General features: G+C 63.2%; 122 protein-coding genes, 1 tRNA gene and 6 pseudogenes (2 of these 129 cut by a window edge). 62 read left to right on the top strand and 67 right to left on the bottom strand.

What is annotated here, in order from left to right:
- The 3 genes from OG306_RS33030 to OG306_RS33040 form a co-directional block, all read right to left on the bottom strand.
- A protein-coding gene (locus OG306_RS33030) for a lipoate--protein ligase family protein (protein WP_266752568.1) crosses the window boundary here: on the bottom strand, positions 1-637 show its 5' portion. It extends 419 nt beyond the left edge of the window; 637 of the gene's 1,056 nt are visible here — the first part of the coding sequence; it begins with the start codon at positions 635-637; its stop codon lies off the left edge, out of view.
- 411 nt (positions 638-1,048) lie between these two features.
- Positions 1,049-2,011 carry an electron transfer flavoprotein subunit alpha/FixB family protein gene (locus tag OG306_RS33035; RefSeq protein WP_266744697.1) on the bottom strand — a complete coding sequence of 321 codons (963 nt, stop codon included), beginning with the start codon at positions 2,009-2,011 and terminating at the stop codon, positions 1,049-1,051.
- Between the two features lie 163 nt (positions 2,012-2,174).
- The gene (locus OG306_RS33040) at positions 2,175-2,960 is read right to left on the bottom strand and encodes an electron transfer flavoprotein subunit beta/FixA family protein (protein ID WP_266744698.1); all 786 of its coding nucleotides are present in this window, start codon (positions 2,958-2,960) and stop codon (positions 2,175-2,177) included.
- Positions 2,961-3,105: 145 nt separating this feature from the next.
- Here OG306_RS33040 and OG306_RS33045 point away from each other — a divergent pair, with 145 nt between their 5' ends.
- Both OG306_RS33045 and OG306_RS33050 read left to right on the top strand, forming a co-directional pair.
- The gene (locus tag OG306_RS33045) at positions 3,106-3,771 is read left to right on the top strand and encodes a TetR family transcriptional regulator (RefSeq protein ID WP_266752570.1); all 666 of its coding nucleotides are present in this window, start codon (positions 3,106-3,108) and stop codon (positions 3,769-3,771) included.
- A 120-nt stretch (positions 3,772-3,891) separates the two neighbouring features.
- A complete protein-coding gene (locus OG306_RS33050) occupies positions 3,892-4,275 on the top strand; it encodes a Zn-ribbon domain-containing OB-fold protein (RefSeq protein WP_266749907.1) in 384 nt (127 codons plus the stop codon).
- Positions 4,276-4,387: 112 nt separating this feature from the next.
- Here the strand turns inward: OG306_RS33050 and OG306_RS33055 are convergent, their stop codons facing one another.
- The gene (locus tag OG306_RS33055) at positions 4,388-5,662 is read right to left on the bottom strand and encodes an amidohydrolase (protein WP_371665962.1); all 1,275 of its coding nucleotides are present in this window, start codon (positions 5,660-5,662) and stop codon (positions 4,388-4,390) included.
- Between the two features lie 170 nt (positions 5,663-5,832).
- Here OG306_RS33055 and OG306_RS33060 point away from each other — a divergent pair, with 170 nt between their 5' ends.
- A complete protein-coding gene (locus OG306_RS33060) occupies positions 5,833-6,003 on the top strand; it encodes a thiazolylpeptide-type bacteriocin (protein WP_266749911.1) in 171 nt (56 codons plus the stop codon).
- A gap of 84 nt (positions 6,004-6,087) precedes the next feature.
- Here OG306_RS33060 and OG306_RS33065 read toward each other — a convergent pair.
- From OG306_RS33065 to OG306_RS33080, 4 genes and pseudogenes are all read right to left on the bottom strand, one after another.
- Positions 6,088-8,033: pseudogene (locus tag OG306_RS33065) on the bottom strand (TOMM precursor leader peptide-binding protein).
- Complete coding sequence (locus OG306_RS33070; RefSeq protein WP_266749914.1) at positions 8,030-8,785, bottom strand: ABC transporter permease; 756 nt, start codon at positions 8,783-8,785, stop codon at positions 8,030-8,032. Before OG306_RS33070 ends, OG306_RS33065 begins: the two are co-directional and overlap by 4 nt.
- Positions 8,782-9,776, bottom strand: a pseudogene (locus tag OG306_RS33075) (ABC transporter ATP-binding protein). The gene OG306_RS33070 and the pseudogene OG306_RS33075 overlap by 4 nt, the downstream one beginning before the upstream one ends.
- A 47-nt stretch (positions 9,777-9,823) precedes the next feature.
- Positions 9,824-10,306 carry a hypothetical protein gene (locus OG306_RS33080; RefSeq protein ID WP_266749916.1) on the bottom strand — a complete coding sequence of 161 codons (483 nt, stop codon included), beginning with the start codon at positions 10,304-10,306 and terminating at the stop codon, positions 9,824-9,826.
- Positions 10,307-10,405: 99 nt separating this feature from the next.
- Here OG306_RS33080 and OG306_RS33085 point away from each other — a divergent pair.
- Together OG306_RS33085 and OG306_RS33090 are read left to right on the top strand one after the other, a co-directional pair.
- Positions 10,406-11,065 (top strand): annotated as a pseudogene (locus OG306_RS33085) (inositol monophosphatase family protein); the annotation flags it as partial.
- A gap of 147 nt (positions 11,066-11,212) precedes the next feature.
- Positions 11,213-11,422 carry a hypothetical protein gene (locus OG306_RS33090; protein ID WP_371665963.1) on the top strand — a complete coding sequence of 70 codons (210 nt, stop codon included), beginning with the start codon at positions 11,213-11,215 and terminating at the stop codon, positions 11,420-11,422.
- A 59-nt stretch (positions 11,423-11,481) separates the two neighbouring features.
- Here the strand turns inward: OG306_RS33090 and OG306_RS33095 are convergent, their stop codons facing one another.
- Together OG306_RS33095 and OG306_RS33100 are read right to left on the bottom strand one after the other, a co-directional pair.
- Positions 11,482-12,144 carry a hypothetical protein gene (locus OG306_RS33095; RefSeq protein WP_371665964.1) on the bottom strand — a complete coding sequence of 221 codons (663 nt, stop codon included), beginning with the start codon at positions 12,142-12,144 and terminating at the stop codon, positions 11,482-11,484.
- A gap of 764 nt (positions 12,145-12,908) precedes the next feature.
- On the bottom strand, positions 12,909-13,139 hold the full coding sequence (locus tag OG306_RS33100; protein ID WP_371665965.1) for a GntR family transcriptional regulator: 231 nt from the start codon (positions 13,137-13,139) through the stop codon (positions 12,909-12,911).
- Between the two features lie 2,661 nt (positions 13,140-15,800).
- Between OG306_RS33100 and OG306_RS33105 the strand changes: the two genes are divergently transcribed.
- From OG306_RS33105 to OG306_RS33135, 7 genes are all read left to right on the top strand, one after another.
- The gene (locus OG306_RS33105; protein ID WP_371665966.1) at positions 15,801-16,076 is read left to right on the top strand and encodes a hypothetical protein; all 276 of its coding nucleotides are present in this window, start codon (positions 15,801-15,803) and stop codon (positions 16,074-16,076) included.
- A 28-nt stretch (positions 16,077-16,104) separates the two neighbouring features.
- On the top strand, positions 16,105-16,275 hold the full coding sequence (locus tag OG306_RS33110) for a hypothetical protein (protein ID WP_371665967.1): 171 nt from the start codon (positions 16,105-16,107) through the stop codon (positions 16,273-16,275).
- On the top strand, positions 16,272-16,628 hold the full coding sequence (locus OG306_RS33115) for a hypothetical protein (RefSeq protein WP_371665968.1): 357 nt from the start codon (positions 16,272-16,274) through the stop codon (positions 16,626-16,628). The genes OG306_RS33110 and OG306_RS33115 overlap by 4 nt, the downstream gene beginning before the upstream one ends.
- 1,786 nt (positions 16,629-18,414) lie before the next feature.
- Positions 18,415-18,675, top strand: a complete 261-nt coding sequence (locus tag OG306_RS33120) for a hypothetical protein (protein ID WP_371665969.1) — start codon at positions 18,415-18,417, stop codon at positions 18,673-18,675.
- 327 nt (positions 18,676-19,002) lie between these two features.
- The gene (locus OG306_RS33125) at positions 19,003-19,584 is read left to right on the top strand and encodes a hypothetical protein (protein WP_371665970.1); all 582 of its coding nucleotides are present in this window, start codon (positions 19,003-19,005) and stop codon (positions 19,582-19,584) included.
- Between the two features lie 142 nt (positions 19,585-19,726).
- Positions 19,727-19,963 carry a hypothetical protein gene (locus OG306_RS33130; protein ID WP_371665971.1) on the top strand — a complete coding sequence of 79 codons (237 nt, stop codon included), beginning with the start codon at positions 19,727-19,729 and terminating at the stop codon, positions 19,961-19,963.
- A 378-nt stretch (positions 19,964-20,341) separates the two neighbouring features.
- Positions 20,342-21,655 carry a DUF3987 domain-containing protein gene (locus OG306_RS33135; RefSeq protein ID WP_371665972.1) on the top strand — a complete coding sequence of 438 codons (1,314 nt, stop codon included), beginning with the start codon at positions 20,342-20,344 and terminating at the stop codon, positions 21,653-21,655.
- 589 nt (positions 21,656-22,244) lie between these two features.
- Here OG306_RS33135 and OG306_RS33140 read toward each other — a convergent pair.
- From OG306_RS33140 to OG306_RS33260, 25 genes are all read right to left on the bottom strand, one after another.
- Entirely contained in the window at positions 22,245-23,102 is an 858-nt protein-coding gene (locus OG306_RS33140; protein WP_371665973.1) for a peptidoglycan-binding protein, read from the bottom strand.
- Complete coding sequence (locus OG306_RS33145; RefSeq protein WP_371665974.1) at positions 23,102-23,362, bottom strand: hypothetical protein; 261 nt, start codon at positions 23,360-23,362, stop codon at positions 23,102-23,104. Before OG306_RS33145 ends, OG306_RS33140 begins: the two co-directional genes overlap by 1 nt.
- 66 nt (positions 23,363-23,428) lie before the next feature.
- On the bottom strand, positions 23,429-25,210 hold the full coding sequence (locus OG306_RS33150; RefSeq protein WP_371665975.1) for a glycerophosphodiester phosphodiesterase: 1,782 nt from the start codon (positions 25,208-25,210) through the stop codon (positions 23,429-23,431).
- 12 nt (positions 25,211-25,222) lie between these two features.
- On the bottom strand, positions 25,223-26,119 hold the full coding sequence (locus OG306_RS33155; RefSeq protein ID WP_371665976.1) for a hypothetical protein: 897 nt from the start codon (positions 26,117-26,119) through the stop codon (positions 25,223-25,225).
- Between the two features lie 176 nt (positions 26,120-26,295).
- Positions 26,296-27,528, bottom strand: coding sequence for a siphovirus ReqiPepy6 Gp37-like family protein (locus tag OG306_RS33160; protein WP_371665977.1), 1,233 nt, complete (start codon positions 27,526-27,528; stop codon positions 26,296-26,298).
- A 1-nt stretch (position 27,529) separates the two neighbouring features.
- Positions 27,530-28,519: a phage tail family protein gene (locus OG306_RS33165; protein ID WP_371665978.1), complete on the bottom strand. Its 990-nt coding sequence runs from the start codon at positions 28,517-28,519 to the stop codon at positions 27,530-27,532.
- A 10-nt stretch (positions 28,520-28,529) separates the two neighbouring features.
- Complete coding sequence (locus tag OG306_RS33170; protein WP_371665979.1) at positions 28,530-34,178, bottom strand: transglycosylase SLT domain-containing protein; 5,649 nt, start codon at positions 34,176-34,178, stop codon at positions 28,530-28,532.
- An 8-nt stretch (positions 34,179-34,186) separates the two neighbouring features.
- A complete protein-coding gene (locus OG306_RS33175) occupies positions 34,187-34,435 on the bottom strand; it encodes a hypothetical protein (protein ID WP_371665980.1) in 249 nt (82 codons plus the stop codon).
- Positions 34,436-34,602: 167 nt separating this feature from the next.
- Entirely contained in the window at positions 34,603-34,902 is a 300-nt protein-coding gene (locus OG306_RS33180; RefSeq protein WP_371665981.1) for a hypothetical protein, read from the bottom strand.
- Between the two features lie 83 nt (positions 34,903-34,985).
- The gene (locus tag OG306_RS33185; RefSeq protein WP_371665982.1) at positions 34,986-35,582 is read right to left on the bottom strand and encodes a hypothetical protein; all 597 of its coding nucleotides are present in this window, start codon (positions 35,580-35,582) and stop codon (positions 34,986-34,988) included.
- Positions 35,583-35,590: 8 nt separating this feature from the next.
- Complete coding sequence (locus OG306_RS33190; protein ID WP_371665983.1) at positions 35,591-35,821, bottom strand: hypothetical protein; 231 nt, start codon at positions 35,819-35,821, stop codon at positions 35,591-35,593.
- 152 nt (positions 35,822-35,973) lie between these two features.
- Complete coding sequence (locus tag OG306_RS33195) at positions 35,974-36,327, bottom strand: hypothetical protein (protein WP_371665984.1); 354 nt, start codon at positions 36,325-36,327, stop codon at positions 35,974-35,976.
- Positions 36,324-36,653 (bottom strand): hypothetical protein, encoded by a 330-nt coding sequence (locus OG306_RS33200; protein ID WP_371665985.1) that lies wholly within the window; start codon positions 36,651-36,653, stop codon positions 36,324-36,326. The genes OG306_RS33195 and OG306_RS33200 overlap by 4 nt, the downstream gene beginning before the upstream one ends.
- Positions 36,650-37,213, bottom strand: a complete 564-nt coding sequence (locus OG306_RS33205; RefSeq protein WP_371665986.1) for a phage gp6-like head-tail connector protein — start codon at positions 37,211-37,213, stop codon at positions 36,650-36,652. The genes OG306_RS33200 and OG306_RS33205 overlap by 4 nt, the downstream gene beginning before the upstream one ends.
- A 32-nt stretch (positions 37,214-37,245) precedes the next feature.
- On the bottom strand, positions 37,246-38,340 hold the full coding sequence (locus OG306_RS33210; protein WP_371665987.1) for a hypothetical protein: 1,095 nt from the start codon (positions 38,338-38,340) through the stop codon (positions 37,246-37,248).
- Between the two features lie 66 nt (positions 38,341-38,406).
- Positions 38,407-38,928, bottom strand: a complete 522-nt coding sequence (locus OG306_RS33215) for a hypothetical protein (protein WP_371665988.1) — start codon at positions 38,926-38,928, stop codon at positions 38,407-38,409.
- 43 nt (positions 38,929-38,971) lie between these two features.
- A complete protein-coding gene (locus OG306_RS33220) occupies positions 38,972-40,417 on the bottom strand; it encodes a phage portal protein (RefSeq protein WP_371665989.1) in 1,446 nt (481 codons plus the stop codon).
- 15 nt (positions 40,418-40,432) lie between these two features.
- Positions 40,433-42,019, bottom strand: a complete 1,587-nt coding sequence (locus OG306_RS33225) for a hypothetical protein (RefSeq protein WP_371665990.1) — start codon at positions 42,017-42,019, stop codon at positions 40,433-40,435.
- The gene (locus OG306_RS33230; protein WP_371665991.1) at positions 42,016-42,489 is read right to left on the bottom strand and encodes an HNH endonuclease; all 474 of its coding nucleotides are present in this window, start codon (positions 42,487-42,489) and stop codon (positions 42,016-42,018) included. Before OG306_RS33230 ends, OG306_RS33225 begins: the two co-directional genes overlap by 4 nt.
- Positions 42,490-42,492: 3 nt before the next feature.
- Positions 42,493-42,693: a hypothetical protein gene (locus OG306_RS33235; protein WP_371665992.1), complete on the bottom strand. Its 201-nt coding sequence runs from the start codon at positions 42,691-42,693 to the stop codon at positions 42,493-42,495.
- Between the two features lie 345 nt (positions 42,694-43,038).
- Positions 43,039-43,320: a hypothetical protein gene (locus OG306_RS33240; protein ID WP_371665993.1), complete on the bottom strand. Its 282-nt coding sequence runs from the start codon at positions 43,318-43,320 to the stop codon at positions 43,039-43,041.
- The gene (locus OG306_RS33245; RefSeq protein ID WP_371665994.1) at positions 43,320-43,481 is read right to left on the bottom strand and encodes a hypothetical protein; all 162 of its coding nucleotides are present in this window, start codon (positions 43,479-43,481) and stop codon (positions 43,320-43,322) included. The genes OG306_RS33240 and OG306_RS33245 overlap by 1 nt, the downstream gene beginning before the upstream one ends.
- Positions 43,474-43,980, bottom strand: coding sequence for a hypothetical protein (locus tag OG306_RS33250; RefSeq protein ID WP_371665995.1), 507 nt, complete (start codon positions 43,978-43,980; stop codon positions 43,474-43,476). The genes OG306_RS33245 and OG306_RS33250 overlap by 8 nt, the downstream gene beginning before the upstream one ends.
- 192 nt (positions 43,981-44,172) lie before the next feature.
- Positions 44,173-44,246: transfer RNA gene (locus tag OG306_RS33255), tRNA-Met, on the bottom strand.
- Position 44,247: 1 nt separating this feature from the next.
- The gene (locus OG306_RS33260) at positions 44,248-44,412 is read right to left on the bottom strand and encodes an HNH endonuclease (protein ID WP_371665996.1); all 165 of its coding nucleotides are present in this window, start codon (positions 44,410-44,412) and stop codon (positions 44,248-44,250) included.
- Between the two features lie 886 nt (positions 44,413-45,298).
- On the opposite strand from OG306_RS33260, the gene OG306_RS33265 reads away from it, so the two are divergent.
- From OG306_RS33265 to OG306_RS33450, 38 genes and pseudogenes are all read left to right on the top strand, one after another.
- Entirely contained in the window at positions 45,299-45,796 is a 498-nt protein-coding gene (locus OG306_RS33265; RefSeq protein ID WP_371665997.1) for a hypothetical protein, read from the top strand.
- 192 nt (positions 45,797-45,988) lie between these two features.
- The gene (locus OG306_RS33270) at positions 45,989-46,324 is read left to right on the top strand and encodes a hypothetical protein (RefSeq protein WP_371665998.1); all 336 of its coding nucleotides are present in this window, start codon (positions 45,989-45,991) and stop codon (positions 46,322-46,324) included.
- A gap of 105 nt (positions 46,325-46,429) precedes the next feature.
- Positions 46,430-47,245: a RecB family exonuclease gene (locus tag OG306_RS33275; RefSeq protein ID WP_371665999.1), complete on the top strand. Its 816-nt coding sequence runs from the start codon at positions 46,430-46,432 to the stop codon at positions 47,243-47,245.
- A gap of 109 nt (positions 47,246-47,354) precedes the next feature.
- Positions 47,355-47,618, top strand: a complete 264-nt coding sequence (locus OG306_RS33280; RefSeq protein ID WP_371666000.1) for a hypothetical protein — start codon at positions 47,355-47,357, stop codon at positions 47,616-47,618.
- A complete protein-coding gene (locus OG306_RS33285) occupies positions 47,615-47,848 on the top strand; it encodes a hypothetical protein (protein WP_371666001.1) in 234 nt (77 codons plus the stop codon). Before OG306_RS33280 ends, OG306_RS33285 begins: the two co-directional genes overlap by 4 nt.
- A gap of 8 nt (positions 47,849-47,856) precedes the next feature.
- Entirely contained in the window at positions 47,857-48,102 is a 246-nt protein-coding gene (locus OG306_RS33290) for a hypothetical protein (protein WP_371666002.1), read from the top strand.
- The gene (locus OG306_RS33295; protein ID WP_371666003.1) at positions 48,099-48,299 is read left to right on the top strand and encodes a hypothetical protein; all 201 of its coding nucleotides are present in this window, start codon (positions 48,099-48,101) and stop codon (positions 48,297-48,299) included. The genes OG306_RS33290 and OG306_RS33295 overlap by 4 nt, the downstream gene beginning before the upstream one ends.
- Positions 48,300-48,302: 3 nt before the next feature.
- Positions 48,303-48,686 carry a DUF6915 family protein gene (locus OG306_RS33300; protein ID WP_371666290.1) on the top strand — a complete coding sequence of 128 codons (384 nt, stop codon included), beginning with the start codon at positions 48,303-48,305 and terminating at the stop codon, positions 48,684-48,686.
- A 2-nt stretch (positions 48,687-48,688) separates the two neighbouring features.
- On the top strand, positions 48,689-49,204 hold the full coding sequence (locus tag OG306_RS33305) for a hypothetical protein (RefSeq protein WP_371666004.1): 516 nt from the start codon (positions 48,689-48,691) through the stop codon (positions 49,202-49,204).
- A gap of 133 nt (positions 49,205-49,337) precedes the next feature.
- On the top strand, positions 49,338-49,850 hold the full coding sequence (locus OG306_RS33310) for a hypothetical protein (RefSeq protein WP_371666005.1): 513 nt from the start codon (positions 49,338-49,340) through the stop codon (positions 49,848-49,850).
- 2 nt (positions 49,851-49,852) lie between these two features.
- A complete protein-coding gene (locus OG306_RS33315) occupies positions 49,853-50,059 on the top strand; it encodes a hypothetical protein (protein ID WP_371666006.1) in 207 nt (68 codons plus the stop codon).
- Between the two features lie 66 nt (positions 50,060-50,125).
- Complete coding sequence (locus OG306_RS33320) at positions 50,126-50,956, top strand: AAA family ATPase (RefSeq protein WP_371666007.1); 831 nt, start codon at positions 50,126-50,128, stop codon at positions 50,954-50,956.
- Positions 50,957-50,964: 8 nt separating this feature from the next.
- On the top strand, positions 50,965-51,303 hold the full coding sequence (locus OG306_RS33325; RefSeq protein ID WP_371666008.1) for a hypothetical protein: 339 nt from the start codon (positions 50,965-50,967) through the stop codon (positions 51,301-51,303).
- A gap of 66 nt (positions 51,304-51,369) precedes the next feature.
- The gene (locus tag OG306_RS33330) at positions 51,370-51,672 is read left to right on the top strand and encodes a hypothetical protein (RefSeq protein WP_371666009.1); all 303 of its coding nucleotides are present in this window, start codon (positions 51,370-51,372) and stop codon (positions 51,670-51,672) included.
- On the top strand, positions 51,662-52,084 hold the full coding sequence (locus tag OG306_RS33335) for an endonuclease domain-containing protein (RefSeq protein ID WP_371666010.1): 423 nt from the start codon (positions 51,662-51,664) through the stop codon (positions 52,082-52,084). Before OG306_RS33330 ends, OG306_RS33335 begins: the two co-directional genes overlap by 11 nt.
- Positions 52,084-52,236, top strand: a complete 153-nt coding sequence (locus OG306_RS33340) for a hypothetical protein (RefSeq protein WP_371666315.1) — start codon at positions 52,084-52,086, stop codon at positions 52,234-52,236. Before OG306_RS33335 ends, OG306_RS33340 begins: the two co-directional genes overlap by 1 nt.
- A pseudogene (locus OG306_RS33345) lies at positions 52,193-52,411 on the top strand (hypothetical protein); the annotation flags it as partial. The gene OG306_RS33340 and the pseudogene OG306_RS33345, both read left to right, overlap by 44 nt.
- A gap of 37 nt (positions 52,412-52,448) precedes the next feature.
- Positions 52,449-53,156, top strand: a complete 708-nt coding sequence (locus OG306_RS33350) for a toprim domain-containing protein (RefSeq protein ID WP_371666011.1) — start codon at positions 52,449-52,451, stop codon at positions 53,154-53,156.
- On the top strand, positions 53,156-53,347 hold the full coding sequence (locus tag OG306_RS33355) for a hypothetical protein (RefSeq protein WP_371666012.1): 192 nt from the start codon (positions 53,156-53,158) through the stop codon (positions 53,345-53,347). Before OG306_RS33350 ends, OG306_RS33355 begins: the two co-directional genes overlap by 1 nt.
- Positions 53,344-53,850, top strand: coding sequence for a DUF3310 domain-containing protein (locus tag OG306_RS33360; RefSeq protein ID WP_371666013.1), 507 nt, complete (start codon positions 53,344-53,346; stop codon positions 53,848-53,850). Before OG306_RS33355 ends, OG306_RS33360 begins: the two co-directional genes overlap by 4 nt.
- Positions 53,834-54,373 (top strand): HNH endonuclease, encoded by a 540-nt coding sequence (locus OG306_RS33365; RefSeq protein ID WP_371666014.1) that lies wholly within the window; start codon positions 53,834-53,836, stop codon positions 54,371-54,373. Before OG306_RS33360 ends, OG306_RS33365 begins: the two co-directional genes overlap by 17 nt.
- Positions 54,370-54,555 carry a hypothetical protein gene (locus OG306_RS33370; RefSeq protein WP_371666015.1) on the top strand — a complete coding sequence of 62 codons (186 nt, stop codon included), beginning with the start codon at positions 54,370-54,372 and terminating at the stop codon, positions 54,553-54,555. Before OG306_RS33365 ends, OG306_RS33370 begins: the two co-directional genes overlap by 4 nt.
- Positions 54,552-55,319: a hypothetical protein gene (locus OG306_RS33375; RefSeq protein WP_371666016.1), complete on the top strand. Its 768-nt coding sequence runs from the start codon at positions 54,552-54,554 to the stop codon at positions 55,317-55,319. The genes OG306_RS33370 and OG306_RS33375 overlap by 4 nt, the downstream gene beginning before the upstream one ends.
- Positions 55,309-55,506, top strand: a complete 198-nt coding sequence (locus OG306_RS33380; RefSeq protein WP_371666017.1) for a hypothetical protein — start codon at positions 55,309-55,311, stop codon at positions 55,504-55,506. The genes OG306_RS33375 and OG306_RS33380 overlap by 11 nt, the downstream gene beginning before the upstream one ends.
- The gene (locus OG306_RS33385; RefSeq protein WP_371666018.1) at positions 55,506-55,814 is read left to right on the top strand and encodes a hypothetical protein; all 309 of its coding nucleotides are present in this window, start codon (positions 55,506-55,508) and stop codon (positions 55,812-55,814) included. The genes OG306_RS33380 and OG306_RS33385 overlap by 1 nt, the downstream gene beginning before the upstream one ends.
- Before the next feature lie 97 nt (positions 55,815-55,911).
- A complete protein-coding gene (locus OG306_RS33390; RefSeq protein WP_371666019.1) occupies positions 55,912-56,469 on the top strand; it encodes a hypothetical protein in 558 nt (185 codons plus the stop codon).
- Between the two features lie 5 nt (positions 56,470-56,474).
- Positions 56,475-58,511 carry a ribonucleoside-triphosphate reductase, adenosylcobalamin-dependent gene (nrdJ, locus tag OG306_RS33395; RefSeq protein WP_371666020.1) on the top strand — a complete coding sequence of 679 codons (2,037 nt, stop codon included), beginning with the start codon at positions 56,475-56,477 and terminating at the stop codon, positions 58,509-58,511.
- A 118-nt stretch (positions 58,512-58,629) separates the two neighbouring features.
- A complete protein-coding gene (locus OG306_RS33400; RefSeq protein ID WP_371666021.1) occupies positions 58,630-59,211 on the top strand; it encodes a hypothetical protein in 582 nt (193 codons plus the stop codon).
- Between the two features lie 667 nt (positions 59,212-59,878).
- Positions 59,879-60,049 carry a hypothetical protein gene (locus tag OG306_RS33405; protein WP_371666022.1) on the top strand — a complete coding sequence of 57 codons (171 nt, stop codon included), beginning with the start codon at positions 59,879-59,881 and terminating at the stop codon, positions 60,047-60,049.
- Positions 60,049-60,756 (top strand): FAD-dependent thymidylate synthase, encoded by a 708-nt coding sequence (gene thyX, locus OG306_RS33410; RefSeq protein ID WP_371666023.1) that lies wholly within the window; start codon positions 60,049-60,051, stop codon positions 60,754-60,756. Before OG306_RS33405 ends, thyX begins: the two co-directional genes overlap by 1 nt.
- 263 nt (positions 60,757-61,019) lie before the next feature.
- On the top strand, positions 61,020-63,059 hold the full coding sequence (locus OG306_RS33415) for a DNA polymerase (RefSeq protein WP_371666024.1): 2,040 nt from the start codon (positions 61,020-61,022) through the stop codon (positions 63,057-63,059).
- Positions 63,060-63,067: 8 nt separating this feature from the next.
- Entirely contained in the window at positions 63,068-63,310 is a 243-nt protein-coding gene (locus tag OG306_RS33420) for a hypothetical protein (RefSeq protein ID WP_371666025.1), read from the top strand.
- A gap of 351 nt (positions 63,311-63,661) precedes the next feature.
- Positions 63,662-63,808, top strand: a complete 147-nt coding sequence (locus tag OG306_RS33425; protein WP_371666026.1) for a hypothetical protein — start codon at positions 63,662-63,664, stop codon at positions 63,806-63,808.
- The gene (locus OG306_RS33430; RefSeq protein WP_371666027.1) at positions 63,805-64,212 is read left to right on the top strand and encodes a deoxycytidylate deaminase; all 408 of its coding nucleotides are present in this window, start codon (positions 63,805-63,807) and stop codon (positions 64,210-64,212) included. The genes OG306_RS33425 and OG306_RS33430 overlap by 4 nt, the downstream gene beginning before the upstream one ends.
- Positions 64,212-64,577: a DUF2493 domain-containing protein gene (locus tag OG306_RS33435; protein ID WP_371666028.1), complete on the top strand. Its 366-nt coding sequence runs from the start codon at positions 64,212-64,214 to the stop codon at positions 64,575-64,577. The genes OG306_RS33430 and OG306_RS33435 overlap by 1 nt, the downstream gene beginning before the upstream one ends.
- A complete protein-coding gene (locus tag OG306_RS33440; protein WP_371666029.1) occupies positions 64,577-64,768 on the top strand; it encodes a hypothetical protein in 192 nt (63 codons plus the stop codon). The genes OG306_RS33435 and OG306_RS33440 overlap by 1 nt, the downstream gene beginning before the upstream one ends.
- Positions 64,758-64,934 carry a hypothetical protein gene (locus tag OG306_RS33445; protein ID WP_371666030.1) on the top strand — a complete coding sequence of 59 codons (177 nt, stop codon included), beginning with the start codon at positions 64,758-64,760 and terminating at the stop codon, positions 64,932-64,934. The genes OG306_RS33440 and OG306_RS33445 overlap by 11 nt, the downstream gene beginning before the upstream one ends.
- Complete coding sequence (locus OG306_RS33450; RefSeq protein WP_371666031.1) at positions 64,934-65,134, top strand: hypothetical protein; 201 nt, start codon at positions 64,934-64,936, stop codon at positions 65,132-65,134. The genes OG306_RS33445 and OG306_RS33450 overlap by 1 nt, the downstream gene beginning before the upstream one ends.
- A gap of 342 nt (positions 65,135-65,476) precedes the next feature.
- On the opposite strand, the gene OG306_RS33455 is transcribed toward OG306_RS33450, so the two are convergent.
- Complete coding sequence (locus OG306_RS33455) at positions 65,477-66,973, bottom strand: recombinase family protein (protein ID WP_371666032.1); 1,497 nt, start codon at positions 66,971-66,973, stop codon at positions 65,477-65,479.
- A 72-nt stretch (positions 66,974-67,045) separates the two neighbouring features.
- Between OG306_RS33455 and OG306_RS33460 the strand changes: the two are divergent.
- A pseudogene (locus OG306_RS33460) lies at positions 67,046-67,234 on the top strand (inositol monophosphatase family protein); the annotation flags it as partial.
- 56 nt (positions 67,235-67,290) lie between these two features.
- Here OG306_RS33460 and OG306_RS33465 read toward each other — a convergent pair.
- A complete protein-coding gene (locus OG306_RS33465; protein WP_266752572.1) occupies positions 67,291-68,094 on the bottom strand; it encodes a nucleotidyltransferase domain-containing protein in 804 nt (267 codons plus the stop codon).
- 156 nt (positions 68,095-68,250) lie between these two features.
- Between OG306_RS33465 and OG306_RS33470 the strand changes: the two genes are divergently transcribed.
- Positions 68,251-69,666 (top strand): phytoene desaturase family protein, encoded by a 1,416-nt coding sequence (locus tag OG306_RS33470; RefSeq protein ID WP_266749920.1) that lies wholly within the window; start codon positions 68,251-68,253, stop codon positions 69,664-69,666.
- A gap of 105 nt (positions 69,667-69,771) precedes the next feature.
- Entirely contained in the window at positions 69,772-70,296 is a 525-nt protein-coding gene (locus OG306_RS33475; protein WP_266904875.1) for an O-acetyl-ADP-ribose deacetylase, read from the top strand.
- A 146-nt stretch (positions 70,297-70,442) separates the two neighbouring features.
- Here OG306_RS33475 and OG306_RS33480 read toward each other — a convergent pair whose 3' ends face one another.
- The 7 genes from OG306_RS33480 to OG306_RS33510 form a co-directional block, all read right to left on the bottom strand.
- Positions 70,443-71,231, bottom strand: coding sequence for a GOLPH3/VPS74 family protein (locus OG306_RS33480; protein WP_371666033.1), 789 nt, complete (start codon positions 71,229-71,231; stop codon positions 70,443-70,445).
- A 194-nt stretch (positions 71,232-71,425) separates the two neighbouring features.
- Complete coding sequence (locus tag OG306_RS33485; protein WP_266752574.1) at positions 71,426-71,884, bottom strand: CBS domain-containing protein; 459 nt, start codon at positions 71,882-71,884, stop codon at positions 71,426-71,428.
- Between the two features lie 477 nt (positions 71,885-72,361).
- Positions 72,362-73,435: a 2,3-diaminopropionate biosynthesis protein SbnA gene (gene sbnA, locus OG306_RS33490; RefSeq protein WP_266749925.1), complete on the bottom strand. Its 1,074-nt coding sequence runs from the start codon at positions 73,433-73,435 to the stop codon at positions 72,362-72,364.
- 213 nt (positions 73,436-73,648) lie between these two features.
- Positions 73,649-74,719 (bottom strand): 2,3-diaminopropionate biosynthesis protein SbnB, encoded by a 1,071-nt coding sequence (gene sbnB, locus OG306_RS33495; RefSeq protein WP_266749927.1) that lies wholly within the window; start codon positions 74,717-74,719, stop codon positions 73,649-73,651.
- Positions 74,716-75,720 (bottom strand): TauD/TfdA family dioxygenase, encoded by a 1,005-nt coding sequence (locus OG306_RS33500; protein WP_266749928.1) that lies wholly within the window; start codon positions 75,718-75,720, stop codon positions 74,716-74,718. Before OG306_RS33500 ends, sbnB begins: the two co-directional genes overlap by 4 nt.
- 23 nt (positions 75,721-75,743) lie before the next feature.
- Entirely contained in the window at positions 75,744-78,998 is a 3,255-nt protein-coding gene (locus OG306_RS33505; RefSeq protein ID WP_371666034.1) for a non-ribosomal peptide synthetase, read from the bottom strand.
- Positions 78,999-79,061: 63 nt separating this feature from the next.
- On the bottom strand, positions 79,062-81,590 hold the full coding sequence (locus tag OG306_RS33510) for a Pls/PosA family non-ribosomal peptide synthetase (protein ID WP_371666035.1): 2,529 nt from the start codon (positions 81,588-81,590) through the stop codon (positions 79,062-79,064).
- A gap of 1,022 nt (positions 81,591-82,612) precedes the next feature.
- On the opposite strand from OG306_RS33510, the gene OG306_RS33515 reads away from it, so the two are divergent.
- Positions 82,613-83,014, top strand: a complete 402-nt coding sequence (locus OG306_RS33515; RefSeq protein WP_371666036.1) for a hypothetical protein — start codon at positions 82,613-82,615, stop codon at positions 83,012-83,014.
- Here OG306_RS33515 and rpsR read toward each other — a convergent pair.
- Genes rpsR through rpmG form a run of 4 tightly spaced genes read right to left on the bottom strand, consistent with a single transcriptional unit; the run spans position 82,999 to position 84,888 of the window.
- Complete coding sequence (rpsR, locus tag OG306_RS33520; RefSeq protein WP_266749931.1) at positions 82,999-83,235, bottom strand: 30S ribosomal protein S18; 237 nt, start codon at positions 83,233-83,235, stop codon at positions 82,999-83,001. The genes OG306_RS33515 and rpsR overlap by 16 nt on opposite strands.
- 48 nt (positions 83,236-83,283) lie before the next feature.
- Positions 83,284-84,438 carry a CobW family GTP-binding protein gene (locus tag OG306_RS33525; RefSeq protein WP_266749932.1) on the bottom strand — a complete coding sequence of 385 codons (1,155 nt, stop codon included), beginning with the start codon at positions 84,436-84,438 and terminating at the stop codon, positions 83,284-83,286.
- The gene (locus OG306_RS33530) at positions 84,438-84,692 is read right to left on the bottom strand and encodes a type B 50S ribosomal protein L31 (protein ID WP_266749934.1); all 255 of its coding nucleotides are present in this window, start codon (positions 84,690-84,692) and stop codon (positions 84,438-84,440) included. Before OG306_RS33530 ends, OG306_RS33525 begins: the two co-directional genes overlap by 1 nt.
- 31 nt (positions 84,693-84,723) lie before the next feature.
- Positions 84,724-84,888, bottom strand: coding sequence for a 50S ribosomal protein L33 (rpmG, locus tag OG306_RS33535; protein WP_266749935.1), 165 nt, complete (start codon positions 84,886-84,888; stop codon positions 84,724-84,726).
- A gap of 66 nt (positions 84,889-84,954) precedes the next feature.
- On the opposite strand from rpmG, the gene rpmB reads away from it, so the two are divergent.
- Together rpmB and rpsN are read left to right on the top strand one after the other, a co-directional pair.
- Complete coding sequence (rpmB, locus tag OG306_RS33540; RefSeq protein ID WP_266749936.1) at positions 84,955-85,191, top strand: 50S ribosomal protein L28; 237 nt, start codon at positions 84,955-84,957, stop codon at positions 85,189-85,191.
- The gene (rpsN, locus tag OG306_RS33545; protein WP_266749938.1) at positions 85,191-85,496 is read left to right on the top strand and encodes a 30S ribosomal protein S14; all 306 of its coding nucleotides are present in this window, start codon (positions 85,191-85,193) and stop codon (positions 85,494-85,496) included. The genes rpmB and rpsN overlap by 1 nt, the downstream gene beginning before the upstream one ends.
- Positions 85,497-85,678: 182 nt before the next feature.
- Here the strand turns inward: rpsN and OG306_RS33550 are convergent.
- Together OG306_RS33550 and OG306_RS33555 are read right to left on the bottom strand one after the other, a co-directional pair.
- Positions 85,679-85,984 (bottom strand): annotated as a pseudogene (locus OG306_RS33550) (GTP-binding protein); the annotation flags it as partial.
- Complete coding sequence (locus OG306_RS33555; protein WP_266749940.1) at positions 85,984-87,189, bottom strand: PstS family phosphate ABC transporter substrate-binding protein; 1,206 nt, start codon at positions 87,187-87,189, stop codon at positions 85,984-85,986. The pseudogene OG306_RS33550 and the gene OG306_RS33555, both read right to left, overlap by 1 nt.
- Before the next feature lie 275 nt (positions 87,190-87,464).
- Here OG306_RS33555 and OG306_RS33560 point away from each other — a divergent pair, with 275 nt between their 5' ends.
- Entirely contained in the window at positions 87,465-88,937 is a 1,473-nt protein-coding gene (locus OG306_RS33560; RefSeq protein ID WP_266749941.1) for an AlkA N-terminal domain-containing protein, read from the top strand.
- Positions 88,938-88,958: 21 nt separating this feature from the next.
- Entirely contained in the window at positions 88,959-89,483 is a 525-nt protein-coding gene (locus OG306_RS33565) for a methylated-DNA--[protein]-cysteine S-methyltransferase (RefSeq protein ID WP_266749943.1), read from the top strand.
- Positions 89,484-89,601: 118 nt separating this feature from the next.
- Here the strand turns inward: OG306_RS33565 and OG306_RS33570 are convergent, their stop codons facing one another.
- Positions 89,602-90,183, bottom strand: coding sequence for a TMEM165/GDT1 family protein (locus OG306_RS33570; protein ID WP_266749944.1), 582 nt, complete (start codon positions 90,181-90,183; stop codon positions 89,602-89,604).
- Between the two features lie 338 nt (positions 90,184-90,521).
- On the opposite strand from OG306_RS33570, the gene OG306_RS33575 reads away from it, so the two are divergent.
- The gene (locus tag OG306_RS33575) at positions 90,522-90,926 is read left to right on the top strand and encodes a (2Fe-2S) ferredoxin domain-containing protein (protein WP_266749946.1); all 405 of its coding nucleotides are present in this window, start codon (positions 90,522-90,524) and stop codon (positions 90,924-90,926) included.
- 389 nt (positions 90,927-91,315) lie between these two features.
- Here OG306_RS33575 and OG306_RS33580 read toward each other — a convergent pair whose 3' ends face one another.
- A complete protein-coding gene (locus OG306_RS33580; protein ID WP_266749947.1) occupies positions 91,316-91,810 on the bottom strand; it encodes an NUDIX domain-containing protein in 495 nt (164 codons plus the stop codon).
- Positions 91,811-91,940: 130 nt separating this feature from the next.
- Between OG306_RS33580 and OG306_RS33585 the strand changes: the two genes are divergently transcribed.
- Positions 91,941-93,056, top strand: coding sequence for a glycerate kinase (locus tag OG306_RS33585; RefSeq protein ID WP_266749949.1), 1,116 nt, complete (start codon positions 91,941-91,943; stop codon positions 93,054-93,056).
- A 194-nt stretch (positions 93,057-93,250) separates the two neighbouring features.
- Here the strand turns inward: OG306_RS33585 and OG306_RS33590 are convergent, their stop codons facing one another.
- The 3 genes from OG306_RS33590 to OG306_RS33600 form a co-directional block, all read right to left on the bottom strand.
- Positions 93,251-93,745: an SRPBCC family protein gene (locus OG306_RS33590; RefSeq protein ID WP_266749950.1), complete on the bottom strand. Its 495-nt coding sequence runs from the start codon at positions 93,743-93,745 to the stop codon at positions 93,251-93,253.
- A gap of 130 nt (positions 93,746-93,875) precedes the next feature.
- Positions 93,876-94,814, bottom strand: coding sequence for an MASE1 domain-containing protein (locus tag OG306_RS33595; RefSeq protein ID WP_266904859.1), 939 nt, complete (start codon positions 94,812-94,814; stop codon positions 93,876-93,878).
- A 102-nt stretch (positions 94,815-94,916) separates the two neighbouring features.
- Positions 94,917-95,744 carry a PP2C family protein-serine/threonine phosphatase gene (locus tag OG306_RS33600; RefSeq protein ID WP_266749952.1) on the bottom strand — a complete coding sequence of 276 codons (828 nt, stop codon included), beginning with the start codon at positions 95,742-95,744 and terminating at the stop codon, positions 94,917-94,919.
- A 162-nt stretch (positions 95,745-95,906) separates the two neighbouring features.
- Between OG306_RS33600 and OG306_RS33605 the strand changes: the two genes are divergently transcribed.
- Positions 95,907-96,938: a zinc-binding alcohol dehydrogenase family protein gene (locus OG306_RS33605; RefSeq protein ID WP_266749954.1), complete on the top strand. Its 1,032-nt coding sequence runs from the start codon at positions 95,907-95,909 to the stop codon at positions 96,936-96,938.
- A gap of 113 nt (positions 96,939-97,051) precedes the next feature.
- Here the strand turns inward: OG306_RS33605 and pssA are convergent, their stop codons facing one another.
- From pssA to OG306_RS33655, 10 genes are all read right to left on the bottom strand, one after another.
- Positions 97,052-97,873, bottom strand: a complete 822-nt coding sequence (gene pssA, locus OG306_RS33610) for a CDP-diacylglycerol--serine O-phosphatidyltransferase (RefSeq protein ID WP_266752577.1) — start codon at positions 97,871-97,873, stop codon at positions 97,052-97,054.
- A 22-nt stretch (positions 97,874-97,895) separates the two neighbouring features.
- On the bottom strand, positions 97,896-98,543 hold the full coding sequence (locus tag OG306_RS33615) for a phosphatidylserine decarboxylase (protein WP_266749955.1): 648 nt from the start codon (positions 98,541-98,543) through the stop codon (positions 97,896-97,898).
- Positions 98,544-98,724: 181 nt separating this feature from the next.
- Positions 98,725-99,930: an acyl-CoA dehydrogenase family protein gene (locus OG306_RS33620; protein ID WP_266749957.1), complete on the bottom strand. Its 1,206-nt coding sequence runs from the start codon at positions 99,928-99,930 to the stop codon at positions 98,725-98,727.
- A 2-nt stretch (positions 99,931-99,932) separates the two neighbouring features.
- The gene (locus tag OG306_RS33625; RefSeq protein ID WP_266749959.1) at positions 99,933-100,460 is read right to left on the bottom strand and encodes a MaoC family dehydratase; all 528 of its coding nucleotides are present in this window, start codon (positions 100,458-100,460) and stop codon (positions 99,933-99,935) included.
- Positions 100,461-100,462: 2 nt separating this feature from the next.
- A complete protein-coding gene (locus OG306_RS33630; RefSeq protein WP_266749960.1) occupies positions 100,463-101,425 on the bottom strand; it encodes an HpcH/HpaI aldolase/citrate lyase family protein in 963 nt (320 codons plus the stop codon).
- Positions 101,422-103,434 (bottom strand): protein meaA, encoded by a 2,013-nt coding sequence (locus OG306_RS33635; protein WP_266749961.1) that lies wholly within the window; start codon positions 103,432-103,434, stop codon positions 101,422-101,424. The genes OG306_RS33630 and OG306_RS33635 overlap by 4 nt, the downstream gene beginning before the upstream one ends.
- Position 103,435: 1 nt before the next feature.
- Entirely contained in the window at positions 103,436-104,881 is a 1,446-nt protein-coding gene (gene ccrA / locus OG306_RS33640; protein WP_266904857.1) for a crotonyl-CoA carboxylase/reductase, read from the bottom strand.
- Positions 104,882-105,240: 359 nt separating this feature from the next.
- Positions 105,241-106,038 (bottom strand): GNAT family N-acetyltransferase, encoded by a 798-nt coding sequence (locus OG306_RS33645; RefSeq protein ID WP_266904855.1) that lies wholly within the window; start codon positions 106,036-106,038, stop codon positions 105,241-105,243.
- Positions 106,039-106,109: 71 nt separating this feature from the next.
- The gene (locus tag OG306_RS33650; RefSeq protein WP_266749966.1) at positions 106,110-106,925 is read right to left on the bottom strand and encodes a TetR family transcriptional regulator; all 816 of its coding nucleotides are present in this window, start codon (positions 106,923-106,925) and stop codon (positions 106,110-106,112) included.
- A 91-nt stretch (positions 106,926-107,016) separates the two neighbouring features.
- The gene (locus OG306_RS33655) at positions 107,017-108,798 is read right to left on the bottom strand and encodes a 3-hydroxyacyl-CoA dehydrogenase family protein (protein ID WP_266749968.1); all 1,782 of its coding nucleotides are present in this window, start codon (positions 108,796-108,798) and stop codon (positions 107,017-107,019) included.
- A 358-nt stretch (positions 108,799-109,156) separates the two neighbouring features.
- Between OG306_RS33655 and OG306_RS33660 the strand changes: the two genes are divergently transcribed.
- Positions 109,157-109,735 (top strand): adenylosuccinate lyase, encoded by a 579-nt coding sequence (locus OG306_RS33660; RefSeq protein ID WP_371666037.1) that lies wholly within the window; start codon positions 109,157-109,159, stop codon positions 109,733-109,735.
- Here the strand turns inward: OG306_RS33660 and OG306_RS33665 are convergent.
- Positions 109,707-110,282: a GNAT family N-acetyltransferase gene (locus tag OG306_RS33665; RefSeq protein WP_371666038.1), complete on the bottom strand. Its 576-nt coding sequence runs from the start codon at positions 110,280-110,282 to the stop codon at positions 109,707-109,709. The two genes, OG306_RS33660 and OG306_RS33665, sit on opposite strands and share 29 nt — an antisense overlap.
- A 67-nt stretch (positions 110,283-110,349) precedes the next feature.
- Positions 110,350-111,608 carry the 3' portion of an alpha/beta hydrolase gene (locus tag OG306_RS33670; protein ID WP_266749973.1) on the bottom strand. It continues 355 nt past the right edge of the window, so the window shows 1,259 of its 1,614 coding nt (coding positions 356-1,614); its start codon lies beyond the right edge, outside the window; the stop codon is at positions 110,350-110,352.

Below are 111,608 nucleotides of genomic sequence, written 5' to 3' on the forward strand. Positions count from 1 at the left end.
CCCAGTCGTCGAGATAGGCGTAGCTGTCGGCGAACGAGAGGCCCGAGACGAGCGAGTCCGGGACGGAGAGCGAGTACGTGATGGTGTTGCCGGGCTCCACGAACATGGCCCCACCACCGGATATGCGGCGGACGACGTTGATGCCGTGGCGCTGCGCACCTGCCGGGTCGACCTCGTTGCGCAACGACTGGAAACTGCCGATGATCACGGCGGGGGAGGCCCACTCCCACACCCGGAGCGTCGGCGGACGCCGGCCCGCGGCGACCTCGGCGGTGATGACCTCGTCGAGGGCCATGTGGAGCGCGGGGGACTGCGGGGCCTCGTGGATGAGCTGCCAGTCGTAGTCGCTCCACTCGGTGGCGTGCGCGAGGGCCCGGCGCACGGCGACGGCGACGCCCTCGGAGCTGAGGCCGAGCATCACGGTCGAGGCGGGGAGAGCCGCGTCGATCCGGGCGGCGAGAGCGGCGGTGCCGGTGTGGGCCGGGGCACCTTCCAGCGCCGCGTCGATCGCGAGAATCGCCTCGTCGGGCTCCAGGAAGAAGTCCCCGGCCACCCGTACGTTGCGCAACGCCCCGCCCTCGACGTCCAGATCGACGACGACGAGCTTGCCGCCCGGGACCTTGTACTCACCGTGCACAGCCATGCCTCCAGATCCACCGGATTCCTTTACGAATCGGCACCGATCAGGCACAACGCCCCTGCCGCGCGATTTAATCCGCTGTTCCCATGGGGCCTCGCGTGCCTCCGGGCCTCGCGTGCCTCCGGGTCCCGCGTGCCTCCGGGTCCCGCGCGGCCCGGGTCCCGCGCGGCCCGAAGGAGCGCCACCGTCGAACCAGGCGGACTTGTAGGCGCCGCTCACGGGAACCTGGAGTGTGCGCGGCGTGGTGTTCGGGAAGCTGGACGGCCCGCGCCGCCGAGGGCGGCTGACGCCCTCGCGCCGGGGGGCGAGTTGGACGTGTCCCTCATCGACAGGACGGTCCGGGGCCGTGCGGTGGGTGGACACCACGCGGCCCCGGACCGTTTGGGACGCTGTTTCGAGGGGGGTGGGTCAGCCCTTGCGGGTCTTGACCTCTTCGGTGAGCTGGGGCACGACCTGGAAGAGGTCGCCGACGACTCCGTAGTCGACGAGGTCGAAGATCGGGGCCTCGGCGTCCTTGTTGATCGCGACGATCGTCTTGGACGTCTGCATGCCCGCCCGGTGCTGGATCGCCCCGGAGATACCGGACGCGATGTACAGCTGCGGCGAGACGGACTTGCCGGTCTGGCCGACCTGGTTGGAGTGCGGGTACCAGCCCGCGTCCACCGCCGCCCGCGACGCACCGACCGCCGCACCGAGCGAGTCCGCCAGCGCCTCGATGACCGCGAAGTTCTCGGCGCCGTTGACACCCCGCCCACCCGAGACGACGATCGCGGCCTCGGTCAGCTCCGGACGCCCCGTCGACTCACGCGCAGCACGGGAAACGACCCGGGTGCCGGTGGCCTGCCCGGAGAACGACACCACCAGCTCCTGGACCGCACCCGCGGCCGGAGCGGCCTCCACGGCGGCGGAGTTCGGCTTGACCGTGATCACCGGAACACCCTTCGACACCCGGGACCTGGTCGTGAACGACGCGGCGAACGCGGACTGCGTGGCGACCGGACCCTGCTCACCGGCCTCCAGATCCACCGCGTCCGTGATGATCCCCGAACCGATCCGGACCGCGAGACGCGCCGCGATCTCCTTGCCCTCCGCGGACGAGGGAACCAGCACCGCGACCGGCGAGACCGCCTCGACCGCCGCCTGCAGCGCATCGACCTTCGGCACCACCAGATACTCACCGAACTCCGGCGCGTCAGCCGTCAGGACCCGCACCGCACCATGCTCGGCCAGCACCCCGGCCGTGCCCGCGGCACCCGCACCCAACGCGAGCGCGACCGGCTCACCGACACGACGCGCCAGCGTCAGCAGCTCCAGCGTGGGCTTGCGGACAGCACCATCCACGTGATCGACAAAAACGAGAACTTCAGCCATGAGACTTCAATCTCCTGCGAGTTGCGAAGAAAAACGAGAACAGGAACACAGGGACGACACCAGCACCAGCACCGGCACCGGCACCGGCACCGGGACGGGGGCCGCCGCAGTCAGGACCGGGCCGCAGCCGAGACCGCAGTCAGGACCGGGGCCTGGTCCGGGGTCAGATGAACTTCTGACCCGCCAGGAACTCGGCCAGCTGCTTGCCGCCCTCGCCCTCGTCCTTGACGATCGTGCCCGCCGTACGGGCCGGACGCGCCGCCGCCGCATCGACCACGGTCCACGCACCCGCCAGACCGACCTCGTCCGCCTCGATCCCCAGATCCTCCAGATCCCAGGACTCCACCGGCTTCTTCTTCGCCGCCATGATCCCCTTGAACGAGGGATACCGCGCCTCACCCGACTGGTCCGTCACCGACACCACCGCCGGAAGCGAAGCCTCCAACCGCTCCGACGCCGTGTCACCGTCACGCCGGCCCCGCACGACCCCGTCCGCCACCGACACCTCCGACAGCAACGTCACCTGCGGAACACCCAGACGCTCCGCCAGCAGCGCCGGAACCACACCCATCGTCCCGTCCGTCGACGCCATACCAGCGATCACCAGGTCGAAACCGGCCTTCTCGACCGCCTTCGCCAGCACCAGCGACGTACCCATGACATCCGTGCCGTGCAGACCGTCGTCCTCGACATGAACAGCCTTGTCCGCACCCATCGACAACGCCTTGCGCAACGCGTCCTTCGCATCCTCCGGACCCACCGTCAACACAGTGATCTCCGCACCGTCCGCCGCATCCGCGATCTGCAGCGCCTGCTCCACCGCGTACTCGTCGAGCTCCGACAGCAGACCGTCGACATCCTCACGATCCAGAGTCAGGTCATCGGCGAAATGCCGGTCCCCCGTGGCGTCGGGCACGTACTTCACACAGACAACGATCCTCAAGCTCACGCCGGCTCTCCTACCTGGGTATGGTCCGTACGGACGACGATATGGCACTCAGTACCCTCTGTAAAGGAACCTAGTGCCAGAAGGGGCCTTCCGGTGCTACGTTCCCCGCATGACTGACGCAAGCAAACCGGCGAAGAAGGCCCCCATGCGGGAGGTGCTCGCCCAGGCTGCCTTCCAGCTCTTCCTGGAGCGGGGCTTCGAGCAGACCACGGTGGACGACATCGTGGCGCGGGCCGGGGTCGGGCGCCGGTCGTTCTTCCGGTACTTCCCGTCCAAGGAGGACGCGGTCTTCCCGGATCACGAACGCTGTCTCGCCGACATGACCGCCTTCCTGGCGACGGTCGGTGACGCGGAGCCGGTCGACGCGGTGTGCGACGCGGCCCGGCTCGTCCTGCGGATGTACTCCGCCAACCCCGAATTCTCCGTCCAGCGCTACCGGCTCACCCGGGAGGTGCCCGGACTGCGCACCTACGAACTGTCCGTCGTGCGCCGCTACGAGCAGACGCTGGCCGGCTATCTCCGGGACCGGTACGGCGCGTCGGGGGACGGTGCGTTGCGGGCCGAGGTGATTGCCGCGTCCGTCGTCGCCGCGCACAACAACGGGCTGCGGACCTGGCTGCGTTCGGGCGGTGACGGGGACGCGGAGGCCGCGGTGGATCACACCCTCGGGCTGGTGCGCCAGGTGTGGGGGAGCGCGGCGGCCGGGGGCGCGCCCTCGCCCGACGACGACGTGGTCGTCATGGTCGCGGCGAAGGGCGCTCCGATGTGGCGCGTCGTGCAGCAGATCGAGTCGGCCCTGGGCCAGGGCTGACACCTGACCGTACGATCATCTGGCACTCAGTGCCTTTACCTTTCGGCACTCAGTGTCCTATGGTGCGGACGCGCCGACGTGCAGGTGCGGCGTGTCCGAGGCGAGCGCAGGGGGTCGCACATGTCCCAGTCATCAAGTGGCACCGTGCAGACGGTGCATGAGGAAGCCGGCCTGCACTACCACCGGTGCCGCTGGTGCGGCACCGCCTCCTTCCGGAGGCTGCTGTGTCCGGTGTGCGCATCGAGTGATCTGAAACCCGAACACAGCGCCGGGCTGGGCGTCGTGGTGAGGTCCGGGGTCGTGCACCGCTACACGGAAACGGCGCGCAACGAGTCCCTCGTCCGGCTCCCCGAGGGCTTCGTGTTCCGCTGCCGCGTCGTCGGCGCCGCGCCGCACCTGGTGTCGCCCGGTGCCCGGGTCCGCCCGGTCGCCGGTGGTGATCCGGATGCGGGCGAGGTGGTCTTCGAGCTCTGCGAACCACCCGCGCGCGACGAGTGGTTCTGATCGTTCTCGTGGTTCTTTCCGGCCCCGGCCGTCATGGGTCCGCCCTTCGCGTAGATGAAGTAAACGGCGCGGCCCGGGAGCCGACATCGTCCTTCGACGTCCACACATTTGGTCAGCGATGCCGTGGGCAATCGCCCGGCGTATACGGGGGAACAGCCCCGAGCCGGTCGACGGCCGCTGCTGTCAGTGCGGTGATCGCCGGGGGCAGGGCCGTGCGGATGTCCGGGGCGAAATGGGGGGAATGGTTGGGCGGGAGGAGTGCGGGGGAGACGGCCCACTGCTTTGGGCTCGCGGTCCCGAACATCCAGTAGACCAGGGGGATTCCGGCCTCACCGTGCACGGCGAGGCCCGCATCGCCGTAGAGGGGGAAGTCCTCGGCCGCCATCGACGGCGGCCAGGTGCCGACCCGTTGCGGGCCGTAGAGGGCGGTGTGAACGTTGCGGATCGCCCGGGTCGTGGCGGGGTCGCCCCACAGCGCGGGTGAGCGGGACACCGTCGTGAGGTCCGGTTCGCGCGGGCAGGCCGCGGCGCCGCACTCGGCCCGTACGATCCGCTCCACCGCCGCCAGGGCACGGTTCAGGGACTCGTCGGTGAGCGCCCGCAGACCGATGCCGAGTTCGGCCGTGTCCGGGACCACGTTCACCGCCGTGCCCGCCCGCACGGTGCCGACGGTCAGGGTGACCTGTTCGGCGGGAGCGCTCTCGCGGGAGACGACGGTCTGGAGACGGCTGATCACGGCCGCCGCCGTCACCACGGGGTCCACGGTGAGGTGGGGGGTGGCGGCGTGGCCGCCCCGGCCGTGCAGTACGACGCTCAGGGCCGCGCTCGCCGCGGCGACCGGGCCGTGGCCGCTGCCGTGCGCGACCATTCCCGCGGGCAGCGGTGCCGTGTGCTGGGCCAGGACGACGTCCGGTCTGCCGAAGCGCGCGTACAGGCCGTCGTCCAGCATCGCGCGGGCTCCCGTCAGGGTCTCCTCGGCCGGCTGGCCGAGGACGACGAGGGTGCCGCGCCAGTGCGCGGTGGTGCGGGCCAGCAGGTCCGCCGTGCCGGCCGCGGCGGCCAGGTGCAGGTCGTGGCCGCAGGCGTGCATGGCGCCGTTGTCGCTCGCGTACGGGAGGCCGGTGACCTCCTCCAGGGGCAGGGCGTCCAACTCGGCGCGCACGTACACGCGCGGGCCCTCGCCGTTGCGGAGTTCACCGACCACACCATGGCCTCCGATGCCGCGGGTCACCTCGCAGCCGAGGGCGGCGAGCCGGTCGGCGAACAGTGCCGCCGTACGGCGCTCCTCGCCGGAGAGCTCCGGGTTGCGGTGGACGTCCAGGTAGAGGGTGAGAGCCGGGCGGACCACCTCGTCGGCGCGGGCGAGAGTGGGGTGGGTCTGGGGCATATCGGGGCTCCTCGGCGGATGTGTGCGGCCGTTGCTGTCGGGTGCTGGCGCGGCGTGCCAGCGATGTGTGTGCGGGAGGCATGCCGAACGGTGAGCGGTGGCCGGTGGAATGAGTGGCACACACCGGTAGCCGGCGAGCCCGGCCCGGGCCCCGATCAGGAGGAGACACCATGAACAAGGACCTGAGCACCCTCGCCGACGAGATCCTCGAGCTCGAGGCCGAGACCTTCGAGATCTCCGACTACTCGGACGCCAGCGAGGTCGTGCTGGCCGGTTCCACCAGCTGCAGCTCGACCTCGACCTGCAGCTCCACCACCAGCACCACGTCCTGCACCGCCTGATTGGTCGTCAGCAGCGGCAGGGTTCACACCCGGTACCCGTTCCCGCGGGTACCGGGCGTCCCGCGATTCCAGGACAGCGGTCGCTTACGGGAACGGGTGCGGGACCATGCGGATCTCGGCGTCGGTCAGGTCCGTTGTGCGGTGGCCGCCGCGTCGCAGGGCGGTGCGCAGGCGAGGCATCAGAGGGGCCCGCTGCCGGTTCCAGCCGAAGTCGATCGGCAGAAGTCCCGGCACCAGGGTGCTGACGGTGCGCAGGCCGACGCGTTCCTGTTCCGGGGTGGTCTGGTCGACGACGATCACGTCATGGCCGGCCCGGACGAGTTCGCCGATGACGGCTCGGGCGTCGTCGGGCAGGTCGCCGGTGCGGGGCCGGCCGGCCGACTCCCAGTCCCGGTAGACCTCGTCGAAGGGGAGTACGGCCAGGGGCTCCAGATAGCTGCGGGCGTGCTCGGCCATCCTCGGCAGCCCGTAGAGCTGGGCGTGGTCCTTGAGGTGACGGACCTGGTGGAAGTCGTCCGCCATCGCCTCCAGTTCGTCCCGGCGCTCCTCGGTCTGACGGGAGAGGTGCGGGATATAGGTGAGTACCTCCGACAGGGCGCCCTCGACCGCGCCCAGCGGGTCCAGCGAGGCGGCCGCCGCGAAGGACAGGATGCCGGGGCCGCCGTCACGGCGTACGGCCACCGCGGTGACCACGGGGACGGCCAGGTCGACGCGGTTGTCCAGGGTGTGTACGTCGTAGCCCTGGAGCGCGGCCCGTTGCGCCATCACGGCCGCGGTACGGCTGCCGACGGTCGCCAGGTCGATCTCGGTGAGCCGGGCGTTGCCGTACCAGGCGTTGAGGAAGGCGTCGCGCTCGACGAGTTCGAGGAGGCCGCCGAGGACCGCCTCCTCCAACAGCCGCCGATGGCACAGCCGTTGGAGCACTCGAAGACGAAGTTGTCGGCCGCCAGGCCGGCGCTGTAGTAGACGAGGCGGGAGGGGATTAGGACCGGCCGGTCGTCGCGCAGGGACCAGCCCCACTCCCAGGGGATGGCGCGGTCCGGGGCGAACGGGTCGACCAGCGGGTCGTCGCGGTAGGTGCGCGGGTCGTAGAAGCCGCAGACGGCGGGGTCGACCGCGTCCGCCTTCAACTCGTTCCAGGAGCCGGTGACGGGCGTGGACCGGCCGCGCCGGTGGGTTCCGGCGTAGCGCTCCAGGCCTTCCAGGAAGGCGAGGGTGCGGCTGGTGGAGAAGGAGTTCTCCTGGCCGCTCCAGGTGACGTCGTTGAGCCCGGCGTAGCCGCGTACGAAGACGCTGCCGGCGACCGGCGCGGTGGTCGGGGAGGTGACGTCGAGCCAGGTGCCGCCGCCGAGCGCGCCGCAGACCGGGTTGGCGAGGGCCTCCTCCGGAAGGGCGTACGAGGATGCGTGGCGCAGCCGGTAGCGGGCGGGGTCGGGTTTGGGCCGCGCGGCGAGGGCCAGCGGGCGGGGTACGGCAGGGGTGCGGGGCGGGGCGCAGTCGGGGCAGAGTGGGTCGGCGAGGAGGGGGTACGTCCGTATACGGAGGGACCTCAGGTCGAGGCGGGACACCTGGGGCAGGCTGCGGTCTGCGGGCCCGGTGGTGGGGGGTTCGGCGCCCGGGTTGTCCAGCACGGCCCGGCAGAGGGCGGCGACGGCGTCGTAGGTGTATCCGGTGAGAAGTGGCCATGCTCCGGCCGGGCGTGGGCCGTCGGGGCCGCCGGTTTCCAGCGCGTCGCGTTCGCTGCGGCTGCGCAGCCATTGCCAGCGCATCGCCAGGCAGCGTCCGCAGGCGGGGGCGGTGCCGTCGCCGCCCCACGGTCCCACGAGCACGGCGGACGCGGTGAGATGGACACGCGCCCCGGCGCGGACGGCGGCCCAGGGGTCCGGGCCTGCCCGGTCGCCGAGGGCGGCGTCGGTGGTGCCGACGGGGACGACGGGGGTGTCGTGGCCGAGGCGGCCGGCGAGCGCCGAGCGGAGCTGGGCCCGCGCCAGGCCCATCGGCTGTGGCAGTTGCCGGGTAGCGGTGGTCATGACGACCTCGTCCAGCGGAAGGTCTTGACGGCGATCGCGCCGAAGACGAGAGCGAACACGGCGAGTCCGGCGCAGCCCACCGCGACGTCGGAGGCGTCACCCCGCCCGGCCAGCGCGTGGGACACCGCGTCGTTGAGGTAGCGCAGCGGCATGACCAGGGAGAACTTCTGGAGCCAGGAGGGCATGGCGTCGAGCGGGAAGAAGGACCCGGAGAGAAACGCCATGGGCAGCATCAGGAAGTTGGCGACGGCCGCGACGGACTCGGGGGTGTTGGCGAACGAGCCGATGATCACGCCGAGCAGCAGGAAGGTGGTGATGCCGAGGACGAGCACCGGGATCAGCAGCGGCCAGCCGGAGGCGGGTTCGAGGCCGAACAGCGGCAGCATCGCGACGCCGACGAACAGCACCGACTGGACGGCGCCCACGACCAGGGCGATGACGTAGCGGGAGCCGATGACGGCGGACAGCGGGGCCGGGGACATCCGGATCAGCCGCAGGATGTCGTCCGTGCGCCACTGCATGAGCGTGAACGCGATGCCGAACACGGCGGCGTTCGCCACACCCCAGGACAGGACTCCGGCGGCGGTGTACGAGAGGTAGGACAGGCCGCTCTGTTCGACGTCCTGGCCGCGGAAGATCAGGCCGAAGACGACGAGGAAGAGCAGCGGGAAGGCGAAGGTGAAGAAGAGGGTGGTCTTGTCGCGGACCTGGGCGCGGTATCCCGCTCCGGTCAGTGCGGCGTAGGCGCTCATGGCTGCTGCTCCGTGTTCTCGGTGTTCCGGCGGGCGCCCTGCGGGGCACCGGTGAGCCGGGCGGTCAGGTCGAGGTAGACGTCCTCGAGGCTGGCGGTGCGGGTCTGTACGCCGTCGAGTCCGGTGATCCGGTCGACTGCGCTGAGCACCTGCCGGCCGTGCGTGTCTCCAGGACGAGGGAGCCGCCCTGGACGGTGACCCGGTCGACACCGGAGATGGCCGCCGCCTCGTGTTCGTCCAGCCGCCCCAGCGGCAGCATCAGCCGGCTGGGGACCTCGGAGGCGCCGACGAGGTTGTGCGGGGAGTCGGTCACGGCGATCGAGCCGTTCACGAGGATGGCGATGCGGTCGCAGAGTGCCTCGGCCTCGTCGAGGTGGTGCGTGGTGTAGACGATGGTGCGGCCCTCGGCCTTCAGCCCGCGCAGTACCTCCCACAGGGCGCGGCGGGCCTGCGGGTCGAGGGCGGCGGTCGGCTCGTCGAGGAAGATCAGCTCGGGGCCGTGGACGAGGGCGGAAGCGATGGCCAGGCGCTGGCGCTGGCCGCCGGAGAGGCTTTCCACCCGCACGTCGCGCTGCTCGGTGAGCCCCACGGAGTCCAGGGTGGCGTCGACGGCTGCCCGGGAGGCACCGAAGAGCGCGGCCACGGTACGCAGGTGTTCGTGCGCGGTCTGCCGTACGAAGAACGCCGAGGACTGGGTCTGTACGCCGATGCGGGGGAGCAGCGCGGTGTTGCGCGGCCAGGGAGACTCTCCGAAAAGGGCGACCGAGCCCGTGTCGGCCCGGCGCAGTCCCTCCGTGATCTCCACCAGGGTGGACTTGCCCGCGCCGTTGGGGCCCAGGAGGCCGAAGAATTCGCCCCGGTGGATCTCCAGGGACACGTTGTCCACGGCCTGACGGTCTCCGTACCGCTTGGAGACCCCCTGTACGTGCACGGCGATGGTCGGGGGGTTGTCTTCGGCGGGTGTGGATGGCATGGCCTGTACCTCACTCATGTGGTGCCTGGATCCTTGTGGTCGGGGGTGTGTTCGCGGGGTCGGGGTCACTTGAGCAGCAGAAGTACCACCGTGCAGGTGCCGGCCACGGCGAGGAGGAGCAGGACCGCCGATCCGATCCCGTACGCCGTGTAGATCCGCCGGGCCCGGCCGGGGTAGGTGGCAGTGGCCTCGGCCCTTCCCCGGGTCCGGCGCAGCGCCAGATAGGTCCGGGTCTCGGGGGCGAGGTGGGCGGTGCCCAGGGCGTGGCCGAGCATGCGGTAGCCGTCGAGCGGGGGCAGCGGGACGAGGTTGCTGAGTCCCTGGACGCTGCCGAGCAGCAGCAGGCCGGCGAGGAGGGAGCGGGTCGGGTCGTCCGCGGGGAGCACGAACCACCAGATCCCGAACGGCAGGAGGAGGAGCAGGTTGATGTACGCGCCCGCTCCGGCGATCACCAGCTTGGCGCGCCGGCCGGGGATGAAGAGGTAGTTGTCGACGGTGCAGTACAGCATCGCGGCCGGGAACCGCCAGCGCAGTCCGATACCGGCCACTTCCCGGTCATGCAGGGGTATGCGGTCGGACGCCGACCGGCCACCTCCCCGTCATGACCAGGTCGTCGGCTCCCCGGCGGGCCGTGATTGGCTGGGGGCATGATCGATGAATTCCTTGCCGGGGACCTGACCGACGTCGAGACGGCGGTCCGCGCAGCGGCCGCCGCCGAGATCATGCCCCGCTACCGCCGGCTCGCCGCGCACGAGATAGTCGAGAAGAACGGCCCGCACGACCTCGTCACCACCGCCGACCGCCTCGCCGAGGAACACCTCACCGCCGCCCTGTCCCGGCTCCTGCCCGGCTCTGTGGTCGTGGGCGAGGAGGCGGTCCACGCCGACCCGAAGGTGTACGACGCCCTGGGCGGCGACGCACCGGTGTGGATCGTCGACCCGGTCGACGGCACCCGCCAGTTCGCCCACGGCGAACCGGGCTTCTGCACCCTGGTCGCCCTCGCCCACCACGGCGAACTCCTCGCCTCGTGGACGTACGCCGCCGCCCTGGACCAGATGGCGATCGCGGTCCGCGGACGCGGCGCCACGCTCGACGGCAAGCCGATACGGTCCGGCTCGCCCGCGCCCGGCGCCGTTCTCAGGGTGGCGATGTCGCACCCCGACTACACCACCGATGAGCAGAAGCGCGCCCTGCTCGGCCTGCGCACCGACGGCATCGACGCCCGCCCCTGTGGTTCGGCGGGCCTCGAGTACCTCGCCGTCGCTCGCGGCGACCAGGACGCGATCGCCTTCAACTGGGAGAAGGCTCGTGAAAGGCGCCCTTACCGAAAGGGTGTGACCAGGGAAGATGTCCCGGGCAGAGTGGATCAAGAAGTGGCGTAACCAGGCTCCGACCCTCCCGGAGCCGGCAGTGAACCGGGCTCTCCTGGTCCTGTCGGGCAAGGAGAAGGGTAAGTGAAGAGGATCGTCAAGAACCTCAGCGTCATGAGGACCGATGGATCCGACGAGGCCCTGGAGCTGATTAGGGAGACTGGGATGACCCAGTCCGAGGCAACCAGGTGGGCCTTGTCGTTGGCGGCCAACATCCTTCAGCACGCCTGGGTCTACGGGTACGAGGAGCATGGCAAGGTTCCTGAGATTCAGGTGCAGTTCAAGGTGAAGTAACACCGACAGCAGACCTGGACAGACCCCCGCTTCGGCGGGGGTCTTCTGCATGCCTGGGATCAGACTGGCCGGCCACCCTCCCACAGCGCCGCCACGTGGCCGGCGAACCGGTCGTACAGGCCGTCGTCCCCGAGGCGCCGCAGATGCAGCATGGGCGACTCATGACCGAGGAGGCTGGACAGGTGCGGCGTCACAAGCATCTCGTCGTCGAAGCTGAAGACGGAGAGGGCGATGTGCTCGTCACTGAACCGCGCCTCCAGGCCCTCTACGGCGCCCATGCGCTGGAGAGCATCCAGGGTGATGCGGATCCTCGTCCCGACCGTCAGGGGGACGCCTTCGATCTCCTCGCGGCGCCGCGTGACGTCGCTGTCCGGGTCGCCGATCAGGAACCGCACGGAGCAGCCGGCCGACGCCTTGGCCTTCAGGCGGTCGGACAAGCGGCTCTGTTCCTGCCAGAGGAAATAGTTGGTGTAGCCAGCGAAGGTGATCTCACTCTCCGCGGAGTCGATCAGCTTCCCCCACACCGAGGTTGGGCATGCATTCCGGTACGGGTATGCGGTGACGATCTCCCGCTCTGGCCCGACCTTGACAGCGCTCCGAATAGCGCGCGGCCACAGCATTTCTGTATCTACCCCCAGCGCCTTCGACACGTCCTGTCGCGTGCCGGGATGGGGCACGCGGGCGCTGTCAGAAAGCCATCGCTCCACAGTCTTGGTACTCACGCCGACTGTACGCGCGAGACGTCCCGCGGTGAAGTTGGAGGCGGTCATAGCATCTCGGAGTAAGACGTTCAAGGCATCCCCCAGGGACGTTTGGGCCTTCTAGGACGATAGTCCCTGCGGGGCCTGTTCGTCTGCCCCATGGACGTAGAAACGTCCTGTCAGCCGGAGCATGGTGGTCCCAAGCCGGACAGGTACCCCGATACGACAGCCTGTCAGGTCATCGGAATCCAGCGGAACCGGCGACGAGGAGCGATCGTTGAACTGCCCCAACTGCGGCGCTTCCGCGTACGAAGACAACATCGGCAGGTGGTTCTGTTCGCAGTCCTGCGGGTGGAACAGCGGCTACACAATGGGAGGACCACATGAACTGCACCAACTGCGGCGCAGGTGCCCAGCAAGGGCCTGACGGTCGGTGGTACTGCATGAATCAGTGTGGCTGGTCGTCCGGTGTGGCGCCTGCCCCAGCACAGTCGGGGGTAGCCTCCGGACATGACCCGGCATCCCGAAGCTCAGTCCAAGACTGCCGCCGAACCGCGCAACGAGATCACGCGCACGGACTGCCGACAATGCGGCACTGAAGTACACGGTATCGACGGGCGCTATGCGTGCGCGCTGTGCGGTTGGGTGAATCACTGGTCTGAGGGGAACGGAAGCCTGCCGGCCGAGTCGGACGACTCATACTGGGACCGGTAGTCATTCGGAACTGAGCAGAGGAGCCCCTGCCGTATATGCGGTCGGGGCTCCGTCTTGCCTGCGGGCTACGGTCACCGGTCAGTGACGTACGAGCCCATTCCCCGCTCGGTGCGAATGGCGCCTTCCTCGCGCAGCGCCCGTGACGCCTTCTGCGCCGTGACAGCCGCGATACCGAATTCCTCGGTCAGTTGAACAACGGAGGGAATGCGGGAGCCGGCTGGGTAGGTGCCGTCACCAATCCTGCCTCGGATGACGTCTGCCACCTGCCGCCACTTCGGCCTTGTTTCGTCTAGCTCGATCACACATGAACCGTATGTGGCCATGGTACGTCAGTGCGAGCGGTAGACGTCCGCAGTGTTATATAGCATGCTGGTCCCGTAAGGAAACCCCCGCGACCGTGTGACCGGCCCGGGGGCATGGACTCATCTGACTGGAGACGAGACATGCAGGATCTTACCGAACCCGTGTATCTGACGGACCCCATGGGGCCTCAGTACCTGGAACCTGTCCCGAGCGCTCGTTGCGAAATTTGCCGCGTGCTTGGACGGCAGCGTGAAGAGGCCAGGGCTGCTGGAGACGGCTCCCTGGTGTCTGACTGCAACGTAGAAATCCGGCTGCACCCCCACAAGGGTAGGAAGGGTGCAGGGAAGTGAACATCCCTCCCCTGGCAGTACCTCACCCCTATCCTGGGTGCAAGGGGTGTGCAAAGCTCCTGAGGGAGTGGGTAGCAATCACTGAGCCGGCAGCCGAAGACTACAGCCGGGAGAAGGCAAACCTCATTGCCGCGGTTATAGACGCTCATAGGAAGGACGATGAGCGGATCGCCCCGGCTCTCTGAACCTAGACCCCGGTAGCTGATGACCGACCACCAGTTGCCGGCAGGCATCCAGGGGTACAATCCAACCCCCCCCTGCCCCTGGGTGCCTAAATTAAAACAGATATGCCCCTCGCCTTTATGGGCGAGGGGCTTTCTCATGTCCTGGGTCAGATAATTCATTCATACTGGCAATTCAGAGTGCCGACGAACCATTCTTTCATTCATTCTTGGCACCAGGAGGGGGTAGCAGGGGAGCCATCCTTCGGGGGATGGCTCCTACCCTCTCAAGATCACTAAGGGGGTGTATTACCAACCCCTTACATATATAACGTCGGTGTCAATCTGAAGGTTTTGAGACGTCGAAGCCTGAAACTGAGACCCGGATCACATGGTTAGGGGGCATTCTTTCACTCATTCTCCCCTTGCAGGTAGCGGGAGAGGTGCCTAGACGTCAAAAAGGGGCCTGAAGGGGCCCCTGAGGGCCTTTTAGGGGGTCCTGGGGGAGTTGTGAGGGGGTGAGGACGCTAGGCCGTTAGATGGGCGCTGAAGACTTCATTACCCGTACGCGATCGAAGGAAGGTGCCCCCGGCGGGTCCTTTGTGTATGAACGTATGCATTACCCCGGGTATACATGTGCGTGTGAGAATGAATGAATAGAGGCTGGCAGGGTATACCCGAGCACATTCTTTCATTCATGGATATGGTGCTAGGAATGCAGGCATTCACTCATGAGATATCGAATAGGCAATGGGAATAGGAATGACCTTGAGTGCAGTCGATGAGGGCTCACAAGCCGGCACGCACCAGGTAGGCAGGAAGCAGAGCTGCCTGCTTCCGCGGGCATGGCAGGGGTGCGAGACAGGGTGATGCAGCATCCTTGTGCCGGCCTGTCAGCCGGCCCTGAACCCCTGAGCAAGCCTGGCAAGGCTGTCTGATGGTCGCTCCGCTCCCCTCCCTTGAGAGGGTATGGGCCATCAAGTGATCAAGGCCCATAACCTATCTGACTACTAGGTTTGTGCTTACACCGCAGGGTGTGGTATACGCGCGTGCACGTTCCTCTATATAGGCTGAGGGCATAGAGCCCTCCCTGTACAGCCGGCCCACACAGCTGCCTCCCCCACCCCACCCACTGAATGAATGAAAGAAGTCTGGAGACAAGGTTGATCCGAGATCTGGAGTGTGTCATAGTAGAGACATCGCCAAGGGGGAGCAGGAAGCCCCGAAGCGAAGGGAACCGGACGAATGGGCGAGAGCCCGGACCAAGGAAGCCCGTTACCTTGAAAACTCAACAGTGAAACCGCCTAAGCAATACACAGACTCCCATCAGGGAGGGTGTTACTTAGTGAGAACGACTCGGGGAAACGTCAAGAGGCCGCAACACTGGTCGCAAAGTCGAGTACGGCCATGACTCTCAATCGTGTTTTAGTGCGGTTGAGGGAAGAATGGTCCAGAACCCGGATGGTAGGCGTAAGCCTGCCGGAGGATGTGAATCACTAAGTAACACCCTCCCTGATGGGTTACGCAGGGAGTAGTCATGAGAGACACGCTCTTTCTTGAAGAGTTGGATGGGCCTACGTTCACAAGCCATGATGAGTACCAACAGTGGTGGACGTGGGAAAGTCCCTACGCTCTAGCGTATGAGACTGATGAATATCAGTCACTTAGTCGTGATCAATAGGGGTAGAGCCTGTCGGCTGCTCTAGTCCACAATGCCGGCACGTAAGTAAGGAGTATGAGGGTACTCATCCCAGTATGATCGGGGAGAGTGCCCACATACACCCGCTTACAGGAGAGCACATGACACAACGATTGACGCAAGTACAGTTTAGCGCGTTGGATGCAGCAAGCCCTTCCGGCGTTGTGACTGCCCACGCTCGTACTCTTCGGGTGATGGAAGAGTTGGGTATGGTAGTTGCAATTACGGGATGGCTAGAGGTGTCGGCGTCTCGCTACCATAAAAGAGCGCAGGCAACAGAACGTATTTGGGGTGTAACGGGTTACAAAATCACAGATAGAGGGAGACAGGCGCTTAACACTGAAAAGTATCGCCGGGCCCAGTAGGTAAGAGACAACGGGCGCACGGCGGTGACTCCGTGCGCCCGTTTGTTTCCGCCTAATGTTGATTCGAGACGAGAGAGGTAAGGCAATGATCATGTGGACCATTGCAGCGATCATGTCCGTTGTCCTCGGATTGGGCATCGGAAGTTCAAACGCCTTTTGGCCGGCTCCCATCGTGCATCAAACCCCGGAACTCACGGAAGAGCAGGAATGGGACGCCTACCACGCGGAAGCAACCGCGGAGTACGCAGATGAGTTCACTGCACTGTTCAACGGATACGAGACTAAGTGGGCTAAGAACGGCCGGCTCATGATGCGAACCGGAAACAGCGGTCCGTATAAGTTCGTCAAGCGCGCAATCTGAGAGGGGCGAGCAAGTGAAAACTTTTCTGGTGCTTCAGCACCTGACAACCGAACAACTGCATTCCGAGCGCTCTGAGCTGTACAGGCTCCACACGAGCGAAGAACTCACGGATGTGGTGAGGGATGCCGCGGCTGTGCTCACCAACTTCTACGGGGCAGAGCTTGACGCCCGCATCATGGGAGAGAGAGGTTCCAAGTGAAGATGTGGCCCGGACAGACGCAGACAGGACAGAAGTACGGAACCACCAATCCGGCACTAATTGAAGCTCGGATCAATCACGACCCCTGCGACGAATTCGCATGGGTGCAATCGTGGCGATTCGCTCTCTGTGAGGCACTGCTTTTCGATTGGGGGTATCTCGTCCCCGGTTTCCGTACTGTTCGGAGTGAGCCTGAGGATTCCTCCGAGCTGGAAATAATCCGGACGCTGTACGTGATCGAGGATGACTCGATCGCTAGGGAGTACTGGTACCGGGAGGATGAGCTGAAGTATGCACTAAAGATCCTGGACCGCTACAGGGAATGGCTCCGCATCGCAGGGAAGGACTACTAGTCATGCGTCACATCTTCGGAATCCTCACCGCGGTTGTCTTCACCGCGGGAATCTCCGTGGGCATCACTCACTCAGTGATGCAGGAACACATGCGGCATGAGATTAACCGGGTACAGGTGGATACCTTTAATGAGGGATTCACAGATGGTGCATGCCACAAGGGACAGGATGGCTTTGGCCACCTATGCAAGTAGTTTGCCCACATGGTTGATTCGAGACCGAACCGAGAGAGGTAAAACACCATGAGCGTCACTCTGGACAAGCGGACTTGTGTCTCATGGCACAACGGGAATCAGGACAAGCGCTATTCAGTAGCACTTGAGTTCTGTGGTTACGAGACACCGCGGTACGTGGCTCGATTCTGTGGTGACTGGATTTCCAGTCACAGAATGGAAACCGAAGCGTGGACCGCGGGTCAGGTACACAAGGATGCCCGAACGATGGACCAGTAAGGCGAGCGGGAGAGAGGTACTGGAATGAGCGTCACACTCACTAAGTGCGACAACGGGTGCAGGAACAAGGGGCCGGAGGATTTCGAGGGGGAGTTCCAAAGCTTCGGAGAGACTGTCTGTGACTTCTGTGCAGGCATGTGGGGGCATGACGGAGAGTGGAGCAAGTTCCCCGCATTCCGTCGCTACCGCAATCGCTGAATCGGTCGAATGAATGTGATGGGCCGGTCCCGCCGGCCCGTTGCATTCGTCTTATCGGCACAGCAGGAAGAGGTAAGAGGATGGCACGGGAACACTGGACCCTTTGGGTATGCACCAATTGCATCATGCACGCTGCAAACGGGGAGTGCGGAGACTGTCACGAGGAGGAGCATGAGGGTGGGGAGCCCCTTTCGCTCCTCTCTCCGCAAGCCTGTCCCGGAATGGGATACGAGGATCACTCGGAAGACTGTGAAGTCTTCATTCGGGGTGAGTGGCCGGACAACCATGAGTGTGACTGTGAGACGAACACATTCAGTACGTCCTCTTGCGATGGATGCGGGAGCGACTACCACGGAGAACGTCACGCAATGACGGAATGGAGTGAGTGATCATGCACATTCACGTTGGACAGAACATGCCCGGATACCTCCCCCCGTCAGGACCGATGTGCTTCGATTCTGCAACCGATGCACTGGAAGCGCTCAGGCATGAGTTGAAGGATCAGCAGGACTACTACTATGAAGGGTGCGAAGCTACCTCTCCGGAGCAGACAGAGAAGGGCTCGGAGTGCTGCGAGTGGTGTTCGGTTGCGCTGGACGTTGAATCGGCATTGTCCGCTATCGCGGACAGTGGTCCGGGTGAGCACTCCATTTGTGAGGGTAGGGCCTGCTGGATTTTCAGCCCTCCCCATGGTGCGGACATGCACCATTGGGCCGTGCCCGTAGTTGGAGACAGGGACGCGTGTGAGAGTAATCCTGACTCGGACAACTACATAGACGCATGAGCTAGGATAGGCGGTCCGGTGGACGGTTAACACAGACGTATGGCGCAAAGCTACTGTCGGACACTCAGTAAGGCCAGGAACACGAGGAAAGGTAAATTAGTGGACGTGTACTTTGACGTACCGGACGTAGGGGCAGACGACAGAACTGGTTTGTCCGTGTGGCCCGTACTGGTCAACGGCGTTGAAGTCGGGAGAGTAGTGGAAAGAGTGGAAGGCTACCAAGCTCGGACAGAATCCGGCGGAGAGGTTATCTACGGAAAGGAACGGAGTTTCCGGGAACAAGCCATCGAAGATATCAAGCGGCTGTACCTCACGGAAAAGAGCTAAGGCAATGCAAGAGGACATGGCACCCATGGAATACATGCAAGAAGTTAACCCGGGTGAGATTCTCATCTTCCGTTGGAAGGGTGGGAGCACGGTTGAGATTGGCCGGCCGCAGACAGAGCGGCTTGACGGGGATATCCCGGAAGAGGACCGCGGGTATGTCTGGGATAAGTCGTTCAAGGTCTACGACAAAGAAACCGGAAAGGTGACCATCTTCGCGGAGTACGCGGCATTCAAGGCTAAGTGCCTTGAGTGGGTGGAAGAGCAGAAAGAGGCAGACAGCGCATGACGCTCAACCCAAATGCACTCGCAGAGTGCGGCGACGACGAGCTAGATTCCCGTCCCGAAGTGCAAGAGGTTTCCGGGCGTGAAATCCTGAATTACGTACTAGCTCAGGGAGAATTGCCCCCGGAAAGTGCTAAGCCCTTTGCAGAATGGCTACAGCATGAATGGTATTCATTCAACGAGGAGGGAGAGCACACAAACGGGGAGGTAGTGGCGGGTGCACTAACTCAGTGGTGCGGAGGGCGTACCAGGTAGCACAACCGGACACAGTAGGCGGGACCCCGGACAACCGTACGGGGTCCCTTTTCTATGCCCAGAAAGGGGCGAGACAGTGAGTGCATGGATTCAGGGTGGGTATGACGGACTCTTCTACCTGGGAGAGAAGGGAACCTACTCGTACCGCGGATACGTAGTTCGGACCGTGGAAGACGATGTGAGTGCAAAGTGGTTTGCCTACTCGTACGAGTCTGGCGAACACAAGTGGGTTGCTGAGGGGAGCGGGGCAGAAGCCATGAAGGCACTAGAGGGAGACAGGGCAATGGATGAGGAAACCCGGTACACGGTAGCCACCTATTCCTACGCGTGCACGGCATACGTGCGAACCACACTCCGTAGGGCACTGGAACTACAGGGGACACAGAACGTGTGGGCTGGCAACGGGGCAGACGTAGCGCAAGAAATGCTTGGAAGCGAATGGGCGGACATCCTCCCGGATAGGACCACGTGGGAACTGACCAAGCTGGAACTCATGACCACTCACCGCGCTTTGGAATGGCGCAAGGGAAAGCGTAAGGCAGGTGAGACAGATCACGGTATCAGTGAGTCCACCACGGAAGAGTGGGCCCACATCGAGGATGAGATTTACCGGGTACTGCAAGGTATCTGGCACTCTGAGGGGAAGTATTGGGTGTGAGCGGGATGACATGGCCCCCGCGCATTCTCTGTTCCTGTGGGTCCGTAATTCATGACACCCCAGAGACTCGTCAACTCCACGAGGATTACTGGCACAGCGAGAGGTTCCCCGCGGAGTACACCAACGAGGAAGAGGTAAGCGAATGAGCGCAATGAAGCGGTACGCAGACGACGTCCAGGAACTCACGCTACGGGCAACTGGTATTGCCTGGAACCCTTACCCCAAGGAAAGGTCCGCGCTGTTCGAGGAACTGTACTCGGATTGTGTGAAGGCGGCGGATGTTTACGCTGATCCGGTAGCCGTGTCTTTGCTGCTCATGCATGAGGTAGCCGAAGCATACGCCGAAGCGTTCAATGCTCAGAAAGAGGTGTCAGCGTGAAAGCTCGATTCATGTGGCTCGTGACAAACGTGCATGGCGATTCCTGGGTACAGCCTCGGAAACCTCTGAATGCAAAGCACACAGCGGTAAGAGTGCTAGTGCTCCGTGAAAGCTGATCTCTCGTGTTCCTAAGCAATCCCTTGCCATTGGTAGGGGATTGCTTAGGTTCACGGGTACTCAGACAGAAGGGAATAGCACAATGGCAGTAGTTCAGATCACTATCGACAACGGCTGTGATGGTTGCTTCAAAAAGGATGAGACAGCCACAGAAGGTGAGACCCAAATCAGCCTGGCTGGCAGGACATGGTATCTCTGTGAGGTACACGAGGAAAGGTTGGCCGAACAACTGGCACAGCTTCTTGGGGAAGGAGAGAGCAAGTGAGCTTGGAAGCGTTCGAGTCGATGAGGTATGGCCCTATTGGTGACGCGGTTATTGCCGCGGAGCCTCATACCGAGGCTGACCCGGTAGGTATCTATGCTGCGATCCTCGCTCTGTGGTCTGCGTCCATTAACGGCAGCGTCACCATGGACAACGGCCGGCCCGTAGTGGTCTGGACAGTACTAACCGGCGAGTCTGCTCTAGGCCGTAAGGGGACCGCTAAGCGGGTAGCGTCCAAGATGCTGGAACAATCCATCGGAAAGTTCTTGGACTCCCGTACAGAGGGGGGCGTATCCTCGGGCCCGTCCCTTACTCAACTCCTGTATGAGTACCAGGAAGAAACAATGGGCACAGAGGGAGGTACCGATACTCGAATGGTGGTTGTGGATGAGGAATGGTCAGAGAACCTGAAACGACAGACTAGGTGTCCTACCTTTGCCTCAAAGCTTCGGCAGTGCTGGGATGGTGCAACCATTCGGCACACCACCACAAGAATCAGTATGACCGTGGAAACTCCGAGACTGGGATTTCATGCTCACATCACTCCAGGGGAATGGTCGGAGTACGTCAAGCCTCGGGATGCTAAGGGAGGGTCATTTAACCGCCTACTGCCGGTCATGGTAGAGGGGTCAAAGGTTCTGTCCTACAACCATACGGAACTGTACCCTGAAATTGCAGGGTTGAGTGAAGCCTACGACTGGGCTCGCCGCACTCCTCGGCGTATCTCTCTTAGTAAGGATGCCGGCCGTAGGTTCGATGAACTCCGAGTGCAGTTCCTTCATAAAATGGCGGACATGCCCCCCCATCTCCGCTGCTATGTGGAGAGGACACCCGAACAGATTGTGAGGGTGGCCGCGGTACTCACTGCCACGGAATGCAGGACAACGATTAGCCGTAGTGCTATCGACGCTGCATGGGCTTTCGTTCAGTACAGTATGCGGAGTGTGGAAAAGCTGGTACGAGATGATCCGAAGATGTCTGTAAAGGCAGTCAAGACACTTCCGGAGCTAGTACGAGAAATCCTCGTACGGCACGGGGGGGAGGCTACGTCGTCTCTCCTCCTCCGTTCTCTAGGGCCGCGAGCAACCGCGAATACCCTTAAGGGGGTAACCGAGGTAATGGCGGACGTGGAGTTCGTCCGCGGTGAGACCGTATCGGGACGTGGCCGGCCACCGGTTGTCTATCGTCTCGTGACAGCCTCGGAGACTCCTACCAAGGAAGAGGAGCGGGCACCCAAGCCCGCACCTGTAGTTGTACAGGAACCGGTGCCCAGTAGAGCCCCAGAACTTACCCTCTCCGGTAGTTGGTTGTGAGCTTGGCGGAAACACGAATAGCCCCCACCCTCGAAAGAGGGTGGGGGCATTTTTGCGTTGTGTCCTCTCACAGACACGTTCTTACCCGGTGGGCGGAGTAGCCCACAGGACAGGGGAGTAAGCCTAGCGGTCAGAAAGTGCCTTCTGAACCGTGAGGATCTTACAGAGACGCTGGGCAGTCTCTCCTACGGAGAGGACAACCGCGGACATGGCTACGGCCCATTGCCAAGGGAGGGCGTCAAGCGTAGCCACTACAGCCGGCGAGACCGCGGCGAGCACGCCGGCTAGGCGGTAGCCGTGACGGAGTATCCATTCTTTCATTCATTCACCTCCGCTTGAGGGGGAAGGGGGAGGCAGCTCCCTTACTCATTCTTTCATTCATGCGTTCCCTGCTGGAAAGGGGATGCCTGCCCACTCAATAGGTGGAGGAAAGGGGTGAATAGAGGGAGCCGGCCTGGCAGCTCTAGAGCCTGTCGTAAGCGGGGAACCCCTCTGAGGAGTCCACTCAAAAAATCTGAGTTGTATTTCAATTCAACTGACGAACGAAATCCACCCATATTTAAAACTCGGTAAGCGACTCGCGCAGGAACTATCCCTTGGTTACTCGAAGCTTGTCCCAACTGGCCTTGCCGGGCCAACCATCAGCATCCGTACCGCGGTACCCAAGCTTGAGCTGCCACTTCCGGTAGCTCTTCCGGTCTGCCTCGGTCCACTGCCGGCCAGGACCAGAGACGTAGGCAGAGCAGCCTTCAGCCACCAGTCGCTTGCCCAGTCTGGTGATGAGAGGTGAGTTCGGAGCCTTCTTGAAGTACGACTCACCGGGGTAGGGCTCGTAGGAGACGGGCTTCGGCCTGGGGGAGGAGGGCTTAGGGGTAGCCGGCTTGGGCTCGCTCTTAACGGGAGCAGCCGGGACGGTAGCAGAGGTCTTGTAGGAGAAGCCTGCCTCGTCCTTCTTGGAAGGGTCAGCAGTCACCAGGTCTTCGGAGAACTTGGGATAGCCGTAGCCGTATACATAGGAGTCTCTACGGGCATGCTTCTTCTCGTAAACCCCATCTCCTTCGGGAGATCCGTTCTCGTTGGTATTGCCCTCGTAGGTGTAGACGTAAGTAGCGTCGTACTTGTAGACAATGCCTGTATGGGTTCCGCCGTTCTTGCCGAAGAATACCTGAGCACCAACCGCAGGGTATTCGGAGAACTGCCCCTTGTTCTTGAACCAGCTAACACCCGTGAGACAAGAAGCGGTACGCGGGTAGAGATCAGAGATATCTGCCTGAAGAGCCAGCCAAGAGATCCAAGTTGCACACCAGGCTTGATTCTGGGACCACTCAAGACCAGGTACCGCGGGAGAGTACTTCTGCCAGTTGTTCCAGTGGCCATTTGAACGGCCCTCTTGATAGCCAACTTCCTTGTCAGCCAGGGTGAGTATCTGTGCTACCTGAGAGGTCATCAGAGCCCCCTGTTCCGAAGCTCATTAAGCTTCTCTGGGTCGATAGTGGAGAGGAGACGAACAAGGGTCTGGGTATAGCCCTTCAACTCATCAAGCTCCTCCCGCACTTGCTCAAGTTCGCCAATAAGACGGTTGGCCCTCTCCTTCCATGCCTCTGCTTCACCTCGCCAGACAGAGGAGGTGCTTGTCCTCCAGCCGGCGAACAGCAAGGCCAGGAGGCCAACGAGGGGAGGACCGTAAGTTGCCAATAAAGAGAGCATGCGCGACTCCGAGTGTGGGCACGAGAAAGGGGCCGTCCCCGACAGACGGCCCCCGTACAGCATTGATCAAAGAGCGTTTACAGTAAGCTTTCGCCACCTGGGGCGGTTGGCGATGAGGCCAATATTGCCTTCTGAGAGGTGCACGTAGCCGCCTCGGTAGGTGGCATTAGTAGAGGACACAGACACATTTGGGGTCACGTCAGTACGTGTGATCTTTACCTGAGAAGGGGTCAAGTCCACCTGAAAAGACATCCACTGATTAGCCACTGGTGCCGCGGAAGCTGCAACAGCGAGAGAAGTCCCTGACGTGACTCCAGCAGTGTGTGAATACAGCTCCATGGACCCAGATCCCCGCATCACCAAGTGATAGCCGCCGGACGCGTTGAGGGTATTGAACTGGTAAATGCTGTCATCTGACTTGCCGAAAGCAACTCCAGCATGCTCATTGGTGGGGACAGTTCCTTCGTACTTCATATCGAAGGTCATCCTGTAACCATTGGCAGGGAATGTTGGGATAGAACAGGAGCCAACGAGGGCTGATTCGCCTACTACGTTGAAGTAGACCTCTCCGTTTCCGGAGTACTTCATGTCACGGGTGCCATCGTAGAAGACACGGCCCATGTCCCCAGGGGCCTTGACCGCGGTAGCCCAGTTGTCCTTCTTGAGGATCTGGTAGTTGGTGGAACACCACTTGTACTGGGCGCACATCATTCCTCGGACACCAAGGCCAACAAGTGTGTCTCGCTGAGACCTCCGGTGGACCTCCCAGCAGATGACCGGCTTGCCCTTGGCCACAACCTCAACCATTCGAGCAGACGTCATTGCGGAAGGTACTCCCCAGAAGTCAATCAGGCTGTCAACTGCTGCCATCTGAGCGTCAGTTGTTCCTGCATCGACGTACCCCCACGTCTTGAATCCTCTCGACTTCATCAGAGTAAAGGAGGGGTTGGTGTAGTAGTTCTTCCACACCACCGACTGATTGGCGTTGGGGTAGTAGTCCTCAAGCATCTTCTGGACAATCGGCACACTTGCGTTTGTTTTGGCCTCAAGAAAAATAACGACTCGTCCCATGAAACGGTCGAGTACATCACGGAGGTTGGTCATGGGCTGGTCAGCCCAGCCTTGTCCCAGAATGCTGCTAAGGCGAACTTTCACTGTGTTGATGAGGGAGGCGTAAGCCATGTCTGCAAGAGGGCCCGTGCCTGTGGTGGTCCGATCAAGATTCGGATCGTGCATACAGACGGGAATACCATCGGCGGTCACACCTACAGAGACCTCAATGGCCTTGACGCCGCTGGTAAGAGCTGCGTCATAGGCTGCCATAGTGTGCTCGGGATACTCCATCCCGGACCCGCGGTGTGCTATGTAGAAGGGGTTCTCGGAGAGCAGGCCAGTGATGGAGGCCATATCCCCATTGCTGGCGGAATTTACGTACTGAGCAGGAATTTTCCCGGTTTCGTCAAGGGGGGCAATGCCTCCAGGCCGGCCTAGCCGGGCCTCAAGATCCTGTGTAGCAGCAGCCCTGTCCCCATGAGGGTCTGAGGCTGTCTGGTGCGTCCTGAAACGGTCGCCAACATCCGTAGCCAGGATGGCAACCCGGGCACCACCACCGAAATCAACCCAAAGGCGCTCAGGGCCGTTGTCAGGGCCCCAGAATGCGGTAACCATCCCGTTGTCGTCGGCAGTGATCTGGGTAATTGGGGACATCTCCGAGGACAGCAGGTCAAGAACCTGCCTGGCTCCCCCAGTAGGCCCGTCCCATACCGTGCCTACAGCACGGGGTACACGAGCACCTGATATGTCCTCTGCGGCTTCAGCCGCGGTGCCAGCAAAAAGATTCCTAGCCATATGTCCCCCCTATTAACGATCCTTGATCGTAGTTGCTTCATAAACTCCACTAACCGTAATGAAGCTCTGCCTTGGAATTACCCTCAACCCGTCAAGCCCCTCCGCAAGAGTGTTCGGGTTCGGGTAGAAGAAATACATGTTTGAAGTTCCACCACTTTTAGTAATCTTGCAGGTCAGCCCAACATAGTTAGGTATCCCGCCAGCCGTCTTCGCGCTGTTGTCCAAGTGGCCTGCAAAAATTTGCCCAGTAGCCCCATTGGCAGGCTGTGGAAGGGTGGCACCGTAAATCCAATTCGTGCCAGAAACCTTAGCGTCTACGGTTGCTGAAGTGTTTTCCAGATACATGGAGAACCAGACCATATTTGGGGCAATCCAACGCCAACGGCCTAGGCGGGTCGCGACGCTACTACCATTAACCATGGCAGGGGTGTACTTGTAGGTATTGCTGAGAGTTCGGGCTGCCTGAACTCCGTCACGACCATTGAAATATTCAGTCTGGGTTTGGCCTCCATCCACGTCGCTGTCGTAAGTGAACGAGTTCAGTGGGGCAAGCTCAGACGACGGGACCACATTCCAAGGGAAAGCAACCGGCGGGGGAACATCAAACGGTGCTCGCAGAGAAATGGTAACGGTCCCTCCCTTTGCAGGCACGGTCACTGCATAGAGGGGCATTTCCCAAATCCCGCCAGTCTGACGAACTGGTTTAGGAGAAACAGGAGTGGCAGCATTAGTACCCTGGCGTACGGCTAGCTGCACAGATGGCTTAGACATGTCCGCCCGAATGACTATGAGGTCAATGCGGTCTGTTGTGGACGAGTTGGCAACGATCGGCAATGTGACTGAAGAAGTCAGCTCATAATAGAACCCACCAACCCAAGCCTTACCGGGATCAATCTGTACCGAAGTCACACTAAGGGCCCTTCCGAAGAAAGGCAGATTACTACTCGTCCCACTGATAGGAAGTCGAAAGTCGACACGGTCAGCAGCCCACATATGAGCCATTGACTGCCACTGGAGTTCTGATACAGCCTTACTGGCTCCAGTGGTGGGATTGTCCGCGCTAAACGGGTAGCTAATTTCTGCCATTACATCCTCGCTTCCAGTTTGCGGAGCTTTTCCCGCATCTCAAATACCGTCTTATAGAGGTTCAGAGGGTCACCACTTCCTTGTTCACCAATCTTCGGGGACACTGTGTAGGCGTTGCCTCCGTCATCCACGGTGATATTCACTTCTCGTACCATGTCCACGTACTCAGTACCATCAGCAATAACGGTGACCAGGTCGCCCACGAAGTAGTCCCTACCAAACTTGATCTGTTCAGTGTCAATTGGGTAGACCTGGAAGTTCCCCGACTTCTCGCCCTCCTTGAGGACTTCTTCCGCGGACTGCTTGACAGCCTCAAGGGCACTCTCGAACTCCGCGGTCGTCACATCCAAGGAAGCCTTGACCGGTTTCCCCGTAGCCATGTCCGTGACGATGGGGAGGTCCCTTCTGTCTACGAACTGCTCGATCTTGAGGCCCCATTCGGCCTCTGCCTCAGCATCGATCTTCTGGTACAGATACCGGCCCTTGCCCTCGCCCTGACAGGCAACAATGACTCGGGTCACCTTCGGGGCAGAGAGGGTCCAGATGTACTCTCGAAGATTTCCGAGGTCGGTAGAGAGCCTGACTTCCTTGCTCAAATCCCGCGGGGTGAAGATGTCCAGGTCGATAGTCTTACTGTTCGGGTCGTAGAGGAAGCGGTAGCCAAGTTTCTTGGCCTCACACCAGCCGGCCAGTTTCTCCCCGATCACGTCATACCTGACCGTGTCGTTGACCGTGTCTCCGAAGGTTGGCTTCGGGCCGATCTTCACTCCTGGAATCCTGCGGTCAGACAAAGCAGAGGTCCCCATGGACTTCTCCAGCTCATTCCAAATGGCAGATGAGCCAGGCGTATTGACTGTTCTCGTGTCCACAGTCGAGAGGTATTGCTTGTCCACTGCCCTGGCAGGATCAGGGAAGGCTAGCCGGCTGTAGGCCAGTTTGTTGTCACAGGAGCCTCCAACAAAGAGGCTCCCCATGGACGAGTGCTGTTCTACTGTGAAGTACTTCTGGAAATCCTCGATCTGCCCAGTAATAATCGGCTTCTTGACACCATCCTGATAGATGGCGACCCCTCCACCTCTCTGAAGTAGCTCTGCCTGCTCTGTACCGGCCCGAACCAGAAGCTTCCAAGAGCCTTGAGCACAGAATCGAACGATGATGTCTAGCTGAAGCCAAGTGTCAATGATCCCAACTCGGTTCAGATCTTTGTCTCTGACCTCCACTCTGTAGCCCATGTCAGTACCCCTCGTATCTCGGCTGAAAAGTCAGCCGTACCCTTGCACTGGGTGCACCGGGAGTAATGCTGACTGTGCACTCGGAAGTCCCGTCAGGAAGAGACCAAAGCTCTGGCTGTGCCTTCAACTTGGGCCAATAGTTGGTGCCCGCGTTGTCTCGGACGACCTTGAACCCTGGTCTCGTGTCCACGGTCAGCGTTCGGCCGGCGGGAATTATGTCTGAACCGTCCACAGGAGCCGTAACACCGAACGAGCGCTTCTCCGGACCTACGAAGTTGAATGCCTTGATCGGCCCTTCCAGCTCCCACCGAGGCCAAGCCTCAACGTCACCAGGGTTGAATACGGTGACCTTGTCGTTCGCCAGACGACCCGCGTTCAGACGGATGGGGAAAAGAGCCTTGGTGGTGTCCAGAAATGCTTGTGTATCTCCGAACTCCCACTGAGCCACCTGGACATCGTCCGAGTAGAAGTAAGGCTCGTAGGCCGTGAACTGAAGACCGTACTTGACCCACTTGAAACCTGCCTGGTCTTCGGCCTCGCTTCCCTCCATGCCTCCCTTGTAGTAGCAACGGAGGTACCGCGGTACACCATCACCCTCCACAAACTTCAGGACGCAGTACCCCTTCTTCGGATTGAGATGGGAAACCAGCTTGCTCTTCATAGCCTTGATCGTCTGCCTGTCAATGCCGTACAGGAAGATAGGCAGCATGACCTCTCTGGCAACAGCCCTAGCATCTCGGAAAATGCCACCATCGAGGTTCGGGCTGTCATCTGAGTGAAGCTCAAAGGGAGGCGCATCCAAGCCAGTGGAACCAGGCATCAGCACGATGCCTGGCCACAAGGAGTTCCTGAAGTCGGTGAGGGGGATTTCCTCCCCCCCACCATTCTTCCCGGTAACGGATACGTACGTCCTCCCCCAGTACACCGGCTGAGGCGGTGTCGGTCCTGTGGGGACCGGCGTAATCGACCTCCTGAGTACCGGAATTGGCATACGTCACCTCCTATCGGTTGCCATACATGGAATCGAGATACTGGAATGCACGAACAACCGAATCCGTCGTGTTCTCAGATTTGGCCTCATGGATCGTGATGTTGATAGGACGAGTACCCGCAGACAGCAGGGAGGCTGTATCCCGAGCGTTGTAAACCCGCTCTCCACCCCGGAAGTTGACGACCTCCGTCCCTCTCTCACCTACCAGGGCGAGACCAGGAGAAGCCGACAAAGTGCCCGAGGCGTAACCCTTCTTCTTTGCCGGCTTCTTCTTCTTGGGTGTGGGCTTCTTCTTAGTTGCAGGCTTCGCCGGCTGACTGACTCCAGTAAGCCACGTCAGCATAGAGGCGATGTCCGAACGGACAGGTGTCCCCTTACCCACCCCAATACCCTTGCGGATCTTGGCAATTGCCTTATCTATGATAGAGGTGATGGCCTTAAGGATGGCCTTCTCCTCAGACTGAAGGCCCTTGACGAGAGCCTTGGCAGACTTCTCGCCCGCCTTGTAGAAGTCGTCCGAGACTGACTTGCCCAGTGCGTTCGACTGTGTGAAGACCGAGTCATACGTCTTCGTGATGTCCTTGACTTGAGTAGCGCTGGCTCCCAGCAGTGCCTTGGCCATCTCGTTACCCTGGTCCAGGCCGGCACCAGCAACTTCCGCGATGATGGCATTCCCATAGCCCTTCTTGCGAAGGGCAGTCAGGTTTGTCTTGAAGGCGGAGATTGCCTTGAGCCTGTCTTGCAGACCCGCGAGAGCACCAGACGCGGTGACACCTCCACCCGAGTTGAACGCAGCAAGAAGAGGAGTTCCTCCGCTCGCCTGGTTGGAGAGGTTTTCCCTTAGCTGGTCACGCTTTTCACCAAGCTGGGTGAGTGCCGTGTTGGCAGCCTTGAGCTTCTGAGCGATGGCTGCTCTCTTGGACGCTGCCTTGGTGAGGACAGCGTTCTCCTTCTCCAGCCACTTGGAGAGTGAGCCGTGCTTGCTCTTGGAGATGAGGTCAGCAGAGAAAGCCTTCGAAAGAAGGTCCCTCAGCTTCCCCAGAGCAGTGTTGAGCTGACTCGTACTGCCAACCATCGCCTTGTAGAGACCGGAGTTCTTGGTCCCCGAGGCATAACCCTTCTCGATTTCTTTGCCAGCAACCAGAGAGTCACGGGCATTGAGAACGGTCTCTCCTCCGGAGAATTTGACCAGCTCCGGTCCCTCTTCACCAACCCAGGCCCATCCCGCCGCAGCCCCATCGGTTCCAGTGGCATAGCCCTTGTTGCCAGACAAAGCCTTCTGCCAGTTACTCCCATACCTGTGCATGGCGTAGTTCAGGCCGGCATAGATGGAAGCCATGGGGTCAGTGATACCGCGGGACTTGTAGGGCCCCGCATAGGCGCTGAAGGTGCCTGGGATCGTCTGCATAAGACCCTGGGACGGGTAACCAGCCTTGGCATTGGAGTCCCAAAGGTTAATTGCGTTCGGGTTACCGCCGGACTCGACCTTGATGCGGTTAAGCACCAGACCGAGAGCGGAAGCAGGAAGACCTAGCTGAGCCAGAGCAGCCCTTACCTGAGGAGTCCAACGCGTAACTGCATTGCCTACTCCAGGTACTGAACTGCCAAAAGCATTAGCTATCTCGGAGACATCAGGAGGAGCGGAGTGAAGCCCACCACCACTGAAGTCAAACAGCTTCGTCAGATTAGGAAGACTCTCCTTGGCGGTCTCATAGATCTCTCCCGCCACCTGAACTGCATAGCCCGATGGGTTCTGCATGATCTCCCGAAGCCCCTTTACAGTGTCCACGACACCGTTGTATGACCCCTGGACCATGTCCCAGAGACCACCAACACCTTCCTTGAAGACACCAATGGGGTCGGTGAGGATAGCCTTTCCGCCCTTCCAAAGAGACTTTGCGGTGTCCCAGGTACCCCCGAAAAGGTTGTCTGCCGCCTTCTTGAGGGTCTTCACGGAGAACATGTCACCCATGTACGCCTTGCCTCTTTCGAGGATGTTCCCATTGCCCTTCCAAACGTCATCCCAGAGGTAATCAGCGCTAACAGGAGCTATAGCCCCGCCAAGAATGCCAATGACCTGGCTGAGGCCATCAGGAATAGGTGCCTTCTTGAGCAGGTCGTAGACATCCCTCGTCATGAAGTCGTAGATGCCTCGGAACTTCCCAGCAACGTCAGAACCAATGAAGTTGGCCCCCTTACGACCAGACCCCTTCATGCCCTTCTGGGTGTCTCCTCCAAGAGCATCGGAAGAGGTGTACATCCCTGAGGTGTTATTTGCACCGATGATGTCTGTTCCCAGGTCGTAGCTCTTGGCCAGATTCACAATGTGATCCAGACCGAGCTTTCCGAGAACACCACCATCTCGGAACTTCATTGCCTGCTGGACACCATAGACACCGCCAGTACGGGCGGCCTGGTTAAGCTCATTGATCTTCTGGTGACCAAGAGCCCTGGTGACCTCTGGACGCATGACAGCTTCTCCACCAGAGAGATGGAGTTCGCCGGCAGTGGGAGAGGTGAAAACGTGGACGTCTTGCCCTGGCGTATAGCCCGGAAGAACACCACCACGAGCGTGCTTCCCCCCCGGCTTCTTGGGTGACTTCTTAGGTGACTTACTTCCACCCCCATTACCGGGGGCCTTCTTGGAGATGTCATCAAGGCTGCTGTTCAGACTCTCTGCCTTCTTGTCCGCTCCCGAGAGAGCGTCCTTGAGGTCGTTAACGGCCTGGATTAGCTTCTTGAGGCTCCGGTTGTCCAGGTTGACTATCCGGCCGTGCAGACCACTCTTGGAGGTTCCCACGAGGGTATGCACATTGTTAACCGCGGACTTGAGGTTGTTGAACGCCTCCTTGATGGTCCCCAACTTGGAACCATTGAGCTTCCCAACAGCCTTGATCGTCTCCTTGATTTTGTCATGGAGATTTTTGCAAGCAGATGTGGCGCTATGGAATTGATCTGAAAGCTTGCCAAGCTCCTTCTTGTTGAGAGCAGACACCGCAAGGGTGGTGTTCTCAATCTTGTCCTTCAGGTCCCCGACGGTTCCATGGGCTGAATCAACGGAGAGCTTTAGGCCGTTCAGCGTCTTGCCGTTCAGTTCTCCCACCTGTTTGATAGAATTTTCTATCTTCGAGGTGAGTTCCTTGAACTTTTTCTCAAGATCGGTGACTTCCCCACCCACAGTCCCCAGGGTGGCTTTGTTGAGTTCCCCTACCTGAGTATGGGCATTGTTGACCGCGGTATTGGCATTGCCAGCAGCACCCTGGAGGGTCCCGTTGCCCGTGCCTGCGAACTGGTCGACAAGCTGCCTAATCGTCGTGCCGTTGACTTCCCGGATCTCACGTTGAAGGCGCCTGATGGCGGCCTCGGTGTCCGAGATAGCGTTCTCGGTGTCCCGCATCTGGGTACGGAGTCCATTGGCCTGGGAATCCCTACCCGTGATCCGGTCACGAGTACGGGCTATAGGACCGCGGGTGTCCCCACCTCGAAGCTCTGTACGCCTGTCCCGGTATGCCTGCCGGGAGCCACCTCTGACTCCAGCAGCCGTTTGACGGGCTGTCCTGGCCACTCCTCGGGCTCCGCGGCCCGCTCCCCTAGCGGCCGAGGCCGTGCCACCAGCAAGAGACCCAAATATCTTGGTTACCTTGCCGAGTACCTTGGTTGCAATGCCGATAGCAAGGATGAATGGCAGAACAACCGCAGCCAGCTTAAGAAGGCTTGCAAAGACTTCCTTGACCTGAGGATGAGCCTCAAGCCAGTCCGAGAACCACTGGATTTGCTTAACAAACTTACTGACAGCTTCGACGGAAGTCTTGATCAGGGTAATGATGTTGTCCTTCTGCCCTGAGCCAAGCTGTTGAACCTGCTGAAGAAGTCCACCCTCGTAAACCGTATTCCCGTTCTTGTCCTTGCCAGTAGCCTTACCCATGATGGACTGACCAAGAGGCGTGTACTCATACTCGCCAGTCTTCTTATTCTCCTGAGCAAACAGGGAGCCTAGGCTGAACTGAGCCTGCTCCTTCATCTGAGAAATGCGGCCACTGATGGTGGCAGAGGTCATACTCTCGCCGTAGCCGGCGGAGCCTCCCTTGGTGCTGTGTGCTTTAGAGTTGACGATAGGCTGACCGGTCTTCGGGTCAATCTTTCGCTTCCCGTTCTTGTCCATCTCAAAGTAATTGGGATCCCAGGTTTGCAGGATGTTGTCCATCATGTCCTGCCCAGAAACACCGCCACCCTTGACAACGGGAGTGCCTACCTGCTTCCAGAAAGCACCAGCGTTCTTGAACCCGAACATGCGAGCAAGTTCACCAGCCGGCATACCAGTTGCCTGAACAAGCTGGTTGATGTTTCGGGTAGGCGCCTTGTCAAGGTCCATGATGCGGTCTGTTGCATACATGGCCCGCTTGAACATTTCAGGGTCAAGGTTTCCCGCACGGGCCATCGTGTCGCCGATGGCCTTGATGATGTCAGTAGTTTTGCTTGCGGCCCTATCAGCAGCCGCCTCCTTGGTCTTCGGCTTGTACCACTCGGTGTCATTACCGGCGATAGACCGGATGAGCTTCATTTGGTACTCGTGCATCGTGTCAATGCTGAATGGGGTATCAATGGCGTACTGCTGGACAGTCTTCATCTGAGCAGCAGACTGCTTCTTGGAAACTCCTGCCGCGGAGAGACCCATCTGCCCGAGGATTCTCATGTCTGCGGAATTGACACCGATGGTGGTAAGCATTCCTGCTACCAACCCAAGAGGGGCTAGGAGGTTGGAAGTTACCAAGCGTCCTGTCTCAGTGATATTGGTACCAAGACGCTCAATGGACTCACCCTGACGACGCCAGGAGGTAGAGAGGTTGGTCAGGGAACGGCCTACAGACCTTGTGTGGTCGTCCATCTCTCGACGGTAAGTGCGGAGTTGGCCCCTGAGAGAAGCCAACTGATCCCTATGAGCGTCCATCTGGCCTCGGAGGTCAGCCAGTCGGGCGGTACGAGCCTCAGTGAGGGTTCGACGAAGCTCTTCCCTTTGCTGGATCTGAGACCGCCTCTGTGCTGCTGCCTCATCACGGGCAGCCTTCTCGGCGGCCACCTGCCTGTCCCGAATGAACTTCATGTACGAGCGCTGTGCGGTCTCCCACCGACGAGCCTCCTCGGTACGGGCCTGGCGCTCGGACCTCTCACGTTCACGAAGGAGACGAAGCCTCTCCTTCTCAGCAGTCTGCCAAGCCTTGGTCTTGGTCTGAGCTGCCTTCTGCTCTTCCTTGACCGCGGTCTGAATAGCCTTACGAGTCTCAGCAGAAGTGGACTCAAGGAGCTTCTTCTTCTTCTTCTCCAGCTCGGCAGCTTCCCGGAATCGCTTCCCGGCTTCCTTGCCATAGTCCTTGGTGATCTCCTGTTCGATCCTCTTCAGGACCTTCTTGGAGTCCATGGAGGACTTCTGGATTTCCTTCTGAGCCTTCTCAGCAGCAGCCTTGGCCTTCTTCGGAATGGTAGCTACCTGACTGGTAACACCCTGAGCAAAGGTCTTGCCGGCTGCCTTACCCGAAGCTCCCATCTGCTTCTCAAGCTGAGCACGAGTCTCCTTGAGCTGCTTCTGATTGATCTTCGGGAAAACATCGATGTAGCCCGATCCGACCTTTATTGGCCCACGGCCTGATCCGGTCACTGCCATGGGCCCTCCTAAAGGGAACTCATCTTGCCGAAGAATGCGGCTACTTCCTGGCCAGAGGCGAAATCCTCGGGCTTGGTCTTCTGGGGTTCAGGTTCGGATTCACCCGGACGTTGAACGGGGGTAGGCAGAGGCATAGACTCTGCGTTCTCAGCCGAATTGGCCTGAATGAAGAGATAGTTGGACAGCTCCTGCCCGTCAGACAGACGGGCCAGGAGGTAGCTCTCAGGTCCCCATTCAGTGGCCTCGTCCAAGGCCATGAGGAGAGTGGACCTCCCCGGCTTTCTCAGGAGTGACTTCACACAGACATAGATCTTGTGAAGTGACAACCGCCCGTGCTTGAGATCCTCCAAGTCCAAATGAAAGAACTCCTGGAGGTCTGCCTCCAGTTCATCTCTATGTTCCTGGAGAGCACGAACGGTCAGTATCAGTTTCCCGGGTCACCGTACCCACACGCGTTGAGAACCAGTTCGGAGAAGTCACCGAACTGACGCATCGTGGGGCGAGTCTTCCTGAACGCAACCCACTGGTCAGGGCCAACGATCTCCTGAATCACCTCGGACTCGGTCTCTGCAAGGGCAACCTCGAAGGGGAGGTCCAGCGGGTCAGCCGGCACGGCGTATTCCGTGTCCTTGTACGTAAAGGTGTTGACCTTCGGCGTGGTCTCCTCAGAGTCATCCGCCTTCGGAGTGGGCTTGGTTGCCGCGGTCTTTCGTGCAGTGGTCATAGTGGGCTCCAGATATGTCGTGTGAGAGGGAGCCGGGGTTTTAGACCTCCCGGCAGGGTCTCGAATCAACTAACGGGACATGCTTACGGAGTCGTACCCATGTCCTCGGTGGTGAGGATGTAACCGAGCTTTCCACTGGCGTCCATAGCGTCAATCGTCAACTCGAACTGCTGAGACTGGGTCCGCTGGAGGGTGATAGCCCCTCGCTCGGCGACCATGGCGCGGTTGATAACCGCACGCCACAGGTGACCCTTGTACTTCCAGTCACAGACAAGAGCGAACTCCTTCATATCCGGAAGGGAGCTGAGGTCAAGCCGGTACTCACCAGTCGGAGTCGGGGAGCCTGCAACATCCTCCACACTCTCAACCCATTCGGCACCGAAGAAGGTCTCAGTGACCAGCTTCGAGGCTTCGAGCAGAGTCGCAGAGAGCTGGAAGCTAGCAGCATCGACGTTGTAAAGAACAGGAGCCGCGGACTGCCAGGCAGGAAGAGGCGTGGTCGTGATCGACGGAGTCAGGGTGACCCCGTTCTCCGACACATACCCAAGCGCCTTGAAGCCAGCCGGCGGGGTGACCCCATCACCGGTGTCAGTAGGAAGGACCAGGCCCGCACCGGCAGGAGCAATGTAAAGCATCCCATCCGGAGCGAACCGAATGTTTTCAGCGTTTCCAGAAGGCATAAGCCACCTCAGTTTTCTACGTAGAACAGGGATATCTCTCCGCTGTAGACGTGTTCACGGGATGTAGCATCCGGCTCATAATCCGGCATGCTGAGTTCTTGGGTGTCCAGGAAATAGAGGTCCCCGGAAAGGGTTGCACCGGCCTTCTTAAGGAAGATCTCCCTGACAAGGAAGGCAAGCCCGGCAGCCTCCTCTCTGTCTGGATCACGCACCTCATAGACCACGTCCACGCGGTCCATGCAGTCCCGTACCATTCGGAATCCTCCGTTGTGGCTTACGTAGACTGTGGTGGTGCCAACCTGACGCGTATTCATGTCTCCAGTGACCACACCGGAGGGAAGCTCAGACTGATCACGTAGAAACTGAATGATTGACTTCATAGGGTCTTGGCTCATTCAATCCTCGCCTTCAGAAGAGCTTCCTTGAGGTACCGCCTACCGGGATGACGACGCCCACCGCGGTCCGTCCAACCCCGCTCCTGAAGCAGGGCGTGGCGTACACGGTCATTGAGTTCGATCGTCACGTTGCCGTAGTGCCCTCGGGCATCTCTCTCGATGTGAGCGGAGATGTTCTTCCTGATCTGATTCCAGTTGGTCTTGGTAGACCTGGAACGAGGAGCACCAGCAACAGCGTTGATACGGATTTTCTCCGTGACCTCGGCAACCAAGGCGCCGGCCTCCAGAGTGGAGAACATCTTGTTCTCCCATCCGCGGTGCATGGTGAGTTTGAACTGACCTTCACTCATCCGTTCTTCGCCCTCCAAATGATGAGGTGCGTATGACGGGTAGAGCCGTAAGGCCAGAGATCCGGAGGCCCATCAACCTCGTACCAGAGGCCGCGCCACTTGACACGGTCCTGATCGTCGATTGCCTCGGTGTACGGAACGTAGACATGCAGTCTTTCTTGGGCCAAGTCCCTTTCAGGGGACCGAACCTCGAAATTCCTATGAGGTTGGACACTGGCCCGGGAAGAGAGGACAAGGACCGGATGGCCCCAGTCTTTCTTCACTGTGTAGGAACCTTCGATGTCCGAGGCCCTGTAGACCTCAACCAGCTCGTCCCACTGGGTCATCGGCAACCCTCCCTGCGAAGGGTGATGGTCCCGGCAGAAGGCCGGTACCTTCGGAGAGCCTGCTTGGCTGCCTCGGATAGGGACTGAGGAGAGGAAGCCGTAGCAAATTGGACCTCCCGCTCTCCAGTCCTTTCCATAGCGAGTCCAGGAGTCTGAGCCATCCATCTTATGACCTCAGCCGCGGTGGCTGTCTTGAGGACAGCCGGCAGAGTGGTGTAGCCCCAGGAGCCTGTGATGGTGACTAGCCGGCCTGGCAGCCAGCCGGGGTAGAGGTAGAGACCTCCGCTGCTGAACTCCCAGCCCTCCAAGGAGACTCCGTCCTCGTAGGCAACCGAGGTCACTGTGAGGTAGGGGAGGAATCTTCGAGGGATAGAGAGCCAACAGCCCACGTCTGTGACGAGTTGGAAGGACTCATTCTCTCGACGCTCAAAGTCCTTCCCGCAGTAGTCCTCAATAAGGACTGTGCAGTCATCAATGAACGCCTGAACCCGAGCTTCTTCCTCGGGGGTGAGGGGCCACCCAAGTCGGGTGGCCACCTCCTCAACAGTGACAAAGGCCACTAGTCATCCCTCCCTTCAAAGGGAAGGAGTTCTTAGTCTCCGGCAGGGGGGTCAACCTCGGTGATAACCACCTTGAGACCGCGGACGAACTTCTCACCAATTACAGTGGAGCCCTTCGCAAAGTCGGGGTCCTCCTTGATCGTGGTGAAGCCATACATGGTGTCGAGGCCGATGGTGTCTGCCTTCTTGTCGTAGTCGTAGTCCACGAGCATCCGGGTGGAAATACCGTTGATGTTCTGGACCGAGCCGGTAACGGCACCCATCGGGATAGCCGGGCAGACCGAAGCCAGGAGGAAGGCGCTCTTGTGGAGGAAGTACATCTCCAGGCCGAAGCTCGGGTGAACCACGACGTCAAAGCCGTAGTAGCTGCCGATGATCGCCCGACGAAGGGCGTTGGTGTCGCCGGAGTAGTCCACGCTGACGAACTCAGGGTCCTTCAGGAGGATGGACTCGACCTCGGGGCCGGCAATAACCAGTCGCTCGGTGCCGGGGACGTACGCCTTACCCAGGTACTCACGAGCATCAACGAACGCGGTACGGATTCGAAGAGCCCGCTCCATCATGTTCTCTCGGGCACCCGTGTACTTCGGAATGTCAACCGCGATGTCACCACCAATAGCGTTCTTCTGAGCCGTGGTCAGGCCGGCACGTGTGATGTTGGCCTTGATCCAAGCAGCAATGGTGTCATCGAAATACTCAGCCATACCGCGGGTGAGCGGAGCGAGAACCTGCCCACCGAACTTCTTGAGGTCGAAGGCAACCTGCTCCATGCTCAGGGCCGAAGCGTTCTGAACCAGGGTCGTGAGCTGAACCGGGAATCGGGTCTCGTTGATGAAGCCGTTCGGAGCCCGACGAGCAGCAGCCGGCAGCGGTCGGTCAGAGGCCGCCGCAAACACGTTGGAGTCACCCGTGATCGGGTTCTTGATGATGGAGGAAACACCAGTCTCCTGCACCTTGATGGAACGGCTCGGGCGATTGACGTTAATCACGTCACCCAGGCCACCAGTGAAGTTCAGCTCCGAGTACCGAGCCGGGATGGAACCAAGGGTGAGCTGTCGGTCCAGAAGACCGAGAGCCGCAATGGTGACCTGCTTCGGGTCAAGATTAAAGTGATGCGTAGTTGCCATGGATTGTCCTCCAAAGGGGCATGAAAAAGCCCTCCGGAGGGGAGGGCTCACAGATTTCGACTTGGGCTAAATGTAATTCCCATCCGAGATGAGGTCTGCAAGCTCCGTCGGGTCCATGGATTCAATCGTAGGAGCACCGTTGGACTGCTTACCCGCACCCTGGAGATTGGGGAACTCTTCCTTGGCCTTGGGAAGAGACTCGACAAAGGACTTCACGGCCTCCTTGTTGGGCCGGCCATCCTCCCCGAGGAATCCCGTCATGTTCAGGAACTTGGTGTCAGGGAGCTGAACACCCGTGGTCGCAGCCTGGATAGCCATTTCGGCGTTGACCAGGTCCAACCCAACCTCACTGAGTGCGGAATTCCGGCCCTCAGTGCGTGCGTCTGCCAGTGCCTTTTCAGCATCTGTCATCTGGGCTGTCTTCAGCTCATCCCGCTCCTGAGAAGCGGTCTTGTACTTGTCCTCATTGCTACGAGACAGCGTCTTCCACTTGTCCCGGTCCGCGGTAAGCTCCGCAATCAGCTCCTCAGGAGTCTTCTCCTCGGGCTTAATCTCGGGCTTCTCTTCAGTCTTGATCTCTTCAGGCATGCGCTCTCCCATTTCGGTGTATAGAGCTGTAAGCCATTTCGGCTTACTTCTTCTCGTTAAGCTTCCGGCTCACATTGCCGGCGTTGCCCTGAGGCGGCTTGGATGCCATTGCGGCTGCCTTGTCTCCTCCAGGGGCACCAGGCTGAGGCGCCTGGGGGCCAAGCTCTGCCACTATCTTTGCTTCCTTGGCATCGTCCTTACGCATTTCGCGGAAGGTCTGAATCTCGGAAGCAGTGAAGCCGGCACGCATCCAAAGGATTTCCTCAGGTACGTTAAGCTGCTTCAACTTGAGCAGAGCATCAATGTGCTGGGCTTCAGTCCGATACTCAGGGTCAGCCCACACAGTCTCAAGAGAGACCTCTTCAGCCCTCTTGTCCTTCTTGATCTGGAAGCAAAGCCGAATGACCTGCTCCCATGCTTCTCCGAAGTAGAGCATTCGCTCTTTGACCTTGGAGACAAGTCCGGCCTCGGCACTGATGATCGCCTCGCCGGACGGAGCATTACCTTGGTTGACCAGGAAGTAATGGCTGGGGGTCCTGGACACAGACGAAAGATGCTGTACCAGAAGATCAATGAAGTTTACGTAGTTCTTGAGGTCTGCTGCCTCGAACTGGCCGAACTTAGTAAGGGGGTCCTCGCCTTGAAGGAGCTTGTCAACTCCGGAGTTGAACGGCTCAATAGGATTACCGTTCTCATCTTCCTGGACCTCAAGCCCAGTGACCCACCTCTGTGGGTAGGCAGCAGTCTCAGAAGCAAGGATGGCATCACTGGTCAGCTTGTTAATGGCATCCTGAATGGGGATGACATTGTGAAGGTCTGAGTATGGGTCACCATTGATCCGGGACCTGTTGTGAAAGGGGACAACAGGAACCCTCCCAAGGGGGTTCTTCTTTCGCGTTCCCTGTTCCCACTCGGTCTTCCCAAGGGGAACCTCGTAGACATAGGTCTCTGTCCACAGAGTCACCCAGGTGCGTCCCCATGAGTCCTGGAAGAACCGCGCCGCGGCCTCCAGTTCCGTCATGGAGCCTGGCTTGTACTGAACAGCCATCTCTTCAGCGGAAACGGGGGTTGCTATGGGCTCACCGTTCTTGTCTGCCCAAACAATGACGTACGCCTTGCCCTGAACCATCGCGTCCAGGTGGACCGCGTTGGCCAATGAGTCCAGGCTGTTCCTCTGCCAGAACTCCCGAGCTTCCTTACTCAGCCCACCTTCGGAGGGGATGCGGAAACCTTCAACCCTCATTCGCTCCGTAGAGGAGTCGATGATGAGACCACAGAAGTTGTCTCGCCAGTCATTGAAGAGATCTCGGAAAGCAGACTTGTACCGGGCCTGAGCGAAGGCCATCTTCTGCTGTTCACCCTCGTAGTACGAGGCGTACTTGAGAAGGTCAGCTCTCCCATTGGTTAGCTTGCCTTGAAGGAAGGCAAGCCAGTCAACCTCTGTCTTAGGGGGGCCAACAGATGTATAGCCACTCGGGGGGATAATCATGGGGCCTCCAATAATCTAGAAGCCCACCACCCGGCTTCGCCGGCGCTTCATACGTCCGTCTGCAATAGCGTCAGCCCTCGCCTCCAGGGCGAGAATTGCGCACACAGCAAGGTCGATCTTCCGTTTGCTTCGTGGGCTGTCCTTCTGAATGAGAATTCCGACTTCTCCACCGACCATGACCTCTCGGGTAACGGCTTGCAGAATGTGCTTGGTAAGGCGTTCGTCTCCGTCGTGGCAGATCTCTTTAGTCATGACCCCAGAACGGAAACGCTCCGTTGCCTGAACCATGCGAGTAGGCTTGTTCGTCCAAAACTCAAAGACGAACTCCTGGTCCCTGGTAGCAAATTGAATCGCCCAACGGCCCATGGCCTCTTGGAAGTAGGGAGGGTCTCCGTAGAACCACTCGACCTTGTATTCCTTGAAGGCTTTGTAGACCGCGGCTTCAACCGCGAGGGTGTCTACTTCCCATTCAGGCTTGGCGTTCTCAGGACGTTCCCAGACGTTGAGGACGAATAGCTTTCCATCCCTGAGCCGGCAGCCGACAAGCCCTGTGGCGTCGTTGCGGATTGATCCATCGAAGCCAATTGCTATCTGGTCACCAGGCTTAATGGGATCGTCCTCAAGGTGGATGAGATCCCACTCGTCCTTGGACATCCAACCGTCGCTGCTTTCAGCAATCTGGTTGAAGTAGAACCGGCAGTAGGTTGAGTCAGGAGTTGTCCGGTCATAGAGGATGGTGCGGGTAAGACCATCAATGTCAGCCCAGTCAGCATCCCCATACGCCTCTATGAGAGCCTTACTAACCTTCTCCTCAACCCTGATGTCATCAATGCCAATAGAGGCTTCTAGGCAGTCGTACAGCCAGAATCCCTTGGTGACCATCTCGGACTCATGGATCATCTGAGCCACGGAGTCTTCATTAGGGTTGTAGGCATTGGTAGTTCCGACCCAGCGAGAGCCCGCCTTGGTCGTCTTCTCCACGTTGCGCTTGAGCACCTGGTAAAAGTCAGGGCCGCCATTGGTAGAGATCCAGTGGTGTTGCTCGTCCATCACTACGAACGTGGGGCGGTTACCCTCGTTGGTCCGGCCGGCGGTAGACCGCGGCTTGATGGTCCCGGGCTTGCCAGACTTGAACTGGACAATGGACTTCGAGATGTCCAGTCCGTAGTGGGCTTCTGCTGGGGACTCGGAAAGCATTCCTCGGATCATGTCCAGGGTCTGTTCCGTCTGGTCCAGTGCCGTTGCACCGATCTGTACTACAGGAAGAGGAACGGCCTTCGCCTTAGGGAGGCCGAAGGCATCCCAACCATCAAAGCGAACAGGGCCAATAAACTCCACGATTGCCAGTGCGGCAAGAAGAGGGGTCTTGCCCCAGCCCTTCGCACGCCTTAGCGTGCCGGCTGAATATCGCCAGGTGCCATCAGGGTTGATGGAATAGAACCAGAGAACGAACTTGAGCTGTTCCGGAGTGAACTCCCAAGGTTCTCCAGCTCGTTCACCATCTGGTGTCCTCACATACTGCTTACACCAGCGAATTACGTGGTAACCAAGAGTTTCCTTAGGGGAGGGGACTCCCGGCTTAAGGTTTCCCGTTTGACTCATAAGTCCCGTCCTCCCCACAGTATTAGCGGGGTGTCCCCCTTAGATGCGTTACAGGGCTGACAAGCCGGAACTAGGTTGTCTATGGTGTGCCCTCCACCGAGGGCCATTGGCTGAATATGCTCAACAACTTGTGCTTCGTTGAAGCAGTAGGCACATCGGCCCCCATACAGTTGTGTAAGAGCAGACCACTCAGCCTCTGAAACACTGCCTTGCCCATAAAAAAGGCGACGCTTATGCGTCGCTTCCGTCTTACGCTTTCTGTACTCCGGATCTTCCCGGTATCTTTGTCTGTCACGTTCCCGAGAACGGACGAGTTGGGCTTCCTTCGCTTCTGGTGTGCGTGATGCCCGATAAGCACGTCCCTGCTCAGTAAGATGCACCGTAAGACAAGGTTTGCAATATAGTCCTCGTCCTGGGGGAAGGGCAGGTTGTCCGCACTCCTTACAAAGCCGTTCAGACAAACCCCTCACCCCCTATACAGATCTCAGTTTGTTGTAAAGCTCTTCATCCATGTCAAAGTTGGACAGTTCCTTCTCAGTAGGCTCTGTAGCCTCTTCAGGCTTCTCCAGCTTCATGCGGAGACGAGCCCGGTCTTCCGACGTCGCCCCATGCTTTGCTGTCCGCTGCCGGATCTCACCGGCCAACTTGTAATCACCCTGATAGAGCTGGTCCACGAGCACAGTCGTGATTTCCAGCTCCTTCCAATCGGTTTCAATCCACACAGCCGACTGCGGAGACTCTGACCAGGTAGCCCAGAACTTCTTAGCACCCTGGGTAGAGATAGGCAGGTATCTGGGAAGCTCCCGCCCCGGCTGAGCATCTGTGGGAATCTCAACCGCGGACTCATGCTTATTTCTACGTTGTGCGTTTGGTTTAGGGGCTGGGCCTCGACTACCCATCGGAACCTCCCATCCCCATGACCCACCTTCGTGGGAAAGCCTCATAATCAAGGAGCAGTTGGCCAATGACAATGACTGCCACCATCTCCGCAGTGGTCAGAACTCGTGCCTTACGCTCCATCAGCCCCACTCCTCACGAGTGGCCTTGTCAAGACGCTTGTACTTCTCCTCAGTGGAATGGCCATCCCAAGTAGCCCAGTCCGCTTCCTCATCCGGAACGTCCTCAAAGAGGTCCAGGTCGTCAGGTGAGATGTGCCAGGTGACCTGACCCCTTGGGAAGGGGAGGTGGATGAAGAGAACGGGCCAGTCAGGTTCGTTCACATCAGCGCCGCGGATCAGCCGAGAAGGGTAGATGGCAGCAAGGTGTGAGAGCAGGTGTGCTCTCTCCCGGTAGACATCCATCAGTTCTTCACCCCAGGAATCTGAATCCCCTCAGGGAGGCTGTAGAGGTCTCCCAGCTCGTCAAGCTCCTCCTGGATAGCCAGGCGTCCTTCACGGCGGAGAGCGGCCTTAGAGGGCCGCTTAACGTCCTCGTAGGAGAACTCGTCATCGAACTCAAGCATTGGCTTCAATGTCCTTAAGAAGTCGGTACAAGTCCCCCGGAGTTACGTCTCCGGGGAAGGTGTCGGGGAAAAGCTCTATGCCGGCTCGCTCGTAAGCGAGGACGCACAACTGACTACAGATCAGGTGCCCCGACGAAGCCACTCGGTCTCGAATCAACTTACGGTGGACACCGAGGCGTTCCAGGGCGATCGAGAGGTAGTCCAGGAAGGAGTAGGGGGTTCCCACGAGAGCCTTGGCCTGTTCGCTGATGATCTCTCGTTCGAATCCATGGAAGCCAATGAGGTCCGTAGACCACATGACGACTGGAGAGGCTTCCTCCAGGGGAACCATCTCTGCCCCTGAAGGCATGGCCTGGACGACCATGCCGTCACCGACGTAGACCAGGGCGTGTTGGATAGGGGCGAAGTCCCCAACGAACCACTGACCGAAGTTGACGAAGGCGCCAGCGAAGCCACCTATCTTGGTAAGGCCAATGTCCCCTGCCCGCGGTTCAGTCACCACAGCTCCTAACTGTGCGGCTTGGAGCCGCACTTGCACCCGCAGGTGTAGCAATACTCTGGGTCTCGCATCTCTTCCTCAGTAGCCAAGGCGATCCTCCTAGTGGTAATTTTGACCAAGCAAGCTCGGCACACGTGGGGTGTGTCGGACATGTTTAAGGGCCCGGTTGTATGGCAACCGGGCCCTTCTTCGTTCCTCAGACTGGTCTTGAACCAGCAACCTCCGCCTTATGAGGGCGGTGCTCTAACCAATTGAGCTACCGAGGAGCTAACCGAACTTCTTGGACTTGGCTTTATGACAACCAGCGTCCAAGGTCCACAAATTTTCCATCTCCCAGGAACCGCCCTTGGCCACAGGGATGATGTGGTCCACCTCCAGCTCGGATCTCTTTCCGCACATCTGGCAGGCGAACCCATCCCTTGCTAGCACCATGGCCCTGATGGAGGGCCAGTTGCCTGGACGGTTCTGGTTCCTGGCAGAGACGTTCTGCCAGGGCTTACGGGTCTGGTGCTCTCGGCACCGACCATCCCGAAAGGTCTTGGAAATGCAGCTGGCTCGCAGGCATATGGATGCGGCTCTGGGCAACTTGTGCACCTCCAAAATCTTTCGGTAAGTCTTTGGCCCTGGCTGGGTTCTTATCTGACAGCCAGGGCCCTTCACCTTACTGGATCTCGAATCAACGTAACCTGGAATAAATAAGCCAAGGCCATAAAGCCTTGGCCATCTCTCAACAGGGAGATCAAACAGAAAGGAAACTTAGTTACTAGAGAGACTCTCTTCAAGGAGAGTCTCTTACTACTAGAGGTTTTTTTAGAGAACCTCTTTTGTTTAACTTCTTATCTTCAGTCTAGCATGCCCTGAAGTCTCGTGTCAACTTCCTTCTTCAGGAAGTTTCCTAGAGTGTTTCTTCTTCTACTATAGACGTCGGTGTCACAGGGGCTGGTCTTGTGACAGCTTTTACCTAAGTGAGACCTGGATCACACCAAGGATGCGGTAAGGAAGGTCATATCCGTTGGCCAAAGGTTAACGGATCTGCTTACGATCTCCTCAGGCAGGCCGTTGCGGCATCCTGGGGCACGGCCGGCGGTCGGCAGTGATGGAGCAAGGCGTAGGGGCCGCAAGGTCACCAGGGAGGCTGTTGAGGCTTCAGTGCACAACAGGCATGGAATGCAAGACTCCGGTAAGGAGTGTGACGTACATCACAGGTTGATTCGAGAGACTTACGGCTATAGCTCTCGTTAGGCTGGGCACACCACTACGGCAATGAAGCCCTCGTGGCGGGAAGGCCGGCGCGTGATTCCCCGATTAAGGATTTGACATGCCTATCGTCTCCGGGCTTACGGACCCACTGTTGGTAAAGCTCTTCCATACTGGTCAGACAGACAAGCAGATTGCTGAGCGGTTTGGTATTTCCGTGCAAGCTGTTTCCAAAAGGCGCATGAAGCTTGGTCTCATCAGAAAACCAGTGTCTCGTAAAGTCAACGATTATTTGGCTGCACGATGGGACATCTGGGCTCCTAGTGAGGGGACAGGGCACCACAACGCGTACTCGGGCAAGGCGCTGAAGGTCTGGCTTCGGATGCGCCTAGGCGATAGTGGTCTGAGCCAGAAGCAGGAGCACTTGGCTCAGCAGTGGGAGCGCCGGCTGAGGGAGCAAAACGAAGTCCTCTGCTACGACCCTGACCCCCAGAGAGGTTGGTTCTACCGGCCGCGGACAGCCAGGGACGGACAGCGTGTCATCGACTGGCCAGACGGCCTACCGTACCCAGATGAGGGATTCAAGAGGGCGTTGGATCTACCGCCCCAGGAGCTTTGAGAGACTGCTTGACCTTCCAGACCCCCTGTGACCAGGGGGTCTTTTGTTTTTCTTAGGTTGGCCTAATGGTTGTAGTGAGGGGCATGTGATGCACGTCACGTTGATTCGAGATGTAGTTCGACTATGGACTTGTGTATGTTTCGTGTGGGGGATGCACCGATCAAGGGAGCATCCAGTGGTTTGGGGGGTTGCATGCTCCGACTGATCTCGTCTCAAGAAGCCAGCACCTCGGCTGAAGAAGACGTACTGAAGATGATCTACGGGGGCTCAATCACCAAGACCCACACGTGGGTTGAGACGTCCGCCCTGCTGGTGACGAAGTGTCAAGGTCAGCCGTTCGGGACGTACTACGTGATCGTCCTGACGAACGATTTCTGTGAAGACGACATATCTGAACTCGACCGCCTTGAGGGCGAGTTGGGGAAGAAGTTGGACGACTGCGTTGTTGAGCGAGAGAGGTACGAAGGGGCTCACCCGTTTTTTCCGGGGAGTCAGTACTTCCACCTTGTGACGATCTACGGGGGCTAAACCCGGACCATGTCAACGAGGGCCATGTCACTCAGGGACATGGCCCTTTAGTTTGGCCAGAAACGATCTAGTCAGCATCAACGATGTTGACGCTTAGGAGGTTAAGTGAAGACGAGCATTGAGAACCAGCCGCGGTCTGTCTCGCAGACTGAGCAGTACCTTGACAAGTGCGCCTGGCAGTACAAGCTCAAGCGCATCGACCGAGTGGCAGCACGGCCGGCGGCCTGGAGTCACCAGGGGACAGCCTTCCACTCCGCGGCTGAGGCTCTGGAGAGGTCGGATCGAACTATGACCGAGGAGGAGGCGGTTCAGCTCTTCTCTGACCAGTACAGCGCTCTTGTGAACAAGTCGATGAGTCAGGAGCCCAATCTTGACTGGTGGATGACTGCTAATCAGAAGCCTGCCGGCCAGGACATCGAGGACCGGTACACACTCGGACAGCAGCAGGTTCGGGACTACGTGAAGTGGTCCAAGGAGAACCAACCCTCCTTCGTCGTCGTGAAGAACGACAAGGGGGAGGAGAAGATGGGCCTGGAACTGTATTTCAAGGTTGAGCTGGGCGGTGTGGCTGTCCGCGGCTACATCGACCAACTGCCCCTGGAGCCTGATGGCTCGACTCGGGTTCGAGACCTCAAGACCGGTTCGACCAAGTCAAAGTTTCAGCTTGAGACGTACAAGGTTGCCACAGAGAAGCAGTGGGGATTGAAGGTCAACAAGGGGGACTGGTACCTCGGGAAGACGGGGAAGTTGTCCCCCGTGAAGGGTGTGGACCTCTCCAAGGTGACCGAGGAGGAGGTTGCGGCCAAGTACGTGGAGATGGACCAGGGCGTGAAGGCCGGCAACTATCTGGCCAACCCGTCATCCTGGAACTGCAACTTCTGCGATGTGAGCCACGCTTGCTCGTTTTCTCGTGCCCGCTAGGTTGATTCGAGACCTAGACTGTGCCATACTGGAGACAGAGGGGAAGAGGGGCTCGAAGTTGGAGCCCCTTCCCTCGACTCCGTAAGTTGATACGAGATTTGGAGCGCAGGTGTCTGATGTGAAGACGTTCAATGATCTGTCGGAAGACCAGAAGGAAGCGGCGGCCTCTGCAAGTGCCCTTGTGGTGATGATGCTCCAGGATGTTCAGGAAGACTCAGACTTCTCCGAGGAGGAGAAGATCGAAATTACCTTCCATGCTCGGGATCTGATCTCTGCATACCTCGAAGTTCATATGGCAGTTGATCGTGATGTGGCTGAGTCCACTGCCACCAACCTTCTGATCGGTTTCTTCGAGGATGGGCACCTGAAGTGAAGCAGATCAGCTACACCAGCGATGAGACGTTCTACGTAGCCGACAGAAGCATTGACGCTGTACGGGAGCGACTTGAGCATTTTGGAAGCAAGATCGGTTGGGCAACTCCTCTTGAGGCTTGGAGTGATCTGGGCTACTGGGACCGGGTAGAGAACTACGAGGACTTCGAAGTCTTCGAGTTCCGGGTGACTGAGAAGATCACCAAGGTTGAACCTCCCTACTCATTTTAGGAGTTGCAGTGAGTGTGGCCTATCAAGACCGTGATGGCGACATGTGGTACTGGGATGCCAATAACGAGGGGTATTACACAGGAGACATGTGGGACTTCATCTCTCTTGACCAACTGAAGGATAGGTACGGACCTCTGGCGGTTCATGAGGAGGGTTCCAGTGAATTCGTTCCTGAGCCTGAGTCTCAGGAGCAGTTGTTCCGTCGAGTAGTTCGTGAAGAGCTGGATCGTCGTTTTGGAAGGGTTCACACGTGAGCGCGCGAGATGAACTGTTTGCTGAAATGGCAGAGCACCTGACTGGTGATGAGCGGAACGAGCTCATTGACGCCTTCGCTCATGAGCTTGCTCTGTCGCAGCAGAGGATGGAACTCCCCGAGTCTCGTGAGCAGCACTGGGTTCGGTTTGGAATCAACATCGCTGCTGCTCTGATCGATCCTTACGAGGAGGACTGAGCCATTAATAGTTGGCACCATGCCCAGTCCGCGGCTAAGAAGTGGGGCGGCACAGCCGCTGACTACCTGCCGATTGAGGAGTACATCGACTCTTCGAAGTCCATCCTTGGGGACGTACGACACCGGGCCATGTTTCACCACACCCTTGGTGTGTGGCTGGTTCAGGAGAAGTTCGGTCCTACCATCTCCGTCACCAAGTCCTCTGGCAAGGTCGTCCAGGTCCCGACTCGGCTCATTGCCGAGAGGCACATCATCGAAGACCTGGGTTGGCTGCCGTCGCCGGCTGACTACCTCAAGAACACTCCCGTTGAGAAGTGGATGTCTGGTTCTCAGCGCAAGGAAGTTCCCCTCTCTACCCTTCTCCTCAATCAGCCTTCGGAGGTCTGACTGTGACTACTGACACGAACTTCCTCGGTATGCCTGTCTCTGGTGACATTACTCATGGATCAACTCGTAGAGAGCAGAAGCCTCTTGAGGAGCTTGCTCCTCTCTTCCAGGCGCTCATTGATGACCCGACCATTGTTGAGTTCGGGTGGCGTCAGTACACGCCATATTTCAATGACGGGGACACCTGTGAGTTTGGTGTCAACGGTCTGTGGGCCCGAACCACTGCTGAGGTTGACACGGATGAGGAGGAGTTCTCTTCTATGTATGACCTAGATGTTGACTACCACCCGAGCCTTGGAAAGGTGTCTGGTCACTACGAGGGTGAGTGGCCTGACCGGAAGTTTGTCCGAGATGGCTATGAGGGGCCGGACGAGGACCGTTACAACCGCTGCCAGGAGCTTGATGGAGCCCTTCAGTCCGGAGCCTTCGATAACGTCCTCCTGGACCACTTTGGGGACCATGCCCTGATCACTGTCCGGAAGGGCAGCATCGAGGTTGAGTTCCACGACCACGACTGATCTTTTTTGCTCCTGATGAGGTTGATTCGAGATGTTCAGGGTGCTAGGGTACAGGTAAGAGGTAGAGTCCAAATACCTCGCAGATAGCGAGGTGTAAGGGGGACTCGCCTTGTACTCCAAGACCGTTCGTACCGTGTTCATCGCAGCCCTGTTGGCAGTCGGCACAGTTGCCTGTTCTTCGGAACCTTCTCCGTCTGTGCCGGCTCCGTCCTCCAGCTCCGCCGCGGAAGCGGCGAATGGGGAGCCCACTCGGAAGGAGGGGGCAGCGAAGTACCTGGAAATCGTTGCTCCCTCCAATGCCGAACTGGACAAGTGTCTTCCAGTCCTCAACCCCCTTCGTACTTCTGGGGAGTCGAAGTCGAGGGACTTCCCCAAGCTTCGTAAAGCCTGTGCTGGAGTTCCTGCGGCCAACAGGAAGTTTGCTGATGACCTGTCTAGAGCTTCCTGGCCTGCTGAGGCTCAGAAGTCTGTGGATCAGCTCGTGGACGAGTTGAGAGCTGCTCAGTTGGCTTGGGAGGGTGTTGCTAAGGCCAACAACCACGATGACCTGTTCGACCCGAAGTACCCATTGCCAGATGACGGGACCGCCGCGGCCATGGTACGAGCACACCTTGGTCTGCCGGCTGTTGAAGACGTTGAGGAGTAGAAGTGAGTGCACGAGAAGAGCTGTACGCAGCCCTGATGAAGGGCGGGCCTCATTCTCCGGATCGATCCGAGAAGGCCAGTTACCTGATTGACAACCTCCTTCACGAGGAGGCTGAGAAGATCCGTAGACATGCAGAACCTAAGTCTGACCGTGTCTACGCAATGGGGGCTTTCGTGGCTGCTGACATGATTGACCCATACGCCAAGTAGCTAGGCACACACTGAGGGGCCCGAGGACAACACCTCGGGCCCTTCTTCATGTTCAGAAGGAGTTACATGTATAGCTTGGTCCAATCTGCGAGGATCAAGGGTTCCGCGGGGGAACCAATCCCCAATCCCTCCAAGGCACTTCAGAAGCTGGACGTCGAGTTCCGACGAGGAGAACTCTCCCTCGTTGCGGCCGGCCCTGGAACGGGCAAGAGCCTTTTTGCCATCAACCTTGCTCTCTATGGCTCCATGCCGGTCATGTACTGGTCCGCCGACTCGAACGCTGCAACACAGCTCAGTCGAGCTACGGCCATCCTGACTGGAGACAGCGTCAAGGATGTGAAGAAGTCCCTCCTGGAAGGGGATTTCTCCGAGTACGAACGGGTACTCGGTGACAAATGGTGGGTCCGCATGTCCTATGATGCCATGCCGACGCCGGCTGACATGGAAGCTGACCTGGAGATCTATTACGAGGTCTTCGGCTGTTACCCCCATCTGTGTGTAGTGGACAACATCACCAACGTGGACACGGGAGGAGCCTCGGATGCTGAGTCCTTCACATTTGGCCTGGAGGGCATGTGTGAGTACCTCAGCGACATGGCCAGGCAGACCGAATCGCATGTGATGGCTCTTCACCATGTGACAGGGGAGTGGTCCGATGGTCTCAAGCCCATCCCGTTGTCCGGGGTGAAGGGAAAGATCGGTCGTGTGCCGGCCCTGGTCCTGACTATCCATCGGGAGCCTGATGAGCAGGGAATGAACCGGATTCTCAATGTCTCGGATGTGAAGAATCGCGAAGGCTTTGCGGATGCCTCGGGCAACACCTTTGCCCGGCTTGAGCTTGACAGTCAAACGCTGCGTCTCAAGGACGCATCAGATGCTATGGGTATCAACTTCTAGGAGGAACCATGCAGTTCAATGTGGAAGACAAGGCCATCTGCACACTGACCGACTCTGTTGTGAAGATCAAGTATGGCCCGTACCTCACCAGTGGTGGCGTGGAGGCATACCTTGCGGAGTGGACTGAGGGTGTAGAGAAGGGCCGTTCGTCAGTGGTCTGGGCTGTAGATCTCCAGCCGGCCCCCAAGTTCATGGTGGGGCAGGAGGTCACCAGCCCTAAGGGTGCGAGCTTTGAGCTTGTGTCTGGCCCCTTTCCCGTTGATGAAACTGACACCTTTTGGGTAGTCAAGGACCAGGCTGGCTTCTTCGATCAGGTGTGGGAGAGGTACATGCTCCCTGTGGTGTGATCCAGTTCACACCTTCACAACTCCTCCAAAGTTGATTCGAGATCTACACAAGGCTATGATGGAGATATGAACACGAAGAAGAAGGCAGCGAAGCACGTCGGGTTCGGCATACAGAAGGACATCATCGGGGAGGAAGCGGTTCTCCTGCTCCGCATCTCGAACCCCCGCCGGCTGAACACGAAGATCCTCGGTGAGGTTCTGGTCAAGTACTTCCGCGGTGGTTACAAGACCCTGATCCTGTCCAAGAATCGGGGGATTCAGGAGAAGTTGAACCTCCTGGAGTTCCTTGGCCGGCTTCAGGCTACGTACCAGGAGAGTCGTCTCCTTAATTTCGAGCGTAAGTTGATTCGAGACCGCGTTGTCTTCTAAGACCAGAAACTGCACTCGGTGCAAGAAGAACCGGGCTCTGAGGTTCTTCTCCCCGCGGGGCCGGATCTGTTCCGGCTGTCAGAAGAAGGGTCGCTCAAAGGCGACTCATGAGGCTCGGGTTCAAGAGACATACGGACTTCTGCCAAACGAGTTCGACAAGCTGATGGAAGCTCAGGACGGAAAGTGTGCCGGCTGCGGTCAGAAGAGGAATTACCGCCTTGACTGTGACCACGACCACAAGAACGGTTGGCTCCGCGGAGGACTGTGCCGGGGCTGTAACCGAAAGATCTTGCCTTACGCCAAGGACAACCCCGCCACTCTAAGGGCCTTGGCTGACTACCTGGAAAATCCCGTTGCGATCCAAGTTCTTGGAATCCGCCTTCACATCGACTTCCGTAAGGACACTGACTGATGGACACCAACACCCTTACCTCTCGTGACCTCATTGGCAGCATCCACTTCATGAAGCAGCTCCAGCGTGAGTACAACTTCCCCATCAACGTCTTCCAGGAGGACGAGCATGGTAACCGGACGCTTCTCCGAGTCGAGCCGGCCGGTATCTAAGCCACCGATTGACAAGGTCTTCGAGCACTTCTACCCAGAGGCCCGTCTCTCGTACGGCCCTGGCTGGAACGCCAATTGGCAGAAGATTCTCTGTCCGATCCATGTAGAGGATCGACCCAGCGCATCAATCCATCTGGATTTGAACCGCTGGAAATGTCACGCGTGTGACATCTCCGAGGACAGCCTAGACATCATCATGAGGGAGGAGAGCATTGGCTTCCGGGAAGCGCAAGAGTGGGCAGGTGCCTGGATCGCCGGAAGCGGCGAAGTTCTACCAGGAGCAATACCGAGGGAGCCCAGCAGAGGAGTACCTGATCGCCCGCGGTTTGGGCGAGGGGGCAGAGAAGTTTCTTCCCGGGTACGTAGGCGATTCGGTGAAGGTGGGTCATGAGGGCTACCGAAACCACCTGGTAATTCCCTACCTAAGGCCGGCTGGGATCAAGTACATCTCCACTGTGAGGTTCCGGTGTATCCGGGATGAGTGCGTGAAGGATCTTGATGGGCAGTACCACTTCTACAAGGGCCAGAAGGAAGAGCACGGTACTCACTCGAAGTACATGTCCCTTCCTGCTGACTCACCGCGGCTCTACAACACCGTGGGTCTTATCACCCCTAGTCCCTATGTCGCTATCGCTGAAGGCGAGTTCTCTGCCTGGGCAGTGGAGCTGGATGGCATCCCGTCTGTCGCTCTCCAGGGGGTGAGTGCCTGGAAGGACCATTTCGAGCGGGCCTTCGCCGGCTACGAGAAGGTGTTCATCCTCGGTGACGGGGACGATGCAGGAAACAAGATGACAGAGAAGCTTGCCTCTCGACTCCCCAATGGGATACCGGTTGAGCTTCCCGCGGGTTCTGATCCTGACTCTCTCCGTCGTGAACAGGGCAACGGAGTTATTCGACGACTGCTTGGTTTGGAGAAGTGATGTTCAAGGTAGGAGATCGAGTTGAGATCACCTCTGTTGATTCCCTTGATGGGGAACTCGGGGAGGTCGTAGAAGTCCACAAGGAAGGCTTCCTCTCGGATATCCGAGTCCATCTGGACGGAGACAAGGAGATGGGGTATTCCCCCCTCTGGTTCGGTCCTAGCGAGTTTCGGAAGGTGGAGCAGGCATGAGTATCTTCAAGGTCGGGAACCGTGTGGTGGTTGTAAACAGGGAAACCATGTTTTCTCTTGAGCGTGGAGAGGTGGTAAACATTAAGGCAGGCTCTGATTTCCCTATCAGGGTCGCCTTGGACGTGAACGCGGTGTGGTCGTTCCAGCCTGACGAGTTGGAGCTTGAACCCATCTACGACGCCCTTAGTGCGAAGCCTGTCGAGGAGTCCTCTTTTTTTGCTCCTGAAGTTGATTCGAGACTTGTGGAGGAGTTCGTTGAGGGCTTCGGGGGGATGAGTCCTGAAGAGGATGTGATCAATTCTCCTTCTCACTACACCTCTCATCCTTCTGGGGTTGAGTGCATCACGGTTACTGAACACATGGACTTCCTGACGGGGTCAGTCTTTAAGTACCTGTGGAGAAAGGACGAAAAGCACCCAACTCCCCTTGTGGACCTTCGAAAGGCCCGCTGGTACTTGGATCGACTCATCGCAAGGGAGGAAGCTCGTGCTGGACTGGAGTAATGAAGAGTGGGCCCCTATCCCTATTCAAGGCTTCGCCGGCTATGAGGTTTCCTCCTTGGGGAATGTGCGTAGTTGGAAAAACGCTAGGTGGGGGCGAGCCCCTTTTCCTCAGGCGTTGAAGCAGAGCAATAAGGGCAAGTACGGCTACAAGCAAGTAAACCTTGGTAACGGGTCAGGTGGCTACGAGTCCTTTGAGGTCCAGCAACTAGTAGCTCTCAGCTTTCACGGGCCTAAACCCTCTTCTGTGCATCAGGTGGCTCACGGGGACGGAAACCCCGCCAACAACCACAAGGACAACCTTCGGTGGGCTACAGCCAAGGAGAACGCTTCAGATAAGTACCTCCATGGGACTGTTCCCAGGGGAGAGAGCACACATAATTCCAAGCTGACCGAAGATGACGTGCGTGAGATTAGAGGTCTTCTTGGCTGTATTCCCCAGTCTCAGATTGCTAAGAGATTCAACATCTCTGAGTCAGGTGTTACCTACATCAAACAAGGCAAGATTTGGGGCCATGTCCAATGACGATCTACCAAGCCTGGTTTGTCGATGCCCACGAAAGCATCTGTGAACTGAACGTTGGCTCCATGCAGCTTGGAGATCACGTCTTCGATTTCGATTTTGATAGTGCCAGCACTGTCATCGAAGAAGCTCTTGAGTCTCTGCCGGCTGGCAAGGCTCTTGTTATCAAGGAGGTCCGCGGTTGAAGACCATTGCGTTCATCTCAGATCTCCAAATGCCTTTCCATGACAGGAAGTCTTGGAAGGCGGTCCTGAACTTCATCAAGGACCAGCAGCCGGATGAGGTCGTGAACATTGGGGATGTCACGGACTATCCCCAGCCCTCCCGCTGGACCGAGGGCACCAAGGCAGAGTTCGAGGGCGGGGCCCTCAAGGACGCTGAGTACACCCGTCGTTACTACTGTGCGGCTCTCCGAGCCGTCTACGACGGGCCCTCTTCCCTGATCAAGTCGAACCATGGCCTTCGGCCGGCACAGTACTTCGCCAAGAAGGCACCTGCCCTCCTGGACGACGATCACCCCAACCCGTTTACCGAGGACAAGCTTCTCCGGCTGGACGAATGGGGAATCGACTTCCATGAGGACTTCTACGACTTTGCGCCTGGGTGGACTGCCACTCATGGACATCTCGGTTTCAGTCTGAGCCGGTATGCCGGTGGCACGGCTATTGGTGCGGCTCGAAAGATCGGGAAGTCCGTGGTGTGTGGACACACCCACAAGGCGGGACTCATCTCTGAGTCCCGCGGTTACAAGGGCAAGGTTGAGACCATCACTGGTCTTGAAATCGGAAACCTGATGGAAATGAACCAGGCTGCCTATCTGAAGTACGGAGCTGCCAACTGGCAGCAGGCATTCGGGATTGTGAGGGTGGACGGCAAGAAGGTCTTCCCAGAACTGGTCATGATCGATGGTCATGAGTTCTCTGTGAATGGGGTGAAGTATGGCGCTTGATACGGGTGGTTGGGGTGTCACCTCTGATTACGCACGTCCCGGAACGCTCTGCCTGGAAGTGGACGAGGGTGGATGGATCGTTGTTCACAACGAGAATCCTCTCACGGTAAACCAGTTGCGTGCTCTCTCGAATGTTCTCAACAAGGCAGCCGCTGAACTGGCTGCGGATCTGCTGGAGGAAAGCTGATGACCACACGAATTTTTACCTCTGAAGAGCTTGAGGGGATTGGGGTTCCCTTCGAGTGTGATGGCTCTGAGGGGACTGCTGAAGAGCTTCACCGTGAGCTGTGGGACACCACCCGATGGGCTCATGTCTATGAGTTCGTCTTCCGAGCCCCTGACGACGGAAAGGCGTACGCGGTCTATTACCGCGTGGGAGCTACGGAGATGCAGGACCAGGATCTCTGGAACTGGGAGGACAGCATCGAGGCCGTTGAGGTTGAAGAGGTCCGGGTGGTGTCCACTGAATGGAAGCCTGTGAAGGAGAGCAAGTGACTGCCCGAGAATGTTGGGAGTGTGGAGATCCACTAAGTCCTTTCGATGAGGATCTCTGTGAGTGGTGTGAGCCCGATGACGATGAAGAGGAGGACGAGTGACGGAAGAGCAGTTCGACTGGGAGCCTCTGATTGAGATTGCAGGCAAGGTTGCCTGGGAGATCGCAGAGAAGTGGTCGGTAGTTGAGGCCGATGATGTGAAGCAGGAGATTCTTGAGCACCTGCTTCGGGAGCGGAATACCATTGCTCCCCATGTCAATGATGAGGAGTTCCTCCGGAAGGTCTGCTGGACAGCCGGCAAGCGGTATGCCTCGAAGGAGCGCAATCACTATGACTTGATGGACGATCAGTATTTCTACACTCCTGAAGAGGTCCGGATTGCTCTGAAGTCCTTCATCTACTCGGATGAGGAGATTGGGCAGGTCATTGGGAAGAAGGATGACCTGACCCGTGCTCGGATCTCAGACAACATTGTGTCTGCCCGTACTGATGCCTCCAAGGCTATTTCCAAGCTTTCCAAGGGTTATCAGGAGGCCGTACAGAGGGTGTTCATCTACGGCCTCCCTCCGAAGGACGAGAACGAGCGTAGGGCGGCTTACAGGGCCGTTGACTCCCTGACTCAGATCATGAACCGGAACATCCGGACAGGGCGGTAACTGAAATGACAGACTTTAAGAATGAGACTTCGGCCGTAGTATTTTCCAGGACTTACAGCCGTACAAAACCTGATGGCACACAGGAGTCCTGGGCAGAAACTGTGAACCGTGTAGTAGATGGCAACCTGAAGTTGGTTGCCCCGCGGTACATCGAGGAGGGAGAGCGGGAGGCCCTGATCGAGATGCTTGAGAGCTTCAAGGTGCTGCCTGCTGGTCGGCATCTGAAGTCCTCGGGGGTCAACGACTTTGCCCTTAACAACTGTTGGGCCGCCGGCTGGGACAGCTCGAAGCCTGAGGAGCACTTCACCTTCACCCTCCTTCGTCTTGCGGAGGGTGGGGGAGTGGGCTCGAACTACAGCACCCGGTACCTGGGGGACTTCCCTCCCGTTCAGGTTCCGGTGAACGTCCACATCGTCTGTGACCCTGAGCACCAGGACTACGCAGACATGGTGGAGTCTGGTCTCATCTCAACTGAGTACAGCCACACTTGGGCGGGTGCCTTCCCTGTGGAGGACAGTCGAGAAGGTTGGGCCGCGGCTCTTGGAGACCTGATCCGTACGGCTCATGACCCGAAGACTCGTCACACTCAGAGGGTCTACGACGTTAGCCGGGTTCGCTGCAAGGGCTCTCCGCTGAAAACCTTTGGGGGTACCGCCTCGGGCCCCGAGCCCTTCGCAGAGATGATGGTGGAGGTTGGTCAGATCCTCACCAGTGGGTATTTGGACGGAGCTGACATCTACGAGTACTACCGTCTAACCGGCATTGATGCCATGAGGATTGACCATGCCATCGCTACCGCGATTGTGGCTGGCGGTGTTCGTCGCTCCGCTCGCATGTCCATCATGCGTTGGGATGACACAGACATCTTTGACTTCATCAACATCAAGGCTCAGGGAGGTCACTGGACCACCAACATCTCTGTGGAGGTGGATGAGAAGTTCTTTGAGACACGAGACAAGTACCTCGGTGGTCATGCCTACGATGTCCTTCGGGCTATCTCTGAAGGCATGCTCCGGAATGGTGAGCCTGGAGTATGGAACTCTGCTCTCACCGCGGAAGGGGAGGTGGACGGGACCTTCACCACGAACCCTTGTGGTGAGGCAACTCTGACTCCTTGGGAGCCGTGCAACCTGGGCTCAGTCAACCTGGGTGCCTTCGTTGACTCTGAGGGAGAGGTTGACCGGGACGGACTGTTCAAGGCTCACAGGCTCATTACCCGGTACCTAATTCGGGCCACCTTTGCTGAGGTGGCCGACCCCAAGTCGGCTGAAGCAATTGCCCGTTACCGTCGTATCGGGGTGGGTCATCTTGGGTTCGCTGACTACCTGTACAAGCAGGCCATTCGATACACGGAGGCGGATGAGACCTACAACGTTGCCGTGGATCTCTCTGAGTGGGCCTCAGAGGTTGACGAGGCAGCAGCCGAGTACGCCAACGAACTTCGTATCCCGGTCCCGATCAAGAAGAGGGTGATTGCTCCGACTGGCACGACTTCGAAGCTTGCCGGCGTCTCGGGGGAGGCGGTTCATGCTCCCTTCGCTGACTACTTCATCCGTAGGATTCGGTTCTCTGATCTGGAGCCGGCTGAGATTGCTCAGGTGGAGGAGTACAGGAAGCAGGGCTATCGGGTAGAGCCTTGTCAGTACGCAGCCAACACCACTGTTGTGGAGATCCCTACGAAGGACAGCCTTCTTGATGAGCTGGAGTACCCCGAGTACTTCCAGCACGCTGGGGAACTGACGATCCGGGACATGCTGAACGTTCAGAGGATGTATCAGGAGTACTGGGCAGACCAGGCCGTGAGCTACACGGCCAACATTGATCCTTCGGAGTACACCGCGGAAGAGCTTGCCGGCCTCCTGGCTGAGTACCTGCCTGAACTTAAGGGGACGACTTGCTTCCCTGAGATGTCCATGGCTCAGAGTCCTTACGAGAGGATTTCCAAGGAGGAGTACAGGGTTCGGGCCGAAGAGGTTGGGATCGAGGTCACGGACACTGGCTACGATGAGGTTTGTAGTAGTGGATCTTGTGGGCTGCCGTAACCCCTGTGTGACCCAGACCACTGCACCCTAGGTTGATTCGAGACATAGCATCTGCCACACTGGAACTAGAGAGCAAGGGAGAGGGGCTTCACCGCCCCTCTCCTTCTAGGAGGACTTAATGACTGACTTTGACCCTACGTCTCCGTGGGGCGAGCGCTCGCCCTGGGAGATCGCACAGCCTGACACCAACACCGCCCCGGAGGCGCCTGTGACCAACCAGCCTGCTCCTGTTGCCACTTCCCCGAACCCCTTCAAGATTGGCTTCACTCTCAAGGCGGCGTCTGGTTATGACGCCGAGTGGTTGACGCCGACTGTCTATGGCGCTTCTGCTGAGGAGACCGCGCAGCGAGGCAAGGATCTCCTCGTTGCGATGAAGAACATTGGTCTTATCGAGTTCACCGCTCAGGCTGCTGCGTACACCCGCGGAACCTTCCTCGGAGGAGGTAAGGCCAAGCCGGCTGCTTCGGCTCCTCAGGCTCAGCCGACCTTCCAGAACGGGCAGGTTCAGTACCAGCAGCCAGCACAGGCGCCTCAGGCACCGTTTGGTGCAGCCGCGGGTGGGGACACCTGCACTCACGGTCGCACCCCTCGTGAGGGTACGAACACTAAGGGCCCGTGGGCGGCGCTGTTCTGTAACGAGCGAAACAAGGCAGCTCAGTGTCCGCCGCTGTGGCGGGGTAAGGACGGCACCTACTCCTAATCCCTCTTTTTTGTTGCTTAAGTTGATTCGAGACTGAGTCTTCTGGGGGCCGGTAATCCGGCCGGCCCCCTTTGGTCCTTCATTGGAGTCAGATGAACACAGTGGGCAAGAGTCTGTTAGCTGGAACCGCGGTCCTCCTGATTGGTACAGCAGGAGCAGGCATAGCAACTGGGCTTTCAGAGCCTGATGTTGAGGTACAGGAGGTCTACCTTCCCAGCCCGAAGGTAACCGAGACTCACGAGGTCCCTGTTCCTGGTCCCACGGTCACCAAGAAGGTGACCATCACCAAGACCGTTCGTCCTGAGATTTCGAAGGAAGTCACCCGCTCCAACGAGCGGAATTGGAAGCCGAAGACTAAGGCTCCCGCGGCTCCTTCTGGGAGTGCTCGGAGCATTGCTCGATCCATCTTCGGATCTCAGTTCTCCTGTGCTGATGCTCTGATCTCCAAGGAGTCTGGCTGGAACGCCCAGGCGACCAACCCGAGTTCAGGTGCGTACGGGCTTCCCCAGTCCCTGCCTGGCTCCAAGATGGCGTCAGCTGGAGCGGACTGGAGGACCAACCCGGCTACTCAGCTTCGGTGGATGAAGTCCTACGTGGACTCCAGCTATGGCGGCATCTGTAACGCCTGGCTTCACTCGCAGAACCACAACTGGTATTAGGGGCCCTTGTGGAACTCACTCAGCTTGCTCTTCTGAAGGCAAGCATCGATGACATGTCCCTTTCGGATCTACGCCTTTCCATCCTGGTGGAGATGAGGAACAAACCCGTCTTCTCTCAGGAAGTTTCCGAATACATGCTTCAGTCCTACACCGACAAGCTTGGGGAGCTGTACTACTGATGAACGTTGACGTTCTGGCCACCACATCCATGTGGGATGACATCCCTGAACTGGCATATGGCTACGGCCGTAACGCCGATGAGTTTGAGAACGTGGAGGACGCAGATGCTCTTGCGGCTTTCTCGGGAAGGTTGTGCTATCGCAGCTTCAACCGACCGAACCCCAAGACGGCTGCCAACGCTGACTACCTGAAGAACATCATCGACCAGGGACACTTCAGTGTCCTGGAGCATTCCTCGGTCTCGTTCCTTGTCCGCGGTGTCTCTCGGGCTCTTCTGGCTGAGCTGACTCGTCATCGCCATCTCTCCTTCTCCGTGGTTTCCCAGCGCTACGTTGACTACTCGGAAACCGAGCCTGTCATTCCTCCAGCAGCAGAGGGAACCAGCGCTGAAAGCCATATTCAGCAGGTGTACAACAATTGCCTTGGTGATTACGAGAGCCTTGTAAGGAAGCTGGAGGCAACCGGTCTAAAGCGCAAGCAGGCCCGAGAGGCTGCCAGGGCTGTTCTCCCGAACGCTGCCCCTGTGGATCTCGTCGTTACGGGCAACTTGAGGGCATGGAGGGACGTCCTTGGGAAGCGCCACCACGTGGCCGCGGACAAGGAGATTCAAGTTTTCGCCGGCCTGGTCCTTGGTCACCTCCGAGACATCGCCCCTAACTCTGTCTCCGATATCCCTGACGAGCCCTATGGGAGTTCTAATGCTTGAGATCCTGCCCCTACTCGGACTTGCCTTTCTCGTTTCTTGGATTCTGTCGGGTTACTTCGGGAGTGAGAAGTGACAGTCCTTGGGCTAGGCATTATCGCTTTCCTCTTCGGCTTCTTCGTCCTAGGCCCCCTTATCGATTGGTTCCTAGACCAATGACCTGTCCTGGTCACTGCTGGATATCAACCTGGATCGCAGGCAAGTTCGTTCTGTTCTGCATCAATTGCAAGTTCACGCGGTAAGTCAATTCAACAGGGGAGGTCTTCTTGAAGATCATACGTACCAACGTCAAAGGTCCCATCACAATCAATGTGGTGGAGACCCCGGAAGACCTCCCCGCCTTCCGCGGATTCGTTCTAAGCAACCCCTTTATGGGGTTCGACACGGAGACGACAGGACTGGACTGGTGGAACGCGGGAGACGGCTTCCACTGCCGGCTAGCACAGTTTGGTAACCACGACACTGCATGGGTTATCCCGGTAGAACTGGGAGAGCCCTTTGTAAGGGCCGCCAAGTGGGCTCTGGAGACTGCTAAGCGTCTGGCAGCACAGAACCGCGGGTTTGACATTCACACGGTTGAAGAAGACCTCGGTGTCGATCCCTTCCCCCTGATCAAGAAGACCTGGGACACCAAGATCCTTGCACACCTCGTGGATGGGAGAGCAGTCAAGGAAGGTGGGATCGGCCTCAAGCTCGAAGAGCTGGTTCCCCACTACATCGACGCTGATATGGGCGCGAAGGTCAAGAAGTCCATGACCGAGATTGCCCAGGACATGAACCGTCAGAAGCAAGTTGTTGGATTCAAGGCCAAGAACAAGGACAAGGAAACCCTGGAGTTCCGATTCTCGGATCACCCTGGACTCACCAAGGAGGATTTGAAGGCTCAGGGGCTCTCGTACATCCGGGAGTGGAAGGAGGGCATCCATGGGAAGGTTAACAAGGACAACGTTTGGTCCAAGGTGCCTCTCTTCCACGAGGGCTATCTCCTTTACGCCGGCATGGACCCAATCTTCGCTTTCCGCCTGGTCAACATCCTCTTCCCTCTGATTCCGCGGAGGTCTCTGCATTACGGCCTCATTGGCTGGGAGCACCGGCTTCACTGGGTTACCTACCAGATGGAGAGGACGGGCTACCTCGTTGACGAGGAGTACACCAGGGCCCGTATATCGGAACTGGAGGAGGAAGAGGCTCGTCTTCTGGAGATCATCCAGGGGTATGGGGTGGAATCCCCTGGCTCCAATGAGCAGTTGGTTGAGGCTCTGGAAGGCTTCGGTGTTGTCCTGAAAGACAGGACTGACCCTACAGAAAGGCACCCTGAAGGTCAGTACAAGATGGATGAGGCCATCCTCTCCTCCATTGAGCATCCCTTGACTCAAGCTGTCCTGGACTACAAGTCCGCTTCTAAGAAGCGAACTAACTGGTTCGAGAAGGCATTGAATTACCGGGACAAGAATGGTCGGGTGCACGTAAGCATCAATTCTCTGCACGCCAGGACATCCCGGATGTCAATTACGGGAGCTATTCCGGCTCAGACTCTGCCGGCTGGTACCGGCTATGTCCGTCACTGCTTCTTGGCTGATGACCCTGACTTGGATGAGCATGGCAACGTAGTGGAGGAGTACGTCACTGTCACGGTCGACTTTTCTTCGATGGAGTTGATGTTCCTTGCCGCGGAGTCGGGCGACCGACGAATGCTCAAGGCGTACAACGAAGGGGAAGACCTACACAACATCACCGCGGCTGGTGCCTTCGGGATGATGGGTTGGGATCCGAATGACAAGGACTCCAAGCATCCCAAGCGTAAGGCAGGAAAGGGCACCAACTACACGGTTTGCTTCGGAGGGGGCTGGAATGCTGTCTCCACTCAGTGGGATATTGAAGAGGGAGATGCCAAGAGGGCGGTAAACGGCTTCTGGGAGACCTTTCCTGCTACCAAGGTGCTGTCCAAAAAGTTCATGGATGAAGCTCGTCAGAACGGCTTTATCTATACGGCCACTGGTCGGCGCATCCTCACGGACGAGAAGCGTCCTTACGCCGGCATGAACTACCGCATCCAAGGAACCTGTCGAGACATTATGGCTCGGGCCCTGATCGAGCTGGATAAGGCAGGGTTCACACCCTATATGCGTCTCCCTGTACATGACGAAGTTGTGATGTCTGTCCCAAAGTCAAGGGCAGAAGAGATAGCAGCTCAGGTAGCTCAGATCATGTCGTTTACCTACAAGGGCCTGACCATTCCTGCGGACTATGAGATTGGTGAGCAGTCATGGGGCTCATGCCTCGATAAGGAAGACTCAAAGCACTAGGAGCGCTGATGGACGAGAACTACAAGGACCAGTTCGAGGCTCTGACTGAGGGCCTGAAGTACGAGAAACTCTATGACGCACTTGCTGACCGAGCTGAGCTTGCTCGGGTCGCAGCAATGCATTCCGCGGAGATCTACAAGACAGCTCGTAAGGCCGGCCTGTCCCGGAAGTTGGCAGGAGCCATGGCCAAGGATTACTGGGACTACGAGGTAAAGCCCTCGACCATCTACGTGTACGAGGAGGACGAGTGAACGACAACTTTGAGTTCTGGATTGTCGAGCAGTACGTAGACCTAGGAAATGAAACCTTCTGACATGAGAAGGGTCGCCTCCTTCTTCGAGAAGGAGCTAGTCCGACTGACAGAGCCAATATGAATGTCAAGGCTCATCATGTCGGTTGTCGGGACATCAAGAAGCACGGAGGTCGGTACCGAATCCGTGTCGTCAAGGAAGAGACCTGGTACGACTCTGCGGGGATCTGACGATGTGCCAATGCCGGAATGGTTACGAGTGCCAACATCGGTGCTGGTTTTGTAGTGAGTTCAAAGAGGACGGGTGCGCTGAGTGGTGCCACATCCGTCCATTCGAAGGTGGGGATGGCCAGTGACTGACGCGATGAAGGACTACTACAAGGCCAAGGCTGAAAGGCTTCAGTCTCAGATTGACCGCATCAGAGATGCGTATACCAAAGCAGAGACTGACTACGACTTCAGCGAGCAGGTTTACGCAATCCTAACGGAGGATCAGTGAGCAATGAGCGACTTGACTGGACCCTCTATTTCTTGGGCATCGCTGATGCCGTGGCAGCGCGAGGTGATTGCCTCCGTTGCCGGGTTGGAGCCGTTCTCGTTGGAGCGGACCATCGAATCCGATCGACGGGGTACAACGGCTCATATCCAGGAGGCCCGTCTTGTGGCCGTGGGGAATGCCCACGGTGTCTCTCGGAAGTCCCGTCCGGGACGGGTTATGAGGACTGTATTGAGGTCCACGCAGAAGCCAACGCTCTCCTATACGCGTCCTGGGAGGATTGCCAGGGCTCGACGCTCTACGTGACCCGAAAGCCCTGTAAGGACTGTTCAAAGTTGATTCGAGCCTCAGGCGTTGTAAAGGTCGTCTGGGAAGACGGACTAGGGATACACAAGGTGATTCTCTGATGTTCACAGTTATCGTGACTGGCAGTCGGGATTACAAGAATTGGGAAGCTGTCTGGGGGGAGCTGGATTCCCTATATGAAGAGCACAAGGATCTATTGGTAGTTCACGGAGGCTGCCCCACAGGAGCTGACCATTACGCAGAGGAATGGGTTCGGAGTTGGTACTACCCCCTCAAGGTTGGTCAGCGTGTCTTCTCTGCTGACTGGACACTTCACGGTAAGGCTGCTGGGCCTATCCGGAACAGGGAGATGGCTCAGGCCGGCGCTGATCTCTGCCTGGCCTTCCCTCTCGGGGAGTCCCGCGGTACCTGGAACTGTGTCAACGAGTGCAAGAAGGTCGGAATCCCCGTGAAGGTGGTGCAGTGATGACTGACAGTAAGAAGACCCTGACCTTGACCATTGAGGTCTATTACGAAGGGGACTATTACTCCGCAGACGAGGTTCTAGGGGTAACGGAAGACTGGATTGGTGGAGGCTTCTGCGACCGTGATGACCTCCGCGGTTGGAAAGTTGTTTCCCATTCGGTCGTAGAGGAGGGAATTGAAGATGACATCTAACGAGCTTGACCCGAGCCGGCTGGAGTCGGCTCTCCGGATGTACGTGTCAGAGCTGGACTACGACATCCACAAGGGTATTGAGAACGGCGAGGAAGACGGACTGGACCACTATTCCGAGGAAGTTGACTACTTCCTTCGGTGCTGGGAAACGGCAGTGGAGAGCTGATGGGTAGAGAAGAGGGTCTTCCTGGACGCCAACTGGTTGTCTCCGCGGTGCCAGGGCGAAAGGGCAAGTGGCTCTGCACAGTGAACGGTCCCGTCTTTCATAGCCTGGCCAAGTTCAGGGATGAAGACGCTGTTGAGGAGTTCTTCAAGTGGGTCACTGAGAACGAGGGCAAGACTCTGGAGAGAGGGGTGGATGAGTGATGACCAAGAACCAAGTAGCCGGTAGTGCCGTACTGTCCATCATCCCTATAGGAATGCTGACCCTCGCAATCCTTACGGGATCGGTTGGTGAGTTTCTGGTAGGCACGGGTATCACCGTGGTCGTAGCGTCTATCGTGTTTGTTGGCACTGGGTTTCTGAACGACTGGGGCAGGTGAGGTGAAGTGAGCCAAGAGGAGTGGATCAAGCAGTTCTCCAGCCAAGCCCCTGCCCTTCCTGAGGTTGTTCTGAACCGTGCCCTTGCTCAGTTTGGTGTGAAGATTAAGAAGTAGTTGCTGAGACAGAAGAAGGCCCCTCTCCCCGTCTGGGGGAGAGGGGCTATTTCTATTGCTCCTTGAAGACCGGTGTCAGTCGACTGTGGTCGATCCCTCTGGTTACCTTCCCGCCGGCAGTGCCCTTTCCTGTGGACACCATGACCGCGGACAGGACACTGAGGATAACTTCCCGCTGCCTCTCGATGGAAAGCTTGTCCCAGCCTCCCTTGATGACCTCAAGGCTCGGGGGCTTGGTGGGGCGAGCCAGGGCTACCGCCCTCTCTCCTCTGAGCTGATCAATCTCCCCCTCCAGCTTCTCCCTGCCGAGGATGTAGGAGGTTGTTTTGATCTTGTCTGCCTTCCAGAGCTGGTGAAACTCTGCGAACTCCTTCTCCAGAGCTGCCAGTTCAGCAGCCTTCTCCCACTTGGGGCCGACCTCTTCGGTCTCCTTCTGAGCTGTAGCAGCCATCAGGACATCAGAGACGAGTCCGCGGACAGCGTCCTCGGAGTGTTTCCGGGAGATGGTGATGTTTCCACATCCGCCGGCGTCCTTGGCGCACCTGTACTTCGGGTACTTCCGGGAGGAGTTGGCCGCCACCATGCGCGTCCCACAGACACCACACCGGAGGATGCCCGAGAGGATCGAACGGACCGTGTTGTGCCCAGGACCGACCTTCGTTCTGTTGGCTCCTGGCCCCTCAAGGGTCTTCTTGACAGCCAGCCACTTGTCTACGGTCCACGGGGCCTTCCATGGCCCCTTGACGTAGTTGCCCTCCTCGTCTTTCAGGGGCTCCCCGCGGAACTGTCTGATACCTGCGTTCCTGGGGTTGAGGAGGATGCGTTGGACACTGGAGCGGACGAATGGCTTCCCAGTCCTTCCTACAAAGCCTTGATCCCTCAGCCAGTCCATGACCGTGGTCACGGAGTCCCCTTTGAGAACCTTCTCTGCCATGTCGTCCAGAGCCTTCTTCTCCTTGGGACGGAGAGTCAGCCTGTCATCCTCCCAGCCGAAGGGCCGCGGTCCGCCGGCCATCTCGCCCGCGTAAGCCATGCGTTCCATCTCTCGCTTCAAGCGACGAGACATGTCCTCACTGCTCTTGTTGGCCACGCTGACCATGATCCGAGCAGAGAAGCGACCATCACCTGTGGTCAGGTCAAAGTTCTGGCCAGACAGGGTATGGAAGACCAGTCCACTGTTGGGCTTCTCGTAGTGATCAATGAGCCGCTCAAGGTCTTTGGGCTGCCTGAAGAGCCTGTCAATGTCGTAGGCAAGGACCCCTCCCAGAGAGCCCACACCCATGTCCTTGAGCATCTCTTCAAACTTCTTGCGCTTCACGTTACGCTTGAAGGCGCTCAGGTTGTTGTCCTCGTAGAAGACGACAGGCTGACCCGGGAGCAGCCTGTCAGCAAGCTGGATCACATCCTCCTTCTGCTTGAGGACACCCTTCCTCTCCCTCTCCTTGGCCTCCTCTGGTGTCAAGGCCCCGATCTTGACTAGGTTCTTGATCTCTGCCAGGTCGGCATCTGACATACGCAGGTAGCCGGCCAACGGCCGTGTGTCCCCCATGACTTCCCTCCCGATGTGGTTGCACGCGAGGCGTGCTAAGGGCATCATAGAGGTAGATGGTGCTTCTCGCGTTCGTTCCCTTGGGAGTACGCCTGGGACCACGCGGCAGGGCTGCTCCTGGTCACCGAGGCGGGCGGCACGCAGGCCACGCTCTCCGGCGCCCCGTTCCGCATCACCGGCGGCAACGCCCTGCCGTTCACGGCGGCCCGCGACGAGGCGACCGCCGAACGCGTCCTTCAGGCACTGCGCGACGGCGCCTGACCGCCCCGCTCACGCCGCGCCGCTGCCACGCCCGAACACGCACTGCAGTCGGGCGATCACAGTCGGCCCCCGCTCTCCGCGACGCCCGCAGCGAGCGCCGACCGTACGTCCCGTACCAGCTCAGCGGCCCGCTCCACCGCCGCCGCGTCCAGCCCTCGCAGCGCCGAGTCGATCCGTCCGGCGAAGCCCACCGGCGTGTCCGGCAGGGTGGCCGCCGCGGCCGACGCACCCTTCTCGTTGAGGCACCAGGTGCGGTGGTGGGCGTGGAGGGACTGCGCGAGGATGCCGAACGCCCGCGACAGGCACAGGGCGACATGGAGCGTGTCACCGGTGGGGGCCGACTTGCGGGCGGCGTCCACCGAGAAGCCGGCTTCCCACGCGGCTTCGACGAGCGCGGTGCGCAGCGGCTCCGGATAGGTACGAGTTTCCCGCTGAAGCGCAGTCAACTCGCCTCGGGGATCAGCGAGTACGCGGCCGAGCGCGACCTCTCCGGGATACGCGGGCGACCAGAACCCGAGCGGATGTCCCGGCTGCATGCCCACTTCGTAGCGTCCCTCGCGGCAGTCCGCCCAGACCGCCTCGACCCGGTCCAGATCGCGCAGGATCCAGTCCACCGGGACGCCGTCCACCCGCAGCCACGCCCCGCCGTCGACCCACGGACCCCAGCCGCCGGGACCCGCGACCTCGGCCGGAGAGCCCTGTACTTCGGACGCCAGCGCGGTCAGCGCGGCCAGGTCGGGGGTACCCCGGTAGTACAGGCCCAGATCCCAGTCGGAGTCCGGGCGGTGGGTGCCACGGGCCCGGCTGCCGCCCAGGACGACGGCCCGGATGCCGGGCAGCGCGCCGAGGCGGGAGGCCATGTCCGCGATACGGGCGGGAACGCGTGCGTCGGGGCTTGCGGGCGCGGGCCGGGAGTTCGGTGTATTCATCGGGAGGCGAACCTACCCGCGACCGCACTGTCGGTGCCTCGGAATATCCTGGGTGTCCTGGCCGTCGGCTGACGAAGGAGTCCGAAGGTGCCGTCGATGCTTGATGCTGTCATCGTGGGGGCGGGGCCCAACGGACTGACCGCCGCGGCCGAACTGGCCCGCCGCGGCTTCGCCGTAGAGGTCTTCGAGGCGGGCGACACCGTCGGAGGCGGTGCCCGTACCGAAGAGCTCACCCTCCCCGGCTTCCGCCACGACCCCTGTTCCGCCGTCCACCCGCTGGGCATCGGCTCGCCCGCGTTCGCCAGCATGCCGCTCGAACGGCACGGCCTGGAGTGGCTCCAGCCCGAGCTGGCGCTCGCCCACCCGTTCCCGGACGGATCGGCCGCCGTGCTCACCGGTTCGGTGGGGGAGAGCGCCATGTCGCTCGGTGCCGAGGACGCCGGGGCGTACCGCAGGCTCGTCGCCCCGTTCATCGGCCACTGGGACACCCTCGCCGAGGACTTTCTCCGCACCCCGTGGGACGGGCTGCCCCGCGACCCGTACCGCTGGGTGCGCTTCGGACTCGACGCGCTCCAGCCCGCGACGCTGCTCTCCCGCCGCTTCCGCGGTGCGAAGGCGCGCGGTCTGTTCGCCGGGCTCGGCGCCCATGCCATAGCGCCCGTGAGCGGCCTGGGCACCGGCGGGGTCGCCCTGCTCTTCGCCCTCGCCGCGCACGCGAACGGCTGGCCGGTGCCGCGCGGCGGATCGCAGGCCATCTCCGACGCCCTCGCCTCGTACATACGCGAACAGGGTGGCACGATCCGTACCGGTACGGAGGTCAAGCGCCTCGACGAACTCCCGCCCGCCCGCGCCTATGTCTTCGACACCTCGCCGACGGCCCTCGCGCGCATCGCGGGGCTGGGCCACGCGTACCGCGGCTATCGGTACGGGGCGTCCTGCTTCAAGATCGATTACGCGCTCTCGGGCCCCGTCCCCTGGACCGCGAAGGAGGCCCGCAGGGCTGGAACGGTCCACGTCGGCCCCACGGCTCGCGAGATCGACGCCGCGCTGAGCGCCGCGGTGGCGGGCCGCGACCCGAGCGTGCCGTTCCTGATCACCGCCCAGCCCAGCCTGATCGATCCGTCGCGCGCACCCGAGGGCCGGCACGTCTTCTGGGCGTACGGACACGTCCCGGCGGGCTGGGAGGGCGACGCCACCGACGTCATCGAACGGCAGCTGGAGCGCTTCGCGCCCGGCTTCCGTGATCTGGTGCTCGCCCGAGCGGTCGCCGGGCCGCCCCAACTCGCGGCGCGCAACGCCAATTACGTCGGCGGCGACATCGCGTGTGGCGCGTTCTCCGGCCTCCAGACGGTGATCCGGCCCAAGCTCGCGCGCGTGCCGTACGCGACGGCGCATCCGGCGGTGTTCCTGTGCTCCTCGGCCACCCCGCCCGGACCTGGCGTGCACGGCATGTCCGGCCACCACGCGGCGAAGGCGGTCTGGCGGCGGCTGCGGGCGGCCTGAGCGGCGCGGCTCGTCGGGAGCGCGCAGGGCACGGCCCAAAGCCCCACGGCGCCTCCGGGGTGCCACGGGCAGTCCCGCCGACGGTGACACGGCATCATGGGCCGCATGCGCACACCCGAGTCCGTCACCGTCACCCTGGTACGCGGAGACATCACCCAGCAGTCCGCCGATGTCATCGTCAACGCGGCGAACTCCTCGCTGCTCGGCGGCGGCGGGGTCGACGGAGCGATCCACCGGCGCGGCGGCCCGGAGATCCTCGCCGCCTGCCGGGAGCTGCGCGCCTCGCAGTACGGAAAGGGCCTGCGCACCGGCCAGGCCGTCGCCACGACCGCCGGAAGGCTCGACGCCCGATGGGTGGTCCACACCGTGGGCCCGGTGTACGGGACTTCCGGCAGTGATCCGTCCCTGCTGGCGTCCTGCTACATCGAGTCCCTGCGCGTCGCCGACGAGCTCGGTGCGAAGACCGTCGCCTTCCCGGCCATTTCGGCCGGTGCGTACGGGTGGCCGCTGGAGGATGCCGCGCGTATCGCCGTGGCGGCGGTGCGGGCGGCTCACACAGCCGTCGAGGAAGTCAGGTTCGTCCTCTTCGACGACCGGACCTACGAGGCGTTCGTCGCGCAGGCCGGCTGACGTGTATACGCAGCTGAAGCAATTGCTCGGCCCGAGTCCCCGAACCCGAGGTAGCCGGTGCACCGGCGCCCTGGGCGTATCCGACCGCCGCGGTGCGATGGGCCTCCGGCCTCGGTCAACGGCCGTGCGACTCCCGGCTGTCGGTGTCACCAGCCGCCGTGGTGACCGGTGCCGCCTGCGCCGCCCTCGGACCAGCTGCCCGCGTCCAGGCCGTGGCCGAGGCCGTGGCCGCCGGTGGTGAGGTCGGCGTAGAGGTCACTGAGCTCGCCGAGGAGTTGGCGGGTGAGGACGTCGGCGCCGGTGGTCAGTGCCGCGGCGAGTTCCTCGTCGGCGACCGGGGCCGCTCCGGCGGTTGCGGGGGCGAGACGGTCGGTTGCGGCGAGGGCGGCCATACGGCGGCGGTCGGTGATGCCACGCAGTCCTGGATAGGCCGCAGGGGCGAGGCGCGCGGCCTGGACGAGCACGGCGAGAGTGAGGTCGCGGTCGGCGGTGGACCTTGCGGACCCGGAGCGGACCACGCTGTCGAGGCGGGTCAGCAGCGCCCGGCGCCGCGGCAGGTCCACGGAGAGAATGTCGTGGCGGGTACTGCCGCTGGAGTCGCGCCACCGACGGACCCGGACCGCTTTCTGGTCCTGCAGCCGGGAGAGGTACTCGACGGTCAGGGAGCGCGGTGTCCGGCGCAGCCAGTCCTCGATGCCGGGCGGGGGAGCAGCCGCGCCGAGTGTGTGCAGGACATTGCTCAGGCGGCGGTCCTCGACGGGCCGGGAGTCCACCACCTCGATCCGCCGACGGCCGACGGCGATCCGTCCGGCCAGGCCCAGATCCGCCAACTCCGAGGCCCGCAGGGCGAACCCGAGCCGGTCCTCGCCCCGTATCCGTATGCGCCGCCTGCCCGGCACTATCGCGAGCAGGAGCAGCTCATCCCCCGTCGTCATACGTGCCAGGGTAGGCGCGGCCGTCCGCGGAGGGGAGAACTCCGCGGACCCACCGCGCCGGCTTCCGCAACCGGCCTCACCCTGCGGTCTCCAAGCCCGGGCACGGCAAGGATTCCCAGCGTGCCGGCTGTAGTGGAGCGCCCATTTCTGGGAGGTCGAGCCCCTCCGGGCTCCTCCGGGTCCGGCGAGACGTCTCAGTCCGCCGAACGGCCGGACACCCCGGCACTCGCGTATACGCGGCTCGCGAACTCGGCGATCTGTTCGTCGCTCAGATTCTTCGCAAGATTCGCCTCCGTGATCATGCCGACCAGACGGTGGCCGCCCTGGACGTCGATCACCGGCAGCCGCTTGATCTGGTGCTCCTCCATGGTCGTCAGGACATCGCCGGCGTCCGCTTCGGCATCGATCCAGTGCACCTTTGCCTTGAGCGATCCGGCCTGCACGGTTGCCGGGTCGATGCCCTCGGCACAGCACTTGACGACGATGTCACGGTCGGTGATCAAGCCTGTGAGCTTGTTGTTGTCGCCGCAGATGGGCAGGCAACCGACGTTCAGATCGCGCATCATCTTCGCCACGTCGAACAGCGACTGGTGTGCACCGACGCACTGCACGCCAGCGGACATGATGTCTCGCGCTCGCAGCTTCTCAGTCATGATTTCCTCCCGTTCCGACAGCGTTGCCTCCTGCGTCATCGATCACAACACGAATGGCTCAACACCGCTTCTCGGAAGCGTCGGCGATACAGGGATCCCGAGCGTCGCGCCCGGCCGGATCGGACCCGGGCGGCCGAGGCGGACATCGGGAAGCGGGCCGGCACGGGGCATGACCGGCGCCACGGCGGGAGACGGTCCGGGTGTGGCCGGGCCGCCGCGAGCCGGTTCCTCCTGTCGCCGCGTCGAGCAGGTGGGCCGGGAAGCACGCGGGATGCGTGCTCCGAGATGGCTCCCGTGATGGTCACCGGGCAGGCCGACGCTGCGAGCGGCGGCCGGACGGTACGCCCGTGCTCACTTCTGCGTTGCTGTTGCGATGAAACCGCAGGCCCTGGCTCTGATGCGGTGAGTTGTCGTACCACTCGACCGTGGTGAGGGCCTTGTCGGTGCTGTCGCCTCCTCGGACGGGGCTCCCGGGGCTTACGCCCCAGGAGCCGGTGCGGGTTGCCATTGCGGCTGCCGGTCCGCGAGGTCCGGCAGCCTGCCGCACGGTGTCGCCGGCGAGGGGGCGGTTGCCCAGGAATCGGCGGCCTCCTTGACGGAGTCGAGCACGTCCTCGCCGTAGAGATCCTGCAGCCAGTTGGTCTGGTAGATCGTGTCGAGGTAGCGCTCGCCGGGGTCCGGGCTGATGGCCACTGCGGTGAGTTCGCGCGCGTCATGCCGGGCCAACCAGTCCGTTGCTCCGCTGATCACCGTGCCGGTGGAGCCGCCGAACAGGAATCCGCGACTGGCCAGGCGATGGCAGGCGCGTATGGTGTCCGCCTCCTCGACCCGAATGACCTCGTCGACATAGGACTCGTCGAGCAGCGGCGGGCGCATGCTCATGCCCAGACCGGGAATCATCCGGCGGCCCGGCGAACCGCCGAAGGACACCGAGCCGACGCTGTCCACCGCGATGATCCGCACCGGCCGGTGCCATCCCCGGAAGTAGCGCGCACAGCCCATCAGGGTCCCGGTGGTGCCGGCTCCGACGAACAGCACGTCCAGCCGCGGGAACTGACGGGCGATCTCCGGCGCGGTCGTTCGGTAGTGGGCCTTCCAGTTGTTCGGATTGGTGTACTGGCTGAGCCACACATACCGCTCGTCGGAGGCGCACAGCGCGCGGACGTACTCGAGCCGCGCGCCGAGAAAGCCGCCGTCGGCCCCCTGTTCGGCGATCACGTGCACCTGGCTGCCCAATGCCTCCATCATCATTCTGTTCGACAGATTGCCGCGGGAGTCCGTCACACACAGGAACCGGTAGCCCTTGCTCGCCGCGACCACGCTCAGCGCCACGCCGAGGTTTCCGGACGAGGACTCGACCAGGATCGATTCCGGAGTCAGAATTCCATCCCGCTCAGCGGCCTCCACCATCTCGGTCGCGGCCTTCAACTTGATCGAGCCGGCGAAGTTGAAGCCCTCGCACTTCAGGAAGAGCGAGTGCCCGAGGAACGACCGGAGGTCGACATAGAGATCCTCTACGTTGAAGGCGTAGGGAGCGGAAATGACAGGCACGATGTTCTCCTCTGTCTGGAGCAGAGCACTTCCGGAACGTCCATCCGGCCGTGTGCGGGCTCCTCGCTTGTGCGGGCGAGACCCCGCGTCCCACCGGTCGGATCGGGGCCCTGCGTCACCGGCCGCTGTCTCGTGCGTCAGGACATGCTGCGACGTGACCGGTGGTCTCTCCTGGGATCAGTCCTGAAGGAGCCTTCTCGGCTCTCGGCCGGCTCATCCGTACCGGCTCAGTTCGTGGAAGAAGTCGTCGACGACGTGCAACTCTCCGGAGCGGGCCACTTCGGTGTACACGTACTTGCCCACCGCGAGGTCGAGCACCCCGAGGCCGAAGGGCGAGAACACCACTGGCCGGTCCGTCGGCACCGTCACCCGCCCGGCCATCACGTCGTCCAACGTGCCGTGCAGGAAGTCCCGGTTGCCCGTGAGCTGCTCGGCCAGGTGCGGCGACGTGTCGGCCTTGAGACAGTGCTCGACGTCATCGACGATGTTGGTCGAGGCGAGCAGGATCTCCGGCGCGAGGTCGCGCAGCGACACATGCAGCACCAGCGGATTGTGTGCGAACCATGACAGGTCACTGACGTGCGGTTGACCGGCGACCGTGGCGAAGACGACCAGGTCGCTGTTTCGGATCAACTGCTCGGCGCTGTCGTGCACGGTGATTCGTCCGGTGGTGTCCGACTGCTCCAGGTAGCACCGGAAGCCTGCCGCGCTGTCGGCGGACAGGTCGTGCACGCCGATCTCGTCGAACGACCAGCCGGTGTTGACCAGGAAGGTGTGGATGTAGCGGGCGATCAAGCCCACCCCGAAGAACCCGACGCGCGCCGGTCGCGGCCGGTCGCGGCTGAGCCAGTCGGCCGCCGACGCCGCCGACGCGGCCGTCCGGGTGGCGCTGATGATCGAACTCTCCAGACAGGCGAACGGGTAGCCGGTGTCATGGTCGTTGAGGATCAGCACGGCCGATGCCCTTGGGATGCCGGCCGTCACGTTCTTCGGGAAGCTGGAGATCCACTTCAGGCCGTCCACCCGTGTCTCCCCGCCGATCGATGCGGGCAGCGCGATGATCCGGGAGGACGGGCGGTCGGGGAACCGCAGGAAGTACGACGGCGGGTTCACCGAATCACCGGCGCCGTGCGCCCGGTAGGTGGCCTCGACCAACTCCGTGATCCGCTTCTCGCATCCGTGCAGCGTGCGCCGGACCTGGGCACCGGAGATCACCGCGAACGGTGGCACGGTGACCGGTGCGACTCTTGCGGACTCTCTCGCGGTGGAATCGACGACGGTCATTGCGCGGTCACCTCTACGGTCGGCGAGCAGTCGGCCAGACGCACCGGTTCGGCCATGGCGACGAGCACCTCGCGCGGTCCCTCGAAGGGCTCCCTGCTGTGCGCGGTGCGGACGTTGTCGACGAGCATCAGGTCGCCGGCCTGCCACGGTTCGCGTACGGTGTTCGCCTCGTAGACGCTGTTGAGCAGCTGCACGACGTCCTCGCCGATCGGGTCGCCGTTGCCGAAGCGGGTGTTGAACGGCAGCCCGTCGGCGCCGTAGACGTCCACCAGGTACTCGTGCACCTCGGGGGCCATCGTCCACTCGTTGAGGAACGCGATCTGGTTGAACCAACAGCGTCGGCCGGTGACCGGGTGGCGCACCACGGCGCTGCGGCGCTGTCTGGTGCGCAGTCCACCGTCGGGCTGCCACTCGAACGTGATCGCGTTGGCGCGGCAGTAGCGCTCGACGGCGACCCGGTCCTCGGTGCCGAAGGCCTCGGCGACGGACGCGCCGATCTCGTCGTTGTAGCTGCGGGTGAGCAGCCAGCCCTCGCGTTCGAACCGTTCGGTCAACTCGGTGGGGAGCGCGTCGAGCACGGTCGGTGAGTCGGCCACCGCGGTCGCCCCGCCGTCGGTGGGCGCGCTGAGACAGGCGAACATCATCAGGCCGGGGAACTCAAGGGTGTAGCTCAGTTCGTGGTGCATGCACATCGGCTGGTTCGGCGGCCACTTCGTCGAGGAGTACACCCCGTCGGAGTAGGTCTGCCGGGGCGCGAAGGCCTCCTGCTCGGTCATCAGACCGGTGGCCAGCTCTGAGAAGACGGCTCCGGTCTCGGCCGCGTCACGCAGGCCGAGGCCGCGGACCAGGACCGAACCGTGCTCGGCGACGACCGCGCGCAGCGTGTCCCGGTGCTCGGCCGCCCAGGTCGGCGCGGAGCCGGTGGCCTCGACTCGCAGCCGTGGGGGTCTGCCGGATTCCAGTTCCACGTCGACCAGCGACGCCGTGGATGTGAACGACATTTCTATCTCCTTTCAGTTGACACTCAGGAAGAAGCGAACAATTCGGCGGCGTGCAGCACGGCCTTTGCCGCCTCGGCCGGACGGGTACGCAGGAAGTAGTGGCCGCCGTCGGCGAGCTCGTGCAGGTCGACCTGCCCGGCCAGAAGCTGCCAGTCGCGGTACCGGCGCGGGTACTCCGCCGTGCTCGGGTCGTCCGCGGCAACGACCACGGTGACCGGCGCGGAGAGCCTCTGCGCAGGCGGGCGCTCCAGGGCGTCGGCGAAGTAGTCGTGTGCGGACACGCAGTCGTGCCGGTAGGCGGCGCCGACGTGCTCGGCGTGCTGCGCACCCAGCTCACCGAGCGCGGTGTAGCTGCCGTCCGTGCTCAGGTTCGCGGCGATCTCGGCGTTGCTCCGCCCGGTCAGCTCGGTGATGGTGGCGCGCCGGGCGTCGGCGTCACCGAGCAGTTGCGCGCCGAGGAACACCCGTTGGACGTCCACCCCGCGCTCCTGCAGCTTTCTGGCCGTCTCCACGGCCAACGCGGTGCCCGAGGAGTGGCCCCACAGCAGGACCCTGGTCAGGCCACGTCCGGTGATCTCGTCGACGACCTGCTCGACCACCTGTGTCATCGGCGCGAGCGGCTCGCCCTCGGTGCCCACGTCGTGACCGGGCAGCTCGACGGCGTAGACCGCCGGTCCACCTTCCGGCAGCGCCCTGGCCATCGGCTGGAAGTTCACCGCGTTGCCACCGGCGTAGGGGAAGCACACCAGGGCTGTCGTCTGCGCACCGACCGATTCCGACAGCGGCTGAAGCAGCCCGGCATGCGGCTCGGACCTGCCGTCGACCAGCCCGGCCAGATCGGCGAGGACCGGGTGACGGGTGACGTCCTTGAGGGACACCGCACGGTCCAGGACGATGGCCAGCTTCACTGCCGACAGCGACGTGCCGCCCCGGTCGAAGAAGTGGTCCCGCCGTCCGATCTGGTTCTGCGGGATGCCGAGCACCTTCGCCCATGCGGCCGCCAGCTGCTGTTCCGTCGGCGTATCCGGCGCGCGGTAGTCGTCCCGGACGACGTCGAGTTCCCCGGCGAGTGCCTGCAGTGTCCTTCTGTCGATCTTGCTGTTGGCCGTCAGTGGCAGAGCCTCCCGCCAGTGGAAGGCCGACGGGACCATGTACGGGGGCAGCGACCCACCGAGCCGGTCCAGCAGGACGTCGATCTCGAGCGGCCGCCGACCGGAGTAGAAGGCCACCAGGCGCTTGCTGAGGTCGGCTCGTTCGGCGACCACGACCGCACCGTCACGAACACCGGGCACCTGCAACAGGGTGTTCTCGATCTCGCCGATCTCGATCCGGAAGCCACGGATCTTCACCTGGGTATCGCGGCGGCCGAGGAACTCCAGCTTGCCCTCGGGCGTCCAGCGGCCGTAGTCGCCGCCCCGGTAGAGCCGGGCGCCCTCATGGTGCGGATCGGCCAGGTAGGCCTGCCGGGTGCGCTCGGGGTCGTTGACGTATCCGCGGCCGACGCAGACGCCGGAGAAGACGATCAGTCCGGGGGCGCCGAGCGGCACCGGGGTCAGGTGCTCGTCGACGACGTAGACGTGCACGTTGTTGACCGCGGGACCCAGCAGGACCCGGTCCCCGTCGGGCACGCGGTCCATGACCTCGTGGTTGGTGTCGTCCGAGGTCTCGGTCAGCCCGTAGGCGTTGACCAGCTTGATACCGGGCTGGGCGGCGAACCAGCGCTGCACGAGCTCCTTCTTCAGCGCCTCGCCGGTGACCGACACGCACCGCAGGTCCGGCAGTTCGCGGGGGTGCTGCTTCAGCCAGGACACGACCACGTCCAAGTAGGAGGGTACGACCTGGAGGACGGCGACCCGGCCGCCGACGATCTTGTCGACGAACCGCTGGACGTTCAGGATCACCTCCTGCTCCACCAGCAGAGTCCGCCCCCCGACCAGGAGCCCGGACACCAGTTGCCACAGCGAGATGTCGAAGCACTGGGGTGCGGTCTGGGCGACCACCTGTCCCTCGCCGATCTCCAGGTCGTCGATCTTGGCGTAGAGGTGGTTCAGCATGCCCGCGTGCTCGCACATCGCGCCCTTGGGCTCACCTGTGGAGCCGGAGGTGAAGTAGATGTAGGCGAGCTGGTCCGGTGCGACGTGGAGACCCAGATCATCGTCGGCGTGGTCTTCCTCGTAGGCTGCGCCGACGAAGAGCTTCCGGACCCCGGACAGCGAGTCGAGGGCCTGGTCGAGCGTGGCGGTGCTGCCGGGTTCGGTCAGCACGAGCCCGCATGCGGCACGGGAGAGCATGGTCGCGAGGCGCTCGGCCGGGAAATGCGGCTCGATGGGCAGGTACACGCCGCCGGCCTTGAAGACCGCGAGGACGGCGGCCATCCAGTCCAGGTTGCGTTCGGTCACCACCGCGACGACACCCTCGGGGTGCAGCCCCCGCGCCAGCAGGGCTCGTCCCACCCGGTTGGCGCGCGCGTTGAGTTCTCGATACGTCAGTTGCTGCTCCCCGTGCACCGCGGCGACGGCGTCCGGGTGTGCCGCCACCCGCTGCTCGAACAGATCGTGGAACCGGTGGTCCGGCAGTTCCCGGCGTGGACCGGCGAGCTCTTCGAGCTGGAAGTGGAGTTCCTCGGCTGCGAGCAGGCTCTGGCGCCCGTGTCCGGCGTCCGGATCGGCGACGATCAGCGCGAGCGCGGTGAGGTGGTATCCGGCGATCCTGACTGCGCAGTCCTCGTCGAGCGCGTCGGTCCGATACCGCAGCCGCAGCACGAGGTGGCCGTCGCGTTGCGAAAATCCCACCCACAGCATGGTGTCACCGGCGACTTCGCCGCCCACACCGTGCGGATCGAACACGGCCTCGATCGACGGTTCGGCCAAGCCCAGTTCGCACCTGAGCTCATCCACCGGGAAGTCCTTGCGCGACAGCAGATCCGACGCGACCCGATGGGTGTCCAGCAGCAGCGTCCGCCACGAGTCGGGCTCGGTCGTCAGTCGGCAGGGCAGCGGCCGGCCGCCCTCCACGGTGACGTAACCGGTCACGATCTCGCGCTCGCCGGACAGCGCGGCGAGTACCTTGGCGTGCGCCGCCAGCAGCACCGAGTCGAGCGGCACTGCCAGGTCCTTGGCCAGCCGGTCCAACGCCGCCACGACGTCGTCCGGGATCGGCGCCTCGTGTTGACCGACGCCCTTCACCGGATTGAGCGTCCACCGCGGGATTTCGGTGAATCCACCGGCGACGAGCACAGCGCGCCAGAACTCCCGGTCGGCCTGCGCTTGCATTCCCATCTGGTCGTCCCTCTCCATTCGCCTTCGTCATCGTGCTGTTCAGCGCCGACAAGGGCGGCGCTGCTATCCCTTCCGCGTCAGCGCCTCGGGCTGATGAGGGGCGACGCGCATCTCCGTGGCGGGATTTCCTCCCCAGCGTGCGTGCTCGGGGACCTCCTCGCCTTTCATGAGGAAGGAGTCGGGTGCGAGCACCGCGCCGGTGCCCATCGTCACGCCGTAATGGACATGGGCTCCCACACCGAGGGTGCAGCCGGCGTCGAGGGTGCTGCGATCGGATTTGAAGGTGCCGTCCTCCTGCGAGTGGCACTGGATCTTGCTTCCCGCATTGAGCGTGCAGTCGTTCCCGATGGTGGTGAGCGTCCGCTCCGTCATGTAGCAGCCGTCATCGAAGACCCTGCTGCCGATCCGGACACCCAGCATCCGCCAGATCACGTTCTTGAAAGGGGTGCCGTTGAAGATGTCGAGGTAGTGGTCGGGCACCTTCCAGAGGCGCTCATGCCACCAGAAGTACGGGTCGTAGATGGAGCACACCTGCGGTCGCAGCGCACGGAATGCCGCGATGCCGCGTTCCACCACTACGAAGTAGAGGGCGGTGAACCCGAGGCTGAGCACCAGGAACGCGGCGATCAGCACATGCCCGTAGGAGTCGTACAGCTCGGCGTTCGCCAGGCCGAGCATCGTGAGCACGAAGAAGTGCAGCCACCGCACGAGCAGGAAGAAGACCATCGAGCGGGTGTTGTAGCGGTTCTTCGCGGCGAGGTTGCGGCGCAACTCGTCGCCGGTGCGCAGATGGTCGAACCGGGAATCGCGCTCGACCGACCGGGGAATCTCGAAGCACGGTGAGCCGAGCAGGCCCACCCCCTCGCGCACCTCGCCTTCGAGCGGAACCATTACCTTCGTCGCGAGGAGACAGTTCTTGCCCGTCCTGGCCCCCGAGGGATAGGCGATGTTGTTCCCGAGGAAGTTGTTTGACCCGATCGAGGCCCGGGACACCCGGAAGGACGTGCTCGAATAGTCGGCGTTGATGATGGAGAGCCCGTCGGCGACCATCGTCCCGCTTCCGACCGAGCACAGAAACGGGGTCTCGTGTTGCACTTCCGTGCCGAAGTTCGACCCGGTCTGCTCGACCCGGGACAAGTCGTATCCGATGCCGCGCAAGTAGTGGACGATGTAGGAGCTGTCACCGAACAGCCATGTGAAGAACTTGATGTTGGTCATGCGCCCGATCGCCCGGTGCGCCGAGTAATGAAACCCGTACAGCGGATAGACCTTGTCCGGCTTGACGACCAGGTTCAGCAGGCGCGGAACGGTGAACATCACGGCCAGGCCCACGACGACGAAGCCGAAGAACAGCAGCAGGGAAAGGACCAGCGCGTCGATGTAGAGAGCCGACGATGTGAGGTCCACCGTGCTCCGGCTCAGCCGGTTGTGCAGCGCCGGAACCAGGGTCACCAGCATGTACGCGCCCCCGATAGCCAGCGGCACGTAGAGGAAGAACAACTGAAGCACGGTGATGAGACCGAAGCCGGCCCGGCGCAGCGTGCCGCATGGGGCCGGCCCGATCCTCAGGTAGTCGTGCTCCGTGAGCTGTGCCGGGGACCCGTGCCAGCGCTGACCGCCCGGGACCGCCTGACCGCTGTACAGCGTGGACGTGTGGCCGAGTTGAGCCCCGTCGCCCATCGACGTGTCGATGTCGAGCACGGTCTTCTCGCCGATGTACACGTCCCGGCCGAGGGTGACCCGGCCGGTCTGGATACGGCCGGCGTGCGCCCGGTAACAGAGGAAGAACGAGTCTTTGCGGATCACCGTGCCGGCCCCGACCGTGAGCAGATCGGGGCAGGCCGGAACGTTGCGGGAGAGGATCGTGACCCCTTTGCCGATCCGCGCGCCCAGCGCTCGCAGGTACAGCACGTACAAGGGATTGCCGACGAAGAAGATCATCGGGTTGGCGTGGATCAGCACCTTGACGGTCCAGAAGCGCAGATAGGTCAGACCCCAGACCGGAAACTCGCGCGATTTCCACCGGCCGATGAGGAGCCATTTGGCCGCGATGGGGAAGGTGCACAGAGCGACGAAGCCGATGCTTCCGAAGACGAAGGACCGCAGGTAGATGTCGATCAGACCCGACCCGGCGGAGACCCATGTATAGCCTCGGTCGGCAACAAATCCGGCGCAGAAGGAGTAACCCAGGAAGAGCACGAACTGCAGGGTTCCGCAGAGGGCGTACCGCGCAGTGCCGACCGGGATCACCACCTCGGCCGGCGCCGGGACCGACGACTCGACGGGCGCGGCGTTCGCGAGCCCCGTCGCCAGGCTGCGAATCGTGGGGTGCCGGTAGATGTCCTTCATCGACGCCGAGGGAAGGTCCGCCCGCTTCCTGACGCGTGCGCAGAAGTGAGCCATCACCAATGAATTGGCGCCGAGGTCATCGAAGAAATGGCTGTCGATCGACACCCGTTCGACGCGCATGACGTCAGCCAGCACCTCGGCGAGGTCTTTCTCGATGTCGGTCTCCGGGCTGGTGTACTCGCGTAAATCGATCGCGAATTCATCCGGCCCGGGCGTCAGGACGTCGAGAGATTTCTCCTCCATGGGAGCTCCTTGAGGAACTTTCGGGCGCCGCAGCCATTACGGTCGCCGCCCTGTGCTCGCGCTTTTCGATGGCCGGAGCGAGTGGTCCGGAAATCACGAGGTCGGGATCTGTTGTCCGGATCCAAAACCGCTGCCTCAGTCTTAGCTGTCCACCGTCGGGCTGCCACTCGAGCTCGGTTGCATCGGCGCGGCAGCAGGTCTCGACGGCGCCGAGGCGGTCCTCGCTGCCGGACGCCTGGCGCCTGAACGCCGAGCGCTCGCCGCCCGGTTCACGCCTCGTCCACGAACCTGCCCGGCGGGACGGCGATGAGCTGCGCATTCGTCTCCCGTACTGTATGCGAGTGGTACGTGCCTGATCCGGGAAGAGCTGCGCAGGGGCGCGGGGCGGTGACGAAATCCGGGGCATCGCAGCTGTGAGGAGGCGGAGCGACATGTGCGCGCTTCTCAGTGGTGGCGCGGTGACACGGGTGGCCGCAACCATCTGATGTGACTCGGCCAAGTGAGGTAGGCCCGTCCGGAGGCAGTGACCTCGCGATCGTGAGTGGAGCCGGTGCGGCAGCCCGCGCCCTGACAACGCCCGGTGAAGCGCCGTGCGCCTGCCACCCGGTTGCCGCGGGCGCTGTCGTTCAGCCGTGAGCCGGAGGCGTACCGGTGTACGCTGCACCGCCCGGCGGATGCGACGGTTCCGCCATGACTCGATACAGCCGCCGCGGCCTTGTCCCCGGCGGCCTCGGCCTCCGAGGACGTGGCCTCCTCGATGCGCCGGCCGACGGGGGTGGTGGCCGCTCCGGCGAGGAGGCCATGGGCCGCTGGCAGGACGAGTGCGGCTGCGCCGACGGTCCGCAGGTCGATATCGCCCGGCGGCATGGTCGAGGGCCGGCCCGGTCGAGGAGCGTGCGGACCGAATCCAGCAACGTCCGAGAGAGCCGCTTGGGTGAAGAGCGCTGCGGTGGGTCAGCGCCCGGTCGGCAGCGCCCGAGGCGGGCGACAGGACACTCTCGATCTCGGTCCGCGTCTTCCGCATGTCCGCGACGATCCGGGCCCCGTGCTTTTCGCCGAGTCGTGCCGTCGACACCGAGCAACTGATGGCGTCGGTGGCCGGTGAGTCGTACCGCAGGGCGAAGCCGAAGCCGGCGATGGTGGCCTTTCCCGCCGTCTCGTCCGGGATCTACGGCCGGCCGATGGACGACGGCGCGCGCATCGCCGTCCGTACGGTTCCGGAGCAGGCCGCCCCGCCCGTCGAGGAGGTGCGGTTCGCATGGTTCGCATCGCACGCGCACGCGGAGCATTTGAAGAGGTCCTGGCGGCGCAGGGCTGATGGCCACGCCGCGTCCGCCGAACCATGTGGGTCCCAGACCGCATGGACGGGTCCGGCGAACGCGCGCAACTTCCGCTGCTGCCTGCGCTGTTATCTGTGCGCGTAGGGCAGGAGTGCCATCTCGCGGGCGTTTCTGATCGCCCGGGCGAGCTGTCGCTGCTGCTGTGCGGTGACCCGGGTCACGCGACGACTGCGGATCTTGCCGCGGTCGGAGATGAACTTCCGGAGCAGTTCGGTGTCCTTGTAGTCGATGTAGGTGATCCCGGCCGTGTCCAGCGGGTTGGGGCGGGCCTTCAGGGGCTTGTGGGGATCGTTGCGTCGTGTCATGCGCATTCCTTGGGACGGAGTGGTGCGGAGCGGTGTGCGCCGCGGCGGTCAGGAAACCGGGTCGAGGAGCGAGTCGAAGGGGGCCGGAAGCCGTTTCCACGCCTCGGGCCCCGCGGCGTACTCGACGTCGGTGAGCAGGCAGGAGTCGAGGAGCCGCGCCACCCCGTCGCGGTCGAGGCCGGGGGAGGTGAACACGAGGTGCTGGCAGCAGTCGCCGTGCTCGGGGTGCCAGTCGAGCGAGGCCGCCGCCCGGCGCATCGGATCCACCAGGTCCCAGGCGGCGTCCGGCAGGGAGGCCAGCCACGGGCCCGCGTTCTCTACGCAGAGCGCACCACCGGCGGCGTCCCAGGCAAGCAGGGTGTCGGGGCGGTCGGCGAGCCAGAACCGCCCACGGCTGCGCGCGGCCGCGCAGCACAGGTCTTCCAGCGCCTGGTAGAGCCGTTCGGGGTGGAAGGGCCGGCGGCGGTGCCAGACGAGCGTGGCGACCCCGGCCTCGTCCGCCTCCTGCGGCAGCAGCGCGCAGGCGGGGTGCTGGGCCGCCGCGGCCGATTCCACGTCGAAGCCGGCGAAGGCCGACTCGCCGAGTTCCCCCGAACCGGCGGGCACCTGACGCGCGGTCGGGTGGAGCTGGGTGAGCAGCGCGCGGTCCTCGTCGTCGGCGGCTTCGCTGTCGACAAGAGCGATCACGGGCGCGTACTCCAGCTGCCGCGCCCAGGTGTCGCCCACGGTCCGCCGGTCCGTGGCGGCCGCCGCGAGCCCCGCCTCGGCCAGGTCGTCGCCGTTCCCGAGGTAGGGCAGCACGAGCGCCGGGTCGACGGCGGTCATCACGTTGGTGAGTTCGAGCGCGTGACCGCCGTGCGCAACGACGACCTCGGCCATCGCCCTGGGCTCGACGGAGTCCCACAGCTCGACGATCGCCAGCCCGGCCGGACCGGTGCCGGCCAGCCGCTCCAGCTCGGGTACCAGGTCCTCGCGCAGCGCGCAGCAAGCGCAGTCGTTGACGAGCGGGGCGTCACCGCGGGACAGCTCACCCGACGCGTCCCGCACGACACGCCGCACGGTGCCTTCGGCGGCGGTGGCCAGATCGTGGTGGAGGGCGACGCTGCCGGGGACGGTACGCAGCAGCCGGTCCACGACCTCCTTGCGGGCGTCGGAGTGGAGCCCGCCGACGATCACGACGGGCAACCGGGCCTGGTCCTGCATCAGTTCGCCCCGCGACGGCCGTAGCGGCGCTCGAACCGCTCGACGCGTCCGGCGGTGTCCAGAACGCGCGCGGTACCCGTGTAGAAGGGATGGCTCGCGGAGGAGATTTCGACATCGACGACGGGGTAGGTGTTGCCGTCCTCCCACTCGACCGTCTTGTCGCTGGTCGCGGTGGAACGGGTGAGGAAGGCGGAGCCGGCGGCCTTGTCACGGAAGACGACGGGGCCGTACTCGGGGTGGATTCCGGGCTTCATGGGGGTGTCCTTCTGGATCGGGCGGGAGCGGTCAGCGCTCTTCGCGGAATTCGACGTGCTTGCGGGCGACCGGGTCGTACTTGTGCACAACCATGCGCTCGGGGTCGTTCCGGCGGTTCTTGCGGGTGACGTACGTGTAGCCGGTCCCCGCGGTGGAGCGGAGCTTGACGACCGGGCGTAGTTCGTTGCGTGCCATGGCGCTACTATATGGCAATGATTTCCATTTCCAACAAGCGGTTCGCCGTGGAAAGCGGGTAGGGCCATGTCCGCTCACTGCCAACTCACCGGCGCGCGACCGGAATTCGGCAACAACATCTCCCATTCGCATCGGCGCACCTCGCGCCGCTTCGACCCGAACATCCAGCGCAAGAGGTACTGGCTGCCGAGCGAGGGCCGGAACATCCGGCTGACGCTCAGCGCCAAGGCGATCAAGACCATCGACGCCATCGGGATCGAGGCGGCCGTCGCCCGCATCCGCGCCAGGGGAGTGAAGGTCTGATGGCCAAGAAGAGCAAGATCGTGCAGAACGAGAAGCGCAAGGCGATCGTCGAGCGATATGCCGCCCGACGCGCCGAGTTGAAGGAGATCATCCGCAGACCGTCCACCACGGACACCGGACGCCGCGCCGCCGTGGACGAACTCCGGCGCCAGCCGCGTGACGCCAGCGCGACCCGGGTGCGAAACCGGGACGGTGTGGACGGGCGGCCGCGCGGGCACCTGCGCAAGTTCGGGCTTTCACGGGTGCGGATGCGTGAGCAGGCCCATGCCGGATTCCTTCCCGGAGTCACCAAGTCCTCCTGGTGACAAGGCTGTTCGAGGTAGGTGGCGGTCGGTCGCGGCGTCCGGCAGGAGGAGCGCGGTCGGCCGCCACCCGCGTGAAGGCGTGACATGGCGCAGCTCCGGTGATCGGACGGATCACCGGAGCTGCGTCATGTGTGCCGGGCTGGACGATGCCGTGGCTGCGACCACCGCCCGACCCGGGGTTCTCAGGCCCGCGATACGGGTTCGGCATGCTCGTATTCGCAGGTGTCGTCGATGCCGTAGGTGTCCCACTCGGGGAACGGGTCGACGGACGGGACGACTTCGCCCTCGGTCAGGAGACAGTCCGTCAGGGCCGTGCGCAGGAGATCGGCGTGCAGTCCCGTGCCGATGAACACCAACTCCTGACCCTGGGTGGTGTCCGTGTCGTGCGCACCGGAGGCCTCGAAGCGTGCGACGGAGCCGGCCTGCGACCACAGGTCGGTCACCTTCGGTCGACTGGCCGGCCAGAAGAAGCCCTTGGACCGCAGGATCAGGGTGCGGTGTCGAGTGCGTCGAGGCTGCCGCGGGTCTGGCCGGAGCGCAGCGGCAGGAAGGTCTGCTGACCCGAGGCCACCTGCTGGCCCTCCTTGCTGAGGATGAACCGGAGCAACTCCTCCATGACCGGGTCCAGATGCTTCCCCGGCTGCTTGTTGGCGTTGAAATAGGTGACCCGGCTCAGCGGGTACACAGCCGAGGCGACGTTCTCGTACGTGGGGGCGTACGCCGGGCCGCCGGCGTGGTCGCTGAGCGAGATGACCTTGACCGCCGAGTCGACGTAGGCCATCCCCGTGTATCCGATGGCGTAGGGGTCCTCGGAGACCGCTTTGGAGAGGTTGAAGACGGTCTTCTCCCAGTGCACCGCTGGATCGGCGGGAGTCGTGCCGTCCGCCACCCCCGGACGCCACTCGCCGCGCTTGCCGTCGTGGTCGAGCACCCGCTGGCGAACGAACTCCTCGAAGCCGTTCCACGGCTGGATGCCTACGATGTGGACCGGCTTGTCGGCCCAGTCGCCGGTCGCACCCAGGTCGCCCCAGGTGGTGGCGGCCGCGCCGCCGCGGTTGTGGGTGGTGGACAGCACGGCGTCGAGCTGGTCGAGGGAGAGCTTGTCCACCGGGTTCTTCTTGTTGACCATGAACCCGACCGAGTCCAGGAAGCCGAAGTGCCGGTAACTCCCCCCGGATATGGGGACGCTGAACGGGTCGTATCCGAAGGCGTCGTGGAAGCCCTCGATGTCGGTCGGCTTCAGTTCGCGCGATACAAAGACGCAGTCGAGCTTGCCCTTGATCAGCTCCAGTGCCCCGAGGCTTCCGGCGTACGGCGGGTTCACGCTGATGTGGACCTTGGGGTACTTCTTCTCGAATTCCTTGATCCACTTGTGGGAGAGGTCGGCGAGTACATCCGAGGCGGCGCACTCGTAGTCACCGCGCAGCGAGTTCTTCGGCTTGGCCCGGTACGTTCCCAGGCCGGTGTCGAGCGTCGGCTGGAGGAGTTCGGAAGTGGGGAGGGGGCGGCCGTTCGCCTTGTTGTACTCGTCCTGTTCCGGGGTCTGCGGGGTCACCTTTGTCTGCGGTGCGACGGCCCAAGTCGTCAGGCTGTCGGCGTGGTTGTCGGTGCTGGCGAGACTCGTGACGGTGCCGGCCGCCGCGAGTGCGACGGTGACGGCCAGCGCGGTTGCCGCGCGAGCTGTACGTTTCATCGATGGTCTCCCGGATGTAGGTCCGAAGGGCATCCGGGGAGGAACGCTCCGCACCCGGATGCCTGTCCTGCGATGGCGACCGGAACGCTAGGGCCGGGCACCCGGTGAGGGCCAGAAGGCTGCCGTTAATGCTCATTGATCATCCTTTTGATCATTCTGCTCAGGATCCGTCACCGAGTCGTCGGTCCGCTGGGAATTCGAAGAGACTCTGGCAGCGCGAGGTTGATGTCGAATTTTCGCGAGCCCCCGGATGCCCGGTGGTCGATGCTTGAACCATGCACACCGACACCGAGCGCTGCGTGCGAGCCGTCCGGTCCAAGGACGCCCGCTTCGACGGATGGTTCTTCACAGCGGTCCTGACCACCCGGATCTACTGCCGCCCCAGCTGCCCCGTCGTGCCGCCCAAGGCCGAGAACATGACCTTCTACCCCAGCGCCGCCGCCTGCCAGCAGGCCGGGTTCCGGGCCTGCAAGCGGTGCCGGCCCGACACCAGCCCCGGCTCCCCGGAGTGGAACGCCCGCGCCGACTCCGTCGCCCGTGCGATGCGACTCATCCGGGACGGTGTCGTCGACCGCGAGGGCGTGCCCGGTCTCGCGGCCCGGCTCGGTTACTCCTCCCGGCAGATCGAGCGCCAGCTGCTCGCCGAGCTGGGTGCCGGTCCGCTCGCCCTGGCCCGGGCGCAGCGCGCGCAGACCGCGCGGCTGCTGATCGAGACGACCGGGCTGCCCATGGCCGAGGTCGCGTTCGCCGCCGGGTTCTCCTCGATCCGCACCTTCAACGACACCGTCCGTGAGGTCTTCGCGCTCGCCCCGGGCGAGCTGCGCAGCCGCGCCACCCGGTCCGCGGCGCCATCGCCCACGCCCGGAGTGATAGTGCTGCGGCTGCCGTACCGGGCCCCGCTCAACCCGACGAACCTCTTCGGCCACCTCGCCGCGACCGCGGTCCCGGGCGTCGAGGAGTGGCGCGACGGCGCCTACCGCCGCACACTCACCCTCCGGTACGGGCACGGCATCGTCGCCCTCGCCCCGCACCCCGACTACATCGCCTGCCGGCTCCTCCTCACCGATCCGCGCGACCTCACCCTCGCGATCAGCCGCTGCCGCTGGCTGCTCGACCTGGACGCCGACCCGGTGGCCGTCGACGACCGGTTGCGCGCCGATCCGCTGCTCGCCCCCCTGGTCGACAAGGCGCCCGGCCGACGGGTGCCACGCACCGTCGACGGTGCGGAATTCGCCGTACGGGCCGTGCTCGGGCAGCAGGTCTCGACCGCTGCCGCCCGCACCCACGCGGCCCGTCTGGTCACCGCGCACGGTGTCCCCGTCGACGACCCGGAGGGCGGCCTCACCCATCTCTTCCCGGCCCCCGAGGCCCTCGCCGGTCTCGACCCCGAACAGCTCGCCCTGCCCGGCAGCCGCCGCACCACCCTCACCACCCTCGTCGGCGCACTCGCCGACGGCACGCTGCGACTCGGCACCGACACGGACTGGGAGAAGGCCCGGTCCGAACTGGCCGCTCTGCCCGGCTTCGGCCCCTGGACCGTCGAGGTGATCGCGATGCGGGCGCTCGGCGACCCGGACGCCTTCCTCCCCACCGACCTCGGTATCCGGCGCGCGGCCGAGGAGCTCGGCCTCCCGTCGACCCCCGCAAGGCTCACCGCCCGCGCGGCGGCCTGGCGTCCTTGGCGCGCCTACGCGGTTCAGTACCTCTGGACCGTGGACGATCACCCCATCAACCACCTGCCCGTATAAGTACGTTGGGAAAGATCACCCATGACCGCGACGCATACCCGTACGGCGACCCGGCAGCACACGGTCGTCGACAGTCCGTACGGTCCGCTCACCCTCGTCGCCACCGACGGCGTCCTCGCGGGCCTCTACATGACCGGCCAACGGCACCGCCCGCCCGAGGAGACCTTCGGGGAGCCCGACCCGCGCCCCTTCACGGAGACGATCCGCCAGCTCGACGCGTATTTCGCCGGTGAACTGCGCGAGTTCGACCTGCCGTTGCACCTCGACGGCACCCCGTTCCAGCGCAGCGTCTGGGAGCAGCTCCGGCTGATTCCGTACGGCGAGACCCGCTCGTACGGCGAACTGGCCGAGCTCCTCGGCACATCGGGCGCCTCGCGTGCGGTGGGCCTCGCCAACGGCAAGAACCCGGTGGGCATCATCGTTCCGTGCCACCGCGTCATCGGCGCCTCGGGCAGCCTCACCGGTTACGGCGGCGGGCTCGACCGCAAGCAGCGGCTGCTGGCCTTCGAGAGCGGCACGCAGGACAACGCACCGGTGCTCTTCTGACATCGCCGAACGAACGCGTCGGGAAAACGCGAAGGACGGGCCTGGGAGAACCGAGCCCGTCCTTCACGGCCGTGCCGCTGCAGCAGGAACAACGCCGCGACCCGCAGCGGCACAGACGTCAGACGAAGATCTCCACAACGGTCCAGATCGCCAGCCCCAGCATGCAGATCCCACCGATCCGCTGAACCGTCTTCAGCGGCACCCGCTTCGCGATGAACTGCCCTGCCAGCAGCGCCAGCGCCGAGACGGACATCAGGGCGGCGGCAGACCCGATCGCCGTGGACCAGGTGCCGTTGCTCGCCGCCAGATTGGCCGTCGTGATCTGGGTGAGGTCACCCCACTCGCTGATGAAGACCGCCATGAACGCGGTCGAGTAGACCGGCCAGAAGCCGGTCACCGTCCTCGTGGTGCCCTCCTCCTCGTCATCGCCGCCGCCGTTGCGCAGCAGCATGAACGCCCCGAACGCGAAGAGGGACGCCGAGACGAGCTTGACGATCCAGTCGGGCAGCAGCCCGATCAGGCTGCCCGCCCCGACGGCGATGGCGACGTGCACGATGAACGCGGACGACGTACCGAACCAGACATACAGCGGTCGCATACGGGTGCCCATGGCAAGCGACGCGAACATCGTCTTGTCCGGGAGCTCCGCGAGGAAGATCAGCCCGAAGGCGGTGAGAATCGCCAGGGGGTCGAGGTGCATTCCGGGTGGCTTTCTGTGAGAGCCGGGCCCTGGGACCTTCGCGAAGCGCCACTCGGGCTTTTCGGAGGACCACTCGGCCCGGCATGACGTCAGCGCCCACGGGGCGCGGGCGTGTCATACCTGACCGAAGGTCTCGCCCGCCCGTAAGGATCTACGGGCCCGGCCACCGGGAACCCGAGGGCTCCAGTGTGTCGACGACCGGTTTGCGGGGCTACTCCCCTTCGCAGCCCTCAACATTACCCCACCGGCCGACGGGGGAGTGCAGGTGTTCGACCGGGTGGCAGGTATCGGTACAGTCCCACGGTGATCATCCGCGCCGACACCGGAGGCGTCCCTGTATGAGCCGCCGCACCCGCAAGGCCGCCCCGGCCCGGGGTATGCCCCGGCCCACCGTCAGTGTCTGCCGAGGCTGCTGCTGCGGGACGGCGAAGGTCCCGGACGTCGACCATGCCGGCCTGCTCGCCGAACTGCGCCACTCGCTCGGCGAGACCGCCACGGTCCGCGCCGTGGAGTGCCTGGACGCCTGCGAGCAGGCCGACGTCGTCGTCGTACAGCCCTCCGCGGAGGGGCGCGGGGCGGGCGGCCGCCCGGTCTGGCTCGGGTTGGTCAACGACCCGGACGCCGTGAAGGACATCGCAGCCTGGGTCGGCGCGGGCGGCCCGGGCCTGGCGGACGCGCCCGAGATCCTCGACCTGTACACCTTCCGCCCCTCGCGCCGCGTACAGCGGGAACTCGACCACTAGGGTCTTTCGTTTGGATCATTGGCCGGATCAGGGAGCGGGGTCGGGGGCTGCGCCCAGCCGCTCCAGCAACGCGGGGAGCGCCGTGCCGATGGGCTCGCGGATGGTCTCCTCGGCCAGTTCGTATGGGCTGTATTGGCCGTATTGTCCCGGCGTCGGCCACCCGTACGTACCCGTCGCCGCATCGTGCGCGCCCTCGCGCAGCAGCGGGAGCAGCAGACCGCGCTCCGGCCTCTGCTGCCCGCGGACGGAGCCGCGTACCGGCTTCGCGCCGTCCAGCGCGAAAAGCGAATAGTCGGGGAAGCCCGGCTTGGTGCCCTTGTGAGCCGATGGGTCAGCCCTCCACCGGGCGGGTCTCCAGGTCAGGCGTTTCCCGGGCGGGCCGAAACAGGTCAGCCGTTCACCGGTCGGCCGTCCTCCAGCTCCACCGCGCCGCCACCGGAATCGAGCGCGTCCAGCGCCGCCTTCAGCCGCAGCGCGAGACCGCCGAGCAGATAGTGGTCGAGGTCGTCGGGTTCGACCAGTTCCCAGGACAGGAGCTCCTCCTCCTGCAGCCGGATCGTCTTCAACTCCGCCTCGTCCAGGACTCCGCCGTCGTACAGATACGCGGCGATCGGCGGCCGTGCCGGGCCGCGTGCCCAGTCGACCGCGAGCAGTCGTCCCGGCTTCCGGTCGAGCCCGATCTCCTCGGCCGTCTCGCGTCGCGCGGCCTGACGAGGGCTCTCGCCCTCGTCGGATTCGACGGTCCCGCCGGGCAGCGCCCAGCCGTCCCGGTAGTTCGGCTCGACGAGCAGCACTCGCCCGTGGACGTCCCGGAACACGGTGGCCGCGGCGGCCAGGACCCGGGGGAGCCCCGTGATGTAGGTGGCGTAATCAGTGGTGGTCACGCGGGCAGCGTAGTGCGGGCGGTGCCGGCGTGAGACGGCTCTGGGCAGCGGGTATGCGCTGCCGATAGGGTCGGGGCGGCGCGACTGCCTGTTCGAAAGCAAGGGATGCAAGGTGGCGGACGGAGCAGTGATGGAGACCGCACGCGTGCTCGTCGCAGCGGACAAGTTCAAGGGCTCGCTCACGGCCGTGCAGGTCGCGGAGCGGGTGACGGCCGGGCTGCGGCGCGTCGTGCCCGGGGTGCGGGTCGAGACCCTGCCCGTGGCGGACGGCGGCGACGGCACGGTGGCGGCAGCGGTGGCCGCCGGGTTCGAGCGCCACGAGGCGCGGGTGACCGGGCCGCTCGGGGATCCGGTGACCGCGGCGTACGCGCTGCGCGGCACCACCGCCGTGGTGGAGATGGCCGAGGCCTCGGGCCTCCAGCACCTTCCCGCAGGGGTGTTCGCCCCGCTCACGGCCACGACGTACGGCTCCGGCGAACTGCTGGCCGCGGCGCTCGACGCGGGCGCCCGCACGATCGTGTTCGGCGTCGGCGGCAGCGCGACCACGGACGGCGGTGCCGGGATGCTGGCCGCGCTGGGCGCCCGTTTCCTGGACGCGGACGGCAAGCCGGTCGGCCCGGGGGGTGGTGGCCTCGCCGACCTGGCCGAGGCGGACCTGTCCGGCCTCGACCCGCGCATGGCCGACGTCGACCTGATCCTCGCCAGCGACGTGGACAACCCGCTGACGGGCCCGAAGGGCGCCCCCGAGGTCTACGGCCGGCAGAAGGGCGCGACCGAGGACGACATCGCGGTGCTCGATGCCGCGCTCGCCCACTACGCGTCCGTCCTGGGCCCGGACCAGGCCCGGCTGCCCGGAGCAGGGGCGGCGGGCGGCATCGGCTACGGGGCGCTGGTCGCCCTCGGTGCGCGGTTCCGCCCCGGCATCGAGGTCATGCTCGACGTCCTCGGCTTCGCCCCCGCCCTGGCACGGGCCACGTTGGTGATCACCGGCGAGGGCTCGCTCGACGAGCAGACCCTCCACGGCAAGGCCCCGGCGGGCGTGGCCGCGGCCGCCCGTGCCGCGGGCATCGAGGTCGTGGCGGTCTGCGGCCGCCTCGCCCTGCCGCCGGAGGCTCTGACGGGCGCGGGCATCAGCCGCGCGTACGCCCTCGCGGACCTGGAACCGGACCCCGCGGTTTCCATGGCCCAGGCGGGACCGCTGCTGGAGCGGGCGTCCGAGGCGATCGCGCGCGACTTCCTGCTGTAGCACGCCCCCGGTTACGACCGTGGATCGCCGGACGGGACAGCAGGCCAGGCTCGTCCGGCGATCCAGGACTCGCGCTCGTCCGGCGATCGAACACTCGCGTCCGTCCGGTGATCCAGGACTCGCGTCCGGCAGGTGAGGACGGACCGCGTGAGGATGGACCGCGTGAGGACGGACCATGTTCACACCCGCCCGCGTCACCCCACGGACGGCTCGGCCCCCTGACCATCACTCGTGCCCGCGTCAGGACACTCCCCGTCGGTGAGCAACTCCGCCAGGATCCGCAGCTCAGCCGGCAGGTCACGACGCCACGCCATCGTCACGAACGGGGCAAGGATGATCATGCCGCCGTCCAGGTGGGGCTTGACCGATACGTTGACCATCGTTCCCCGTCGGCCGGGACTCAGCCGGAACTCCAGTTCCGGCGAGTGGCGCCCCAACGGGGTCCACATGCACGCACCGCGGAACGCCAGGTACTCGACCGGTGCGCTCGCGGTGCACGTGAGGCGGTGCGCCCGCCGCCTGCCCGGGAACTTGCAGGTGTACTCGTCGCCGAGTTCCGCGGTGACCGGTCCCTCGATCACGTGATCTATGGTCGATGACCACACGGCCAGATTCCGCGGATCCCGTAGGAACGAGAAGATCTCGTCGGCGGGGCGGGACACATGGACATTCGCTGACACACGGGGCATGGCTCCACCTCTTACGGCGACCGGTCGCCCGAAAGTCTCGGCGTCCGGTAACCCTCGTCGCGGTGCCGTCGCCCCTCAGCCTGCTGCCGAACGGGTGTCCGCGCACGCGTCGCACGACCGATGGAGTGAATCAGGTGTCGAGTCGGGCCACCTTCTCGGAGAGTTGCTCGCAGAGTCGCTTGATTTCCTGATATGTGCGCTTCCGCTCGGTGATCACCGCCGCGAGGAGCAGAGCGGTGAGTGAGACCGCTCCGTTGAACGCCTGGAGCGTGATCATGTTGGTGAGGAGGCCGTGGTGGGCGAAGGGGCCGGTGCTCCGTCCGGCGGCGAGGATCACGAACACGGACACACCCAGTGCGCAGCACGCGGCGCCCGCCCGTTCGAAGCGGAACGCGGCCCAGATCAGGAAGGGGAACACGAGGAAGAGGAGCGAGGCATGGGAAATGTCGGTCGTCAGCAGGGTGACGGTCGTCGTACACACCACCAGCGCGACCGCCTCGGCGCATCGGGGCAGGCCGACACCGTGTGGCAGCCGGGCCCTGCGCAGGACGAGAAGGAACGGCGTGACGACCATGACGCCCATGGCGTCGCCCGTCCACCAGACCGACCAGGTCGGCCAGAAGCCCCCGGCCGGGAGCGCCCCCGACAGGGCCAGGATGCCGCTGCCCACGGTCGAGCTGATGAGCATGCCGCCCAGCGCACCGAGGAAGACCAGGGCCAGCGCATCCCGTAAGCGGTCGAGGTCGTCGCGGAAGCCGGCCCGGCGCAGCATCAGGCAGGAACAGATCGGGGCCAGGGTGTTTCCCACCGCGATGATCAGTACGGGCAGGGCGGAAGGCCCGATGAACACGTTGGCCGCGAGGGCGCCGAGCGCGATCCCGGGCCAGACGCGCAGACCGAACACGAGCAGGGCCGTGACCGCGATCCCGGTCGGTGGCCACAGCGGTGTGACCTGGCCGCGCACCAGCTGCTGGAGCAGCCCCAGGCGGGCCGTCGTGTAGTAGCAGACGGCCACCGCCAGGAGCGTGAAGGCCGTGGCCATGTGCCGCCGGAGCTGTGCGCTGTCCACCACAGCAGCATCAGACACCACCCCCGGGTGCACCGACCCCTCTGGCACGCCGGAGCCACGCCGACGCCACGCCCGCGCATCGGACGGACGAGGCGCATCCGGCTAACCGGTGCCCGGCGCACCGTCGTAGCGGATGACGAGGACAGCGGCGTCGTCCTCATGACCGGTCAGGTCCGCCACCCGGATCACCCGTGCGGCGAGCTCGGTGGGATCTGCCGCGGTCGCCGTGCCGACCAGCGCGGACACCGCGGCCAGTCCCTCGTCGATCGGGTAGGCCGGTCCTTCCACGACGCCGTCGGTCACCAGGACCAGAAATCCGGATCGTTTCATCCTCCGGCGGGTCACGGGGTACTGCTGGCGCGGCAGTATCCCCAGGGGAACGCCGCCGACGTCCAGGGAGATGCCGGATTCGCCGTCGTCGGTGCCCCAGATGATCGGGACGTGTCCGGCCCGGGCGATGGAGAGCGCACCGCTCTGTGGGGCGATGCTCAGCAGGCAACAGGTCGTGAACAGGTCGCCGCCCAACGAGATCAGCAGATCGTTGGCGCAGGCCAGTACCTGTCCGGGGTCGTCCGTGACGCTGGCGAGGGCCCGGAGACTGGCCCGGACCTCACCCATGAACGCCGCGGCCTCCACCCCGTGCCCCTGCACGTCACCGATGGCGATGCCGGCGACCCCGTCCCGCATCCGGAACGCGTCGTAGAAGTCACCGCCGACAGCCAGACCGTCCTGCGAGGGCGAGTAGCGGGCCGCGATCCGGATGCCCGGGAAGTCGGGCAGTCCGGCCGGGAGCATGCGCCGCTGCAGCTCCATGCCCAGCTCCGCCCGGGACCGCTCGATCCTGATGTTTTCCAGCGCCTGATCGACCAGGCGCCCGAGGGTGACCAGGAGCTCCTGGGTGCTGTCCGGTGCCCTGTGGTGTCGGTGCATGAGGTTCCCGCGCGTGTGGGTGCGCCCCTGGTGAAACCTTACGACCTCACCCGAGGGCGGGCGCGGCACGGCCGGGGTGCGGCACGGCGGCGGTGCGGCACGTCCCGGTGCACGCGGTCGAAGCCGGTTGCCTCCGCGCTCGCGCCGCCGCACGCTGGATACGTGACTGTCCCCGAGCCGGCCCCGGCCGGGCACACAGGCTGGGCCGTTCAGACACCCGGTCCGATCGGCACCGGGTCGTTGGTGCGCGTACGGCGCGGGGTGCCGGCTCCCGGCCCCGGGGAACTGCTGCTGAGCGTGGAAGCGTGCGGCGTCTGTCGTACGGATCTCCACCTGGCCGAGGGCGATCTCCCGCCGCACCGTCCGTCCACCGTCCCCGGCCACGAGATCGTCGGCCGGGTGGCGGCCCTGGGCGACGGGTCCGGTCTCTTCCGTGTCGGCGACCGGGTCGGTGGGGCCTGGCTGCGCGGTACGTGCGGGAGCTGCCGGTACTGCCGGGGCGGCCGGGAGAACCTCTGCCCGCGGTCCGTCTACACGGGGTGGGACGCGGACGGCGGCTTCGCCGACACCGCGCTGGTTCCGGGGGCGTACGCCTACCGGCTCCCGGACGACCAGGACGCCGCCCGGCTCGCCCCGCTCCTCTGCGCGGGAATCATCGGATACCGGGCGCTCAGGCGCAGCGCGCTGCCCGAGGGCGGGCGGCTGGGCATCTACGGCTTCGGCGCGTCCGCCCACCTCGCCGCCCAGGTGGCCCTCGCCGAGGGCGCCACCGTTCACGTGCTGACCCGCTCGGCGCGGGCGCGCGAGCTCGCGCTCGACCTGGGGGCCGCGTCGGCGGGCGGCGCCTACGACCGCCCGCCGGAACCCCTGGACTCGGCGATCCTGTTCGCACCCGTCGGCGACCTGGTACCGGTGGCGTTGGAGGCACTGGACCGGTCCGGCACGCTGGCCATCGCCGGAATCCATCTGTCGGACGTTCCCGTGCTGAACTATCAGCGTCACCTGTTCCAGGAGCGCAATCTGCGCAGCGTCACCTCGAACACTCGCGAGGACGGCCGCGAATTCCTTGCCCTGGCGGGGCGCGTGGGCATCCGGGTCACGGTGAGCCCCTACCCGCTCAGCAGGGCCGACCAGGCGCTGGCCGACCTGGCGGCGGACCGGGTGAACGGGGCCGCTGTACTCGTACCCGGCTGAGAGCCACCGGCCCGGACCGACCGGCGGATACGTGAGAGGGCCCGGATACGCGAGAGGGCCCCGGGTGCTGGGGAGCACCCGGGGCCCTCTTGCGCGTTCTGCGTGTTCCGGCCCTACGGCAGCTGGGCCGCCCGGGCCTCGCGCCGGTTGCCGCGGAAGGTGTTCACCCGCCGGGCCGTCGCGAAGAGCGGGATGACCGCTCCCAGGACCACCTGCAGCGCGCAGCCGGTCTGCAGGAGCAGCTGACCGCCGGGGGCTTCGAACGCCCACGCGGCGAGCAGTCCCATCGCGGCCACGATCCAGCTGAGCATCGCCACCGCGAGAACGCCTCGCGGTTTCGGGTACTCGACCCGGCTGACCATCAGCCACGCCACTCCGATGATCGCGAGCAGCGTCGGTACGAAGGGCAGCTCCAGGAGCACGATCGAGACGACCGTGAGCGCTCCGAAGGGGCTCGGCATGCCCTGGAACATGCCGTCCTTCATGGTCACGCAGGAGAATCTGGCAAGTCTGAGCACCACCGCCAGCAGCACCACGATCGCCGCCAGCGCCGACACCCGCTGGTGTGCGTCGTCCGCGACCATGCCGTAGACGAGGACGAAGTACGCCGGGGCGAGCCCGAAGCTGATCAGGTCCGAGAGGTTGTCCAGCTCGGCGCCCATCGGCGAGGAGCGCAGCTTGCGGGCCACGAGCCCGTCGAAGAGGTCGAACACCGCGGCCAGCAGCATGAGGATCACGGCGGTGGCCGCGGAGTGCCGGGCCATGCCGCTCTCGTCGCTGCCCGTGAGGTGCGGGATGAGGATTCCGGTGGTGGTGAAGTACACCGCCATGAATCCGCACGTTGCATTGCCGAGAGTGAGGGTGTCCGCTATCGACAGCCGCATAGAGAGCGGCATGTCCTCGCCGGCGTCCTCCTCGGACTCCGCCTCGGGCACCCAGCCGGCCTGGGTCTCAGGATCAATCACGGTCAATTCGAGTCACCCCCGCGGTGGTGGCCTGGCCGACCTCGACCGCGACATCGATACCTTCCGGAAGGTAGATGTCGACCCGGGAGCCGAAGCGGATCAGGCCGATCCGCTCGCCCTGCTCCACCTTCGTGCCCTGCGGGATGTAGGGGACGATACGACGTGCGACCGCACCCGCGATCTGCACCATCTCGATGTCGCCGAGTTCGGTGTCGAAGTGCCAGACAACGCGCTCGTTGTTCTCGCTCTCCTTGTTGAACGCCGGAACGAACCCACCGGGGACGTGCTCGACCGAGGTCACCGTGCCGGCCAGGGGCGCACGGTTGACGTGGACATTCAGCGGGCTCATGAAGATCGCGACGCGGGTACGCCCGTCCTTCCACGGCATGATGCTCTGCACCACACCGTCGGCCGGTGAGATGACCCGGCCCTGGGTGATCTCGCGCTCGGGGTCGCGGAAGAACCACAGCATGCCTGCCGCGAGCGCGGTGGTGGGCACGGCCACCGCCGCCCAGCGTCCGGACTTGCGAGCCCGGGCGAGGCTGAGTGCCGCGGTGGCGACGGTCGGCAGGAGCCACGGCGAAGCTCCGCGCGCAAGGCGGACTCCGCCGCGTGGTGCAGAGGTTTGGCTGTCGGGCATGGATGACCTTCGTAGCGGATGATGCCGCGCTGGCAACGGGGGACGGCGGCTTTTCCGGCGATGTTAGCGGTTGCCGGCCGCAACTGGGCAAGCCAGCAGCCGAGTCGGACGGCTTGAAGGCACCGGCCGAGGATGACAGGGTGTGATCTTCTTCGCGGCCAAATCGGCGTGAAAGGGACAATCAACCCTGGAACCGGTACTCCTCCAGGAGTCGGCGCCCAATGATCATTTTCTGGATCTCGGCGGTACCTTCACCGATCAGCAGCATCGGGGCCTCCCGGTAGAGGCGCTCGATCTCGTACTCCTTGGAGAAGCCGTAGCCGCCGTGGATCCGGAAGGCGTCCTCGACGACTTCCTTGCAGTACTCGGAGGCGAGGTACTTCGCCATCCCTGCCTCCAGATCATTTCGTTCCCCGGAGTCCTTTTTGCGTGCTGCATTTACCATCATTGCATGGGCGGCCTCGACCTTGGTGGCCATTTCGGCCAGCTTGAACTGGATCGCCTGGTGCTGAGCGATCGGCTTTCCGAAGGTCTCGCGCTGTTGGGCATAGGAAATGCCCAGTTCGAATGCACGCTGAGCGACGCCGCAGCCACGCGCGGCCACATTTACCCGGCCGACCTCGACGCCGTCCATCATTTGGTAAAACCCGCGACCGGTGGTGCCGCCCAGTGCGCGATTGGCTGGAATACGTAGCCCGTCCATGATGAGTTCGGTCGTATCCACACCCTTATACCCCATTTTGTCGATTTTGCCGGGAATGGTGAGGCCGGGCAGGACCTCACCGAATCCGGGCTCTTTCTCCACCAGGAACGTCGTCATCGACTTGTGCGGAGCGGTCCCCTCGGGGTGGCCTTCGTCACTCCGGCACAGGACGGCGACGAGCGAGGACGTACCACCGTTCGTCAGCCACATCTTCTGGCCGTTCAGGACGTACTCCTCGCCGTCCCTGACGCCCTTGGACGTGATGGCCGAGACGTCCGAGCCCAGCGCCGGCTCGGACATCGAGAAGGCGCCCCGGACCTCGCCCAGCGCCATCCGCGGCAGGAATGTGTCCTTCTGTTCCTGGGTGCCGTGCTGTTTGAGCATGTACGCCACGATGAAGTGCGTATTGATGATTCCCGACACGCTCATCCAGCCGCGCGCGATTTCCTCCACGCACAGCGCATATGTGAGAAGCGACTCACCCAGCCCCCCGTACTCCTCGGGAATCATCAGCCCGAACAGGCCGAGCTCCTTGAGTCCCTCGACGATCTCCGTCGGGTACTCGTCACGGTGCTCCAACTGGGTTGCGACCGGAAGGATCTCCTTGTCGACGAAATCCCGGACCGTGGAGAGGATTTCCTGCTGGACATCATTGAGGCCGGCAGTCTGGGCGAGTCGCGTCATGGCTACTTCTCCACGTTCTTCTGCGAAGGCTGGTTCAGCTCGGGACGGCCGGGCTGCTCCCCGCCGCGCTCCTTGATGTACGTCTCGGTGGGGACCATCACCTTGCGACGGAACACGCAGACGAGCGTTCCGTCCTGCTTGTAACCCTTGGTCTCGACATGGACGATTCCGCGGTCGCTCTTGGATTTTGACGGAGTCTTGTCGAGGACGGTCGTCTCGCCGTAGATCGTGTCGCCGTGGAACGTCGGTGCGACATGCTTCAGCGACTCGACCTCCAGGTTGGCGATCGCCTTTCCGGAGACGTCCGGCACGGACATGCCGAGCAGCAACGAGTAGATGTAGTTGCCGACTACAACGTTCTTGCCGAAATCGGTGGTCTTCTCCGCGTAGTTGCTGTCCATGTGCAGCGGGTGATGATTCATGGTCAGCAGGCAGAAGAGGTGGTCGTCGTACTCCGTGACCGTCTTCCCGGGCCAGTGCTTGTAAATTGCACCGACCTCGAACTCCTCATAGGTGCGTCCGAACTGCATGATCAGGCCTCCGGTGCTTCGAACTTGGAGGTGCGCTGCATGCCGGCCGCGCGGCCCTTGCCCGCGATGACGAGGGCCATCTTGCGGCTCGCCTCGTCGATCATCTCGTCGCCGAGCATCGCCGAGCCCTTCCTGCCGCCCTCTTCCGAGGTGCACCAGTCGTACGCGTCGAGGATCAGCTCGGCGTGGTCGTAGTCCTCCTGCGTGGGCGAGAACACCTCGTTGGCCGCGTCGACCTGACCGGGGTGGAGCACCCACTTGCCGTCGAAGCCCAGCGCCGCCGCACGGCCCGCGACCTCGCGGTACGCGTCCACGTCACGGATCTGCAGGAAGGGGCCGTCGATCGCCTGGAGGTCGTGCGTACGGGCCGCCATCAGAATGCGCATCAGGATGTAGTGGTACGCGTCCGCGCCGTACCCGGGCGGCTGCTGACCGACGACCAGGGTCTTCATGTTGATCGACGCCATGAAGTCGGCCGGTCCGAAGATCAGCGTCTCCAGGCGGGGCGAGGCGGCGGCGATGTCGTCGATGTTCACCAGGCCCTTGGCGTTCTCGATCTGCGCCTCGATGCCGATCCTGCCGACCTCGAAGCCCATCGTCTTCTCGATCTGGGTCAGCAGCAGGTCCAGGGCGACCACCTGCTGGGCGTCCTGCACCTTCGGCAGCATGATGCAGTCGAGGTTCTGCCCGGCGCCCTCGACGACCGTGATGACATCGCGGTACGTCCAGTGCGTCGTCCAGTCGTTGACTCGCACGACCCGGGTCTTGCCCGTCCAGTCGCCGTTGTTCAGCGCGTCGACGATGGTGTGCCGGGCGCCCTCCTTGGCGAGCGGCGCGCAGGCGTCCTCCAGGTCGAGGAAGACCTGGTCGGCCGGGAGGCCCTGGGCCTTCTCCAGGAACCGCGGGTTCGAGCCGGGCACGGCCAGGCACGAGCGGCGCGGACGCAGGCGGTTGGCGGCAGTCATGCGGGGACCTCCAGAGGGTCGAGCTTGTTCGCTTTCCGGATCTCGTCGACGATACGGCCGATGATCTCCGTGATACCGAAATCCTTCGGGGTGAACACGGCGGCGACACCGGCCCCGATCAGGGCCGCGGCATCGGCGGGCGGAATGATCCCGCCCGCGATCACCGGGATGTCGGCGGCACCCGCCTCGCGCAGGCGGGTGAGTACGTCGGGGACGAGTTCGGCGTGCGAACCGGACAGGATCGACAGGCCGACACAGTGCACGTCCTCGGCGAGGGCGGCCGAGACGATCTGCTCGGGGGTCAGCCTGATCCCCTGGTACACGACCTCGAAGCCGGCGTCGCGGGCCCGTACGGCGATCTGTTCGGCGCCGTTGGAGTGCCCGTCCAGGCCCGGCTTGCCGACCAGCAGCCGCAGCCGCCCGGCGCCCAGGTCGGCCGCGGTCCGGGCGACCTTCTCGCGCACCAGGGCGAGCGGTGTGCCGGCCTCCGCGGTCACCGCGACCGGGGCCGACGAGACGCCCGTCGGAGCCCGGAACTCGCCGAAGACATCGCGCAGCGCCCAGGACCACTCGCCCGTGGTGACACCCGCGCGGGCACACTCCACGGTCGCTTCCATCAGGTTTTCGGTGCCTGCGGCGGTCTTCTTCAGCGCGGCCAGCGCATCGGTGGCACGGGCCTCGTCGCGGTTGTCGCACCACTCGGCCAGGGCCGTGACGACCCTGGCCTCATTGGCGGGATCGACGGTCATGATCGCCGCGTCGAGGTCGGCGGTGAGCGGATTCGATTCCGTCGTCTCGTAGATGTTGACGCCGACGATCTTCTCCTCGCCGCCCTCGATGCGGGCCCGGCGGGCCGCGTGCGAGGAGACCAGCTCGGACTTCAGGTAGCCGGACTCGACGGCCGCCATGGCGCCGCCCATCTCCTGGATCCGGCCGATCTCGGCGAGCGACTCCGTGACCAGCTCGTCCACCTTGGCCTCGACGACATGCGAGCCGGCGAAGATGTCCTCGTACTCCAGCAGATCGCTCTCGTGCGCGAGGACCTGCTGGATACGGAGCGACCACTGCTGGTCCCAGGGCCGGGGGAGCCCCAGCGCCTCGTTCCAGGCGGGCAGCTGCACGGCCCGGGCCCGGGCGTCCTTGGACAGGGTGACGGCCAGCATCTCCAGGACGATGCGCTGCACGTTGTTCTCCGGCTGCGCCTCGGTCAGACCGAGGGAGTTGACCTGGACGCCGTAGCGGAAGCGGCGCTGCTTGGCATCGGTGACGCCGTACCGCTCGCGGGTGACCTGGTCCCAGATGCGGCCGAAGGCGCGCATCTTGCACATCTCCTCGATGAAGCGGACGCCCGCGTTCACGAAGAAGGAGATCCGTGCGACCACATCGCCGAACTTCTCCTCGGGCACCTGGCCGGATTCCCGTACGGCGTCCAGGACCGCGATGGCCGTCGACATGGCGTACGCGATCTCCTGGACCGGAGTCGCTCCCGCCTCCTGCAGGTGGTAGCTGCAGATGTTGATCGGGTTCCACTTCGGGATGCGGTTGACCGTGTACGTGATCATGTCGGTGGTCAGCCGGAGCGAGGGGCCGGGCGGGAAGACATGCGTCCCGCGCGAGAGGTACTCCTTGACGATGTCGTTCTGCGTGGTGCCCTGGAGCTTCGTGGGATCGGCGCCCTGCTCCTCGGCGACCACCTGGTAGAGCGCCAGCAGCCACATCGCGGTGGCGTTGATCGTCATCGAGGTGTTCATCTGCTCCAGGGGGATGTCCTGGAACAGCCGGCGCATGTCACCGAGGTGCGACACGGGCACGCCGACCCGGCCGACCTCGCCGCGGGCCAGGACGTGGTCGGGGTCGTATCCGGTCTGCGTCGGCAGGTCGAAGGCGACGGACAGGCCGGTCTGGCCCTTGGCGAGGTTGCGCCGGTAGAGCTCGTTGGACGCCTCGGCGGTCGAATGACCGGCGTACGTCCTCATGAGCCACGGACGGTCCTTCTGACGGCCACTCATGTCAGACGTCCCGGCTGTGCTTGTCGGTCCGCTCCGCTGACGCGTCCCGGCTGTGCTTGTCGGCCCGCTCCGCTGACGCGTCACGGCTGTGCTTGTCGGTCCGCTCCGCTGACGCGTCACGGAACAGGTTGATGGCGTCGATGTGCTGCTCGCGCAGCTCCTCGTCGCGCACCCCCAGACCCTCGCGGGGGGCCAGCGCGAGCACGCCGACCTTGCCCTGGTGGAGGTTGCGGTGGACGTCGTACGCGGCCTGGCCGGTCTCCGCCAGGGAGTAGACCTTCGACAGCGTCGGGTGGATCTTGCCCTTCGCCACCAGGCGGTTGGCCTCCCACGCCTCGCGGTAGTTGGCGAAGTGCGAGCCCACGATCTTCTTGAGCGACATCCACAGGTAGCGGTTGTCGTACTCGTGGTTGTAGCCGGACGTCGACGCGCAGGTGACGATCGTGCCGCCCTTGCGGGTCACGTACACCGAGGCGCCGAACGTCTCGCGGCCCGGATGCTCGAAGACGATGTCCACGTCCTCGCCGCCGGTCAGCTCACGGATGCGCTTGCCGAACCGCTTCCACTCGCGCGGGTCCTGATGGTGCTCGTCCTTCCAGAACTTGTAGCCCTCGGCGTTGCGGTCGATGATCGCCTCGGCACCCATCTTCCGGCAGATGTCCGCCTTCTGCTCGCTGGAGACGATGCAGATCGGGTTGGCGCCACCGGCCAGCGCGAACTGCGTGGCGTAGGAACCGAGTCCGCCGCTGGCGCCCCAGATCAGCACATTGTCGCCCTGCTTCATGCCGGCGCCGTTGCGCGAGACGAGCTGGCGGTACGCGGTGGAGTTGACCAGGCCCGGAGCGGCGGCCTCCTCCCAGCTGAGATGCTGCGGCTTCGGCATCAGCTGGTTGGACTTGACAAGTGCGATCTCTGCCAGACCGCCGAAGTTGGTCTCGAAGCCCCAGATGCGCTGCTCGGGGTCGAGCATCGTGTCGTTGTGGCCGTCCGAGGACTCCAGTTCGACCGAGAGGCAGTGTGCGACGACCTCGTCGCCGGGCTTCCAGGCGTTGACGCCGGGGCCGGTACGCAGGACGACGCCCGCCAGGTCGGAGCCGATGACGTGGTACGGCAGGTCGTGGCGCCTGGTGAGCTCGCTGAGCTTGCCGTACCGCTCCAGGAAGCCGAAGGTGGCCATCGGCTCGAAGATCGAGGTCCAGACGGAGTTGTAGTTCACCGAGCTCGCCATGACGGCGACCAGTGCCTCACCGGGCCCGAGTTCGGGCACCGGGACCTCGTCCAGATGCAGCGACTTGCGGGGGTCCTTGTCGCGGGTGGCGAGTCCGGCGAACATCTCCGTCTCGTCCTTGTGCACGGTCACCGCGCGGTACGACTCGGGGATGGACAGGGCAGCGAAATCCGCGGCCGTAGTGTCCTGCGATTGGATCGCGTCCAGGATTTCCTTCACGGTGTGCCTCCGGCGGATGGGGGCGCTGAGGGAGCATTTGAGGGTCCCTGTGAGCAGCGGGGGGGCTGTGTGGTGTGGAGGTGCTGCCGTCGGTTCGGCTGGTACGGCTTCGGCTTGCTCTGTGGAGCAGAAGGGTTTGCCTGTGACGCAGGCGTCCGGGCGCGCAGGCACCTGGCTTGCGGGGACAGCCGGCGTACGTGAGTTCGCAGCACGCCGGCCGCCCGGACAACTTCAACGTATGGCACTCCGTGACACCTGGCAAGGCACTCGGTGCCAACATTTTCTCTCGCTTGTCATCCGCCGGTCACGCATGAGCAGGAGGGGCGGTGTTTTGCGCGATTCCGTCCCGCCGGGAGTGGTCAGCGCGAGGGCCGGTACACGTACGGAGTCGTGGTGCTCAGGGCGAGGAATCCGAGGCGCTGGAGGATCGGGCAGCTCTGGTCGGAGGCGTCGACCTGAAGGTAGCGGTAGCCGCGCTCCGCCGCGATCCGGGCGCGGTGGGCGACCAGGGCCCGGTAGATTCCCTTCCCGCGCCATGCGGGGACCGTCCCGCCGCCCCACAGCCCCGCGAAGCCGGAGCCCGGGTGCAATTCCATCCGTGCCGCGCTCACCGGCTCGTCCCCGGCCATGGCCAGCACCCCGACGAATGTGTCCGGGGCCTCGGTGAGCCTCGCCAGCGTTCGATGCCGCAGCCGGGACGACGGGGAACCGAACGCCTGCACATGGGTCCGGACCATCAGCTCCACGTCGTCCGCGTCGCGCATGGTGCGCAGCCGGACGCCCTCGGGGAGGTCCACCGCAGTCGAGAGGCCGTCCACGGGGGCCACCAGCAAGGTTTCCGGCTCCTCCGCCTCGAAGCCTGCCGCGAGGAGCCGCTCCGCCAGATCGGCCGGCCGGTCGTGCGCGTACAGCTTCCACTCGAACGCGTCGTGCCCGAGAGCCGTGTAGTGCGCGACCTGAGCCGCGATCGCGGCGTCCGCCCGTACGGGATCCAGGTCCGGGGCCGACCAGACGACGCCGTTCCAGTCATCGGCCGTGCCGACCTGCCGTACGACGTCCCCGGCGCGTTCGACCCGCACACCGGGGTCGTCGGGGCGGGCGTCCTCGCGCATCTCGCGGTCGAAGAGGGTCAGAAGTGTGTCGCGGTCATGATTCATCCGCACAGTGGAGCAGCGGGGTACGGGCGCGGCAACCCGGTTTCCGGGGCGGGGAGCCGTCCCCGCCCCGGTCAGCGGTCCTTGAGCGCCTGCTGGATCGTGCGCATCACTTCGTCGAGCGGCGCGTCCGTCCGCGCCACCGCGACCAGCACCTCGCCCTGGGACGTCACCGAAGCGGCCGGCTGCTTCGCCGGTTCGGCGCCCGCGATCCGGCCCGCGCCGATGCCGGTCCCGAACGTGTCGCGGACGATCGAGAACGCGTGGTCGAGCTGGGCCTCCACATCGCCCTCGCCGTTTGCCCGCAGCCAGCGGCGCAGCACATGGTTGTGCGCGGTGACGACGGCGGACGCGGCGACCTCCGCGAGCAGCGGGTCGTCGTTGCCGACGTGGTGGTCGCGCTCGTCGAAATGGCCCAGCAGATAGCGCGTGAACAGCCGCTCGTAGCGGGCCACCGAGGCGATCTCCGCCTCGCGCAGGGTCGGGACCTCACGGGTCAGCTTGTAGCGCGCCACGGAGACCGCGGGCTTCGCCGCGTACATCTTCATGACTTCCTTGATGCCGCGGCAGACGGTGTCGAGGGGGTGCTCGTGCGCGGGGGCGGCATTGAGGACGGCCTCGGCCCTGACGAGGGTGTCGTCGTGGTCCGGGAAGATCGCTTCTTCCTTGGAGCGGAAGTGCCGGAAGAAGGTCCGCCGGGCGACCCCGGCGGCGCCCGCGATCTCGTCGACCGTCGTCGCCTCGTACCCCTTCGTCGCGAAGAGTTCCATCGCCGCGGCGGCCAGTTCACGGCGCATTTTGAGCCGTTGGGCTGCGGCGCGGGTGCCTGCGGCACTCTCCTGGGGGTCGGGCGCGGCGGAGACACGGGGGGACCTGGCGGGCTGGGACATGGTGTGAACGTACTGCATCGGTACAGGGGAACGCGCCTGTGGGGGCGGACCGCCCGATGGATCGAGCAGCCCTCCCCACCCGGCTCCCGGCTCAGCGCCGGGCATATTCGCGGAAGCCGCGCCCCGTCTTGCGGCCGAGGCAGCCGGCGGCCACCAGATGCTCCAGCAGCGGCGCCGGGGCCAGGCCCGGGTCGCGGAACTCGCCGTGCAGCACCTTCTCGATGGCGAGCGAGACATCGAGTCCGACGACGTCGAGGAGTTCGAACGGGCCCATCGGATAGCCGCCGCCCAGCTTCATCGCGGCGTCGATGTCGTCGAGGCTCGCGTAGTGCTCCTCGACCATCTTGATCGCGTTGTTGAGGTACGGGAACAGCAGCGCGTTCACGATGAAGCCGGCCCGGTCCCCGCAGTCCACCGGGTGCTTGCGGACCTTGAGGCACACCTCGCGGACCGTGGCGTGGACGTCGTCCGCGGTGAGCACCGTGCGGACCACCTCGACCAACTTCATCGCGGGCGCCGGGTTGAAGAAGTGCATCCCGACGACGTCCTGCGGACGCGAGGTGGCCCGCGCGATCGCCACGACCGGCAGCGACGAGGTGGTGGTGGCGAGGACCGCGCCCGGCTTGCAGACCTTGTCCAGCATCCCGAACAGCTGCTGCTTGACCGCCAGGTCCTCGGCGACCGCCTCGACCGCGAGATCGACGTCGGCGAAGGCGTCCGGTGAACCGGCCGCGGTGATCCGGCCCAGGGCCTCGTCCCGGGCCTCGGCGGTCAGCCGCCCCTTGGTGACGGAACGCTCCAGGGACGTGGCGATCCGGCCCTTGGCCGCGTCCGCCTTCTCCTGGCTGCGGGCGGCGAGCACCACGTCGTAGCCGCCCTTCGCGAAGACCTCGGCGATCCCCGAGGCCATCGTCCCCGAGCCCGCGACACCCACCGACCGCACCGTGCGCCCGGCCACCGCGGACGCGCTGTCCTGCGGGGTGAGCGCGTCCGGCACCACGGTCTGGCTGCCGGACTCCGCGTACGTGTAGAAGCCGCGGCCCGACTTGCGGCCGGTCAGCCCCGCCTCGCTGAGCTGCCTGAGGACGGGGGCCGGGGCATGCAGCCGGTCCTGCGACGCGGAGTACATCGCCTCCAGGACGGTACGGGCCGTGTCGATCCCGATCAGGTCGAGCAGGGCGAGCGGGCCCATCGGCAGGCCACAGCCCAGCTTCATCGCCGCGTCGATGTCCTCACGGGAGGCGTAGTTCGCCTCGTACATCGCGGCGGCCTGGTTGAGGTACCCGAACAGCAGCCCGTCGGCGACGAAACCCGGCCGGTCGCCGACCGCGACCGGTTCCTTGCCCAGGCTGCGGGCGAGCGCGGTGACCGCCTCGACGGCCGGCGGCGCGGTCAGCACCGAGGAGACGACCTCGACCAGCTTCATCGCGGGCGCCGGGTTGAAGAAGTGCAGGCCGAGCACGCGCTCGGGGCGCAGCGACTCGGCGGCCAGCCGGGTCACCGACAGGGCATTGGTGCCGGTCGCCAGGATCGCCGTGGGGGAGACGATGGTGTCGAGCTCCCGGAAGACCTGCTGCTTGATCTCGTACGACTCGGGCACGACCTCGATGACCAGCTCGGCCTCCGCGGCGGCCCGAAGGTCCACGAAGGTACGGAACCGGGCGAGGGCGTCGCTCCGCTCCTCCTCCGTGATCCGCTCGCGCCGCACGGCGCGGGCGGTCGCGGCTTCCAGGGCGGCGACGGCCTGACGGGCGGCCGCCTCGCTGATGTCGATACCGATGACCTCGTGGCCGGCGCGGGCGAGGACCTCGGCGATGCCGGTGCCCATGGTGCCGAGACCGACGACGGCAATGGTGTTGAGCGGGGTGTCCATCACGGGACTCCAGAGAATGAGTGACGGCTGTGAGGAGCACGGCGCGCGCTGAAGGGCGAACCGGCGCAACGCGTGCGGGAATTGCGTGTCGTGGTGCTCAGGGCCGGGGAACGCTGGGTGCGCCCGGACCGGGAAGGGGCGACGGACTCTGTCCCGGAGTCACGTCTCGCAAAGCTGCCGAACCGACAAGCACTCCGGATGGCTGCGTCACCAGGCCACCGGAGCCGGCGGGGAGTGTGTCCCGCTCACATGAGCTTAACCGGTGGGTAACGAGCGCGCCAGCCCTGCGCAGTTGTGGGCCATGCCACATTCGCCCCGGCCCTCGATACGCAGAGTCCCCGTCGATACGCTGACGGTCATGGACGAGGAGTTCCGGTCACTGACGGACCGGCTGGCTGACGAGGCGGGGGAGTCGGCGGCGTACCGCAGACTACTCGCCACCGACGACGACGAGGAACTGGCCCGCGTCCTCGTGGAACGCGAACGCCCGCTCTGGGCAAGGGAGATAGCCGCGTTCCGGCTCGGCTGCGCCGGAGACCGGCGGGCCTTCGAGGCGCTGGTCCTGCTGCTCAACCACCGTGACCCCGAGCGCTGCGTCTGCGCCGCCCACGCCCTGGTGCGCCTCGGCGACCCCCGCACCCCGCGGGCAGCCGCCGCCCTGGCGACCAACACTTTGCGCACCGCGTACGCCCTGCATCCGGTACGGCTCCTCACCGCGCTGCGGGCCCCGGAGTCCGTACCGGCGCTGATGAGCACCCTGGAGCGGCTGCTGGCCCCCGGCGATCCGCACTGGCGGGTGGCGCTCGCCTGCGTGGAGGGGCTCGGGCAACTCGGGGACGAACGGGCCCGCCCGCTCCTGGAGGCGACGGTGCCGCACCCGCGACTGGGCGGCGCGGCGCGGGACGCGCTCAGCCGGCTGCGGGGGCCGGAGGCCTGAGAGCGCGTGCGTAGCGCAGCTCGGGCACGAGTACGCCGTCCACATCGAAGGGCTCCTCGGCGCCGTCGGGGAGGAAACCGGCACGCTCGTAGAAGCGCCGGGCCGGGGCGTTCTCCTTCAGGACCCACAGCACCAGGTCCGGGAAGCCGTCCGCGGCGGCGCGGGTGAGCATCTCCGTCAGCAGGGCGCGGCCGGCCCCGGTCCCGATCTGCTCGGGCGTCACATAGATCGCGTACAGCTCGCCCCGTGCCGTCCGTCGGCCGTTCTCGCGGTACGGGCCGTAGCAGGCCCAGCCGATCACCCCGAGTCCCGGCCGCTCGGCCACCACATTCACGACCGTGTTGCCCTCGGCGAAGAATCCGCGGCGCCGTCGCGCGTCCTCGGCGATGTCCATGGCGTCGAGATGCGACTGCGGCATCAGTCCGGCGTACGCCGCCTGCCAGCCGCGCACCCGGACCTTCGCGACCGCCTCGCAGTCGTCGACCGTCATGTCCCGCACGCGCACGCGGGCGTCGGGCATGCGGGGCGGCGTCGTCCGTATCGTCATACGGGCCATCCTGGCTCATGCGCCAGGATGGCCCGTACCGGTTTGTCCGGCCCTGGTTCGGCAGCCGTCAGCCGCGGAAACCGAGCAGGCCGTGCAGGATGCCGCCCCTGCTGCCGGCGCCCGCGCCCGGGGCCGACTTGACCGACTTCGCCGCCGCCTTGCCCGTCAGCGGATTCGGGTCGGGGGACTTCGCGCAGACCGCGTCCGCGTCGGCGTGGCTGCCGTTGCCGCGCGGGACGGTGCCCTTGGCGAGATAGTCCGCCAGATAGGTGTCCAGGCAGTCGTTGCCGCTCAGCGTGATGCCGTGGTTTCCGCCGCCCTGCTCGACCACCAGGCTGGAGCCGCGCAGCTTGCGGTGCAAGGTGACACCGCCCTCGTAGGGCGTGGCCGCGTCCTCGGTGGCCTGGAAGAGCAGCACCGGCGGGAGGCTGCTGTTGGAGACCCCGACCGGATTCAGCGGCTCCACCGGCCAGTCGGCGCACGGGGCGTTGTACCAGGTGTTGTTCCAGGTGAAGAAGGGTGCCTTGGCCTGGACGTTCCAGCTGTCGTTGCGCCAGGTGTTCCAGTCGCGGGGCCACTGGGCGTCGCGGCACTGCACGGCCGAGTAGACCGAGTACCCGTTGTCGCCCTTCGCGTCGACCGCGCCGAACTTCTCGTACGCCTTCACGAGCGCGTCCTGGTCGTGGTCGTTCACATACGCCGCGAACGCGTCGGCCAGGTAGGGCCAGTAGCCGTTGTAGTAGCCGCCCGGCAGGAAGGTGTCCTCGACCTCGCTCGCCCCGACCGTTCCGCCCGCCGGGTGGTCCTCGACGGCGTCATGCATTGCGTACCAGGCACGCTCGACCGCTGCCGGGTCGCTGCCGAGCCCGTACGTGCTGTCGTGCTTCGCCACCCAGGCGGCGAACGCCTTGTGGCGGGCGTCGAAGGCGTAGTTCTGGCCGATGTTGTCGTCGTACCAGACGCCCTCCGGGTCGACGTTCGAGTCGAGCACCAGGCGCCGCACCCGCTCCGGGAACAGCTTGGCGTACACCGCGCCGAGGTAGGTCCCGTAGGAGTACCCGAAGTAGTTGAGCTGCTGGGAACCGGTCGCCTGCCGGATGACATCGAGGTCCTTGGCGGCGCTGACCGTATCCATGTGGGGCAGCAGATCCGGATACTTCTCCCCGCATGCCTTTGCGAACGAGCGGGCCCGGTTCCGGTTGGCCTCCTCCACGGCGGGCGAGCCCGGCACCGAGTCGGGACGCAGCGGAGCGAAGTACCCCGGTACGCAGTCCATTGCGGGTTCGCTCTTCCCGACGCCGCGCGGGTCGAAGCCGATCACGTCGT

Source organism: Streptomyces sp. NBC_01241 (assembly GCF_041435435.1).
Taxonomy (GTDB): Bacteria; Actinomycetota; Actinomycetes; order Streptomycetales; family Streptomycetaceae; genus Streptomyces.

What these genes read in the sequence shown, in the direction of transcription:
- OG306_RS33500 (WP_266749928.1), bottom strand. Translation starts at nt 75,720, where the DNA reads ATGTCGTTCACATCCACGGCGTCGCTGGTCGACGTGGAACTGGAATCC.
- rpmG (WP_266749935.1), bottom strand. Translation starts at nt 84,888, where the DNA reads ATGGCACGCAACGAACTACGCCCGGTCGTCAAGCTCCGCTCCACCGCG.
- OG306_RS33515 (WP_371666036.1), top strand. Translation starts at nt 82,613, where the DNA reads ATGTCCGCGACGATCCGGGCCCCGTGCTTTTCGCCGAGTCGTGCCGTC.
- OG306_RS33215 (WP_371665988.1), bottom strand. Translation starts at nt 38,928, where the DNA reads ATGCCTGAAGAGATCAAGACTGAAGAGAAGCCCGAGATTAAGCCCGAG.
- OG306_RS33665 (WP_371666038.1), bottom strand. Translation starts at nt 110,282, where the DNA reads ATGACGATACGGACGACGCCGCCCCGCATGCCCGACGCCCGCGTGCGC.
- OG306_RS33565 (WP_266749943.1), top strand. Translation starts at nt 88,959, where the DNA reads ATGACCGCGACGCATACCCGTACGGCGACCCGGCAGCACACGGTCGTC.
- rpsN (WP_266749938.1), top strand. Translation starts at nt 85,191, where the DNA reads ATGGCCAAGAAGAGCAAGATCGTGCAGAACGAGAAGCGCAAGGCGATC.
- OG306_RS33055 (WP_371665962.1), bottom strand. Translation starts at nt 5,662, where the DNA reads ATGCCCCAGACCCACCCCACTCTCGCCCGCGCCGACGAGGTGGTCCGC.
- OG306_RS33625 (WP_266749959.1), bottom strand. Translation starts at nt 100,460, where the DNA reads ATGCAGTTCGGACGCACCTATGAGGAGTTCGAGGTCGGTGCAATTTAC.
- OG306_RS33530 (WP_266749934.1), bottom strand. Translation starts at nt 84,692, where the DNA reads ATGAAGCCCGGAATCCACCCCGAGTACGGCCCCGTCGTCTTCCGTGAC.
- OG306_RS33240 (WP_371665993.1), bottom strand. Translation starts at nt 43,320, where the DNA reads ATGGATGTCTACCGGGAGAGAGCACACCTGCTCTCACACCTTGCTGCC.
- OG306_RS33320 (WP_371666007.1), top strand. Translation starts at nt 50,126, where the DNA reads ATGTATAGCTTGGTCCAATCTGCGAGGATCAAGGGTTCCGCGGGGGAA.
- OG306_RS33560 (WP_266749941.1), top strand. Translation starts at nt 87,465, where the DNA reads ATGCACACCGACACCGAGCGCTGCGTGCGAGCCGTCCGGTCCAAGGAC.
- OG306_RS33485 (WP_266752574.1), bottom strand. Translation starts at nt 71,884, where the DNA reads ATGACTGAGAAGCTGCGAGCGCGAGACATCATGTCCGCTGGCGTGCAG.
- OG306_RS33385 (WP_371666018.1), top strand. Translation starts at nt 55,506, where the DNA reads ATGACCACACGAATTTTTACCTCTGAAGAGCTTGAGGGGATTGGGGTT.
- OG306_RS33400 (WP_371666021.1), top strand. Translation starts at nt 58,630, where the DNA reads ATGACTGACTTTGACCCTACGTCTCCGTGGGGCGAGCGCTCGCCCTGG.
- OG306_RS33355 (WP_371666012.1), top strand. Translation starts at nt 53,156, where the DNA reads ATGTTCAAGGTAGGAGATCGAGTTGAGATCACCTCTGTTGATTCCCTT.
- OG306_RS33070 (WP_266749914.1), bottom strand. Translation starts at nt 8,785, where the DNA reads ATGAGCGCCTACGCCGCACTGACCGGAGCGGGATACCGCGCCCAGGTC.
- OG306_RS33480 (WP_371666033.1), bottom strand. Translation starts at nt 71,231, where the DNA reads ATGACGACGGGGGATGAGCTGCTCCTGCTCGCGATAGTGCCGGGCAGG.
- OG306_RS33245 (WP_371665994.1), bottom strand. Translation starts at nt 43,481, where the DNA reads ATGCTTGAGTTCGATGACGAGTTCTCCTACGAGGACGTTAAGCGGCCC.
- OG306_RS33510 (WP_371666035.1), bottom strand. Translation starts at nt 81,590, where the DNA reads ATGGAGGAGAAATCTCTCGACGTCCTGACGCCCGGGCCGGATGAATTC.
- OG306_RS33420 (WP_371666025.1), top strand. Translation starts at nt 63,068, where the DNA reads ATGGACGAGAACTACAAGGACCAGTTCGAGGCTCTGACTGAGGGCCTG.
- OG306_RS33175 (WP_371665980.1), bottom strand. Translation starts at nt 34,435, where the DNA reads ATGGCCTTGGACGAGGCCACTGAATGGGGACCTGAGAGCTACCTCCTG.
- OG306_RS33190 (WP_371665983.1), bottom strand. Translation starts at nt 35,821, where the DNA reads ATGGACCGCGTGGACGTGGTCTATGAGGTGCGTGATCCAGACAGAGAG.
- OG306_RS33150 (WP_371665975.1), bottom strand. Translation starts at nt 25,210, where the DNA reads ATGGCTAGGAATCTTTTTGCTGGCACCGCGGCTGAAGCCGCAGAGGAC.
- OG306_RS33340 (WP_371666315.1), top strand. Translation starts at nt 52,084, where the DNA reads ATGGACACCAACACCCTTACCTCTCGTGACCTCATTGGCAGCATCCAC.
- nrdJ (WP_371666020.1), top strand. Translation starts at nt 56,475, where the DNA reads ATGACAGACTTTAAGAATGAGACTTCGGCCGTAGTATTTTCCAGGACT.
- OG306_RS33120 (WP_371665969.1), top strand. Translation starts at nt 18,415, where the DNA reads ATGGAATACATGCAAGAAGTTAACCCGGGTGAGATTCTCATCTTCCGT.
- OG306_RS33585 (WP_266749949.1), top strand. Translation starts at nt 91,941, where the DNA reads ATGGAGACCGCACGCGTGCTCGTCGCAGCGGACAAGTTCAAGGGCTCG.
- OG306_RS33160 (WP_371665977.1), bottom strand. Translation starts at nt 27,528, where the DNA reads ATGGGCTACAGAGTGGAGGTCAGAGACAAAGATCTGAACCGAGTTGGG.
- OG306_RS33225 (WP_371665990.1), bottom strand. Translation starts at nt 42,019, where the DNA reads ATGAGTCAAACGGGAAACCTTAAGCCGGGAGTCCCCTCCCCTAAGGAA.
- OG306_RS33360 (WP_371666013.1), top strand. Translation starts at nt 53,344, where the DNA reads ATGAGTATCTTCAAGGTCGGGAACCGTGTGGTGGTTGTAAACAGGGAA.
- OG306_RS33200 (WP_371665985.1), bottom strand. Translation starts at nt 36,653, where the DNA reads ATGACCCAGTGGGACGAGCTGGTTGAGGTCTACAGGGCCTCGGACATC.
- OG306_RS33660 (WP_371666037.1), top strand. Translation starts at nt 109,157, where the DNA reads ATGGACGAGGAGTTCCGGTCACTGACGGACCGGCTGGCTGACGAGGCG.
- OG306_RS33555 (WP_266749940.1), bottom strand. Translation starts at nt 87,189, where the DNA reads ATGAAACGTACAGCTCGCGCGGCAACCGCGCTGGCCGTCACCGTCGCA.
- thyX (WP_371666023.1), top strand. Translation starts at nt 60,049, where the DNA reads ATGAACGTTGACGTTCTGGCCACCACATCCATGTGGGATGACATCCCT.
- OG306_RS33035 (WP_266744697.1), bottom strand. Translation starts at nt 2,011, where the DNA reads ATGGCTGAAGTTCTCGTTTTTGTCGATCACGTGGATGGTGCTGTCCGC.
- OG306_RS33185 (WP_371665982.1), bottom strand. Translation starts at nt 35,582, where the DNA reads ATGCCTTCTGGAAACGCTGAAAACATTCGGTTCGCTCCGGATGGGATG.
- OG306_RS33170 (WP_371665979.1), bottom strand. Translation starts at nt 34,178, where the DNA reads ATGGCAGTGACCGGATCAGGCCGTGGGCCAATAAAGGTCGGATCGGGC.
- rpsR (WP_266749931.1), bottom strand. Translation starts at nt 83,235, where the DNA reads ATGACACGACGCAACGATCCCCACAAGCCCCTGAAGGCCCGCCCCAAC.
- OG306_RS33380 (WP_371666017.1), top strand. Translation starts at nt 55,309, where the DNA reads ATGGCGCTTGATACGGGTGGTTGGGGTGTCACCTCTGATTACGCACGT.
- OG306_RS33655 (WP_266749968.1), bottom strand. Translation starts at nt 108,798, where the DNA reads ATGGACACCCCGCTCAACACCATTGCCGTCGTCGGTCTCGGCACCATG.
- OG306_RS33220 (WP_371665989.1), bottom strand. Translation starts at nt 40,417, where the DNA reads ATGATTATCCCCCCGAGTGGCTATACATCTGTTGGCCCCCCTAAGACA.
- OG306_RS33370 (WP_371666015.1), top strand. Translation starts at nt 54,370, where the DNA reads ATGACGATCTACCAAGCCTGGTTTGTCGATGCCCACGAAAGCATCTGT.
- OG306_RS33635 (WP_266749961.1), bottom strand. Translation starts at nt 103,434, where the DNA reads ATGAGTGGCCGTCAGAAGGACCGTCCGTGGCTCATGAGGACGTACGCC.
- OG306_RS33270 (WP_371665998.1), top strand. Translation starts at nt 45,989, where the DNA reads ATGCTCCGACTGATCTCGTCTCAAGAAGCCAGCACCTCGGCTGAAGAA.
- OG306_RS33645 (WP_266904855.1), bottom strand. Translation starts at nt 106,038, where the DNA reads ATGAATCATGACCGCGACACACTTCTGACCCTCTTCGACCGCGAGATG.
- OG306_RS33325 (WP_371666008.1), top strand. Translation starts at nt 50,965, where the DNA reads ATGCAGTTCAATGTGGAAGACAAGGCCATCTGCACACTGACCGACTCT.
- OG306_RS33600 (WP_266749952.1), bottom strand. Translation starts at nt 95,744, where the DNA reads ATGCACCGACACCACAGGGCACCGGACAGCACCCAGGAGCTCCTGGTC.
- OG306_RS33450 (WP_371666031.1), top strand. Translation starts at nt 64,934, where the DNA reads ATGGGTAGAGAAGAGGGTCTTCCTGGACGCCAACTGGTTGTCTCCGCG.
- OG306_RS33140 (WP_371665973.1), bottom strand. Translation starts at nt 23,102, where the DNA reads ATGACCTCTCAGGTAGCACAGATACTCACCCTGGCTGACAAGGAAGTT.
- OG306_RS33195 (WP_371665984.1), bottom strand. Translation starts at nt 36,327, where the DNA reads ATGAGTGAAGGTCAGTTCAAACTCACCATGCACCGCGGATGGGAGAAC.
- OG306_RS33475 (WP_266904875.1), top strand. Translation starts at nt 69,772, where the DNA reads ATGCGCACACCCGAGTCCGTCACCGTCACCCTGGTACGCGGAGACATC.
- OG306_RS33045 (WP_266752570.1), top strand. Translation starts at nt 3,106, where the DNA reads ATGCGGGAGGTGCTCGCCCAGGCTGCCTTCCAGCTCTTCCTGGAGCGG.
- OG306_RS33180 (WP_371665981.1), bottom strand. Translation starts at nt 34,902, where the DNA reads ATGACCACTGCACGAAAGACCGCGGCAACCAAGCCCACTCCGAAGGCG.
- OG306_RS33130 (WP_371665971.1), top strand. Translation starts at nt 19,727, where the DNA reads ATGAGCGCAATGAAGCGGTACGCAGACGACGTCCAGGAACTCACGCTA.
- OG306_RS33615 (WP_266749955.1), bottom strand. Translation starts at nt 98,543, where the DNA reads ATGCCCGACAGCCAAACCTCTGCACCACGCGGCGGAGTCCGCCTTGCG.
- OG306_RS33330 (WP_371666009.1), top strand. Translation starts at nt 51,370, where the DNA reads ATGAACACGAAGAAGAAGGCAGCGAAGCACGTCGGGTTCGGCATACAG.
- OG306_RS33050 (WP_266749907.1), top strand. Translation starts at nt 3,892, where the DNA reads ATGTCCCAGTCATCAAGTGGCACCGTGCAGACGGTGCATGAGGAAGCC.
- rpmB (WP_266749936.1), top strand. Translation starts at nt 84,955, where the DNA reads ATGTCCGCTCACTGCCAACTCACCGGCGCGCGACCGGAATTCGGCAAC.
- OG306_RS33570 (WP_266749944.1), bottom strand. Translation starts at nt 90,183, where the DNA reads ATGCACCTCGACCCCCTGGCGATTCTCACCGCCTTCGGGCTGATCTTC.
- OG306_RS33465 (WP_266752572.1), bottom strand. Translation starts at nt 68,094, where the DNA reads ATGGCCTCCCGCCTCGGCGCGCTGCCCGGCATCCGGGCCGTCGTCCTG.
- OG306_RS33165 (WP_371665978.1), bottom strand. Translation starts at nt 28,519, where the DNA reads ATGCCAATTCCGGTACTCAGGAGGTCGATTACGCCGGTCCCCACAGGA.
- OG306_RS33440 (WP_371666029.1), top strand. Translation starts at nt 64,577, where the DNA reads ATGACTGACAGTAAGAAGACCCTGACCTTGACCATTGAGGTCTATTAC.
- OG306_RS33455 (WP_371666032.1), bottom strand. Translation starts at nt 66,973, where the DNA reads ATGGGGGACACACGGCCGTTGGCCGGCTACCTGCGTATGTCAGATGCC.
- OG306_RS33505 (WP_371666034.1), bottom strand. Translation starts at nt 78,998, where the DNA reads ATGGGAATGCAAGCGCAGGCCGACCGGGAGTTCTGGCGCGCTGTGCTC.
- OG306_RS33630 (WP_266749960.1), bottom strand. Translation starts at nt 101,425, where the DNA reads ATGACTGCCGCCAACCGCCTGCGTCCGCGCCGCTCGTGCCTGGCCGTG.
- OG306_RS33445 (WP_371666030.1), top strand. Translation starts at nt 64,758, where the DNA reads ATGACATCTAACGAGCTTGACCCGAGCCGGCTGGAGTCGGCTCTCCGG.
- OG306_RS33620 (WP_266749957.1), bottom strand. Translation starts at nt 99,930, where the DNA reads ATGACGCGACTCGCCCAGACTGCCGGCCTCAATGATGTCCAGCAGGAA.
- OG306_RS33060 (WP_266749911.1), top strand. Translation starts at nt 5,833, where the DNA reads ATGAACAAGGACCTGAGCACCCTCGCCGACGAGATCCTCGAGCTCGAG.
- OG306_RS33145 (WP_371665974.1), bottom strand. Translation starts at nt 23,362, where the DNA reads ATGCTCTCTTTATTGGCAACTTACGGTCCTCCCCTCGTTGGCCTCCTG.
- OG306_RS33105 (WP_371665966.1), top strand. Translation starts at nt 15,801, where the DNA reads ATGATCATGTGGACCATTGCAGCGATCATGTCCGTTGTCCTCGGATTG.
- OG306_RS33265 (WP_371665997.1), top strand. Translation starts at nt 45,299, where the DNA reads ATGCCTATCGTCTCCGGGCTTACGGACCCACTGTTGGTAAAGCTCTTC.
- OG306_RS33435 (WP_371666028.1), top strand. Translation starts at nt 64,212, where the DNA reads ATGTTCACAGTTATCGTGACTGGCAGTCGGGATTACAAGAATTGGGAA.
- OG306_RS33525 (WP_266749932.1), bottom strand. Translation starts at nt 84,438, where the DNA reads ATGCAGGACCAGGCCCGGTTGCCCGTCGTGATCGTCGGCGGGCTCCAC.
- OG306_RS33575 (WP_266749946.1), top strand. Translation starts at nt 90,522, where the DNA reads ATGAGCCGCCGCACCCGCAAGGCCGCCCCGGCCCGGGGTATGCCCCGG.
- OG306_RS33650 (WP_266749966.1), bottom strand. Translation starts at nt 106,925, where the DNA reads ATGTCCCAGCCCGCCAGGTCCCCCCGTGTCTCCGCCGCGCCCGACCCC.
- OG306_RS33210 (WP_371665987.1), bottom strand. Translation starts at nt 38,340, where the DNA reads ATGGCAACTACGCATCACTTTAATCTTGACCCGAAGCAGGTCACCATT.
- OG306_RS33590 (WP_266749950.1), bottom strand. Translation starts at nt 93,745, where the DNA reads ATGCCCCGTGTGTCAGCGAATGTCCATGTGTCCCGCCCCGCCGACGAG.
- sbnB (WP_266749927.1), bottom strand. Translation starts at nt 74,719, where the DNA reads ATGACCGTCGTCGATTCCACCGCGAGAGAGTCCGCAAGAGTCGCACCG.
- OG306_RS33260 (WP_371665996.1), bottom strand. Translation starts at nt 44,412, where the DNA reads ATGGTGCTAGCAAGGGATGGGTTCGCCTGCCAGATGTGCGGAAAGAGA.